At 54.6% G+C, this 115,343-nt stretch carries 86 protein-coding genes (1 of these 86 running past the window's edge); 29 read left to right on the top strand and 57 right to left on the bottom strand.

Annotated features, from left to right (window positions below):
• From BUE18_RS03935 to BUE18_RS03920, 4 genes are all read right to left on the bottom strand, one after another.
• Positions 1-688, bottom strand: partial view of an NAD-dependent epimerase/dehydratase family protein gene (locus tag BUE18_RS03935; RefSeq protein WP_073473049.1) — the 5' portion only. Its footprint begins 272 nt before the window's first position; only the first 688 of its 960 coding nucleotides appear in the window; it begins with the start codon at positions 686-688; the stop codon falls past the left edge of the window.
• Positions 689-788: 100 nt separating this feature from the next.
• Complete coding sequence (locus BUE18_RS03930; RefSeq protein WP_073473047.1) at positions 789-2,150, bottom strand: phenylacetate--CoA ligase family protein; 1,362 nt, start codon at positions 2,148-2,150, stop codon at positions 789-791.
• A 50-nt stretch (positions 2,151-2,200) separates the two neighbouring features.
• Positions 2,201-3,424 (bottom strand): thiolase family protein, encoded by a 1,224-nt coding sequence (locus tag BUE18_RS03925; RefSeq protein ID WP_073473045.1) that lies wholly within the window; start codon positions 3,422-3,424, stop codon positions 2,201-2,203.
• Between the two features lie 376 nt (positions 3,425-3,800).
• Positions 3,801-4,703 (bottom strand): MerR family transcriptional regulator, encoded by a 903-nt coding sequence (locus BUE18_RS03920; RefSeq protein WP_073473043.1) that lies wholly within the window; start codon positions 4,701-4,703, stop codon positions 3,801-3,803.
• Between the two features lie 311 nt (positions 4,704-5,014).
• Here BUE18_RS03920 and BUE18_RS03915 point away from each other — a divergent pair, with 311 nt between their 5' ends.
• A complete protein-coding gene (locus BUE18_RS03915; RefSeq protein WP_073473041.1) occupies positions 5,015-6,058 on the top strand; it encodes a nitroreductase family protein in 1,044 nt (347 codons plus the stop codon).
• 100 nt (positions 6,059-6,158) lie between these two features.
• On the opposite strand, the gene BUE18_RS03910 is transcribed toward BUE18_RS03915, so the two are convergent.
• Complete coding sequence (locus BUE18_RS03910) at positions 6,159-6,662, bottom strand: cyclic nucleotide-binding domain-containing protein (RefSeq protein WP_073473447.1); 504 nt, start codon at positions 6,660-6,662, stop codon at positions 6,159-6,161.
• 223 nt (positions 6,663-6,885) lie between these two features.
• On the opposite strand from BUE18_RS03910, the gene BUE18_RS03905 reads away from it, so the two are divergent.
• Positions 6,886-7,320, top strand: coding sequence for a MarR family winged helix-turn-helix transcriptional regulator (locus BUE18_RS03905; RefSeq protein WP_073473039.1), 435 nt, complete (start codon positions 6,886-6,888; stop codon positions 7,318-7,320).
• Positions 7,321-7,406: 86 nt separating this feature from the next.
• On the top strand, positions 7,407-7,970 hold the full coding sequence (locus BUE18_RS03900) for a flavin reductase family protein (RefSeq protein WP_073473037.1): 564 nt from the start codon (positions 7,407-7,409) through the stop codon (positions 7,968-7,970).
• 94 nt (positions 7,971-8,064) lie between these two features.
• Here the strand turns inward: BUE18_RS03900 and BUE18_RS03895 are convergent, their stop codons facing one another.
• The 3 genes from BUE18_RS03895 to BUE18_RS03885 all read right to left on the bottom strand — a co-directional run bounded on the left by BUE18_RS03895 (position 8,065) and on the right by BUE18_RS03885 (position 10,541).
• Positions 8,065-8,445 carry a nuclear transport factor 2 family protein gene (locus BUE18_RS03895; protein WP_244549276.1) on the bottom strand — a complete coding sequence of 127 codons (381 nt, stop codon included), beginning with the start codon at positions 8,443-8,445 and terminating at the stop codon, positions 8,065-8,067.
• A 286-nt stretch (positions 8,446-8,731) separates the two neighbouring features.
• Positions 8,732-9,106, bottom strand: a complete 375-nt coding sequence (locus BUE18_RS03890; RefSeq protein WP_073473033.1) for an SMI1/KNR4 family protein — start codon at positions 9,104-9,106, stop codon at positions 8,732-8,734.
• Positions 9,096-10,541 carry an HNH/ENDO VII family nuclease gene (locus BUE18_RS03885; RefSeq protein ID WP_139264599.1) on the bottom strand — a complete coding sequence of 482 codons (1,446 nt, stop codon included), beginning with the start codon at positions 10,539-10,541 and terminating at the stop codon, positions 9,096-9,098. The genes BUE18_RS03890 and BUE18_RS03885 overlap by 11 nt, the downstream gene beginning before the upstream one ends.
• A 210-nt stretch (positions 10,542-10,751) precedes the next feature.
• Here BUE18_RS03885 and BUE18_RS03880 point away from each other — a divergent pair, with 210 nt between their 5' ends.
• Complete coding sequence (locus BUE18_RS03880; RefSeq protein WP_073473029.1) at positions 10,752-11,747, top strand: zinc dependent phospholipase C family protein; 996 nt, start codon at positions 10,752-10,754, stop codon at positions 11,745-11,747.
• A 285-nt stretch (positions 11,748-12,032) separates the two neighbouring features.
• Positions 12,033-12,494, top strand: a complete 462-nt coding sequence (locus BUE18_RS03875; protein ID WP_015948618.1) for a MaoC family dehydratase — start codon at positions 12,033-12,035, stop codon at positions 12,492-12,494.
• Between the two features lie 51 nt (positions 12,495-12,545).
• Here BUE18_RS03875 and BUE18_RS03870 read toward each other — a convergent pair whose 3' ends face one another.
• Entirely contained in the window at positions 12,546-14,174 is a 1,629-nt protein-coding gene (locus BUE18_RS03870; RefSeq protein WP_073473027.1) for a sigma 54-interacting transcriptional regulator, read from the bottom strand.
• A 213-nt stretch (positions 14,175-14,387) separates the two neighbouring features.
• On the opposite strand from BUE18_RS03870, the gene BUE18_RS03865 reads away from it, so the two are divergent.
• Together BUE18_RS03865 and BUE18_RS03860 are read left to right on the top strand one after the other, a co-directional pair.
• The gene (locus tag BUE18_RS03865; RefSeq protein WP_073473025.1) at positions 14,388-15,995 is read left to right on the top strand and encodes an SDR family oxidoreductase; all 1,608 of its coding nucleotides are present in this window, start codon (positions 14,388-14,390) and stop codon (positions 15,993-15,995) included.
• Between the two features lie 140 nt (positions 15,996-16,135).
• The gene (locus BUE18_RS03860) at positions 16,136-17,935 is read left to right on the top strand and encodes an AMP-dependent synthetase/ligase (protein ID WP_073473023.1); all 1,800 of its coding nucleotides are present in this window, start codon (positions 16,136-16,138) and stop codon (positions 17,933-17,935) included.
• Positions 17,936-18,031: 96 nt separating this feature from the next.
• Here BUE18_RS03860 and hrpA read toward each other — a convergent pair whose 3' ends face one another.
• The 3 genes from hrpA to BUE18_RS03845 are packed head-to-tail and all read right to left on the bottom strand — an operon-like array spanning position 18,032 to position 23,525.
• A complete protein-coding gene (hrpA, locus tag BUE18_RS03855; RefSeq protein ID WP_211482780.1) occupies positions 18,032-22,105 on the bottom strand; it encodes an ATP-dependent RNA helicase HrpA in 4,074 nt (1,357 codons plus the stop codon).
• A 31-nt stretch (positions 22,106-22,136) separates the two neighbouring features.
• Positions 22,137-22,790, bottom strand: a complete 654-nt coding sequence (locus BUE18_RS03850) for a lytic transglycosylase domain-containing protein (RefSeq protein ID WP_244549275.1) — start codon at positions 22,788-22,790, stop codon at positions 22,137-22,139.
• A 51-nt stretch (positions 22,791-22,841) separates the two neighbouring features.
• Positions 22,842-23,525: a TIGR02266 family protein gene (locus tag BUE18_RS03845; RefSeq protein WP_073473021.1), complete on the bottom strand. Its 684-nt coding sequence runs from the start codon at positions 23,523-23,525 to the stop codon at positions 22,842-22,844.
• Positions 23,526-23,742: 217 nt separating this feature from the next.
• Here BUE18_RS03845 and BUE18_RS03840 point away from each other — a divergent pair, with 217 nt between their 5' ends.
• The 4 genes from BUE18_RS03840 (at position 23,743) to BUE18_RS03825 (ending at position 26,491) form a co-directional block, all read left to right on the top strand.
• Positions 23,743-24,087 carry a PilZ domain-containing protein gene (locus BUE18_RS03840; RefSeq protein ID WP_073473019.1) on the top strand — a complete coding sequence of 115 codons (345 nt, stop codon included), beginning with the start codon at positions 23,743-23,745 and terminating at the stop codon, positions 24,085-24,087.
• 371 nt (positions 24,088-24,458) lie between these two features.
• A complete protein-coding gene (locus BUE18_RS03835) occupies positions 24,459-24,989 on the top strand; it encodes a hypothetical protein (RefSeq protein WP_073473017.1) in 531 nt (176 codons plus the stop codon).
• Complete coding sequence (locus BUE18_RS03830; protein ID WP_073473015.1) at positions 24,989-25,627, top strand: tetratricopeptide repeat protein; 639 nt, start codon at positions 24,989-24,991, stop codon at positions 25,625-25,627. The genes BUE18_RS03835 and BUE18_RS03830 overlap by 1 nt, the downstream gene beginning before the upstream one ends.
• Positions 25,628-25,762: 135 nt before the next feature.
• Complete coding sequence (locus BUE18_RS03825; RefSeq protein WP_073473013.1) at positions 25,763-26,491, top strand: lysophospholipid acyltransferase family protein; 729 nt, start codon at positions 25,763-25,765, stop codon at positions 26,489-26,491.
• 8 nt (positions 26,492-26,499) lie between these two features.
• Here BUE18_RS03825 and nadA read toward each other — a convergent pair whose 3' ends face one another.
• A complete protein-coding gene (gene nadA, locus BUE18_RS03820; protein ID WP_073473011.1) occupies positions 26,500-27,435 on the bottom strand; it encodes a quinolinate synthase NadA in 936 nt (311 codons plus the stop codon).
• Between the two features lie 17 nt (positions 27,436-27,452).
• Positions 27,453-28,217 carry a LolA family protein gene (locus tag BUE18_RS03815; protein ID WP_170868258.1) on the bottom strand — a complete coding sequence of 255 codons (765 nt, stop codon included), beginning with the start codon at positions 28,215-28,217 and terminating at the stop codon, positions 27,453-27,455.
• Positions 28,218-28,448: 231 nt separating this feature from the next.
• Here BUE18_RS03815 and BUE18_RS03810 point away from each other — a divergent pair, with 231 nt between their 5' ends.
• Positions 28,449-28,661 carry a biotin/lipoyl-containing protein gene (locus BUE18_RS03810; RefSeq protein ID WP_073473007.1) on the top strand — a complete coding sequence of 71 codons (213 nt, stop codon included), beginning with the start codon at positions 28,449-28,451 and terminating at the stop codon, positions 28,659-28,661.
• Between the two features lie 173 nt (positions 28,662-28,834).
• Here the strand turns inward: BUE18_RS03810 and BUE18_RS03805 are convergent, their stop codons facing one another.
• The gene (locus tag BUE18_RS03805) at positions 28,835-29,722 is read right to left on the bottom strand and encodes a LysR family transcriptional regulator (RefSeq protein WP_073473005.1); all 888 of its coding nucleotides are present in this window, start codon (positions 29,720-29,722) and stop codon (positions 28,835-28,837) included.
• A 167-nt stretch (positions 29,723-29,889) separates the two neighbouring features.
• On the opposite strand from BUE18_RS03805, the gene BUE18_RS03800 reads away from it, so the two are divergent.
• From BUE18_RS03800 to BUE18_RS03790, 3 genes are read left to right on the top strand one after another with little or no spacing between them, the layout of a single operon-like run.
• Positions 29,890-30,360, top strand: a complete 471-nt coding sequence (locus tag BUE18_RS03800) for an OsmC family protein (RefSeq protein ID WP_073473003.1) — start codon at positions 29,890-29,892, stop codon at positions 30,358-30,360.
• Between the two features lie 40 nt (positions 30,361-30,400).
• Positions 30,401-30,670, top strand: coding sequence for a hypothetical protein (locus tag BUE18_RS03795; RefSeq protein ID WP_073473001.1), 270 nt, complete (start codon positions 30,401-30,403; stop codon positions 30,668-30,670).
• 26 nt (positions 30,671-30,696) lie between these two features.
• Positions 30,697-32,886 carry an ATP-binding protein gene (locus BUE18_RS03790; RefSeq protein WP_073472999.1) on the top strand — a complete coding sequence of 730 codons (2,190 nt, stop codon included), beginning with the start codon at positions 30,697-30,699 and terminating at the stop codon, positions 32,884-32,886.
• On the opposite strand, the gene BUE18_RS03785 is transcribed toward BUE18_RS03790, so the two are convergent.
• Entirely contained in the window at positions 32,883-33,344 is a 462-nt protein-coding gene (locus BUE18_RS03785; RefSeq protein ID WP_244549274.1) for a DUF3795 domain-containing protein, read from the bottom strand. The two genes, BUE18_RS03790 and BUE18_RS03785, sit on opposite strands and share 4 nt — an antisense overlap.
• Positions 33,328-35,856 carry a glycogen/starch/alpha-glucan phosphorylase gene (locus tag BUE18_RS03780; protein ID WP_073472997.1) on the bottom strand — a complete coding sequence of 843 codons (2,529 nt, stop codon included), beginning with the start codon at positions 35,854-35,856 and terminating at the stop codon, positions 33,328-33,330. The genes BUE18_RS03785 and BUE18_RS03780 overlap by 17 nt, the downstream gene beginning before the upstream one ends.
• A gap of 357 nt (positions 35,857-36,213) precedes the next feature.
• On the opposite strand from BUE18_RS03780, the gene BUE18_RS03775 reads away from it, so the two are divergent.
• The 5 genes from BUE18_RS03775 to BUE18_RS03755 all read left to right on the top strand — a co-directional run bounded on the left by BUE18_RS03775 (position 36,214) and on the right by BUE18_RS03755 (position 44,578).
• Complete coding sequence (locus BUE18_RS03775) at positions 36,214-37,230, top strand: TRAP transporter substrate-binding protein (protein ID WP_073472995.1); 1,017 nt, start codon at positions 36,214-36,216, stop codon at positions 37,228-37,230.
• 34 nt (positions 37,231-37,264) lie between these two features.
• The gene (locus BUE18_RS03770) at positions 37,265-38,299 is read left to right on the top strand and encodes a TRAP transporter substrate-binding protein (protein WP_073472993.1); all 1,035 of its coding nucleotides are present in this window, start codon (positions 37,265-37,267) and stop codon (positions 38,297-38,299) included.
• A gap of 837 nt (positions 38,300-39,136) precedes the next feature.
• Positions 39,137-42,112: a right-handed parallel beta-helix repeat-containing protein gene (locus BUE18_RS03765; protein ID WP_073472991.1), complete on the top strand. Its 2,976-nt coding sequence runs from the start codon at positions 39,137-39,139 to the stop codon at positions 42,110-42,112.
• A gap of 144 nt (positions 42,113-42,256) precedes the next feature.
• Positions 42,257-42,772, top strand: coding sequence for a MarR family winged helix-turn-helix transcriptional regulator (locus tag BUE18_RS03760; RefSeq protein WP_170868257.1), 516 nt, complete (start codon positions 42,257-42,259; stop codon positions 42,770-42,772).
• A 36-nt stretch (positions 42,773-42,808) separates the two neighbouring features.
• A complete protein-coding gene (locus BUE18_RS03755; RefSeq protein WP_073472988.1) occupies positions 42,809-44,578 on the top strand; it encodes an acyl-CoA dehydrogenase family protein in 1,770 nt (589 codons plus the stop codon).
• A 46-nt stretch (positions 44,579-44,624) separates the two neighbouring features.
• Here BUE18_RS03755 and BUE18_RS03750 read toward each other — a convergent pair whose 3' ends face one another.
• Complete coding sequence (locus BUE18_RS03750) at positions 44,625-45,845, bottom strand: S41 family peptidase (RefSeq protein WP_073472986.1); 1,221 nt, start codon at positions 45,843-45,845, stop codon at positions 44,625-44,627.
• Between the two features lie 229 nt (positions 45,846-46,074).
• On the opposite strand from BUE18_RS03750, the gene BUE18_RS03745 reads away from it, so the two are divergent.
• Positions 46,075-47,298, top strand: a complete 1,224-nt coding sequence (locus BUE18_RS03745; RefSeq protein WP_073472984.1) for an acetate/propionate family kinase — start codon at positions 46,075-46,077, stop codon at positions 47,296-47,298.
• Here BUE18_RS03745 and BUE18_RS03740 read toward each other — a convergent pair.
• The 8 genes from BUE18_RS03740 to BUE18_RS03705 all read right to left on the bottom strand — a co-directional run bounded on the left by BUE18_RS03740 (position 47,295) and on the right by BUE18_RS03705 (position 59,427).
• The gene (locus BUE18_RS03740) at positions 47,295-51,665 is read right to left on the bottom strand and encodes a protein kinase family protein (RefSeq protein ID WP_073472983.1); all 4,371 of its coding nucleotides are present in this window, start codon (positions 51,663-51,665) and stop codon (positions 47,295-47,297) included. The genes BUE18_RS03745 and BUE18_RS03740 overlap by 4 nt on opposite strands.
• 724 nt (positions 51,666-52,389) lie before the next feature.
• A complete protein-coding gene (locus BUE18_RS03735) occupies positions 52,390-52,806 on the bottom strand; it encodes a MaoC/PaaZ C-terminal domain-containing protein (protein ID WP_073472981.1) in 417 nt (138 codons plus the stop codon).
• A 13-nt stretch (positions 52,807-52,819) separates the two neighbouring features.
• A complete protein-coding gene (locus BUE18_RS03730; RefSeq protein ID WP_073472979.1) occupies positions 52,820-53,311 on the bottom strand; it encodes a MaoC family dehydratase N-terminal domain-containing protein in 492 nt (163 codons plus the stop codon).
• An 87-nt stretch (positions 53,312-53,398) separates the two neighbouring features.
• Positions 53,399-54,607 (bottom strand): acetyl-CoA acetyltransferase, encoded by a 1,209-nt coding sequence (locus tag BUE18_RS03725; protein ID WP_073472977.1) that lies wholly within the window; start codon positions 54,605-54,607, stop codon positions 53,399-53,401.
• 2 nt (positions 54,608-54,609) lie between these two features.
• Positions 54,610-56,067 (bottom strand): hydroxymethylglutaryl-CoA synthase family protein, encoded by a 1,458-nt coding sequence (locus BUE18_RS03720; RefSeq protein WP_073472975.1) that lies wholly within the window; start codon positions 56,065-56,067, stop codon positions 54,610-54,612.
• Positions 56,068-56,208: 141 nt separating this feature from the next.
• Positions 56,209-57,030, bottom strand: coding sequence for an SDR family NAD(P)-dependent oxidoreductase (locus BUE18_RS03715; RefSeq protein ID WP_015948647.1), 822 nt, complete (start codon positions 57,028-57,030; stop codon positions 56,209-56,211).
• A gap of 62 nt (positions 57,031-57,092) precedes the next feature.
• Entirely contained in the window at positions 57,093-58,235 is a 1,143-nt protein-coding gene (locus tag BUE18_RS03710; RefSeq protein ID WP_073472973.1) for an acyl-CoA dehydrogenase family protein, read from the bottom strand.
• A 61-nt stretch (positions 58,236-58,296) separates the two neighbouring features.
• Positions 58,297-59,427: an acyl-CoA dehydrogenase family protein gene (locus tag BUE18_RS03705; RefSeq protein ID WP_073472971.1), complete on the bottom strand. Its 1,131-nt coding sequence runs from the start codon at positions 59,425-59,427 to the stop codon at positions 58,297-58,299.
• A 467-nt stretch (positions 59,428-59,894) separates the two neighbouring features.
• Between BUE18_RS03705 and BUE18_RS03700 the strand changes: the two genes are divergently transcribed.
• From BUE18_RS03700 to BUE18_RS03685, 4 genes are all read left to right on the top strand, one after another.
• On the top strand, positions 59,895-63,011 hold the full coding sequence (locus BUE18_RS03700; protein WP_073472969.1) for a sigma 54-interacting transcriptional regulator: 3,117 nt from the start codon (positions 59,895-59,897) through the stop codon (positions 63,009-63,011).
• 153 nt (positions 63,012-63,164) lie between these two features.
• Positions 63,165-65,825 (top strand): response regulator, encoded by a 2,661-nt coding sequence (locus BUE18_RS03695; protein WP_073472967.1) that lies wholly within the window; start codon positions 63,165-63,167, stop codon positions 65,823-65,825.
• Positions 65,826-65,891: 66 nt separating this feature from the next.
• Positions 65,892-68,741, top strand: a complete 2,850-nt coding sequence (locus BUE18_RS03690) for a response regulator (RefSeq protein ID WP_073472965.1) — start codon at positions 65,892-65,894, stop codon at positions 68,739-68,741.
• A gap of 63 nt (positions 68,742-68,804) precedes the next feature.
• Positions 68,805-72,140, top strand: a complete 3,336-nt coding sequence (locus BUE18_RS03685; RefSeq protein WP_073472963.1) for a hybrid sensor histidine kinase/response regulator — start codon at positions 68,805-68,807, stop codon at positions 72,138-72,140.
• Between the two features lie 12 nt (positions 72,141-72,152).
• Here the strand turns inward: BUE18_RS03685 and BUE18_RS03680 are convergent, their stop codons facing one another.
• The 15 genes from BUE18_RS03680 to BUE18_RS03610 form a co-directional block, all read right to left on the bottom strand.
• Positions 72,153-72,746, bottom strand: a complete 594-nt coding sequence (locus BUE18_RS03680; protein ID WP_073472961.1) for a chemotaxis protein CheX — start codon at positions 72,744-72,746, stop codon at positions 72,153-72,155.
• Between the two features lie 15 nt (positions 72,747-72,761).
• Positions 72,762-73,130: a response regulator gene (locus BUE18_RS03675; protein ID WP_073472960.1), complete on the bottom strand. Its 369-nt coding sequence runs from the start codon at positions 73,128-73,130 to the stop codon at positions 72,762-72,764.
• On the bottom strand, positions 73,127-73,999 hold the full coding sequence (locus BUE18_RS03670; protein ID WP_073472958.1) for an HDOD domain-containing protein: 873 nt from the start codon (positions 73,997-73,999) through the stop codon (positions 73,127-73,129). Before BUE18_RS03670 ends, BUE18_RS03675 begins: the two co-directional genes overlap by 4 nt.
• Before the next feature lie 13 nt (positions 74,000-74,012).
• Complete coding sequence (locus BUE18_RS03665; RefSeq protein ID WP_073472956.1) at positions 74,013-74,381, bottom strand: response regulator; 369 nt, start codon at positions 74,379-74,381, stop codon at positions 74,013-74,015.
• Between the two features lie 17 nt (positions 74,382-74,398).
• Positions 74,399-74,887: a chemotaxis protein CheD gene (locus BUE18_RS03660; protein WP_073472954.1), complete on the bottom strand. Its 489-nt coding sequence runs from the start codon at positions 74,885-74,887 to the stop codon at positions 74,399-74,401.
• Complete coding sequence (locus BUE18_RS03655; protein ID WP_244549273.1) at positions 74,884-75,948, bottom strand: protein-glutamate methylesterase/protein-glutamine glutaminase; 1,065 nt, start codon at positions 75,946-75,948, stop codon at positions 74,884-74,886. The genes BUE18_RS03660 and BUE18_RS03655 overlap by 4 nt, the downstream gene beginning before the upstream one ends.
• Positions 75,945-76,829, bottom strand: a complete 885-nt coding sequence (locus tag BUE18_RS03650; protein ID WP_083610745.1) for a CheR family methyltransferase — start codon at positions 76,827-76,829, stop codon at positions 75,945-75,947. Before BUE18_RS03650 ends, BUE18_RS03655 begins: the two co-directional genes overlap by 4 nt.
• Positions 76,830-76,898: 69 nt before the next feature.
• Positions 76,899-79,307 carry a methyl-accepting chemotaxis protein gene (locus BUE18_RS03645; protein WP_073472950.1) on the bottom strand — a complete coding sequence of 803 codons (2,409 nt, stop codon included), beginning with the start codon at positions 79,305-79,307 and terminating at the stop codon, positions 76,899-76,901.
• An 85-nt stretch (positions 79,308-79,392) separates the two neighbouring features.
• On the bottom strand, positions 79,393-81,537 hold the full coding sequence (locus tag BUE18_RS03640; RefSeq protein WP_073472948.1) for a methyl-accepting chemotaxis protein: 2,145 nt from the start codon (positions 81,535-81,537) through the stop codon (positions 79,393-79,395).
• An 83-nt stretch (positions 81,538-81,620) separates the two neighbouring features.
• Entirely contained in the window at positions 81,621-82,559 is a 939-nt protein-coding gene (locus BUE18_RS03635) for an ABC transporter substrate-binding protein (RefSeq protein ID WP_170868256.1), read from the bottom strand.
• 80 nt (positions 82,560-82,639) lie between these two features.
• Positions 82,640-83,149, bottom strand: coding sequence for a chemotaxis protein CheW (locus BUE18_RS03630; protein ID WP_073472944.1), 510 nt, complete (start codon positions 83,147-83,149; stop codon positions 82,640-82,642).
• Between the two features lie 26 nt (positions 83,150-83,175).
• A complete protein-coding gene (locus tag BUE18_RS03625) occupies positions 83,176-85,518 on the bottom strand; it encodes a chemotaxis protein CheA (RefSeq protein ID WP_083610743.1) in 2,343 nt (780 codons plus the stop codon).
• 302 nt (positions 85,519-85,820) lie between these two features.
• Positions 85,821-88,685 (bottom strand): M16 family metallopeptidase, encoded by a 2,865-nt coding sequence (locus BUE18_RS03620; protein WP_170868255.1) that lies wholly within the window; start codon positions 88,683-88,685, stop codon positions 85,821-85,823.
• Positions 88,686-88,727: 42 nt separating this feature from the next.
• Positions 88,728-90,302: an ASKHA domain-containing protein gene (locus tag BUE18_RS03615; protein WP_073472938.1), complete on the bottom strand. Its 1,575-nt coding sequence runs from the start codon at positions 90,300-90,302 to the stop codon at positions 88,728-88,730.
• 25 nt (positions 90,303-90,327) lie between these two features.
• Positions 90,328-90,804 (bottom strand): tRNA (cytidine(34)-2'-O)-methyltransferase, encoded by a 477-nt coding sequence (locus BUE18_RS03610; protein WP_073472936.1) that lies wholly within the window; start codon positions 90,802-90,804, stop codon positions 90,328-90,330.
• Between the two features lie 723 nt (positions 90,805-91,527).
• Between BUE18_RS03610 and BUE18_RS03605 the strand changes: the two genes are divergently transcribed.
• Complete coding sequence (locus BUE18_RS03605) at positions 91,528-92,358, top strand: GNA1162 family protein (RefSeq protein ID WP_170868254.1); 831 nt, start codon at positions 91,528-91,530, stop codon at positions 92,356-92,358.
• A 4-nt stretch (positions 92,359-92,362) separates the two neighbouring features.
• Here BUE18_RS03605 and BUE18_RS03600 read toward each other — a convergent pair whose 3' ends face one another.
• From BUE18_RS03600 to BUE18_RS03580, 5 genes are all read right to left on the bottom strand, one after another.
• A complete protein-coding gene (locus tag BUE18_RS03600) occupies positions 92,363-94,411 on the bottom strand; it encodes an ATP-binding protein (protein ID WP_073472932.1) in 2,049 nt (682 codons plus the stop codon).
• Between the two features lie 141 nt (positions 94,412-94,552).
• Positions 94,553-95,986: an RtcB family protein gene (locus BUE18_RS03595; protein ID WP_073472930.1), complete on the bottom strand. Its 1,434-nt coding sequence runs from the start codon at positions 95,984-95,986 to the stop codon at positions 94,553-94,555.
• Positions 95,987-95,998: 12 nt separating this feature from the next.
• Positions 95,999-96,424: an archease gene (locus tag BUE18_RS03590; protein WP_073472929.1), complete on the bottom strand. Its 426-nt coding sequence runs from the start codon at positions 96,422-96,424 to the stop codon at positions 95,999-96,001.
• Entirely contained in the window at positions 96,421-97,809 is a 1,389-nt protein-coding gene (mltF, locus tag BUE18_RS03585) for a membrane-bound lytic murein transglycosylase MltF (RefSeq protein WP_083610742.1), read from the bottom strand. Before mltF ends, BUE18_RS03590 begins: the two co-directional genes overlap by 4 nt.
• A gap of 292 nt (positions 97,810-98,101) precedes the next feature.
• Entirely contained in the window at positions 98,102-98,641 is a 540-nt protein-coding gene (locus BUE18_RS03580; RefSeq protein WP_073472927.1) for a shikimate kinase, read from the bottom strand.
• A 187-nt stretch (positions 98,642-98,828) separates the two neighbouring features.
• Here BUE18_RS03580 and BUE18_RS03575 point away from each other — a divergent pair, with 187 nt between their 5' ends.
• Positions 98,829-99,383 carry a glycine cleavage system transcriptional repressor gene (locus BUE18_RS03575; RefSeq protein ID WP_073472925.1) on the top strand — a complete coding sequence of 185 codons (555 nt, stop codon included), beginning with the start codon at positions 98,829-98,831 and terminating at the stop codon, positions 99,381-99,383.
• 50 nt (positions 99,384-99,433) lie between these two features.
• The gene (locus BUE18_RS03570; RefSeq protein ID WP_073472923.1) at positions 99,434-100,807 is read left to right on the top strand and encodes a PFL family protein; all 1,374 of its coding nucleotides are present in this window, start codon (positions 99,434-99,436) and stop codon (positions 100,805-100,807) included.
• Positions 100,808-100,844: 37 nt separating this feature from the next.
• Here the strand turns inward: BUE18_RS03570 and BUE18_RS03565 are convergent, their stop codons facing one another.
• The 9 genes from BUE18_RS03565 to BUE18_RS03525 form a co-directional block, all read right to left on the bottom strand.
• The gene (locus BUE18_RS03565) at positions 100,845-101,414 is read right to left on the bottom strand and encodes a DUF4276 family protein (RefSeq protein WP_073472921.1); all 570 of its coding nucleotides are present in this window, start codon (positions 101,412-101,414) and stop codon (positions 100,845-100,847) included.
• Complete coding sequence (locus BUE18_RS03560) at positions 101,411-102,595, bottom strand: AAA family ATPase (RefSeq protein ID WP_073472919.1); 1,185 nt, start codon at positions 102,593-102,595, stop codon at positions 101,411-101,413. The genes BUE18_RS03565 and BUE18_RS03560 overlap by 4 nt, the downstream gene beginning before the upstream one ends.
• Positions 102,596-102,772: 177 nt before the next feature.
• Complete coding sequence (locus tag BUE18_RS03555) at positions 102,773-106,387, bottom strand: proline dehydrogenase family protein (protein ID WP_073472917.1); 3,615 nt, start codon at positions 106,385-106,387, stop codon at positions 102,773-102,775.
• A 16-nt stretch (positions 106,388-106,403) separates the two neighbouring features.
• Positions 106,404-107,117 carry an ABC transporter ATP-binding protein gene (locus BUE18_RS03550; RefSeq protein ID WP_073472915.1) on the bottom strand — a complete coding sequence of 238 codons (714 nt, stop codon included), beginning with the start codon at positions 107,115-107,117 and terminating at the stop codon, positions 106,404-106,406.
• Between the two features lie 9 nt (positions 107,118-107,126).
• Positions 107,127-107,897: an ABC transporter ATP-binding protein gene (locus BUE18_RS03545; protein WP_073472913.1), complete on the bottom strand. Its 771-nt coding sequence runs from the start codon at positions 107,895-107,897 to the stop codon at positions 107,127-107,129.
• Positions 107,894-108,958 (bottom strand): branched-chain amino acid ABC transporter permease, encoded by a 1,065-nt coding sequence (locus tag BUE18_RS03540; RefSeq protein WP_073472911.1) that lies wholly within the window; start codon positions 108,956-108,958, stop codon positions 107,894-107,896. Before BUE18_RS03540 ends, BUE18_RS03545 begins: the two co-directional genes overlap by 4 nt.
• Positions 108,955-109,860, bottom strand: a complete 906-nt coding sequence (locus tag BUE18_RS03535) for a branched-chain amino acid ABC transporter permease (RefSeq protein WP_073473437.1) — start codon at positions 109,858-109,860, stop codon at positions 108,955-108,957. The genes BUE18_RS03540 and BUE18_RS03535 overlap by 4 nt, the downstream gene beginning before the upstream one ends.
• Positions 109,861-109,980: 120 nt before the next feature.
• Positions 109,981-111,099, bottom strand: coding sequence for a branched-chain amino acid ABC transporter substrate-binding protein (locus tag BUE18_RS03530; protein ID WP_073472909.1), 1,119 nt, complete (start codon positions 111,097-111,099; stop codon positions 109,981-109,983).
• Positions 111,100-111,277: 178 nt separating this feature from the next.
• Positions 111,278-112,162 (bottom strand): DMT family transporter, encoded by an 885-nt coding sequence (locus tag BUE18_RS03525; protein WP_073472907.1) that lies wholly within the window; start codon positions 112,160-112,162, stop codon positions 111,278-111,280.
• Between the two features lie 1,167 nt (positions 112,163-113,329).
• Between BUE18_RS03525 and BUE18_RS03515 the strand changes: the two genes are divergently transcribed.
• On the top strand, positions 113,330-113,623 hold the full coding sequence (locus tag BUE18_RS03515) for a putative quinol monooxygenase (protein WP_073472905.1): 294 nt from the start codon (positions 113,330-113,332) through the stop codon (positions 113,621-113,623).
• A gap of 75 nt (positions 113,624-113,698) precedes the next feature.
• Here the strand turns inward: BUE18_RS03515 and BUE18_RS03510 are convergent, their stop codons facing one another.
• Both BUE18_RS03510 and BUE18_RS28735 read right to left on the bottom strand, forming a co-directional pair.
• Complete coding sequence (locus BUE18_RS03510; protein ID WP_073472903.1) at positions 113,699-114,892, bottom strand: MFS transporter; 1,194 nt, start codon at positions 114,890-114,892, stop codon at positions 113,699-113,701.
• Between the two features lie 153 nt (positions 114,893-115,045).
• Positions 115,046-115,343 (bottom strand): ISAs1 family transposase (locus tag BUE18_RS28735; protein WP_139264596.1); only part of this gene is annotated, 298 nt, incomplete at its 5' end.

Below are 115,343 nucleotides of genomic sequence, written 5' to 3'. Positions count from 1 at the left end.
CGTCGCTGGCCGCTACATTGTAAATGCCCTGGAGATTCTTTTTGTAGGCGAGGTATAAGGCGTCTCCCAGATCCTGTTCGTGGATCAACTGCAAATGGGGATGCCTTCCCATCATGAATCCGTAAACCTTTCGGGACCAGAAATCCGAAAACATGTTGTTGATGTTCGGCCCCACCCCCAGGCCCACCCTTAAGACCACCAGCTTGACCTCGGGATGGTCCTGGAAATAGTCGGTCACAAAATTCTCCACCTGGACCTTGCCGTAGGAGTAGTAGCTGTCCTTGTTGCCCCGGAGCGGCTTGTCTTCCGTAATGCTCAGGTGATTGTCCGGATGCGCGCCGTAGGCCGTGGCGCTGGACGTGTAAATGACCTTCTTGACGCGGTTTTTCACGCAGGCCGAAAACACGTTCTTGGAGCCGTTGATGTTGATGTCCCACGCTTCCTTTTTGTTCCGCAGCTCCCCCACAATGAATGCCATGTGGTAAACCGTGTGCACCCCTTGCAAGACCTTGTCCAGATTGGGGCTGCGAATGTCCGCCCGGACATGCTCCAGCTTGGGGTGGCTTTTCCGTTGCGGGGTTACGTCAATGCCTATGATCCTGTCCACGGTTTCATCGGCGGCCAGTTTCGGGATTACGGTTTGTGCGAAATAGCTGTTGACGCCCGTAATTGCGACTGTTTTGCCCATGTTCCCTCCTTTGCGCCCTTTTTATTTCTAACGCTTGTTATATTTAAGGGCGCAAGGCATGGCCCCTTTAGGAGCCATGCTATTTTAACTTACCGGTATTCTAATAGTTCTTTTCCAGCAGTTGCGTTTTCTTGGATGCGCGTTCCAGGGTGTTGGGTTCCAGCCATTCAATGGCGGGACGGATTTTAAGCAGACTGTGCATTTTTTCGTTCACGCGTTTTTCCAGGTCCGGCAGATCATCCTTGCGGACTTCCGCGGAATGCTCCACCCGCAGTTTGAGGGGCGGCACCACTCTGGGGGGCGGTTCGTCCAGCACGATGCGGAAGGAGCCGGTGAGTTCTTCGGGGAAGGAGTGAATCACCCCTTCGATGGCGGCCGGGTAGACGGGCACGCCTTTGACTTTCAGCATGTCGTCGGAGCGGCCCACGACTTTATAGCGGAAGCCGGACCTGCCGCAGGGGCAGGGCTCGGTGAACACCTGGTGGATGTCTCCCAAGGTGAAGCGCATGTCGAACCACACGGCGCCCTGAGGGTTGAGGGAGGTGCCGACCATAATTCCCTGGGCGCCGTGCTCCATGGGAATGGCGTCGCCGGTTTCCGGGTCCACCAGTTCGTAATAGGCCATGTCGTCGGCCAGCCAGTGCATGCCCTGGTAGATCGGGTGTTCGCAGGAGCAGCCGTAACCTGCGCCCGCGTCAAAGACCTGGGCGCCGTATTCCTTTTCCAGGCGCTGGCGCACTTCGGGAATGCCCGCTCCGGGCTCGGCGCCCAGAATCAGGGTTTTAATGCCCAGATTCTTGATGGGTATATTCAGCACTTCCGGGCATCTTTCAATCAGATGCAAGGCCAGAGACGGAGTGCCGGTGAACACGTTAACGCCGAAGAGCTGGATGAACTGCAGGATTTTTTCCGTTCCGGCCTCGGCTCCGATGGGAACCATGGTCACGCCGGGAAAATCGTAATACCACAGAACCTGGGGCGTTCCGGCCGCATGCATGGACAGGCCGAAGCACAGGCCGATGCGGTCTCCGGGCCTGACGCCCATGCGCCAGGCGGCGCGGCACATGATTTCCCTGCCGTCCACGATGCCCGGCTTGAAATTGGGATAGGGCGTGGGAATGCCGGTGGTGCCTGATGTGGTGGTCAGCAGATACAGGTCATCCATCCTTTTTTGGCCGAACAAGTGGGTCATGAGCTTGTTCATGTCCAGGCCCACTTCCTCGATGATCCCGCGGACTTCCGGCTGTCCTGCGGGCGGGATGGCTTTGGCGAAATCTTCAAAGCTGTTGATGTCTTGGGGCTTCACGCCGGCTTTGTCAAAGCGGGCGCGGTTAAAGGGCGTGTTTTCGTATTGCCATTTCAGGGCGTCCTTGAGTTTTGCAAGCTGCAACTCCTTGATTTCAGGCGTGTTGAGCTTGCTCTCAATGTCCATGTTCCAGTACTGCCGGTCCTGATTTTCCATGTTACCCCCCTGCTAAACCGAACAATTTTAATTAAAATCATCTACAATCTTCAATTTCTGAAAATGTGCAGAGCCATGGCGGCCGCGTCCACTCCAAGAATGCCGCCGCCATTGTGCGTCATGCCGATCTTGGGGTTCTTGACCTGCCTCTTGCCGGCCTCGCCCCTGAGTTGTTTGACGACTTCATGAATCTGCCCCAAACCGGTGGCGCCGATGGGATGTCCTTTGGAGGCCAGGCCGCCGGACGTATTGACGGGAATATCGCCGTCCACTTCCATGACGCCGTTGTCTATCCATGCGCCTGCTTCCTCGCCGGGGCAGATGCCCAATTCGATCATGGTGATGATCTCGGACGGAGAAGTGGCGTCGTGCACTTCGATCAAATCCAGGTCTTTGGGGGTGATTCCCGCCATGTCAAAAGCCCTGGGGCCCAGTCGTTTGGTGAGGGTGTCCTCCTGGGCGGCGGTCAGCTTACCGCTGCCGATGACGGATCCGGCCACCCATACCGGCTGATTCTTGAACCGGGAGGCGACCTCTTTGGAGCAGATAATGGCCGCAGCCGATCCGTCTCCGATGGGAGAGCACATCATCCGGGTGAGCGGATAGGAAACGTCCCCTGATTGAAGCACCTGCTCCAGGGTGACTTCCTCCTGGTATTGGGCGTGGGGATTGTTTGCGCCGTTTTTATGGCTCTTGACGGCGATTTTTGCAAAGTGCTCCTGGGTCAGGCCGAAGCGTTGCATGTAGCCCTTGGTGTAGTAGGCGTACATGTCCATGAAGATGGACTTTTTCTCCCCGGCGCCCTTGGAAAGAATTTTTTCCTTGGTCTTGTTCTGCTTCTCATATTCCTCCAAAAACTGCTTGACCATCTCCACGTCCACGGCCGCGCCCAGGGCCGTGAAGGATTTTTTCTTATCGTGATCGAACAGCTTTTCAAAGCCCACCACCAAAGCCACGTCGTAAAGCCCGGCGCCCACGGCCGTCCAGGCGGTATGGAAAGCGGTGGAGCTGCTGGCGCAGGCGTTTTCCACGTTATACATGGGGATGGCCTCAATTCCCATGGCCGATAAAGTGACCTGGGCGCGGATCATTTCCTGCCCGGTCATAAGCCCGGTGGCGGCGCTGCCCATGTAGGCGGCTTCTATTTGATCCTTTTCAAGCTCGGCGTCCGCCAGGGCCGCGTCCACGCACTCCGCCACCAGCTCTTTAATGCCCTTGTCAGGATACTTTCCGAATCGTGTCATGCCAACGCCGACAATAGCCACATCCCGCATGTTTCATACTCCTTGAATTTCAATTGTAATGAATTTTGACCTGTTTAAAAGGAATTCAATCAGGCGGCTGAAAATGGATCTTCCGGGACCTCCTCCCGAAATCCGATTTGCATGATAGTTGACTATATAGTCAACCAAACTGTCTAGTCAAGCGCTTTTTTGCCGCGGTGCGCCATAAAAACTGAATAAATTCTCAGATAGAGTGGAAAAATGAGGATTTATAAAATAAATTTCGGACGATGGAAGTCTTTAAATTCCTAAATAAGGCAAAAGACAAGTCATGGGAAGCTACGCATAGTTAATGAACAGTTGCAGACGAACGCCTGGGTTCGGCCGGCGTCAGGGCCGGTTTTTCCCCATGAAAATGCAAAGATAATCAGCGGGCGTCGCCGGCCACGCCGTAACGGAAAAAGTCCAGCAGACTCTGCTGGGCGCTGGCCATGCCAAAGCCTTCCTCGCAGGATTGGAGGTATTGCAGGCCTTCCGCAATGCCCACAATGATGGCGGAGGTGAGCTTGGCGTCCACGTCCCGGAACAGGCCCATTTTCATCCCTTTGATGAGATCGGTCTCTATGGGCTTGCGGATGGATGTAAAAACCCGGTTTCCCAGATCCTTGAGTTTGGGGTCCGGATCCTCCACCGCTTCCTTGCATAAAGCCAGGATGGCGCAAAATTCCTTGAGGACCGGCAAAACCGCCTTGGCGCGGAGTTGGAGTCTGACCATAGGATCCCGCTCCCGGCCGATTTCATCCCACCCGTCGGAAAACAACTCCGCGAAAATGCGGGGCACGCATTCCAGGAAGAGTTCCTTTTTGTCGGAAAAGTAAAAGTAAAAAGTTCCCTTGCCTACATTCAGACGTTTGGTGATGTCGCTCACCTTGGCGCCTTTATATCCTTCCGAGCGGAAAATGGAGCAGGCCAGATCCAGGATAGCCTCCCGGGTTTTGTTCCCCTGGGCGCTTTTGGGCATTTTCTTAGCGGTTTTCCTGGCCCCCGCGCCTCCGACGCCCTTGTTGCGGGCCGGCAGGTCGGGAGCGCCTTTCATGGCCGAGATTTTTTCCCGAATGGCGAAAAGAGGCATGCCCTGCTTTTTGGCGGCGCAAATGATTTTCAACCTTTCCAGGTGCGCTTCATCGTAGTAGGCCATGGTTTTTCCCGTTTTCATGGGCGCGTGAAGCAGGCCTTCCTGCAGGTAAAAATGAATGGTGCGCCGGGACACCCCGGACTGCCTCTCCAACTCGGCGATGCGAAACCATTTTTTGTCATGAGAATCCGCCAAAAGAGCCTCCTGGATCAATTTTGGAATGATTTGTCTTAAATAATCAAGGCCGAAGACAACAGATTAACGCGTAACTGTACATAGACTATTTAAAGGCGACTGGCAAGTCAAATTTCCTTCCCAAACGGAGCATTGACAAAATACACTTCAATAACAGGCTATTATTCAAAGAATTTATTTCAACAAAATATCCTTTAAGTCCAATTTTAAACCGTTCGGTCAAAAAATTGATTGACTGGATAGTCGTGCTCCTTTATGGATAAACCCTAAGACTCGCCTCGGCCTAAACAAAATCCGGAAAGGAACACCCCATGCTTTTGGAAAAATACCGGCACATGAGTTTGCCTCAAGCCAGATACGCCGAATTCGTTCTGGACAGGGATAAATGCAACGGATGCGGGCGCTGCGTCAAGGCTTGCCCCATCCAACTGCTCGAACTTTATGGCAAAAAATCAAGACCCAACCAGCGTTACGACCATTTCAGGTGCATCACGTGCCAGAACTGCGCCGCCTCGTGCCCGCAAAACGCCATCACCATTAAAGGCGACTACCGGGTGGACAAGGGATTTTGGAAAAACGCCCATTTGTTTAAGGGCCCCAAAACCATGCCCAACCCCCTGGGACGCAACGGGCAAACCACATACGCAGACCAGGAGCCGGAACTGACGGAGACCGAGAAGGTTATCTATCAGCGGAGAAGCGTCCGGCTGTACAAGAAAAAAAAGGTGCCCAGGGATATGATCGAGCGCGTCATCGAAGCGGGCCGTTTCGCCCCTTCGGCCGGGAACAATCAGCCCTGGAAATTCATTGCCATCGACAACCGGGACGTCATTTCCGCGCTCAACGAAAAATGCAAGGCGTCCCTGTACAAAGTCAGCGCTCTGACCCTGCCCAAACCCTGGATCAACAAAAAAACCCCGGGGGATAAGGAGGCCAAACTGGCCCTGTGGCAGGAAGCGTTGCTTCCGTTGTTGACCAAAATCAAAACCGGAGACACGGAGCCCAGGGCGCGGGGCGGTATCAACGCGGCGTCCTCGGACCCCAATTACGACATTTTCTTCGGCGCCCCGGCCGTCATCCTCTTGCTGGCGGACAAAAGAGGCATCGGCAGCGTGGAGCTGGACACGGGCATAGCAGGCCAGACCATGGTCCTGGCCGCCCACTCCCTGGGATTGGGAACCTGCTGGGTCAGCCTGGCCAAAGCCATCGGGTTTGACGTCAAGCTCAAGAAAAAACTGGGCATCGAAGAACCGTTCAAGATTATTTCGTCCCTGTCCATCGGCTACCCCCAAGGCCAGGTGGACAACCCCGTGGCCCGGGAGCAGCCCCGCATCCACTGGGTGGATTCCATATAAATCAAAAGACGCTTTTAACGCATAAAGGGGCGGCCTTTTACGCAGGCCCGCCCCTTTTTTTGATTTCAAACGAATTATCTCAATATTTCGAAATAATTAACTATTCATAGCTCAGCATCAGGTTGGCCAACTGGCCGGAGGTCTTTCGCAAATTCATGGACAAAAGCCGCGAGAGGCCCTTTAAAACCGGCACGCCGGCCTTGGGATGATTGGCCAGGATCAGGTTGAAATTGCTGCGGCTTAACGTGATGAGGGTCGCCCTGGTTTTGGCGATGACCGTGGCGGACCGGGGAAACTCATCAATGAGCGCCATTTCGCCGATGGATCGCCCCCGGGACAAGGTGGCCAGGGCCGCACGCTCCCCCTTGGAGGACTCCTTGATGACCTCCAGAGATCCGCTGGCAACAAAACACACATAGTCCCCGGGCTCGCCCTCTTCAAAAACCAGCTCGCCTTCGTCCACCTCGATAAAATGCATGTGCTTGGCCACGATCTTGAGATCCGCCGGGGAGAGCCCGTCAAACAGCGGGATAAACGACAGGCAGTCGATGATATGGTTGGTGATTTTACTTTCGCCCACAAGTCCGTTGTTTTGCGCGGTCATAAATCCTCCGTAAAATATGGGAAGCCCCATCGCCGCGGGCGCGTCGTCAAAGCCCGCGGCCAGGCAATTTCCTGTCCCTAAAAATATCCAACCTCGCCCCGGCATGTCAATCGCCAAGAGGGGGCAGGCCTCACCCCAGGCCAAAGAGAAAGGATATGAATCGGGGCTTGACACGCTTTTCACGGAGGACTATAATTGTATATACAAATAAGGAGGCCGCACTGTGGGCGACAGCAAAACCATTCTAAACGACTGCCTTTATTTCACCGCCAATGCTTTGGCGCGGGTGATCACCCGCATGGCCGAGGAGGAATTCCGCACGACCGGTCTGTCGCCCTCTCATGCCTTCCTCATGATGCTGGCCATTGACAACCCGGGTATTGGGCAAAAGGAGTTGTGCGAACACCTGCAGTTGGCGCCCTCCACGGTCACGCGATTTGTGGACGCCATGGTCAACAGAGGGTTTCTCTCCCGCCAGTCCGAGGGAAAAATGTCCAAGATTTTTCCCACGGCCAAGGGCGAAGACCTACACCAGCCCATCACGGATGCGTGGGAGAGCCTGCACGAGCGCTACTCCCGGGTATTGGGCCGGAAGGAAGGGGACGGCCTGACCGTCATGATCGACGCCGCCTATGACAAATTGAACCGGGCCGGCTAAATTTTTTTGCCGATATGATTGTATGTACAAACAAATAAACCATGGGGCTAACTTGCTATCCCGCAACCACAAAAAGGAGAACAACCATGCAATCCATAGGTCCCGTTAACGCCCTGTATCCCATGCCAACCACCCTGGTGGGCGCGAATGTCAACGGCAAAGCCAATTTCCTGGCCGTCGCCCACGTGGGCATTCTCAACCATGGAACCCCTCAGTATCTTTCCATCGGACTGGCGAAAATCCATTATACCAACAAGGGCATTCTAGAAAATCAAACCTTCAGCATCTGCCTGCCGTCGGAAGATCTCATGGTTGAGACGGATTACTGCGGAATCATGACCGGAAAAAAAACGGACAAGGCTGCGCTGTTCGACGTGTTTTACGGGGATTTAAGAACAGCGCCCATGATCCGGCAGTGCCCGGTGAACATGGAGTTGAAACTTCATGACGTTCTGGATTTCAAAAGCCATGACATCTTTATCGGCGAACTGACGGAAACCTATGCTGACGAGGGCGTTCTCACGGATGGGGGCGTTGACATGGCTAAATTGCGCCCCCTGCTGTTTGACATGGCCGGCAAGAAGTATTGGTCCCTGGGCCGGGCCTTGGGGAATTGCTGGAATGCGGGAAAAGCCTTAAAAAGCAAATAAGGAGGCCGGCCGGGCTTTTTTGAGGAGAAGCCCGGCCCTTCCCAATTGTGGACCAAGGATAGTGTTCAGAAACAATCCGTAGACCGAATAATCGTCAAGTGGTCAGCGTCTCCCCGATCAGGCCCTCGTTGGAAACGCCCACCGAAGAGCGCCATTGCACGATCTTCCAGCCGTCCTGCGCTTTTTCCAGGACCACAGTAAGCCGCATGGGAAATTCGGTTCCGTTGTTCATCTTGATAGCAGGATTGCCGGCGATCCATCCCGCGGAACCGTTGCAGCAGGCGCAAGGGTCGTCCACCAGGATCTTGAACCCGCCCGTCTCCTCCAGCTGGGCCTGAAAAACCTTGGTTATGGCGTCGTAGTCGAACCACCACTCATTGGGGTCCGCGCCAATGGCCAGAACGCCGTCCTCTTGTGAAAACATTTTCCGGAAAAAAGCGTAATCCCCATTGGTCTGGGCGTGGCAAATCTTCACATACAGGTCCTTGAGTTCTGCGGATTGTTCCTTGGCGCTCTCCTTCCAACCCAAATGAGATAAAAGGGTAAAGCAGATTTATTCCGTTATCGCCGCCTGCCGGTGTATTGTTCTTAAGATGACATAGAAATTTGAGAAGCAACTGAGTTAGATTAATACGCGGGAATTCATTAAGGCAAGTCAGTGAACGATTTTTTTCCGGCCAGCGCACCTGCAGAAGGTTTTAGCGTCAAGGCCGGGAGGGTAGAAATTTTCGGCCGGCGATAGTAGGATGTGGCGGAAGAACTCAAATATAGCCTTGCTTCCGGACCATGGCGAACCATGCGTCAAAGGAAGGGGCTACTACCGTGCGGTAACCGTTGATGTCCGTTTCGAAAACCTCTCCGGTATCGTTGTCCAGGACTGCCACGTAGTCGCTGTCTTCCGTATGCGCTATGAGCAGGTGGTTAGGGCCAAGGTGATAAGTGTCCTTCATCGACCTTGTGGTGTGAATAACGCAAGGATAGTTATCAATGCCAATAAAATTTTCGGAGTATCCAAACACTTCCACAGTCCCGACGCAGTAATGACCATATCGATCCAAAAACTTAATGTATTGGGGATGCAGTTCCATTCCCAATTCCTTTTCCACGACCTGCACCCTACGTGATTTAAGGGTCATAATGTCTACCTCCCTGTTCCCAGAAACCGGATCGATATTTTGCGAAAGCGTTTCTATCGATTTCGCTAATATCTATACTGTTAGGTATTATTCCATGCGATTTTTGGTATAGAGGAAAAACAACGCCGTTGTCCATCTGTCCTACGTGATGAAGTTGGAGTGTTTGGCCGCCTGAGGATTTAGGCGCGCCCCCTTCCATTATATTTTTGTAATTTTTCACTCCGTTAGAATTTTCCACCAACGGATCAATCTTGGTTCCTCTGAAAAAAGCCACGGGCCGGCCATTAACCATCATGATCTTAGAGTTTGAAATGATGTGCTTTTCCAGGGAATTCATGCGATTCCAATGTTCTGCGACTTCATCCGGGGACAAAATATCCAGGAGGGATGGGACAGGCTCCGATGATTTCTTGTACAGTTCCAATAGTTCGCGTTCCGGATACTTTCTGTCGGAGCTAAACGAGCGCTTTATTTTATCCTTCAAGCCCAGGGTTGGAACCTGGTTGTTGGCTTCCTGAAACTGTTTGACCAAGTCAAGATGTTCTTGCGGAACTTTGGAAGAATGCGTATTCTCGCCAACGCTTTTCTTAAAGATTTTCGCCAAAAGGGCTGTGCCGCCGAAGTCTCCAGCCAAACGGAGAGCTCCCCTTATATTAGGCGAGTCTTCAAAGGCTTCCAGGGTTGCCAGGCTTCTTCCCGCATCTGATAGCATGACAGCGGGAGCGCTAAGGGCCAGTCCAACCAAGTTTGCGCCTTTGGTTCTTGGCTCATAAACCAGGAAGTCCCATTCGCTGGCTTTCTCCTCAAATCCCTCGGTTATATACGCATGAAAATTTTCCAGGTCCACTTCATGAGACAGCGCCACACAATCAATGGCCCTCTTAATGGCTTCCATGCCGCCAAAAAAGCCCCCGGGAATCGAAGTGACCGCTTGTCCAAGCCCTTCCACAATCCCTTCCGGATGGTACAAAAGATTCTTTGCATCATCCGTCCACCACAGCCCTTCCTCATCCAGGCCAAGGGCGTGCAATGCAGCATCCTTTGTTTCCGCATCCCAAAAGGGCTCAGGAGGGTCCAGCACTTTGCGCTCTCCCCTGGCCACTTGGTTTTTGAAGGCCTGGAACTCATTATTATTCATAGCGGCTATGAGTTCGGCGGCGGAAAGGCCAGGAGGAAGGTCTGTGCGGAGTCCGGCGGAAGGTTCTACGCCATCCTGATACACTCCATCCAGGCCGGGGATCCCCATGAGATCAGCTTCGGCAGCGGGCCAGGGAGTCCTGCCCAGAACAATATCCAAAATGTTTTCTCTATTAAGGCGCATGGCGTCTCCTTGGGTTAGGGTAAGCAGACCATATTGCGCCAATAGCATAACATGAATTTGGGGGTGTTTCGGTCTGTGAACATCTGGGCTCGCCCAGGCGCATTGGATTGCCAACCAAACCTGTTGACAGCCCGCCCTCCCAAAGCAATCAATTATACATGGTGATTCCTAAATACTACATAGTAACAACCATCTTGTCAAATTCAACAAACCAACAGCGATTAGGGGATGATTTTCCCTCGCATATTCCATCGGGCGAGGTTTTGCCGTTGACGCCGGGGCGGGAATTTGCCACTAATTGGCAAACACGCAAGGAGCAGGTTCATGCCCAAGGAGCAAACCCATTGGATTCTGGCCAGGGAAGCCTTTCGCCGCCTTAAGGACGGGGAGGCCCGGCGGATGATCGCCCAAAATCCCAACCTTTATTTGTTGGGCGCCGTCATACCCGACACGCCCATGTACGCATTGGAAAATACTGAGGAATTCGACTTGCTGGCCCATTTTCTCCACGGCAAGGACGGCGAAAACACCTTCGCCCCGTTGACCGGGTTGGTGAAAGCCTACCAGGACAAATGGTCGGACGGCATGTGGGCCTTTGTTATGGGGACCTTCTCCCATATTCTGGCGGACGCCGTGTATCACCCCTGGGTGGAGTACTATTCGGGAAGCTCCACGGAAGTGCCGGATGAATGGAAAGATCTCAGCCTCACAAGGCACAGGGAGCTGGAAAGCTATCTGGACCTTTTTCACCTCAGGATGAACGGAATCAAGGAGCGGCCCATCTCCTTTTTCTCCTTGCTGAAGGGAAAGGAAATGGGCGCCGCCGCCTTTGACGATATGGTGAGCGCCCTTTATTTTCCAGGCGCCGCAAAAGCGAACAATGGGGTCCGTAAGGCCCTGTACGCCCATGGCGCCATTCAGTGGATTTTCATGCAAAAAAGCCTGGCCCGGCTTTCCTGGTTCATCAACCGGTCCACAGAAGGCAAGGGCGATAAATTCCTGACCCTTTTTTATCCCTACAAAGAGCCTCGCCGCCCGGATTATTTCCAGGCCGGTCTTAAGTACCGCCATACGGTTACCGGCAGGCCCAAGCAGGGAACCGTGGAGGAGCTGGCCGCCAAGGCCGCCAAAGTCATGGCCCGCATGTTCGAACTGGTGGAAAAGCATCTGGAGCAGGGAACCGTCCTGGATTTTTTTCAGAGAATCAAGGGGCCTTCCCTGGAAACCGGCTTGGTGGGCGTACCGGTTACGGCCATAGCGCATTACGACTTGTTTGTGGATATGGATCGGGTCTTGAATGTATTCAGGGCGATTAAATAACGAATGCTCGTTCCAATTTATTGCCTAAACCAACGCCCTGTGTTATAAAAACTGCGCCTTGGCCCACTGCGCCATGGGGAGAAAGGGCCGCGCCGTGCAGTTGGCGGCGTTATTTCAGGCCGCGTCGAATCTTGCCGGGGGGCGGCCTGGCTATTTTTTCCAACGCAAAATTCCCCGGCTTGTTTTTTTGCTCCACCCCAAAGAGACATTGATCATCAGAGTAAATTTGCCGGGCTTCGGGCCTGGTTGACTTATTACCTATCTTTTCCGAAAAGGAGATTTATCATGGTGGAAACATTGCCTGTTGAAAAAATGAAAGAACGCATCGGACAGGAACTGGGCGTCAGCGATTGGGTGCAGATTGACCAGGACCGCATCAACAAGTTTGCAGACTGCACGGAAGACCATCAGTGGATTCACGTGGATGAAAAAATGGCCGCCGAAGGCCCGTTCGGAACCACCATCGCCCACGGCTTTCTGAGCCTGTCCCTGATTCCGTTCCTGAGCGGCGACAACATGGTTCTTCCCGAAGGAACCGTCATGGCCATCAACTACGGCCTGAACAAAGTCCGCTTCATCAATCCCGTCAAGGTGGGCTCCAAGGTGCGCGACCGCGTGGTTTTGACCAACGTGGAGGAAAAATCCGGCAACCGGGTTTTGGTCACCACCACCAACACCATTGAAATCGACGGCGAAGACAAACCCGCCTGCATCGCTGAAAGCCTTGCCATGTTCTTCGTGCAATAGACGGCGACTCTTTTCGATCACAAGCAGCCCCTCGAGAAACCGGGGGGCTGTCTACGTTTCAGCCTCCTGGTTCAAATAGCGCCACAGAGTGACGGGGCTCACCCCCATCAAACGGGCCGCCTGGGTCTTGTTTCCCTCCGTGTGCTGCAGCACGTGCCGGGCGTACCTGCGCACAAGCTCCCTGGGCGTGGGGAAGTCTCCGGCCAGGTCGTCGAATATGTCCCGGGGCTTTTCCGCCATGGAAATCGGCAAATGCCTCATGTGGATGGGCTCCCGGCTGGATAAAATATAGGCGTATTCCACGCAGTTCTCCAATTCCCGGATATTGCCCGGCCAATGATAGGCTTGCATGCGCCGGACCACCTCGGGAGTGAATCCGGGATGAGACGGATCCAGGCGGGATAAAAAATGCCGGGCCAGGATGAGAATGTCCTCCCGGCGCTGGCGGAGCGGCGGAATAAGCAAGGGAAAGACCGAAAGCCGGTAGAAAAGATCCTGCCGGAAAGCACCCTGCTCCACCATTTCCCTCAGATCCTGGTTGGCGGCGGCGATAATCCGGGCCTGTATGGGAACCGTCTTCAGGCCGCCCAAAGGCCTGACCTCCCGCTGCTGCAAAGCCCGCAGCAGCTTGGCCTGGACCTCCATGCCCAGCTCGCCCACTTCGTCCATAAAAATCGTCCCTTGCCCGGCTTCCACCAACAGCCCTTTTTTGTCCGCCCTGGCGTCGGTGAAAGAACCCTTTAAGTGCCCGAACAACTCAGACTCGATCAATGTGTGGGGAATGGCCGCGCAGTTGATAGCCACAAAAGGCTCGTCCCCGCGCTGGGAGGCCTTGTGGATGAACCGGGCAACCAGTTCCTTGCCTGTGCCGCTCTCTCCCTGGACCAGCACCGTGGAATTGCTGGGCGCGGCGATTTCCGCCAGTTCCACGATCTTGCCCATCTCCGGGCTGCGAAACACAATGCCGTGCCGGTTTTTTTCGGGGCCGGTTTTCAGGCGCTGCAACTCCTGGTCCCGCTTTTCAAGCACCTCCCGGGACTGCTTCAATTCCTTTTGCAGGCGATGGATTTCATCGTTCAGCCAGTCTTCATCCAAGGGCTCGTGGATTTTTAACGGATCCTCGCCCCACTCCTCCATGGGCCGGGCTTCAAATGTGCAATAGTCATGTCCCTGAGCCTTACATGACAACTCGTGCACCAGGACATCCTTGCCCAAAATGGCGGTGAAAAAGCCGCTTACAATCCCGCTCAACACATGGCATACCGGCTTATCGCTGGCGCCCCCGGTGAACATGCTCCACACCTGGGCTTCAAAAGACTTTTCCCAGATTCCCGTATAACGGAGGGTCTTGTTTTCAGGATCGAAATGGATTTGGCTGTCCCGCTCCACGGCCATGCCCGTGGCCGGCAGAAGCACCTTGAACGACTTCAGCCATTCTTCGGGGGAGTCGAACTCGTACATGTCCGCCAGGGCCATGGCGGCGGCCAAACCGGTGTCGTAACCCAAACGGGTCATGACCGTGGCCGAGGTTCTCTGGCCCATGATGGTCCTTAAATCGTTTCCAAACCGCTGCAGGGTGGGCACGCCGGTAATAAGCAGGCGCTGGCTTCCGAATAAGGGGAAGCCCGTAGCCCTGTCCCGGCGGAAAATTTCTTCCGGTCTCAGGTCTTGAGCGAGCATGAAGGAGGCGTTCCTATGTTGGAGTATTTCATTTATGCAAGGCCGATTTCACATTTGAAATATATCCGATCGTTCAATTTTTGGCAAGTTTTTTATATCCCCCTGATAATTAATTAAAATCCATTGCACTTTCATCCTGGCACGATTTTTGGTATAAGATCTTATACTCCACATTCTAAGCGCCTATTCCCCACAGCCTGGAGAAGACAACCCATGATTAAAGAGTATTTTAACAACAAGACTATTCTCATTACCGGTTCCACCGGATTTTTAGGCAAGGTTCTTCTAGAGAGGATTTTATGGGAAGCCCCTGACATCGGTAAAATCCGCCTATTGGCGCGCCCCGGCAAGGCCAATGGGTCGCCTCATGAGGCCGCCAAAAAGCGTCTGGAGCAAAGCCTCTTGGATTCGGCCGCTTTCGCCCGGCTCAGGTCCAGGCATCCTGATTTTGTATCCTTTTTGGATGAAAAGCTGGAAGTGTATGCGTGCGATTTGTTTGAAAAGGACCTGGGACTGAAAAAAAAGGACCAGACCAAGCTGTTTGAAAACCTGGACGCCATCATCCACATCGCCGCCTGCGTTAACTGGGACGAACGCTTCGACTATTCCGTGCGGGTGAACACCCTGGCCGGCGCCAGGCTTATGGAAATGGCCAAAAGGGCGACGCCTCCGCCCCGGTTCGTCCATGTTTCCTCGGCTTTTGTCCACGGCAGCCGGAGCGGCGAGGTGTTTGAAGAGCCCTTTGACCCCAAGAAAAGCATCGCCAACGTATTGGGCAACGGCGCGCATCCCTTTGATTTGGATGAGGAAATCAGCAGGGCCCTGGAGTACGCCGATAAGGTGCACGAAGACGCAGACCATCCCTCCAAGAAGCCCATATTTGAGAAAAACGCCAAGGAGTTGGCCGGGATAAAAAAATACGCTTCCGAATCCATGGACCAGCTTATAGAGAGGGCCAGGAACTGGCATATCAGGCAGGAGCTTTCCGCTTACGGAAGGGAGCGGGCCAGGCTGCACGGATGGTTTGACTCCTATACATTAAGCAAGGCCATGGCCGAAATGCTGCTGACGAAAAATCACGGCCCCGTGCCTTTGAGCATTATCCGGCCTCCCGGAATTACCAGCGCGGTCAAGGACCCGATCCAGGGGTGGCTGGAGGGCTATCATCTGGTGGAGCCCCTGATCGAAGGCGTGGGCAGGGGCATGATCAAGGCTTTCCCCGGGGATCCCCAGACCATCATCGACACGGTTCCCGTGGATTACGTGGTCAACCTGATCATGGCGGCCTGCGCCCTCCAGGGCGAGGAAGGCGCCATGTCGGTCTTCCAGATCGGCACCAGCCACCGCAAGCCCATCACCTTGAAGGAAATCAGCAAAATCTGGCTGGAATATTTTAAACGGGATCCGCTCATGGACAAGAAGGGCAAGCCCTGCAAGCCCGCGCCCGCTCAATTCTATCCTGATCCAAAAAAATTCGTGGATTTTTACCAGAAAAAACGCAAGCTGCCTTTGACCATGGCTGGCAAGGTGATTTCCAGCATACCCATTGTCAGAAGCCTGGGGCCGGCCAAAAAAGCCTGCAAATGGATTGACGGCACGGCCAAGCAGATCGACCGGCTTTGCCAGTTTTCCGATCTCTACTCCGTATACACCATCAACACCTGGAAATTCATGACCCATAACACCCTGGCCCTTTTGGATAAAATGCCGAAAGAGGACCAAAAAGCCTTTAATGTGGACTCCTCCACCCTGGATTGGGAGCGGTACTGGACCGAGACCCATATTCCCGGCATGCGACGTTTTGTAATCAACGAAAGATAATCTGCATCCCGGCCGAAACGCGCCCGCGGGGAGGCCTTGCCCCCGGCGATTCGGCCGGCCATGATCCAGCTTTTTAGAATATCGCGCTTTTTTGCAGCGGAGCCCCGCCGCTGCCAAAGGCGCGAGGGGGGAAGAATATCGTGGAACGGACCATCAACGAAGTTTTCAAGAATCGCGCAAACAAATACTCCAACAGAATCGCCCTGGAAAAAAAGAAAAACGGCGCGTGGCAATCGGCCACCTGGACCCAGTATTATGAAAACGCCCGGGCCGCAGGATTGGGCTTCGCCTCTTTGGGCGTGGAGCGGGGCGACCGCATAGGCATTTTCTCCGATAATTATCTGGAGTGGTTGTATTCCGACATGGGCGGCCTGGGCATTGGCGCCGTAGTGGTCCCTCTATACCCCACCCTGACGGAAGAAGAAGCCGGATACATTGTGCAGGACTCCGGATGCAAGGCGCTTGTCGTGGGCGACAAGGAGCAGTTGGAAAAAGCCAGACGCATCCGTGCGGCCGCCCCGTCCCTGCAGGCCATCGTCACAATCGGAGACGCTCCCACGAATGGAGACGGGGGCCTGATCTCCTTCGCCCGGCTTATGGAAATGGGCCTTAAGAAAAACGAGCAGGATCCCGGCCTTTTCGAACGCAGCGCCGCCATGTCCAAGCCCGGCGACCTGGCCACCATCGTATACACCTCCGGCACCACGGGCATGCCCAAGGGGGTGATGATCACCCATCAAAACATCATGTTCGTGATCCAGGGGCTTGCCGGCATCACGCCCGGTTACGCGGATGAAAGGGACCAGACCGTGCCGTTTCTGCCCCTTTGCCATGTGTTCGGGCGCATCGCAGACCATTACATGGGCATGTACGCGGGCATCACCGCTTCCTTCGCTGAAAACTTCACCACCCTGCTGGAGGACCTGCAGGAAAGGCGGCCCACCATCATCATGGCCGTGCCCAGGGTATGTGAAAAGGTGTTCCAAAAGATCATGGAGCAGGTGGAAACCCAGCCCCCGCTCATGCAGAAAATTTTCTATTGGAGCCAAAAAGTCGGCGAACAGGTCAGCGAACTTCGGGAAGCCAAAAAGCCCGTCCCCCTGGCCCTGGCCCTTAAATACCGGCTGGCTTATCAATTGGTGTTCAAAAAACTCCAGGACCGCCTGGGCGGAAGAGTCAAGTACATCATGGCCGCGGGCGGCCCCACGGCCCGGGAAATCCAGCTTTTTTTCAACGCCGCAGGAATCTCGGTGGTGGAAGGGTACGGCCTGACCGAAACCACGGCGCCGGCCGCCCTGAGCAACCTGTCCGACTACCGGATCGGCACGGTGGGGCCTCCTTTGCCCGGCGTGGACGTAAAAATCGCCCCGGACGGAGAGGTGCTCATCAAGGGCGGCAACGTATTTGGGGGATATTGGAACCTGGAGCAGGAAACAGCCAGGGCGTTTACGGAAGACGGCTATTTTATGTCCGGCGATTTGGGGGAATTGGACGACCGGGGATTTTTGAGAATCACGGGCCGGAAAAAGGACCTGATCATCACGGCGGGCGGCAAAAACATCGCCCCCCAGAAAATCGAATCCCTGTTTATGTCCGATCCCCTGTTTCTGCATTTCATCGTGATTGGAGACCGAAGGAAATACCTCTCCGCCCTGGTGAATATCAACATGGAGCAGGCCCAAACCTTGGCGGAGAAAGAGGGAATCGCCTATTCCGAGCCTCGGGAGCTTTTGGACAACCCGGAGTTCCTGGCCATTGTGGAGCGTCACGTAAACGAACGGAACTCCCACCTGGCCCGGTTTGAAACCATCAAGCAATACCGGATCATAAAAGACGAATTCTCCCAGGAATCCGGCGAGATGACCGCGTCTCTCAAGCTAAAACGCAACGTGATCAACGAAAAGTACAACTCCCTGGTGGAGGGGATGTATCCGAATTAGCAAAGCGGATTGAACAGGCCGCTGCAAATTGCCAACGCCGCACCCTGGAATGAAAGGTTGCGGCGTTTTTCATGCAACAGATCAACGCGAATAGATTCAGACCATCATCTCAATTTCGGAAAGGCGTTTTTTCAGGCGTTTGGGGGAGATGGGCATGGGGGTTTTAAGCTCCTGGGCGAAGACCGACACCTTGAATTCCTCGATCATCCAGAAAAAATCCTCCACGGCCCGGCGCTTTTCCGGCGTGGTCTTGACGCCAAGCTCCTTGGCCAACCGGCGTAGATGATCCTCAAATTCCCTGACCTGGGCTGCCTTGGCTTTGTCCTTGTCCAGGTCTAAAAGCCCCCGTTCGGCCCGGATGGCGACGGCTTGCAAATACCGGGGCATATGGGCCAGCCTGGCGTCATCATAGAGATTGGGAAAGTTGGGCGGCATGAGCTGGGTCATGGCCGTGCGCAGATTCTTTAAAAAGGCCAGGCCGAATTTGTTGTTGCGGCATTGGGCCTCCAGTTCGGAAATGCGAGCGCTGGTTTTGTGAAAGGCCTCCATGATCCGGGAGGTGGACTCCACCAGCTTTTCCCCTTGGGCCACCAGGGCGGGAATCCGGGTTTTTACGTGCTCACGGAAATCCTTTTCCGTGTGGAGCTCCTTTTCCAGGGTGCGCTCCAAAAGCGTGTCAAAAAGCACCTGCTCCATCTGCTTGGTTCCGCCGAAATAGGCTGCGTGCCTGGCTGCGTTTCCTTTAAGAGCCAGGTACTTCTTAATGTGCTTGATGTCCTTGGCGCACTCCAGGGTGCAAAGGGCGGCCACGCCCTTTTTATGGGTTGCCTGGGCCTTGACCTTGTCCTCCACGATTTTCAGGTCCACGCAGTCATCGCCGGGGCACAGGCAGACATAAGCCGGGGGCGCGCCTTTTTTCACCGGAATGCTTGAGGGCAGGTCGCCGAAATCCCAGGACTTGATGCCGGTTTTTTCCCATTGCTTGCGGAGTTTTTCCAAATGGCCCAGGTCCTTGACCTCACCCATGCTTTGGGCCAGCTCCCGCACGTCCCTTCCGAAGCGGACTACCCGGCCTTTGGCGTCTGTCACGGCCAGCCGGGCGGTGAGATGGGGAGGCAGCTCGGACGGCCCGGGCCAGGATATGGCCGGGATTTCCAGTCCCATGGTTTCGTGAATGGCGTGGGATAAAGCCGCGCCCATGGATAAATGCTTGTATTTATCCAGCTTGTCCATGACCCGATCCACGGTTTTGTTCACGGGGACCAGCTTGACCCGCAAGGGCTTGGGCAGGCCTTTGATCATGGCCGTGACTTTTTCGGGCAAAAGGCCGGGCACCACCCATTCCAGGGGTTCGGGCGGCACGGAGGACACCAGGGGCTGGGGAATTTTAATGGTTACGCCGTCGCCGGGCCTGCCGGGATCGAAGCGATATTGGAGCTTGAACTTGGCGCCGTCCACCTTGAGCCGGTTGGGGTATTGGGAAAGGTCCTCGGCTTCGGGCGAACGAACCATGACGTCGGTAACGTCCATGCGCAAAAAGGAGTCCCCGCCTTTGTCCTTGATAATCTTCTTCAAGGATTGGATGGAATAGACCGTTTCCAGCCGCTGCTCGTAAAACCGGGAGATGCCCAGTTCATCCACTACCAGGTCCCGCCTGCGAAGGCGCTCCTCCATGTCCCTTGCTTCGTTCAGCACCTTTTGATTATGGGCCAGAAACCCGAATTTTTCGTTGGTCTGGCATTCCACCAAGGCGCCCTGGATGAATAGCTCCGTCGCCTCCTGAGGATTGATGGGCCCATAGGAAGTGGGCCTGCCTGCGATGATGATGAGCCCCATGAGGCTTACCTGCTCCTTGGCGATGACCTCGCCCCGGTTCTTTTCGAAATGAGGCTCCAGGTAGGTGCGGGTGCATAGGGGACCTGCAGGCTCCTCCAGCCATTCGGGCAGGATGTTGGCGGCCATGCGGGCGAAAAGCCGGGACGTATGCACCATTTGGGCGGAAACGATCCATTGCCCGCCGTGGTTGAACAAAAACGATCCGGGAAAAAGCATGACCTCCCTGCCCTTGGTTCCCTGGTAGATGTTCTTGTCCTTTTTGGACGCAACCTGGGATAAATAAGCCGAGGCGATGCTCTGATGCAGGGGCTCGTACCGGGAATCCTCCATGCCGGGCTCAAAGGCCTTGGGCATGGGCGGCCCCTTTTTGATGAATCCCTCGTCGATAAGAATGGCGGTCAATTGCTGATGCACGTCCCGCCACTCCCGCATGCGCTTGTACGAAAGAAAATTGGCGATGGACCATTTTTTCATCTGGTTGCCCGACTTCACCTTGTCCATGTGCTGGAAGTAGGCCTGCCACAGGTTCAGGTAAAACAAAAAGTCGGACGCCCCATGGGCGAAGGTTCTGTGCGCCTGATCCGCCTGCACGGCTTTTTCGGCCGGCCGTTCCCGGGGATCGATGATGCACAGGGCCGAGGCGATAATGAGCGCTTCAGCCAGGCATCCCCTGGGGTGGGCCTCGATGAGAATGGCGGAAATCCTGGGGTCCACGGGCAGCCGGGCCATGGTCCGGCCCTTTTGGGTCATGGTATAGGTTTTTTCGCCGGGCCTGGGGTCCAGCAACGCGCCCAGTTCCCGCAATACATTGAATCCGTCCCGGATGCTCCGCGGGTCCGGCGGATCCACAAAGGGGAAGTTGTGCACCTCGGGCAGGCGCGACGCCACCATGCGCAGGATGACCTCGGCCAGGTTGGCCCGGAGGATTTCCGGCAGGGTGAACTGGGGCCGGCCTTCGTAATCCTCCTCATCATAGAGGCGGATGCAAATGCCTTCCGCGACGCGGCCGCAGCGGCCCATGCGCTGATCCGCGCTGCTTTTGGATATTTTGTCCACGGGCAGGCTGGTGGTGCCGGTCCGGGGGCTGTAGCGGGATATCCTGGCAAGCCCGGTATCCACCACGTAACGGATGCCGGGAATGGTGATGGAGGTTTCCGCCACGTTGGTGGCCACAACCACCTTGATTCCCGAATGCCTGGCAAAAACGCGGGCTTGCTCGCCGCCGGCCAGCCGGCCGAACAAAGGCAGGATCAGGGCGTTGGGAAAGCGCCGGGCCTGGAGCAGGTCGCAGGTCTCCCGGATGTCGTTTTCCGTGGGCATGAACACCAGGATGTCGCCTTTGGGCCTGCGGGAGAATATGGTTTCCACGGCCCGGACTGCGCCGTCCACGTAGCCTGCATCGCTGTTTTCGTCCCCGCCGGCCAAAAGGGGCTCGTACCGGACTTCCACGGGATACATGCGGCCCGATACCTCCACAATGGGAGCGTCGTTAAAGGCTTTGGAAAATTTTTCCGTGTCAATGGTCGCGGAGGTGATGATCACCTTCAAATCCGGGCGCTTGGGCAGCAGGTTTTTTAAGATGCCCAGGATAAAGTCGATGTTCAGGCTGCGTTCGTGGGCCTCGTCCACGATGATGGCGTCGTATTTGGTGAAAAACGGATCGTGCTGAAATTCGGCCAGAAGCACGCCGTCGGTCATGATCTTGATGAACGGCGCTTCGGACTTGCCGCCGGTTTCCTTAAAACGGATTTTATAGCCCACGGACTTGCCCAGGTCCTCGCCCAACTCTTCGGCGATGCGCTGGGCGACGGTGACGGCAGCCACCCGCCGGGGCTGGGTGCAGCCGATGAGCCCGTCCACGCCCCGGCCGGCGGCCAGGCACATTTTGGGGATCTGGGTGGTTTTTCCGGAGCCCGTCTCGCCGGTGATGACCACCACCTGGTTTTCCTGGATCGCCTCGACGATTTCCTCGCTGCGGGCGGAGATAGGCAGTTCTTCGGGGTAGGAAAAGGAAGGCCGGGATTTTTCCCGCAGCTTTCTTTCCTTTACCGAAGAGGCGACCTGATTTTGCAGTGCGCTCAGGGCCTTGGATTTCTTATCCAGGGAAATCTTGGGAGAGCGAAGGCGATCCAACTGGCGCAGGACGGCGTGGCGATCCCGGCCCATGGCTTTGGGCAGCCTGGAGCGGATAGACTGCTCCTTGCGCTTGTTCTTTTGAACAAGGGATTGCTTGGACTCCGCGCTATTTGCGGGCTTTTCGGATTTTTTTTCGGGAACGGTTTTCCGGGTAGGCTTTCGGCCGCGTTTGGGCGCAGACCCCTTGGGCTTTTCCATTCCCTCTGTTTTATCTGGGCTCATGGTCTAATCAAGGGGTTGATGCGTGCACCTGCCACTGCATGCCGCTATCCCGTCTGATCTTGCGGAGGCGGCGATACTCCAACATTACTTTGCGGACGTAATTCCGCGTTTCTTCATAAGGGGGAATGCTGTTGTATTTTTCCACCGCGCCGGGGCCGGCGTTGTAGGCCGCCAGGGCCAGGGTGGTTTTTCCGCCAAAGCGATTCAGCATCTGGCGCAGGTAGCAAGTTCCTCCAATAATATTCTGCCGCGGATTTTCCGGATCTGAAATGCCAAGGCGGACGAAGTTGCCCGGCATGACCTGCATAAGCCCCCGGGCGCCCGCTTTGGAAATCGCCCTGGGATTGAAATCAGACTCCACCTTGATAACCGCCTTGATCAGGTCGAAATCCACATGGTGCAGGTCCGAAGCCTCTTTGATATGCGTGTCGTAGCTGGCCGGCGAACCTCTCAGCTTTTTGGAGAGAGTCGCTTCCCTGATATACAGGGTGTAGCCCCCGCGAGTAGGCACGTTGGTATAATGGGTGACTCCCTGTTCATCCACGTACCGGTAGATGTCCGCCCAAGCCGAAGGCGCAGCCAGGCACAAAAGCGCCCCGGCCATGGCCCAAAGGGCGGCTGTTTTCATCATTCCGGCAAAATGGCGGCTTATAGGTTTCATGGCAGTTGGAGTCATCCGGGATATTCAGCCGAAAGGCTGCAGCTTCAGTCATCAAATGGCGGCGAGTATTTTCCGCAGCCGGTCTTTTTCACCGTCGGACATTTGCACGAATTTAACGCCCATGCCAACGGGCAGGTTCACAGGATCGCTGGTTTCCTTGCGGCTCCAGGCCACCACGCACAGGAACTTCAAAGGCGACTCCAGCTTGGGAATCTTTATTTGAAGATCCAGGGTGTCTCCCTTGGGCAAAGGCTTGGACGTTTTGATGAACAGGCCCGACCCGGAAAGGTTATGGCTGTATGCCTGAATAAAAGCGTCTTTATCCTTGAAAGTCAGGGCGATGCACTTGTTGATCCGGGGCTCGAAGCGGGTGGAGTTTTTCCCCACCGCGGCTTCGGTGGTCTTTTTCAAACGCATGGCAAGGCTTTTCAACACAAGCTGAAAGCTGCCCGAGAGCTTGTTGTACTCGGTGTCCATGTACATTTTGTCCATGACCCCAAGCACCGTGTCTCCCAAAGCCCTGGCCGAGGCGGTCCGGGGAAAGCGGGCGATAAAGGCCAGTTCGCCGAAAACCTCTCCGGCCCTGAGCACTTCTATCACCACTTTTTTTCCGTCCACGATCTTATATAGTTCAACAGCTCCGGATTCCACGACATACACCCAGTCGCCGGTGCTGCCTTCTTCAAAAATAGTCTCTCCGTCTCTATACGTCTCTTCTGACGTTGTGTTAAGCATGGTCGGCTTTCCTTTTTGCCTGATTTTAATCGCTCTAAACTGATCCATCAAATAGATTATGGCAAGTATTCGCCCTTTGTCAACAAATGGTAACGGTTTTCACTCGGCCCACAATTTGTGGTATGTCCTGTATTCTGTTGACATTTCTTCTCATTCATTATAAAGCCCTTGAAATATTCCAAACCGGAATCATATTCACTCTTCACAGGATTGATTTATGAAAGAAAGAAGAAGACACAACAGAGTCGATTCACTGAATTTGCTGTCATATACATGCTTTGATTGCGATGGCAATTCCGAATGCCAGGGCATGGGAAGGACTCTTAATGTCTCGGAATCGGGCATTTTGCTGGAGACCGGCGAACAACTGGAGGAGGGCTTCCAAGTAGCTGTAACCATTGCCTTTGAAGAAAATCTCGTGGAAATCAAAGGCGAGGTGGTCAGGTCCTTGGGCAACCCGGAAGGAATGTTTGAGTCGGGCATCAGGTTCTCCGAGGTGAGCGACGAACAACTGGATGTGCTTAAGGCTTATGTCGTCGCCTTTGAAAAAGAGCAAGCCTAGCCGTCTTCCCGCATTTCACGCTTTTGTTCAATCAGGTTCAATTTTCTGAACAGTCTTCATAAAACAAAGGGCGTCCTCCGTTAACTTCGGATAACGCCCTTTTTTTGCGTAATTTCATCGCGGCGCCCGGTTAGGGCCCCGTTCATCATCACTCCTTGACGCCGCCTCTGTGCGCTGCCGCGCTTTATATGCCTTCACGGGAGATAAACAGGGCTTAAGGTTTTGCCGAAACAGGCCGATATTTTTCATCGTACGGTCAGTTATTGACATTGGGCGAGGAGCGGAGTATCCTGAATTAAGTGGAGAAACGCCTTGACCATTACGCCTGTCCCGGAGGCGCCTGCCAACATCCCGACAAAAGGGGGCCCGTCATGCATGCAAGAACCCTTGTTTTTTCGGCCGTCATTTTCCTGGCCGCTTTTACCGCCGGCTTTGCCGCCGATGCGCCCATCACCCCGGAAAATCTTCTGTTTTCGCCTGATGACGTCATCACCATGGAAAGGGCGGAGCATTTTTTGAACATGGCCGTGGACCTGGGCATGGAGGAAATGGGCGACAACAGCCTGGAATCCATGGTTTGCACGCCTCACGCCCTGCCGAAAAAGCTCTTTTTCCAGGCGTTGTGCGACTGCGCCACCGACCCGGAAACCAAGGTTTCGGACCTTGAAATTCTCGCCCTGAGCGAAGAAGCGGATCGGTCCGGCGAGGGAGAGGAGGACGTTAAGCTCAGCCTCAAGGACGTGAACCAGGACGCCACCTCTTACGGATTCTTTCTACGCAATCCCGCAGCGGACGCCGGCGCAGTGGTCATTCCGGCGCCCAGCCGGGAGGTCTTGTCGACGGGAGCCATTCCCGAAGGATGGACCAACCGGATTTTACGCACCGGCTCGGCGTCCTTTTAGTGAAGAAGACGTTTATCAACTATCCGGTTGCGGCAATCTGTCTGGCAGTCCTGCTGATCCTGCCGTCCCCCGGCATGGCGGAAAGGCGCTCCAGCCCCGGGGCAGCCGCCGCCGCTCCTTCGGCGCCCTTGCGTCACACGCCTGAAAAGGCGCCGAAAAAATCCGTCTCTGCCGAAAAATGGAGCCAGATGGCGGCGGAGCTGCTGCGCATCAAGGAGCTCCGAAACCCCAACCTGGCCCTCGAATGCGCCGACAAGGCGCTGTCCATCAACCCCTCTTATCCTCCGGCCTACCTGAACCGGGGCAGCGCCTACATGATGCTGGGCCAGCCGGAAAAGGCGCTCGCCGATTTCGACCAGACCGTCAAGCTGAATCCCGGATTGTCCCAGGCTTATTTCAACCGGGCTCTTGCCTGCGAAGCGTTGGGAAGATACCGGGACGCCACGGACAACTACACCGTAGTCATAGAGAGCAATCCCGACGACGCCGAGGCCTACGTACGCCGCGGAGCGGCTTTTTTCGACCTGCTCGAGGACGCCCAAGCGTGTAAGGATCTTGAAAAAGCCTGCCAACTTGGCCTTTGCGCCCCCCTGGAGCAAGCCCGGGAAAACCAGCTTTGCCCCAAAAATAATCATTGAAATTTTTTTGGGTTTTTCCTATTTCGTTTACTGCACTAGTGAGAGTAAGTAAAAAAATGGGCCGGAAAAGATATGCCCGCAAGGCGCCTTTTCCCGGCGCGTACCCCGAATTGTCAATTCTTTATGGTGTGAGAAATGAATAGGAAGCTCTACAAATTTTACAAATGGCTGGTCGTTGTTCCCGTTCTTGCTGTCAGCACCTGCGTTTTTGGGCTGCTTGCCATGCTGCTGTGCACGTTTATGGACCCCAAATTCGTGGGACAAATTACGGGCGTGCCCTGGGCCAAGCTGAACAGCATCGTCACCCCCATGCGGGTGAAAATATTGGGCCGGGAAAATGTCGATCCCAAGCAGTCTTATGTGATCTGCGCCAACCACCAAAGCCAGTATGACATCTTTGTCCTTTACGGCCAGTTGGGCATTGACTTCAAATGGGTCATGAAAGCGGAATTGAGAAGCGTGCCGTTTTTAGGCGCGGCCTGCGCCAGGCTGGGCCATATTTTCATTGACCGCTCCGACACGGAAAAGGCCCTGGCCTCCATCAATGCGGCCAAGGAGAAAATCGTGAACGGCACATCCGTGCTTTTCTTCCCTGAAGGAACGCGAAGCCGCGACGGAAAATTGCTGCGTTTCAAAAAGGGCGCTTTCACCTTCGCCCTGGACCTGGGCCTGCCCATCCTGCCCGTGACCATCGTGGGCACCAAGGATATTTTACCCACGGACACCCTGGATCTGTATTACGGCAACGCGACCATGATCATCCACCCGGCTATTGACACCAGCGGGTATGACAAAGAAAACCTCCCGGATCTGATGTCTGCAACCCGGGAGGTTATAGAAAAGGGCCTGACTCAGAATACTTAAAAGATTGGTCAGTTTACGTATTGCGTCATTTTTTCCACGGCGGACAGGGCCGGGATCCGGATTTCCTCCGGAACCTTCACCACCCCGGTCATGTTCTCCAGGCTGCTAATCACATCCAGCAGGGTGATGCGCTTCATGTCCTGGCAAAGCAATTTTTCCGAGGCTGGGACAAAAATCTTGTTGGGATGCCTTTTCTTTAAAGGATGCAGGATTCCCACTTCCGTCCCCACAATAAAAACCTCGGCGTCCGAAGAGTCGGGATAGGCCAGCATGCCCGACGTGCTGAGGGCTGCGTCGGCCATGTCGATGACTTCCGGCCTGCACTCGGGGTGGGCCATAACCACGGCGTTGGGATATTTTTCCTTGGCGGCCAGGATATCCTGGGGCGTCAGGGCGTCGTGGTAGGGGCAGCAGCCTTCCCAGATGTGGATTTTTTTGTCGGACTGTCTGGAGGCGAACATGGCCAGGTTTTTGTCGGGCGCCATGAGGACTTCGCTTCCTTCAATGCTGTTAATGACCTTCACCACATTGGCGGAGGTGCAGCAGACGTCGGTCAGGGCCTTAACGGCGGCCGGGGAGTTGACGTATGTGACCACGGGCACGCCGGGCAGCTCCTCTTTGCGTTTTGCAAGGGCTTGGGGGTCGATCATATCGGCCATGGGGCAGCCTGCGTTTTCCCGGGGAAGAATCACAGTTTTTTGCGGCGACAGGATGGACGCGGTTTCAGCCATGAAATGCACCCCGGCGAACACAATGACCTGAGCGCCGGTCTTGGAAGCCTTGATGGAAAGCTCCAGGGAGTCCCCGCACATGTCGGCCGCATCCTGGATTTCAGGGGGCTGGTAATTGTGAGCCAGCATGACGGCGTTTTTTTCCTTGAGCAGTTGACGCACGCGCTCGGTCAGACGGGCGATTTCTTCCTGATTGGTTGCCTTAGCGTCCATGGTTCCTGATCCTTATTCTATTCTCCCTCCGGGGCGCCGGACATCTCCATGACGTCAACCCCTTCCGGGATGGTTAGCACAAATTCCGAATCCTTTGGAGGAGTTGAAAAATCCGGCTCCGCGAAATTAATGCGGGTTTCGTCTCCGAAATTATTAAAGGAAGCGGTTTCGAAAATGCTGTACGTTTTCCTGTTAATGAGCAAATACAGGACCGTAAAGTCCGGATTTTCCTTTTTAGGAGTGAGCTTCAAGGCCCAGGCGTTCTGCAATCCGGCCGAGTGCTGCCAGGCTTGCTCGGCCCAGGAGACGTGGAACTGGCTTTTCAGGATGTTCACGTCCGTAAGAAAGCTGGCGCCTTCCCCCGCTCCGAAATAATCCTTGGAATCGCCCACAAGCACCTGATTGTCCAAGGGCCTGTACACCCACAAACGCTTTCCGTCGGAAATGATCACCTGCTCTTCCGGGACCTCATATTCCCAACGCATTTTATCCGGGTAATTAAAACAGGCATACCCGGAGGCGGTATCCTGGATGCCCATGCCCGTCAATGTGGCCACCTGGGTGAACTGAGAGCAAAACCCCTTTTGGCCGTAATGGGCCTGCACCTTGTTCAAAACCTCGTCAACAGGAGGAAGTGCAACGGCTGAAGGCTCGCGCAGGTCTTCGGTTTCAATGTCGTCGGCGCCTTGGGCGCCCTCGCTCCAGGCAGGCGCCGCCAGGACGGCTGCAAACAAAAAAACCCAAAAAAATATGAACAAATGCTTTAAAGGCTTTGGCGTCATGGTCTTATCCTTTCTCATGCCTGGGAATTAAATACATGACCCTTCCCGGCTTGTAAAGAGCCCTGACGTCCAATAGAGCGCCTTTGTTCTTGACATTAACTTGGTTTTCCGTCACCTTTGGGGACGCTCTACCAGCGAGAGAATGCAGGCCGGCGTCTTACCTTTCCGGCCCAGGCATAAAGAATTTATCAATTCGGACGATTCTTGTAACAACTAAACAGGAGGAACCCCATGAGTGAAGTTGCTGCCCCTATGCCGGGAACCATTGTACAGATTCTGGTTAAAGAAGGCGATCAGGTTAGTGAAGATCAGGATGTCATGATCCTGGAAGCCATGAAAATGGAAAACCCCATTGCGGCTCCTGCAACTGGCGCCGTTGCTTCCATCACGGTTAAGGAAGGCGACAAAGTGGACGCCGGCCAGGTCCTCATGACCATCGAATAGTTTTTGGGGGGAGGCCGCCCGGCCTTCCCCTAAGCATCCTCAGCCCCCTTCCCCGCAATATTTTTTTTAAAAAACGCCTGGCAACCTAACCACCTCAAATAATAAATCTTTTTAGCAATTAGCAGGGATTCGCCCCGTTCCAATGCCTAATGACGCTGAGGACCGGATTGGTTTTAAAATCCGGCCGCGCCGCGCCTGAATGCATCCATAAAGGCCTCCAGGGCGGGCGAAAAGCATTTATCCCTTTGCCAGATCATCAAAAGCCCCGTCTCCATTGGCTCCTCCCAATCCAATTCGATCAGGCGTCCGGTTTTCAGGTCGTGCTCAATGGATATGCGGGGAATAATGGTCACGCCCATGCCTTTGGCCACGGCAGTCTTGATGGCCTCAATGGAATTCATTTCGATCAGGCTGCCGAGCCTCACCCTTTCCAGGGTCAGGGCCTGCTCAAACTCCATGCGATAGCCGCAATCCGCCTTGGGCAAAAACAACACCCGGCCATCCAGGCTTTTATGGCCCAAACCGGCCTTTTGGGCCAGTTCATGACCCGGCGAGGCCGCCATGACCAGGGTTTCGGTCCTGAGCATTTCCATATCCAGACTTGCGGCGCTCACCGTATCGGTCAGAAGGAAGGCGAGGTCCACTGTTCCAATGGATAGTTCATGCTCCAGGGAAAACAGGGCGCAGGACGTAACGTCCAGGTTTACATTGGGAAACCGCTTTTGAAAGGCCGGCAAGGCCATGGGCAAATGACAGGCGGCCACGGTCTGGGGCATTCTTAGGGTCAGCAGAGAGGCGCCGTCCGGCTCTCCTTTTATTTCGTTGCGCGCCTCCTGCTCGATGGCAAGCATCTTATGGGCGTATTGGAGCATTTTTTCGCCCGCCGGGGTCAGCTTGACCCTTTTTCCCACGCGTTGGAACAGCAGAGCGCCCAGATCGTTCTCCAGGGCCTTGATTTGCGCGGATACGCTGGATTGGGCGTAGTTCAAAACTTCGGCTGCCTGGTTGAAATTCATCAGGGAGGCCACGGTGCTGAATGTTTTGAGTTTTTGGAGATCCAATGCTTTCTCCTCTATATCGAAAAAAACGATAAGAATATCAAACCTATTTGTTGGACCGGCGCTGCCTGCCCATCGTAGGCTCATTCATAGTTGAAAAATATGCAATACCATATTCAATCGCTATTATCGATCAACAAAATCAACCAGGGCAAAAAGGAGGAAAATCAATGCAAAACAACAGCCAGGAAATGACCGTGGAAGTCATTCAAGTGGAAACCCTGAGCCGCCCCGGAGAAAACCGGCGGATCATCGCCCAAAGCCGCGGCCACGAAGTGGTGATGGACATGAAGAGGGAAATGATGGGCGATGACTCCGGGCCGACGCCTCCGGAGCTTTTGGCCATGGCGCTGGGAGGCTGCATGGTCAACATAGCCCGGATCATGATGGAGCAAAAAGGGGTGAAGCTGAATGGGCTCCAGGCCGGCGTTTCCGGCCCCATCGATCCGTCCAAGGCCATGGGCTTGGAGTCTTCCAACCCAACGGGCTTTGCCGGGCTGACAATCCATGTAAAATTGGATGCGGACCTGCCTGAGGCTGAGAGGCGGGCCTTTGAACAGGAACTCTCCAATAGGTGCGCCCTGTGCGACACCATTGCAAATCCCGCTTCCTTGGACATCCGGTTTGGGTGGAGCAGCTAAACCCGGACCCAGGAGGCCCTTTTCAAAGGCATAAACAGGGGTGACCGTTTTTCCCGCCGGCGCCGGGCAAGCCATGCCGGCGCCGGCCCCCCGCCCCAAGGCGCCTAAAAAACAGTTCAATATCAAACTATTACATACCGGCTGCTTCACATTTAGCGCCTGTCTTTTCCCAATCCGCGTCCTGCCTGTTCCGCTTTTAAAAAAAACTTGGCTCGAATACTGCATCCAAAATCTTGGGTTCAGGGAGTTTTGGCAAAGGCTGACGATTCCGCCATTTGCTTTTGGCTGGATGCGTTATAAAATGCAATGACTTTAGCGATGATATAATTCCATACCATGTATCAAAAACTGGGCATGTATTGGAGCGCCCTGGAAAGCCGGTTCATGCCGGAATACCTCTCCAGGGATGACCCGCTTTCTTTCTGGCGGGAAAGAATTTTGTTCGTCCTATTTTTGGTAACCACGGCGTTGGGGCCGATTGCGTTGATCCCCAGCGTGATCCTCAGCTTTCAGGTGGATCGCCCCGATATAGCCATCGTAGACATTCTGGCGTATTTCACCGCCGTCTTCCTGCTTTTTTCCGGCAAACGCCTCTCCTTAAACGCACGGGCCTGGGCCGCTTTCGGCATGTTATATTCCCTTGGCGTGTTTTTGCTTTTTACGCTGGGCTTTCATGGCGCCGGATACATCTGGCTTTTCGGCGCATCAGTGCTGATGGGCGGCATAGGCGGCATGCGCATGGCCCTCTGGTCCCTGATTATCAATGTATTGTCCATGATCGGCGTCGGCGTTTTTATCGCGTACAAAGCCCCAGGCTGGGCGTCTTCTCTGGAGACTCCTGTCAATGTCTGGGGGGTCATGACCGTCAATTTTATGTTAATCAGCGCCATGATAACCATCACGGCCACCATCATGCTGGAGGGCCTGAAAAACGCCTTTGACAGGGAGAGAGAGGCGGGACGCACCCTGGCGGTCAGCCAGGAGAAATACAAATCCTTGCTGGAGACGCTGCCGTACGGCATTCAGGAACTGGACTTGAACGGCCAGGTGAAATTCGTCAACCTGGCTTATCAAAGGGTTAGCGGCTATCTGTATGAGGAACTCGTTGGAACATACGTCTGGGATTTCGCGCCGGATCCCGAAGAATTGGAAGTGCAAAAACGGCGTTTTGATGCAATCAGGGATAACATGCCGCCTCCGCACCCTTTCACCCGTTCCTTTCTTGCCAAAAACGGCGATATTTTGGACCTGCAGGTCATCTGGGACTACAGTTACGACCAAGCCGGAAATCTTGAAGGATTTTTGACGGTTATCACCGACATTACCAAGCAGCTTAAGGCGGAGGAAATCCGCAAGGATCTGGAGGAACGGCTCAAGCACTCCCAAAGGATGGAATCCATAGGCACGCTTGCCGGCGGAATCGCCCATGACTTTAACAATATTCTCAATTCAATCATCGGATTCACGGAACTGGCACTGGACGAGGCAAAACCCGGCGCGCAACAGGAGGAATGCCTGCAGGAAGTGCTGAAGGCCGGGACCCGGGCCTCGGGCCTGGTCAAGCAGATTCTGACCTTCGCCAGGAGGGGAAGCGAAGAGCCCAAGCCCGTTCGGGTCAGCAGCATAACCAAAGAGACGCTGCAACTGCTCCGGTCCACCGTGCCGCCCTCCATCAAAATCAAGCAGAAGATACAAAGTGAATCCCTGGTCATGGCCGACCCCACCCAGATCCATCAGGTATTGCTGAATCTTTGCACCAACGCAGTCCAGGCCATGGAGGAAAAAGGAGGGCTGCTGCAAGTTGAGCTGGCGGACGTTTTGGTGGACGCCGAACTGGCTTCCAGAACTCCCAACCTTCACCCCGGGGAATACCTGAAAATGGTTATAAGGGACACGGGATACGGAATTCCGGTCGATGCCATTCAATCCATTTTTGAGCCCTATTTCACGACCAAGGGTTTCGGCAAAGGCACCGGGCTGGGCCTGGCCGTGGTGCACGGCATTGTGCAGAACTGCGGAGGGGAAATCCTGGCGTCCAGTCAAGTTGGAGCGGGATCTGAGTTCACCATTTTTCTTCCGTTGGTCAAAGGCAAAGCCGAAGCCCTCCCGGAAAACCGGTTCGGCCACGCTCCCAAAGGCTGGGAAAAGGTCCTTTTTGTGGATGACGAGCCTTCCATTGTCAAACTAGGAGGAAAAATGCTCGAACGCCTGGGCTACACAGTCACCACGCACACAAGCAGCATCCAGGCATTGGAGCTTGTACGGAATAAGCCCCATGGCTTTGATATAGTTATTACGGACATGAGCATGCCGGACATGAACGGAGACGTTCTGGCCACGGAATTGATGAAGATCAGGCCCGACATCCCGGTTATTCTTTGCACGGGATACAGCAATAAAATCACGCCCGAAAAAGCCATGGCCATGGGCATAAAGGCCTTTGCCATGAAGCCTCTCGTAAAATCCGAACTGGCCAAGTCCATCCGCAAGGTCCTTGACGCCCAGGCAAGTCAACCGTCACACTAATCCGCGTCCACCTCCGCCTTGCAGTTTCTGCAGCGTTTAGCGCCCCGGAACAACTTGTATCCGCATTCAGGGCAATGGTAGCGCTTTTCCTCCGCCTCCACCCACTTTTCCGTTCCCCACTCCCGCCACTGGGGCACGGCTCTCAGCATGACTTTTTTACCGACGGGCATGGGGAAATTGTTGATGTGACCGCAAGGAAAGGCGTCGCACTGATAGCACCCTTCAATTTCCTTATCCACGCAGCATTGCTTAATGGGACAAGAGCGGCAGTACAAAAAAACGTCCTCTTCGTTCTCCGCCATGCACCCTTTACACTTGATATCCTCGGGCTTGGTCCCGTAGACGCTGCACAAGCGTTCCTTAAACTTTTCGTTTCCGTCCCGATCCGCATACATGATGCCGCAAACGCCGCAATACAAGCCGCACGGCGCCAGCCAATCCTTATTGACCCCCTCCACAATCGCCTCCTCCCTGAGCGTCCGGCGTCTCTCCCTCCCCGCGGGTCACAGTCACCGGCTCGGCTTCCCAAATGTCCTTATTATATTCCAAAATGGTCCTGTCGGACGAAAAAAAGCCCATGCGGGCCACGTTCAAGATGCACTTTTTCGTCCACTCCGTTTGATCCTTGTACAAGGCGTCCACATGCTCCTGGCATTGGACGTAGGCCTGAAAATCGGCCAGGTTGAGATACTTATCCCGCCCGAGCAGCATGTCCGACAAAGGATGGAACAAGGCCGGATCGTCCGGGTTGAAGAACCCCCTGGAAATGTGATTCAAAACGTGCTCCAAAACCTGGTCCCCCAAATAATCCCGGGCATTGTAACGGGGCGCAAGTTCCGCCGCTTCTTCGGCGTTCAATCCGAAAATAAAGATATTGTCATCCCCCACGGCTTCCCGGATCTCCACGTTGGCGCCGTCGGCCGTTCCCACCGTCAAAGCGCCGTTCATGGCGAATTTCATATTGGAGGTGCCCGACGCTTCATATCCGGCCGTGGAAATCTGCTCCGAAACGTCCGAGGCGGGAAAAATCCGCTCCGCCAGCGACACCCTGTAGTTGGGCAGAAAGATCACCTTAAGCAGGTCATTGGTCTGTGGATCTTTGTTGATCATATCCGCCACGTGGCAAATGAATTTGATGATGAGCTTTGCCATGTAATACCCCGGGGCGGCCTTTCCGCCAAAGAAAAAAGTCCGGGGCGCGTAATCCCGGGTCTCGCCCCTTTTGAGGGAAAGCCACCGGTAGACGACATGGAGGATGTTGAGAGTCTGGCGCTTATACTCATGAATCCGCTTCACCTGAAAGTCGAATATGGATTCGGGGTTGATTATCTCTCCGGTCATATCCCGCACCAGGGCGGCGAAATCCTCCTTATTCTCCTGCTTGACGTCGCGCCATTGTTCAATAAAACTCTGATTTGCGGCCTTTTTCGCCAATTTTTCCAATTGAAAAAGATCGGTTACCCAGCCTTCCCCAATGGCGCTGGAAATCAAGCGGGCAAGCCCGGGATTCGCTGCGGCAAGCCACCTTCTGGGCGTGACCCCGTTGGTCTTGTTGTTAAAACGCTCGGGAAACATCTGGTAGAAATGATTCAACTCCCTTTCCATCAAAAGGCGGCTGTGGAGCGCCGCAACGCCATTGACGGAGTGGGAGCCTACAATGGCCAGGTGGGCCATGCGCACGCGCTTCTCCTCCCCTTCCCCAATCAGGGAAAGCTGCTTCATTTTTTCCGGATTCTCGGGATATCGCAAAGAAACCTGCCGCAAAAAGCGCTTGTTGATTTCATAAATGATTTCAAGAGGCCGGGGCAGGAGGTTTTCAAACATGGAAACCTGCCATTTTTCCAAGGCCTCGGCCAGCAGGGTGTGGTTTGTGTAAGCGCATGTTTTGGTTGTGATTTCCCAGGCTTTCTCCCAAGCCAGGTTGTACTCGTCCACCAGAAGGCGCATGAGTTCGGCCACCGCCAGGGACGGATGGGTGTCGTTCATGTGGATGGCGTTTTTATTTGCAAACTGGTCAAAGTCGTCATGATTGACCAAATAACGGCGAATAATGTCCTGTATGGAGCAGGACACAAAGAAATACTGCTGCTTAAGCCGCAATTCCCGGCCCTGATACACCTGATCATTGGGATACAACACCTTGGATATGGTCTCGGAGCGATTTTTTTCCTCCACGGCTTTCATATAATCGCCGTGCTGGAAATACTCCAGGTCGAATTCCTTGGAAGCCCTGGCCGACCAGAGCCTCAAGGTGTTGGTCGTCTCGTTGCCGTACCCGTTGATGGGCGTATCATAGGCCACGCCGATCACGTCGTTGGTGTCCACCCATTCCGCCCGGATGCTTCCGTCCGGCTGGCGAACGTGTTCGACCCGACCCTGAAACCGCACCCGTTGCGTCTTTTCCGGCCTGGCGATCTCCCAGGGATTGCCGTACTGAAGCCAGTTTTCCGGGCGCTCCACTTGCTCCAGATTCCTGATGTCCTGGTCGAAAATGCCGAACTCGTAACGGATTCCATAACCGTAGGCGGGGATGCTCAGGGTGGCCATGGAATCCAGGAAGCAGGCCGCCAACCTGCCCAGTCCCCCGTTGCCAAGCCCCATGTCCGGCTCCTGCTCCAAAATGCTTTTAAAATCCACGTGCACGGCGTTCATGGCCTCTACGGTCTGCTCGTACATGCCCAAATTGATGAGGTTATTGGTCATGACCCGGCCCATGAGGTATTCAGCCGATAGATAGTAGACCCGCTTCACGTCCTTCTCATAATAGACTTCCTGGGTGCGAATCCAGCGCTCCACAAGCCTGTCACGAATGGATAGGGCCAAGGAGGTGTACATGTCTCGCAAGGTGGCCGTGTATTGATCCTTGGAAAGAGAATATTCCAGGTGGTTGGCGAAGGCGAGTTGAATGCTTTCCGGGTCCATCCCCTTTTTGAACCTGCCCCAATTTTGAAACAATGCGCTGTTCTTCATGCGGCATCTCCCAGTATACAGGCGTTAACGGACAAGGGCTTATGTGCATCAAGCACGGTTTTAGTGCATTTAATCATGGGGCGCCGCGCGGGGGCAAGTTTTTTATAGCCCCCGCCCAACCGGCGGTCCCTCCTGATAGGATTCCCATGGAATGCATGGGGTTGGGGTCGGCGGCGCCGCCGGACGAACAGGCGTCTTTACACTGACTATATATCAATTATTACCAGGTATATAATTCTGATTTAAGGGATATAAACTATTTTTATTGACTCTATAGTCAAGATATGAGAGCCTTAATTTTCAGAGATGCATTCCTGGCCTTGATCAACAAAATTGGAACCATTTAAGGAGACTGTCATGAGAGCTAGAAGTCTTTTTCCGGCCGTGCTTTCCATCATGTGCTTTATCTTAGCTGCGCCCGGGTATGCTTCGGCTGCAGAGGCGGTGTGGAAAGCAGGGACGCTTGTGCCCAAGGGGGTGGGCTACGCCAATCAAATTCAAAACATTTTAATTCCCGGCCTGGCCAAGGCTACGGACGACCAGGTGTTTTTAAAGGTTTACTATGGCGGGGTGATGGGGGACGACGAGGACTATTTAAAAAAAATGCGCATAGGCCAGCTGCAAGGCACCGGCACGTCGGTGCAGGGCGCCTTGATGGTCTGTCCGGAGATGGGCGCCGTCAACCTTCCCATGTTGTTCAAAAACTGGGATGAGGTGGATTACATCAAAAAAAAAATGTACCCGGTTTATGACGGGATCTTGAACGACAAGGGCTTTAAGCTGATTTTGTGGCTGGATCAGGGCTTTGACCAGTTTTATTCCGTAAAGTTCCCTTTGGACGCCATGGATCAGTTCAAAAAAGTCCGCTTCGTCACCTGGTGCGGCGACATTGAAGAGGAATTTTTCACCGCAATAGGCGCCACCGCCATTCCGGTCAACGCTCCGGAGCTTAACACATCCCTGCGGCAAGGCCTGGCGGACGCTTACATAGGCCCCCCTATATGGGCGTTGTCCACCCAGATGTATTCGGTGGTCAGGTATATCAGCGCACTCAACGTGCGGTACTCTCCCAGCGTGTTCATCATTACCATGGAGGCCTGGGAAGCCCTGCCGCCTGAGCAGCAGCAAAACATCATGGCCGCCCGGGAGCAGTGGCAAACGGATTTTTGCGAGGGTTCCAGGCAGGACAACGAGAAATGCCTGGAAGCCATGTTCAAATATGGAGTTAAGAAAGTTGAAATGAGCCCGAATATGGAAAACGCCTTGTACGCCGCGGTCAGGCCTCTATGGGACGAACTGGTGGGCGAATATTATTCCCAAGAGCTTTTGGACGAGATCGTGGACAATTTGGACGAATTCAGGCAAAGCCGATAGGCTCGCCCGGCCGCAACATATTGAGGGGGAAAAAATGCCGAAAAAAAAAGTCGCCTGCGCCCTGGTCCTGCTTACCTTAATCGCGCTGATCCTGCTGCCCGGCCCAGCGTGTTCCGGAACCTATGAATATATCTGGAAGTCCGGCTCCCTGGTTCCGAAAGGGGTTGGCTACGCAACCCAGATCAATCAAATTTTCGTCCCCGGCCTGCTGGAGGCTACGGACGGGAAGCTCATGCTGAAAACCTATTTCGGCGGAATCATGGGGGACGATGAAGACGTCTTGAAAAAGGTGCAAGCCGGCCAGCTTGAGGCTGCGGGTTCGGGAGCGCAGCTTGCCTTCATGGTCTGCCCGGATCTGGGCGTCACCAGCCTGCCGTTCTTGTTCAACAACTATGACGAGGTGGATTACATCCGCAAGGCCATGTATCCGGCCTTTGATGAAATCACCCAAAGCGGAGGCCTTAAGCTCCTTTTATGGCTGGATCAGGGCTTTGACCAGATTTATTCCGTGGACAAGCCCATCGCCTCGCTGGAGTCCTTTGAAAACATGAAGTTTCTCACCTGGTGCGGCGACATTGAAGTCTCGTTTATAGAAACCATGGGCGCTTCGGCCGTCCCGGTGGATGTTCCCGAATTTAACGCCAGCATACGGAAAGGCCTTGCAGAGGCTTATATCGGCCCTCCCATATGGGGGGTATCCACTCAGATGTACGCCGTGCTCAGATACATCAACACAACGAATGTCAGATATTCTCCGGCCGTTTTCGTGGTCTCCATGGAAGCATGGAACGCCCTGCCCGCAGAGTATCAAAAACGCATTTCAGCCCAGCGAGAGAGTTGGCAGACTCCTTTTATTGAAGGCTCCAGGGCCGACAATAAAAAATGCCTGGAAGCCATGCTCAAATACGGCGTGCAAAAAGTGGAAACGCCGCCGGAAGTTCTTGAGGCGCTAAAGAAAAAATCCCGGCCTCTTTATGACAAAATGGCGGACAGGGTTTACTCCAGAAAAATTTTAACCCAGACCGAGCGCCTGCTTGAGGAGTATAGAGCCTCCCATGCCGGAGGTTAAGCATCTTGCCGAGGGCCTGGACCGGACTTTCAAAAAAAACGGCTGACAAATATTATTGGACAACGGTAAGTATTCAAATCGCCTACGGCCCTGTTTGCAACACGCTCTGCAAGCAGGGCCTTATTTTTTCCAACCTTAACCGCAACGCCCTCCTTCCTAAGCAACTAAACAACGTAAATTCAGATTGATATAAAGTTTTCACGAATTTTAACAGTGCAAATTTCTTTCTCCAGGCATCCGCATTCAATGCTTTTTTTCCGATAGTTGCAATAGTACAGTTCCCGCCTTCCATACTGCACTGACTTATTGTGGGGAATACGAAAAACGAATGGGACCCATTTGCTGCAAGTTTAAGGCAAAGGAGTGGTTTTTATGCAGCAGACAGAGGGGAGCCGTTCAAGAATGGCTTCCCCCATTTTTTGCGATGCCGGGCCTCTATGAAGAAAAAACAAGGGCTTTTCTGAACAACGATAATTAATACATTGAAAATACTGAAAATAACCGTCCCTGCACGCCGAATTATCCGGATTTAACCAAATTTTCATTGCTTAAGATGTGAAAGGGATCACACTTAAAAATATTCCCGCCAAATCAGTCCTTCGGGAAAGCCGGTTTATATAAATAGAATAGAACGTAAAAACAGGTAGTTAATAATAATTGCGGAGAAAGGGCGATTTACCGTTCAGATGAGCTGCAACCCGGCCTTTGCCGCTCAAAAATTTCTCACTTGCATTATAACGTCACTTGATTTAGCTCTAGTGGAGTTCCAAATTCAAAATTTCCACCACATTACAAACTAACTAACGTTGCGAGCGTTTTCCTATGCAAGGAGGGACTATGAATTCCAAAGCCTTCTCCCGGGCCAGTCTACGTGCATTTGCGTCTTTGGCGGTTATTGCATTAGCTATGGTCTTTTTTCCCGCCCAGGGTCTTTGCGATTATTACACTCCCGGCGGAGGAACGACCTACACCCTGGACCAATTGGTGGGCCTTTCCGGCGGCGTGTTGACCGGCGAAAGCCCCAATTATCAATTGAACGACGATCTCATCATTAATGAAGGGGATGCGCTAAACATTTCCCCTGCCGTGGAAACCACCTTGGCTATCTCCTATAACGTTACGCTGGTGATCTCAGGAACCCTGCAGGTGCAGGGAACGGACGAAGCCCCTGTCGTCTTCACTGGGATGGAGCGAAAAGGAGGGGGAGCATGGGATTCAATCTACGTGACCGGAAACGGCTCGGTGAACATGAGCTACGCCCAGGTGTACGACGCCGCGGCCGGCCTTTACCTGGTAAATATCGCGCCAACGGCGCCGGGCAGCGTGATAGATCATTGCTTGTTTGAAAACTGCGAATGGCCCGGAATAGAACTTGAAAATTACGACGCCCCCAGTTTTACCCTGACCAACTCCATACTCGCCCTAAATGGTGAAGGCGGATTGCGCCTGGAGGGGGTATGGCAATCCGAGGTCACAGTTGCCGGCAACTGGTTTCATGACAACGGATGGGCCGGCATTTTTGTGTATGAAGGAAGCCAAAACCTTTTGGTCCAAGGCAATGCATTCACCAGCAATGTCAATTACGGCATTGAAGCCGCTGTCGGCGGCCCCAACATGCAAATCCTTAACAACCTGATTTATGACACCTATGGGACCGGCATCGCTCTCAACACCGGATCATATTACTGGAGCAAGGACGAGACAACCTATCTCACCGCGGGAGAGCAGGCCGTCATTCAGTCCAACGTCATCATCGGCAGCCAGGATGAAGGCATATACGCCTACTATTCTTCCGGCCACAACATCTCCAACAACGTCATAGCCGACAATGCCGCGGGCATCTATCTGGAAAACTCGTGGAACGACCTCTTGGCCGTAAACACCATTGGCGAATGCACCTTGGACGACTCCTTGTTCTCCCTGGACGATCTGGACCTGCCTTTCTCGTACGGCGACTATTTGGAGGGGGAAATCCTCGGCGGCCCCCTTGACGGCAGGGACGTTGACGCCAATGCAGGCCCCGGCATTGCTGTGGAAGACTCCATTCCCGGCCTGGGCGCCGAACCCGCGGAATATGGCTGGATTGAAGTGAACGCTGCGAATGCGGACAACTGGCTGGCCTCTGGGGAGTTGGAGCCAGTAAAAGATGAGGACCTGGACGACTATCCCATGGAAGAGGCCGCCATTGGCTTTGACTTCCCCGTGTCCTACACGGCTGCAACCGGCGTGGAATACTATACCCATTTTTCCATGACCTCCAACGGAATCGTGGAACTGGCCGCGCAGCAATACGGAACCGAGGGAATTTGGGATTACGAGGGCAGGGGGTATTTCACCAATTATTTTTCGGAGTACACCCTGTTATTCGCCAACTGCGACGATTGGGTGGACACAGGCGATGACGTATTCGAAACCCACAACGGCCAGCAGGTGCGCATGAACGGCTTTGGATACCGTTATTTCCAGGCCGGAGATGTGGACGGCGACGGCAAAACCGTGCCCGAGGAATGCCTGGTCCTCCGGTGGTACATGCAACATTGGGTGGACGCCTATTACGCCGCGGGCGCCGCCCCGATCTGGAACGACTTTCAAGTGGTCATTTATCCCGACGGCCGCATTCGCTGGAACAACAAGGCGGAAAACGCCCATGGCATCACCTACAGCAACTATTGCGGCCTGTACGCCGGCTATAACGAAACACCCTTTGAAATCATGGCGGTCAACAATCCCCAGTCCCAAACGTCTTATCTGTTCGATCCCGCCAAAGCCAGGAAGACCACCAATCAGATCTTGGGCAACACCATGATCAACAACGCTGCAAACGTGCAACAGCCCAAAGCTCCGGTTGATGACATCCCCTTTATCATGACTGGCGGGACGTGCCTAAACAACGCCCTTTTTGTGGATATGAGATCCAATACCATTGAATCGGATGTCATGGGCCTCCAACTGAACGGAGGAAGCCCTTTAAGCCCAACCGTCAACTTCAACAACATTACTTCCTACGGAGATTTTGAACGGAAGGGCGCCGCGCCCGGATGGATCAGCGTGGATAACAACACAAACTACACTGTGGACGCCCGCTACAACTACTGGGACGCCTACGGAGACCCGGACGCCTATTTGGACGGCGACGTTTGGATCGACCCCTGGCTGGCCTCCGCCGTTCCCGATCCGGAAGAGACAGGCATCCTGCTGTATTATCCTTTTAACGTGGATTCCAACGGCGCGGTCATCACCGTCACCTCCGGGATGTATCCGGGCATGTCTTTGGTCTTCCCCCAGGGCGCCGTGGATTACCAGGAGGAGCCCCTTCGGAAAGCAGGCAGCATCACCGTCACCCCGGGCATCACGTTCACCGTAGGCGAACTGTTGCCCGAGCCGGAATTGCCCTCGTATATCCAAGGGGTGGGCATTCCCTTTGTTTTCACCCCCAGCGGACAGACCTTCAGCACCCCCATTACCATCACCATGCCCTACAAAGGCTATACCGCGCCCACGCTCGTGTATTATTTCGACACGGTTAGCCTGACTTGGAAAACCGACGGCATCACAGTGGTCAGCGTGAATGAAAACAATCGAACCGTAACCTTCACCACGACGCACTTCACCGTATTCGCCGCAGGCCTGACAAAATCGGCGGGCGGCGATGACGATGATCCGCCCTACCACTACCACCGCGGTGAATGGAACGAAGATCACTTCGTAGATTGCTTTGTGGACAGCCTGGGAGGCGCGGGAAGCCTTCCCTTCATTCCGGCGGCCTTGGCCATGCTGCTCGCCGCTTTGGGCCTGCGGCGCAAGCAAGATTGAAATTGGTATAATCCTATGGGGGAAGGGCCTCAGGGGCCTTTCCCCCTTTTTTTTGAAAAAATGCTTGACATATCATTATTTGATATGTCAAATATTGTACCGTCAAGCAATATCGCCCAAAACCTCAAACCTCAGAGAACGTCCATGCCAAGCAATGACCTGCTCATTTATCAATTCGCCAGAGCCCAGCTCAGGGTCAGAACCCGCCTGCAAAACGCCTTTGCGGAAAACGAAATCGCCGTCTCGCCCATGCAGGCCAGAATATTGTTCGCCCTCAAAGGGCGGAGCCCCCGAACCATGACCCAACTGTCCAAGGCCTTGTCAACAGACAACGCGGCGATCACCCGCCTTGTGGAAAAGCTGGTGAAAATGGGCGTGGTGGAAAGAAAAAACTCCCCCCATGACCGGCGGGCCTATCTTATTGAAATCACTCCCAGGGGGAATGAAGAAATCGCCAAGGCGGAAGCGGTCATGCATCTGGTGAATGAAGAGTTTTCCGCCCTGTTCACGCCGGATCAAAAGGCGGTGCTTCAGGGTTTTTTGTCTGAAATTGAAGGGGTCTTTCAGAAAAACGGCCCGGCGCCCGCCCCCGAGCCTTTCAACCTGGATTTTGAGATCGAAGGCCTGGAGGAGTTGTGCGTGCCTCACGCCCTGTGGTGATGCCCCCGCCGCGCCTGAAAGCGAAAGGAGAAGCAGATGGAGAAGAGAACCATTCCCCAAGGCGGAGAATTTTTAATCCGTCAAACCAGGCTTGAAGACGTTTTCATTCCCGAAGAACTCACCAACGAACAAAAAATGGTGCATAAGGCCGCCTTGGACTTTGTTAACAAGGAACTGGCGGAAAATGCAGAGCTTATTGAGGAGAAAAACCAGGACCAGGTGCGCAAATGGTTCGCCATGGCAGGGGAGTTGGGCCTGAACGCCATCGACTTTCCGGAGGAATACGGCGGCGAATCCATGGATAAAATCTGCGCCTGCCTGGTGACCGAAGCCATGGGCGGCGGGCATTCGTTCGGCGCCTCCCACACCTGCCAGACCGGCATCGGGTCCCTGCCCATCCTGCTGTACGGAAACGAGGCCCAAAAACAAAAGTATCTCCCCAAACTGGCCTCCGGAGAATGGATCGGCGCCTACTGTCTGACGGAAGCCGGATCCGGCTCCGACGCCCTGGCTGCCAAGGCCTCGGCGACGCTTTCGGAGGACGGGAAGCACTTTCTGCTGAACGGCGAGAAGATCTATGTCACCAACGGGGGCTGGGCCGACGTGCTCACGGTTTTCGCCAAGGTGGACGGAGAGAAATTCACCGCCTTTATCCTGGAAAAAGGGATGGAAGGGCTTTCCCGCGGCCCGGAGGAGGACAAGCTGGGCATCCGGGGCTCGTCCACGGTGTCCATTATCCTGAAAGATTGCAAGGTTCCGGTGGAGAACGTCTTGTATGAAATCGGCCAGGGCCATAAAATCGCCTTTAACGTGCTTAACATCGGCCGCTATAAGCTGGCGCCCGCGTGCCTGGGAGGCATGAAAAGAGCCATAGCCGTTTCCACCCACTACGCCTTGGAGCGGGAGCAGTTCGGAAGAAAAATCGCTGAGTTCGGGTTGATCAGGGAAAAATTGGCCCAAATGGCCGTGGACGCTTACGTTGCCGAATCCATGGCATACAGGCTCGCCGCCGCCATCAACGACAAGCTGGAAGCCCTCACCGACGAGGAAAAGCAATCCGGCGAGGCGGTTTCCCGGGCTATTGAAGATTACAGCATTGAGTGCTCTTTGGTGAAGGTGGCGGGCAGCGAGCTCCTGGACCGCACCGTGGACGAAATGGTCCAGCTATTCGGCGGCGCCGGATATATTGCAGACTACCCGGCCGAAAGAGCCTATCGGGACTCCCGCATCAACCGCATTTTTGAAGGCACGAACGAAATCAATCGCATGCTGGCGGCGGGAAACTTCCTTAAAAGAGCGGTGGCGGACAAACTGCCGGTTTTCGCCGCCGTGGAAAAGGCCAAATCCCTGGAATTGAATGACGAGGCCGGAGACGGGTTCCTAAGCGTGCAAGTAAACACGCTGGAGGCTTGCAAGGCGATTTTCCTGGTTACTTTGGCTGAAGCCGCAACCCGCCTGACGACCCGCATCGCCCAGGAGCAGGAAGTGCTAGGCCTGTTGGCGGACATGATGATCCGTATATATCTCATGGACAGCGCGTTGGTAAGGGCCGGCAAAGCCGCGGCCTCCAAGGGAGTGGGCAAGGCCCAGCTTCACGCCGCGGCCGCCAAGGTGTACGTGGGCCAAAGCCTGCCGGAACTGGCTTCCATGGCAAAGCAGATTCTGGCCTACATCGCCGGTGGGGACAACCTTGCCCCGGTTTTCAGCATGGTCGGCAAGCTGGCGTCCCGGCCGCAGGAGAACATTGTGGGGTTAAAGCAATTGCTGGCCGGCAAGGTGATTAAGGCGAAACGCTATCCCTTTTAATTTCAACCAGGTGCAAAGAGGGGGGCCGCCAGGCCCCCTTCCATCATCACCTTAAAAGCAGCTTGTGGGCCGTAATCAAAGCCACGTCCTTTTTCATCCTCTGGACGGGCGGGAGCTTGCGCAGCGCCGCCAGGGTCTTTTCGTCCTGCTCCACCAAAAAGTCCGGCGCCAGGCCCCGGCCCTGCCAGGATTGCATGCCGGGCGAATACATGGCCCCGGTTATGAACTTCAACCGGCATCCGTTTTCCAGGGTGAAGGTTTTTTCAAACACGCCTTTTCCGTAGGTTCTGGTTCCCACAATGACCGCCCTGCCATTGTCCCGCAACGAGGCGGCCAGGATCTCCGCGGAGGAAGCCGTACGATGGTTGACCAGGATAATGCATTCAAAATTAAAGGGATTTTTATTGTTCGAGATGTAATTGGCTTTTTGCGTGTCCCGTTTTAACGTCCGCAAAACCACGGATTTCTCGGGCAGGAACAGTTCCGCGCACGCCAGGGCCTGCATAAATACGCCGCCCGGGTTGTCCCGCATGTCGATAATCAAGCGGGTGATGCCCTGCTCCTCAAGGGCGCCCAACTCCTGGGCCAGCTTGTCGGACAATCCTGCGGAAAAACGCTTGATCTCCAAAAGAGCCACGGAGTTATCCAAAGGCGTGGCCTTGACGTTCTCCGCCTCCACCTTTTCGTGGGTCAGGGTGACGTTGAAAATCTTGATGTCCCGATTCACCGTCAGCTCCACCTGGTCCCCCTCATCGCCCGCCAGCAGGGCCTTAACCTCGGCAACGCTCTTGCCCTTCAACGGCGTCTTGTTGATGCGAAGGATCCGGTCCAAAGGCTGGAGGATGTCCGCCGCCGGAGATCCGGGGCTCACCTCCTCCACATCCAGGCTGCCCTCCCTGGGATTGAAGGTGCTCTGAAAACCCAGGGACACCTGCACTCCGGTGAGGGATTCCAATATATGCTCGTATTGCTCGGCGGTCCAGATTTTGGCCAGATCCGGATTCTTGGGCGGAGAGATGTATCGCAGCATGCCCTGGACGGCGGCCCAGTACAAGGCGTCCTCGCTGATGCCGGCCGTGTAATAGTTATCCAGGATTAATTTTTTCGCCTCCTGAAAGGTTTTTTGGGCCTGGGGAAAATCGTGCTTCAGTTCAATGGGGAAAAGGGGTTCAAAGGCGGAATCCGTTCCGGCGGGGGAAGGGCAGGCGATCAACAACGCGATGGTCGCCGCGGCAAGAAAAACAAGGGGCCTTTTCCTGATCGTCATGTTTCGTCTCCCAATTTAGGTCAAAGGCTTTATGGTCCCGATCTTTGTAAATCTTTCTTTAAGGGCGGGTCAACCTGCAATCTTTTCCAGCGGCCTAACATCCGGTTGACTCGCCGGTCATTCTGAAGTAATTTTTGCAAGACCACGGGTCATTTACACCGCCCTTCGGGCGCCATGGCCCCGTAAAGAGGCGCTATTCCAATAATAAAGCCGGACAGGTAATTCAACCATGAAAGTCTTAGTCATCAATACGGGCAGCTCCTCCATCAAATACGAATTTTTCGCCATGGACGCCGAGCAAAGGCTGGCCGGCGGCATTGTGGAAAAAATCGGTGAGGGAGCCAGCGCTGTAACCCACGAAAAAATTCTGGAGAACGGCGACGTTCTCAAACTTGAAGAGCAGGGGCTGATTCCTGACCACGAGCACGGCCTGAAAAGAGTGGTGGAGCTGTTGCGCCACCCTGAATACGGAGTGGTTAAAGACAAAAGCGAAATCCAGGCTGTAGGCCATAGAATCGTCCATGGAGGCGATAAACTGACTGAGACCATGGTAATCGATGACAAGGTGATCGAAGCATTGAGGGAGACGGTTCCCCTGGCGCCCCTGCACAACCCCGGATGCATCCTGGGCATTGAGGTAGCCAGGGCCGTATTTACAAACGCCCTGCACGTAGCGGTTTTCGACACCGCCTTTCACCGCACAATCCCGCCGTACGCCTTTATGTACGCCCTGCCCTGGGACATGTATAAAAAGCACAAGGTGCGGAAATACGGCTTTCACGGAACCTCCCACGCCTACGTTGCGGAACAGGCGGCGCGCTGCCTTGGCAAAAAGCCCGAGGAGATCAACCTCATCACCATCCACCTGGGCAACGGTGGCAGCATGGCCGCCGTCCAGGCCGGAAAATGCGTGGACACCACCATGGGCATGACCCCGCTTGCAGGCCTGGTCATGGGCACAAGGTGCGGAGACATCGACCCCGCCGTCATGTTTTATCTCGGCAAACGCCTGGGCATGAACCTAAGGGAGTTGGACATCCTCCTGAACAAGGAAAGCGGCCTCAAAGGCTTGTGCGGGACCAACGACATGCGGGAGCTTTTAAAGAAAAAGAGAACCGGAGACTTCCACGCCAGCCTCGCCCTGGAAATGTACGCCTATCGCATAAAAAAATACATCGGGGCCTACATGGCCGTCATGGGCAGCCTGGACGCCATTGTATTCACGGCGGGCGTCGGCGAAAACTGCGCGGAAGTCCGCAGCCTGGCCTGCCAGGGCATGGAGGCCTTCGGCATTTCCATGGACAACGAAAGAAACTGTTCCTCCAGCAGGGATCTCAGACGAATCAGCACGGACGACTCAAAGGTTAAAATTCTTGTGGCGCCCACCAACGAAGAACTGAAAATCGCCCAGGAGACGCAAAGAAAAATTAAGATAAGACAAAAAAATCATTAAGATATAATTACCAACTTTGGATCCCATCCATTTAGACCATCATACGTAAAAGAAACCATGAGAGAAGCTCTGTGCCCCATGTGGTCTTTTTTTATTATCCCCATCGGTTTAAAATTGACAAAAAGCCTATGACCTAAATCTATTGATGCTAATTGGGGCCCGTGATACCTACTTATTGTCCCAGTAACTCTCGCAAAATTTGAAAGTTTCGACTCCGTTTTCTCATCTTTTGCTTGTAGCACTTGCACAGGATCAAGGGGCAATTCCCTATAGTTGGTGCAAGAAAAAAAACTATTGCTTTTCATTAGCCATTCAAAACCCCAATGACGCTGGCCAATTGGTCTATTTTCACTACAAATTGTCAACCACCTGATAGCTTCATCCGCATACCCCTTGTTTCTCGGTTCGGAGTTTAACCATCTCAACACATTATATATAAATAGGTAATATGCGGGATCGACAGATTTTGGAGACAAATCGTGCCAATCCAACAAACGGTGGATTATTTTTTCGATATCATACGATTTTGTATATCTATAGGCATTTAGCCAACACTTTATATCATAATCTCTCACTGAGGGCGTCTGGATTATCCTATCATAATGTATGATCATTGTTCTCAGGTCGCTCTGTGGAATGCCACTCCACTTTCTATTATGTTTCTTTACAATAGCAGAACACAGAGTTCTGCTTATGTTGTGATCCCCACTTTGATTTGCTAGCACTCGCAATTGTGCGAGTGCTGCATCAATGTTCCCATATACTAAATCCCATTCACTAATAGTTCGAGTGGATCTTTCTGAAGCCTTTCTTGGCTTATTTCTTAATGAATAAATGCTCTCTTCAGCTATACTAATAGCATTGGAAATCCAACGATATTTACCTATTTTCATAAAATCTGCTAAAGATTTTGAGCCCGCAAGTTCCATACAATACTCAAGCAGTTTTCTAATCATTTGGATTGCAGCGACATGCCCGTACTCGCTCTGTTCGTTTATTGAGATTGCAGTATGGAACTTGTCGATCGCAATATCAAAGTCTTCTTTAACACTCTTTTCTACATCATCAAGGTGGAGATTCCTTTCTTTTGCACCTTGTAAGGTTGCCAATGCTTTTGCCCTGTAACACATACCCACCATATGCACGATGGCATGGTCGTCACGGCTTATTTCCATACCTTCAGCAGATCTTGCTACATTTATAGCCTTTTCAATCTCCATTGGATTTTCATATAATAAATGTCTAGCGTAATGAATCGCATAATGAGGTTCTTTAGGCCACTGATTAGTAACCTTAGAAAGTAAAGTTCTTGCTAACTCTGCTCGACCGATCTCGAAAATCAATGGAGAAAACCTGGAACGAACAATCCCACCTTCCTGAAAACTTGCATCAGCTTCTAATGCAATATCTGTGTCTCTTGTGACAAATAGTGTTTCTATCATCTTGCGAATTCTATTTGATGATGGATTTCTCAAGAAAGAAACATTTTTCAGAAGTTGCAGCGCCCATTTCGTTAAATCAGCCTTCCATTCTTGAGTATTTCGAGCCAACGCTTGTAAGGTGCCTACTGCAATCAGCCTATGAGAAATTCTAATTCCACTCGAGTTTATAACAGCAAACGGAGATGTCTCTTCAAAAGGTAACACCCCTCTGTTTTTAATGGAACATAATTCCATAAACTCTTGAACCGGGTATCCTTCTCCAGAGTATGCACTGACCAGGGACAGATCACTTAGTAATGATTTTTCCTCATCCGAGGATTCTTTCAATACATCAGAAATTAATGTTTGCAATCCAACGTAGTCCTCTTCAAATGCAGTCAATCCAAAGAAGAATGGAGTACACTGATCAGCCATTTTTGTATCGTATACCAATGAATTAAGCCTCTTAATCCTTGTAACATCTTCCACTTGTTCTACATAAGCGCCCAAGAAATCCTTGGCCTCAATTTTTTCTAAACGGCACTTTAAAACATCCTTATTCTGCTTTTGATCCCCATAGACCCTTGAAATCCATAAAAAAACCGTCCTGGTATTATCTTCCCTTAATTGATTTAACAGAGACTCCCTGTCACCTTCTCTAACAATTGACGCCTCCATTACCACTAAAACGGGTAAAGAAGAAAATTGAAAAACTTCCCCTAAAAGAGATGCAGTATCTTCTGTAAATTGATTAACCAAGACCACTGGATGTTCTTCCATGAGGTTCCAGGCAATTCGACGACTTAATGTTGTACCACCTGCACTTGGCTCATGGAGTAAATTAATTGTTGCGTTGGTTGATTCTTTCAAAGCAGAGACTACCCTTTTTTGAAATTTTCCTGTTACCTCTCTTTCAATATCTTGATTTTGGGCCAACTCGGCCCATTCAATAGGCATACCACGCCTAAAATCCAATCCGAATGTCCTATTGGAAGGAAAATCTTTGCTCATCTGCCGAAAAACGGGAGTGAGATCCTTTCTTATTCTTGTAAGCATCTCCTGTGGCACGGATTTAAGCCGCCGTTCTTCTCCATGTCGGCATGGAAGCAAAGGATTGTCTTCTGAGATATCCTTCCTTTCGTCACCTAACGCTTTTACATGAAGAATGAGATCCTCAAAGTCAAATCTTTGGCAATTTACGGTATCTGCAAAATTGCTCTCGTCAACACCTGATATTAGGATAGGCTTCAGACTATAGTGGAAATTTGTATCTATACTTTCAGAGACATATCGAAAATGCGCAGAATAAGTTTCATCCCCAGCAATAAAACATCTTACATTAACAGGCGATATTTGTTCAGCAATAGTTGAAAATAGTGAATCAACTATTCTTAAATACTTTCTCCGCCATTTAGTTATATCGCTCGCAGGTTCTTCTTCTTCTAAATCGGATCGACCATTCGCAAAGAACCAAAGACAACCTCTAGATAATATCCTAAAATCCTTTGGAAAAAAACTTTTCCATGCCTGTCTAGCTGCACGCCGCAAGAGGGACTCAAATGCTGTTGGAACAATATCGGACGAAAAGTCTACTATTAAACTCCAATCAATTGAAAACAGCTCTTTCAGAGTATCAGGGTCTTCATTTCTATATGCCGGGGCCAATACAAGGATATTAAACCCTGAGTCATCGAATCCCTGCACATCATCCCAAATGGTATTTGATACCAGGGATTCAGTACTTCTTATTGCTCCAAGAGGTGGAACATGAGTTGACTTTGATAACTCGATGGATTTTGCTATAAATTCATCACCTAAAACACGCTCCAAAAAAACAGATGCCCAAATAAACGACTTATTATATTGTTCAGGCTTCAGACCAACTGAGGACTCATCATTACATCGTTTTTTATTAATAAAAGATAAGCCGGCTGCAACATGTGACATCAGAAACTGAACAATTAAGTCATCCTGCCTTTCACAAAATGATTTTTTTATTAGTTCAAAAATTGTATCTCTGCCCTTTCCAATGTCTTCGACCCAAGCTCTTTCATTCTGTTCCAATGTGCGAATGTTCTGCGGGACCATGTCAACAAGGCCCTTGACCAAGTCAAACCACCTTGCTTCACCCAGTCCAGTAAACATATTCAAAAGCGTGGACAATTCGAAATAGGCATGATCAAAAAAGAAAAGTCCTGAAGAACTGTATGATGCTAAATCAATTAAAACCAGATCTTGAACCTTTGCATCAAGATTACCCTTGAAAAAAATATTATTTGCATGACAATCACCATGTACTGGTCCTTTAAGCGGTCTAATGGCTATAGAAGATAAGGAATTGTCGAGTGCGTAAACATATGGATTCGGCAGGACCTTGTTCATGTGAAAAAATATCGGTGAATCTAAAATTGGGTCTCCAAAATAATCTTTTATATTATATGTTATCCTTCCTCCGTTTTTTTCAGAGAGTTGATATGGAAGTGCCAAATTAATAAGAGCGGCAAGGCTACTTTGCTCCCCAAGTTCAAAGAAAGACTCGTTCCATAGAGTTGTGCTTAATCGTTGATATGCAGAAGCAAATAACTTTTGGGATTGAACTAATGGTCGCCACTGTATTCTTGAACTGCCAGCAATTTTTAGCAAAAGCAGGTACTGATTTTCGTTTCTAATACTCCCCACAATTTCTGGAATTTTTTTATTAAAAGCCCCAACAGATACCGCTTTTTCGTGTAAGGCAATCTCGTCATCATATTGCTCTGAAATATCACCAACCTTTAGAACAAAAAGGCCATCAATATCTCCTTCACAATCTACTATGCCAACATAAGCGCCTGATTTTCCAGATGTAAGATGTTCTCGAACACACAATGATTGTATTCCATGGTCTTTTTCGAAAAGATCAACGATATCCTTTATCTCGTCAGGAAAGGCGCTAAGCGTATGCATAAGATAGTCCCCCTTATCAATTATGCTTATAATTTTCGGAATGGATTATATGCATGTAATGGGTGCCCCTGTATCCATGGAGATCAACCATCTTATCCATTATCCATCAGTTTTAAAGATTGTAGCATCTCAATAATAATACATGAAAATAGATAATAACAACACATAGCTATGTGTATAGGAAACATTGATTCAGCCATATATCAATACCTGATTAATGTAAATAGTTTTTCGAAATGCCGGAAGCCAACTGCTATGGGTAATTCATGGCAAGAATCCAAACCGCTCTTCATCTCTTTACGGGTGAAACTTTTTTATATCCTCTGTGCCCCACCTTTACTATGATAGGATTTTGGAGGATGTTTTTCAAAGTTTGATGAACTCCCCCAAATTGATAGAGCTTGCTGAGCGCTTTTTTATGTAGGTTATCCAAGTTCTTTTTTAAGACAAAGCAAAACGCGCCGCCGGGCATTCGGCGACGCGTTTTTATGGTGAGACGGCGCGTCAATGGCATTGAAAACGCGCACACTGGGAATTCGGAGCGAAGCGGCCCCTATTTGAACGAAATATCAAACAATCAAAGGCGGCTGACAAAAAAGAATGGCCCCCGCCGCTCCCGAAAGGAGAATCGCCCTTAACTGAGACTATTGGCCCGGCTCAGGCCCCGCGGCAAAACCTCATCAAATGAAATCGTTATAACAAAATAGCCTGCCATCGAAATCGTTTATTTAAAAGCCGCCACCACAAGGCCGGGGGTGGTGTTTTTGCCTTCGGGATTTTCCGTCCAAACGGAAAGCTCCACCAGTTTTTCCCCGTTTTCCTCAAACTTGCGGACCACGGTTCCTTTGCAGGTGATTTCCTGATCCGGAAAATCCATGCCCCGGTATTGGCAGGACATTTTCTTGATGCGGCCTGCATGGTCCAGCCAATTGGAGACGCATTCGCCGATGACGGCGTATTTAAAGCGGCCGTGCACAATAATGGAGCCAATGGCTTTGGACTGGGGAAAATTATAATCATGGTGCAAGGGATTGAAATCCCCGGAGCCGGCGGCGTATTTGACAAGCTGGGTGACCCCCGGGCATTTTTTCAGTTCCGGGATCAGGTCTCCTTCGTTGATTGCTTCCCATGTAATTGCCATGCTGTCCTCCCTCCTAATATAGAATGACCTGGCTGCGCTGAATGGCTGCGACCTTGCCGTTCTGGTTCGTGTACGCGGCTTCCGTGCCCATGATGAGCATGGTTCCCAGGCCTTTGCTTTCCTTGGTGGCCAGGCTTGCCAGTTTGTTCACGCAAGTGAGGGTGTCTCCGGCGCATATGTCTTCAAAATATTCGGTTTCCGTTCCGCCGTCCAAGAGCCCCAACAGGCCGTGATCCAAAGGCGGGGAGTAGCCGGGCGGAAAAGGAAGGTATTCGTCGCTCCGGCCCGGGATGAAAATCGCCGTGCCCAGGTAGGACGGAGGCGCGGGAAGATCGCGGTAGCCGGCTGCTTTGGCGGCTTCCACGTCGTAATACACCAGATCGGTGTAGCCCACGCCCCTGGCGAAGGCCCGCACGCTGGTGGCGGTCACTTCAAAGTCCCAGGGGGCGGATTCCCAACCCACAAGAGCTTGCATTTCTTCGGTAATTTGGAAATTCTCTGCCATTAAAATGACCTCCTTTCCGGAGGCCGCCCGGCCCTGAGTTTGAGGGCCGGGCGGCTGCTTTTTGTTTCATGTCGGAGGGAGGAAATACTAATCCCTTCCGATAATGGAGATGGCAGCCACGTTCTTGGCCGGGGTGCCGCCCAGGTTATGGGTGAGGCCGAACCTGGCGTTCTTGACTGCGCGCTCTTCCGGAACTCTTTCCAAAAGCTGCTCGTACATGGCGTAGATCATCCGGAGGCCGGAAGCGCCGATGGGGTGGCCGAAGCACTTGAGGCCGCCGTCCACCTGGCAGGGAACTCCGCCGCCCTTCAGGTCGTAGAAGCCGTTCATGACGTCTTCGTATGCGCCGCCCTTGGGAGAGATGTGCACGTCTTCCATGGTCACGAATTCGGTGATGGAGAAGCAGTCATGGACTTCCATCATGCTCACTTCTTCGCGCGGATTCTTGATGCCGGCTTCTTCGTAAGCCTTGGTCGCCGCCACGCGGGTGGTGGCGAAGTGGGCCCCGTCCCAGTTGGTGTAGGTTTCTTCTTCGCCGGAGCTGACGGAAATCTGCAGGGCCTTGACCTTGACGATGTCCTGGTTGGGCTTGAGGCTCTTGGCGATTTCCGGGGTGGTGACGATGGCCGCGGCCGAGCCGTCGGACACGCCGCAGCAGTCGAACAGTCCCAGGGGATAAGCGATCATGGGAGCGGCCTTGATGGCTTCTTCCGGCACCGCTTTCCTCAGGTGGGCCTTGGGGTTCAAGGAGCCGTTGTAATGGCTTTTGGCCGAAATATGAGCAATGGCGTCCTTGATCTTTTCCATGGGAATGTCGTACTTGGCGGCGTAAGCCGTGGCCAATTGGGCGAAAAGGCCCGGGGCCGTGGCGTTGGAGCCGCGCAGGAACATTTCCGTACCGAAAGCGGCGCCGCCGGGAAGTCCGCCGTAACCGGTGTCTTTCAGCTTTTCCACGCCAAGGGCCAGAACGATGTCATAGGCCCCGGAGGCCACAGCGTAGGTGGCGGCCCGGAAGGCTTCCGTGGCCGTGGCGCAGAAGTTTTCCGTTCTGGTAATGGGGATGAAGGGGAGCTTGAGGGCGGCGCCCAGGGGGGTTCCGGCCTTGCCCACGTTCACTTCATCGATATGAACGCCAAAATAGGCGGCTTGAATTTCCTTTTTCTCGATGCCGGCGTCCGCCAGGCACTCCAAAAAGGATTCCACCATCAGGTCTTCGCCGCTGCAGTCCCACCGTTCGCCGAACTTGGTGCATCCCATACCCAGGATGGCGACTTTATCTCTAATTCCGTCAGCCATGATTACGCCTCCTCTCTTTTGGGAACTGCTTTCCAGAAATAACCGGCAATGTCCCTATGCTTATCGGAGTACTTCCTCCGGAAGCTCACGACAACAGGCATACCCGTGGCCAGGGAGTCCAGATCGCAATCCGTAAAGTCAAACATGTACTTGCCGCCTTCTTCAAAAACCACCTGGCCGTAAATGGCGGGCGGATTGACGGAAGCGGCCAGGTTGTCGCCGGTGTAGCTGGCGATCGTCCCGACTTTGTCGGCAAAGCAGTATTCTTCCATCTGATCGGCCGCGCCGCACTCGGGATTCACGCAGATGCGCTGCTTGGGATATTGCACCGTGCCGCAAGCCTGGCATTTGGTGCCCCAAAGGCCCAGGACTTCCCTGCGTTTTCTCCAGAGCTGAGACCAACGGGTCCACAGGTCTTCTTCGCTCCTGAGGCCGGCGTCTCCGGGCAGGATATCCCGCCAGATCAAGTACTTGGTATAGTTATCCAGGTCAGCCCTGTTGGCCAGGCTTCCGGTGATGGCGGCGCGGGGGGCCAACTTGGTGATGTTTTCGGTGACTTCAAAGGCCAGTGCGTCGCAACCGCTTCCAAAGCTCACCAGCAAAATCTTGTCGCCGGGTTTGGCCTCCTCCAGAGCTTTGACGAACATGACCAGGGAATGGGGCGTTCCGGTTTCCCCGATTTCAACCTGAAGGTTGGATTGATCCTGCTCAGGGGTGATGCCCAATTTCTTGTTAAGGCCTTTGCGGGCGGCCCCGTAGTGGCAGGGATACACCACCTTGGCGAAGTCGGTCATGGCCAGGCCGGTTTTTTCCAGCAGGCCCTGCACGGCTTCAGGCACCAGTTGGGCGAAGCCCAGGTCGCGGATCCAGCGGTCTTCCCAGGCGCGGTCGAACTTGGCGGTTTCGCCGCGGTAGTGATCCACAAAGTCGTAAGTGGTGGAGTAAGCGCCCTTGAATTCGGCGATCACGTTTTCGGATCCCACAACCAGAGCGGCCGCGGCGTCGCCGAAAATCAACTCCTGGGGAGAAGCGGGCTTGCCGAGCCGGCAGTCGGATGCCGTGACAACCACATTGTCCACGCCCTTGGCGGCCACGCCTTCCAGGGCGGCTAAGAGAGCGGTGGTTCCGGCTTTGATTCCGCCGGAAAAGTCCGCGGCGCGAATCTGATCGTTAAGGCCCAGGGCGGCCGTGATAATGCCGGCGTTAAGCCTTTCTTTGTAAGGCATGGTGGTGGAAGCGTAGTACACGCCGCCCACGGTGGATTTGTCCACGCCCTTTAATGCATCGATGCCCGCGGCGACGGCCATGGTGATGCTGTCTTCGTCAAAGTTTGCCACCGCTTTTTCCCCCCTGGCATTGGCGATATTTGCGGGATTCATCCATCCCATGGCGCCGTAGACCAGGCCGCGGTTCAAGCGATAGCGCGGTACGTAACCGCCGTATGAACATATTCCAGCCATTGGACCTCCTTCAGATATCCTGTGCGGCATCCGCACTGAGTGGAATGGGCGGCCATGCTTAAGACCCCCAGGGCCGCCCGGGTTATATAGATATCGGGTCGTGCAAAGGCGCCCCCGTATTCGAGGGCGCCTAATAGTCTTTTACATGCCGCCGGTCATTTCAATGCACTGGCCGGAAACGTAGTTGGACAGGGGAGAAGCCAGGAACAGGATCACGCCTGCAGCTTCTTCGGGCGTTCCGCCGCGGCCCATGGGGATGACCATTTTCATCATCTGGCGCTGTGCGTCCGGAATGCCCAGGGCGACTTTCTCGCCGTCGCGATCCACGGCGCCCGCGTCTTCCTTGGCCGCGGTCAGGCGGGTTTCCACCCAGCCGTAAGCCACGGCGTTGGACTGGACGTTGTAGCGGCCCCACTCCTGAGCCATGGTTTTGGTCATGCCCAAAAGGCCGGACTTGGCGGAGGAATAGTTGATCTGGCCAGCGTTTCCGCGGGTGCCGGAGACGGAGGAAATGTTGATGATCTTACGGGCCACGGGGCCGCCTTCAGCCATTTCCTTTTTGGCGGCGTCCTTGAAATAAGGAGCGGCCGCACGGATGAGGCGGAAAGGGGTTCTCAAGTGGATGGCCATCATGGCGTCCCACTGCTTGTCGGTCATTTTATGGACCACGCCGTCCCAGGTGTAACCGGCGTTGTTCACGATAATATGCAAACCGCCCCAGGCGTCCACAGCGGCTTTCACAATGCCTTCCGCGAAATCGTCGGCCGTGGCGTCGCCTGCGTAGGCGATGGCCTCTCCGCCTGCGGCCTTGATTTCAGCCACGGTTTCCTCGGCGGGGGCGGGGTCGATGTCGCTGACAACCACTTTGGCGCCTTCAGCGGCGAACAGCATAGCTGCGGCTTTGCCGATTCCGCGACCGGAACCCGTAATAATGGCTACCTTGCCATCCAGCATTTTTTCCATGATAAACTCCTTTGTTTTCAGGGGTTAAAAAGCAATTAAGAGTCGCTAAAGCCAGCCTGGGGCTAAAGGCCCAAAGACTTGGCGATAATGGTTTTCATGATTTCCGTTGTTCCTGCAAAAATGGTGGTGATGCGCTGATCCCGGAAGCCGCGGGCCACAGGAGAGGACTCCAGGAGTCCGTATTCCCCGAACAAATCCATGATGTCGGAGATCTGGAGGTTCATCATTTCCGAGCTGGCGTATTTGGACATCATGGTTTGCGCGGTCACGTCCTTGCCCGCCATGTGGTCGTTGATCAGGTTGTCCAAAAAGGCCCGGTTCAGGTTGATATCCGTCGCCATTTCAGCCAGTTTGAACTTGACGGCCTGGGATTTGCTCAAGGGCTTGCCGTCCACAATGGCTTCCTTGGCGTAGGCCACCGCCCACTTGAGCGCGGTTTCCGCTCCGGCCACGTTGGCTATGGCGCTCATGAGACGCTCCTGCTGGAGCTTTTCCATGAGCATAAGGAACCCGTGGCCTTTTTGGCCCAGGATGTTTTCCTTGGGAATGCGGCAGTTGGAGAAGAAGAGTTCGGCCGTATCCTGGCTGTGCATGCCCATTTTGTCCAAATGCTTGCCCCGGGTGAAGCCGGGCGTTCCGTCCTCCACAAGGTACAGGGAGACGCCGGCGTGCTTGTCGGCTATCTCGGGATTGCGGGCCGCCAGAACGACCAGGTCGCAGTTGATGCCGTTGGAGATGAAGGTCTTGACGCCGTTGATGACGATCTCGTCGCCGTCTTCTTCGGCCGTAGCCTCCAGGCCGCCCACGTCGCTGCCTGCGCCGGGCTCGGTCATGGCCACGGCTGTGATGATTGCGCCGGACACGCATCCGGGCAGGTACTTTTTCTTTTGCTCTTCCGTGCCGTAGGTATTGATGTAGGGCACCACAATATCGCTGTGAAGCATGGCCGCCAGGCCGGCCTGGCCGACGGCCGCCATTTCCTCCGTGATGATGACCGAATACAGGAAGTCAAGCCCAGGGCCGCCGTATTCCTTGGAAACGCAAGGGCAAAGGTATCCGGCCTCGCCCATCTTTCTCCAGGCCTCTTTGGGAACGATATGGGCTTCCTCCCATTCCATGGTATGGGGAAGCACTTCCTTCTCCATATATTCACGCACCTGCAGGCGGAACCGCTCATGATCTTCGGTGTATTTTAAAACTCCCATGATTTCTCCTTATTATGCCTGTCCAGCCCCTGGGGGCTGCGGGTATTTTGGTTAGAAGCGGCTACCGAATCCTGCCGATGGCGCTTTGGGCGATGATGTCCTTTTGCACGGCGGCGGCGCCGGCCATGACTTCCAGGGTTTTGGCGTCCCGGTAGGAGCGCTCCACTTCGTACTCGGTCATGAATCCGTATCCGCCGAAAAGCTGGATGGACTGGGCGCTGACTTCCATGGCCGTACGGCAGGCCGTCATCTTCGCCATGGAGCACAAGGTCGGATCCATCTTGCCTTCGTCCCGCACCCAGGCGGCCTTGTAGGTAATCAAGGCGGATAATTCGATTTTCACGGCCATGTCCGCGATCTTGTGCTGGCTGACCTGGAACTGGGCCAGTTTCCGGCCGAACTGCTCCCGGCCCTTGACGTACTCCATCATGCGGTCGTAAGCGCCGAAGGCCGTCCCCAAAGCCTGGGCGGCCAAAAGAATCTTGTTTTCCGCGGTGAACTCCTTGGCGTAAGCAAGCCCCTTGCCTTCCTCGCCCACCAGGTTGCCGGCGGGGACCCGCACTTTATCAAAGGCGATGTTCGCCGTGGGAGTCATGTTTCCCCCCAGCTTGCGGCCCAGGCCTTCCACGGAGAGCCCGGTGCGGTCGGCTTCCACCAGAATCAGGCTGGCGGCGTCCCCGGTCTTGCACAGGACAATGTAAAATCCCGCCAGGCCGCCGTTGGGCACATAGGTTTTCTGGCCGTTGATCACCCACTCGCCGCCTTCCTTCTCCGCCGTAACGGCTTCCGCGGAAAGGTCGCCGCCCCGCCGGCTTTCTCCGAACGCGCCCGCGGAAAGCATTTCCCCTTCCAGAACCTTGGGCAAAAAAGCCTCCTTAAGGGCGTCGCTTCCCCACTTGGCAAGACATTCCGCTCCGTGAGCCGCATATCCCAAGGCCACGCCCACGGTGGAGTCCTTGCGGCAGATCTCTTCCAGGGTGACCACGCTGTCCAGCATGCCCAAGCCCCCCCCCGAGTATTTTTCAGGCAGATGCATGCCCAAAAAGCCCAGGTCCGCCGCCTTTTCCCAAACTTCCGTCGGAAAGGCTCCGTCCTTTTCCCATTGGATAATGGTTTCCTTGTCCAATTCCCCCTTGGCAAAGTCCTTTGCGGCTTTGCGTATCGCCTGTTGCGCCTTGGTAAATGCGAACATTTCTTACTCCCTGAAGTTGTCGATTATTTGCCTAAAACGGCGGAAAATCAGGCCTTACCCTCTTGGAAAGCGAAAACGCTCCTAAGACCGAAGTTAACGCGTTTGCGAGATAAGACGAAATCCAACGATATTCCCTCACAGTCATGGCACTTGCAAATCCGTTTTGTGAGATCCGTCTGAATGTTCACCCTCCGGGCCGCGGGAGGCTTTGGGATTATCCCCGGCGCTTCCCGGACCCGCGGGATGATAGTGCATAATGTATTCCAAAACGCAAAGTTTTTTGTTTATTCAATTATTTCATCTAGTTTAAAGGCACAGCACGAAATAAAACGCGCAAACCCCTGCGTTATATATCAAACGAGCTTTATATATCGTTCATAATGCTTGACTTCCACGCCCCCCTCAGGCTATGCTCTCCCCGGTCTTCCAAACCGGTTGAAAATTGCTTTCCTTCGGAGCAGACGCCCATGCCTGACCTGAATACCCCGTCCTCTCTTCCAAGGCTCGCCGACCATGGTCTGCTGAGCCTCATGGCCATGTTCGAGGATAATTTCTCCGTGGACTGGATCCTGGAAATGTCCGGCCTGAAAGCCAGCGAAATCCTCCAGGAGCTGGACAAACTCTTTGAAAGAAAAATCCTCCAAAAAGAAGGCCCCGGCGTCTATTCCTTCAGAAACGAGGCCCAAAGAAAAAAGATCGCCCAGTCCGTTCCCCAGGCGGAAAAGGAGCTTTGGCACCGCTCCATCGCGGGAATTTACTTCCGGGAGATGCAAAGCCAGGACGAAGCTGTCCTGGCGGCTTCCAGCCACCTGATTCATTTGAAAAACGGCGAGCAGGAGTGCAAGGTCCTCATGAAGGCCGGGGACATTTACCGGAAGACCCACCGCCACCAGAAGGCCCTTCAATGCTACCAGAAAATCATCGACGACCTGGAAATGGCCGCCTCCACCCAGGCGTACCAGCTGTTCACCAATGCGGTTATCGCCGTCTCCAAGATCGTGGAGCTGGCGCCGGACGTGGAAGCCACGGTGCCGCCCCTTAAAACCGCGGTGCAAAAGGCCCGGGACCGGAAGGACGACGCCCATACCGCGCTTCTGGAAATGCATTTGGCGAAAAACGAGTGGTTTTGCTCCCACTTCAACCAGGCCATGCGCCACTTTAATCGCGGCTGGGCCCTGGCGGAGAAGATCGACGACCCCGCTTTGAAAAGATCCGCGGTGTTTTTGAGCACCTTTTTCCTGTACGCCCAGGGCAGGCTTCGGGAGGTGATCCGCAACTACGAAGAGGTGGTCTCGGACATCGACAAGTATCCCAGGGGCCGCTTTCCCATGCTGTCCGCCCAGGTGGTGGGGGTCTGCTATGCCTTCAACGGCCAGATCAAGCGGGGCATGGGCCTCATGGACGCCATTTATGAAAAATGCCGGAGCGTAGGGGATTTGTACGTGGGCAGCTACGTGGGCTACCATATCGGCAGCCTGCTCATAGAGCTGGGGCAGTACGAAGAGGCCATCTACTACCTGGACCTGGCCCTGGACCACGCCCTTCAGACCAACAACACCTACAACTCCATCCTCATCAGCCTGAACCTGGCCCTGGCCCATTTCCGCAACCACAACCAAAAGGAAGCGGTTTCGTATTTGAGCGAGGCTGTGCGGGTCACAAGGGAGAGAGGCATTAAAATAGAAACCCATATTTATCAAAACGCCGAAATGTTCTGGGCCATGGAGCAGGGCCAGCTTCCGGCGGTCCAGGCGGCCTTGGCCATGGAAGATCTCAAGGAGTGGCAAAAAAGCCGGAACATCCTTATTAAAGGGGGAGCATACCGGTACCAGGCCCTTTTGGAGGAAAAGAGGGGCGTGGAGACCAGCAAGGTTCTCCGGTCCATGAAGCTCTCGGAAAAATGGCTGGAGGAGTCCGGCCACGAGATTCAGCTCGCCCGGACCCGCATGGAAATGGCCCGCCTGTACCTGTCCATGGGCCAGGAAAAAAAAGCCAAAGGCGCCATGCAGAAAAGCGCCGAGCTACTGGACTCCTTTCTCCACGACCAGGTTCCCGACAATCTGCGATTCCTCTTAAAAGACCTGCGCACGGATAAAAACCTGCTGGAGGAAATCATGAAGCTGGGGCAGGAGCTGGCCACCATCCGGAACGACCGGGACCTGGTGCGTCATATTCTTGCCACTGTCAATCGCATTACAGGCGCCGAGCGGGGCGCGGTCTTTCTGGTCAACAAGGAGACCGGCAAGCCCGCCGTGGTCCTTAGGGCCGCCCGGAACATCATGGAGCAGGACATTTCCCGGCCCGAATTTCAATCCAGCATGAAAATGGTGCGGGAAGCGGCCTTTACGGGCCGCGCCCGGTTTCGCCTCACCGAGGCGCCCCGCCAGTCCCACCCCCTTGAAAATAAGGTGGTCCACTCGTGCATTTGCGTTCCCATGAAATTCCGGGAGACGGTCCTGGGGGTGCTGTACGTGGATAACCGGATTTTCCCCAGCGCCCTGAAGGAGTCGGACATCCGCATTCTGGATTTTTTCTCCTCCCAGGCCGCCATCGCGCTGGATAACGCACGGATTCACGAACAAAACAGAGCTCTTATCCGCAAGCTGGAGGAGGAAAAGAGGTATCTGGAGGAACAGCAAAGCGAGTTTCAGCCCCCCGTGGAATTTGTGGGCGAGTGCTCGGCCGTGCGCAAGGTTTTGAATGACGTGAAAAAAATTGCGGCCACGGACTCCACGGTCCTGATTTTGGGGGAAACCGGCGTGGGCAAGGAGTTGATCTCAACAGCCATCCACGAAAGAAGCTCCAGAGCCGGCAAACCATTCATCCGCGTCAACTGCAGCATGTTTCCGGAAGGGCTCATAGCCAGCGAATTGTTCGGGCACGAAAAAGGCGCTTTCACCGGTGCGGACAAAAGGCGCCTGGGCAGATTCGAACTGGCGGACGGAGGCACCCTGTTTTTGGACGAAATCGGCGACATCTCCCACGAAGTCCAGGTCCGGCTGCTGCGGGTCCTTCAAAACAAGGAGTTCGAACGGGTGGGCGGAAGAACCACCCTGCGGTCGGACTTCAGGCTCTTGGCGGCCACCAACCGGGATTTGCGGGAGGACGTGAAAACCGGAAGATTCCGGGAAGACCTGTACTATCGCCTCAATGTTTTAAGCCTTAAAATTCCTCCCCTGAGGGAGCGCAAGGAAGACATACCTCTTCTTGTGGACTATTTTCTGGATCGGCACGCCAAGAACCTGGGAAAGCCCCGGGGCGCCGTCACGCCGGAGGATCTGGACAAACTGGTGGCCTATGACTGGCCCGGCAATGTGCGGGAGCTGGAAAACGTCATCGAAAGAAGCGCAATCCTGAGCTCCGGCGCCCGTTTGGAAATTCCGGATCTCTCCCAAAGCGGCGCCTCCTTCGCTCTGGACCGGGATGCCGTCTCCCTGGAGGAAAACGAACGCCGTCATATTTTATGGGCCTTAAAAAAGACAGGCGGCAAGGTGCGCGGCCCGGGAGGGGCGGCCGAGCTTTTGGAAATCAATCACAACACCTTGTTTTCACGCATCAAAAAACTGGGAATCAAGAGAAAGTAAATGGGCGCCGTTCGCAGGCCGGCCCGGGAGGCGCGTGGCCCGGAATTTGCATCCTGTTTTTTCGGACCCATGCTTTTGAAACCACAGGCCCAACCGGATTATTGACGACAACCAACGGCCGGCAATGGCGTTAAGCCGATTCGCGAGGAATGGATGGAAGGCGGACCTCCCAAAATTTTGACCATTGACGATGAAGACGCTATCCGCTGGAGCTTTGCCTCGTTTCTGGAGGATAACGGCTATGAAGTCCTGGAAGCTGCAAACGGCCGGTTGGGCGTGGAGCTCTTTCGCCGGGAAAAACCCGACCTGGTTCTGGTCGACCTGCGTATGCCGGAAATGGACGGTCTGGAAGTGCTTTCCATTCTAAGCAAGGAGTCGCCGGACGTGCCGCTTATTGTGGTTTCCGGCGCCGGGGTGGCCAGAGACGCCGTCAATGCCTTGAAAATGGGCGCCTGGGACTACATATTCAAGCCCATAGAAAGCCTTAGCATCCTCCTGCACACGGTGAGAAAAAACCTGGAGCGGGCGCAATTGCGCAAGGAGAATAAGGATTACCAGGAAAATCTCGAAGCCCTGGTGCAGGAGCGCTCCGAAAAGCTCATGGAGTACAGCAGAAGGCTGAAGCACATCACCGACTGCACCCTGTTTTTCACTGCCTGCAACACAGAAGACGAGCTGTGCACCATGCTTTTAAGCGCCTTGATGGAGAACGCCACGGCCGGGCAGGGGCGGTTTTTCCTGCGCAGGGATGACGTCCTGGTACTAAAATGCTCCACCGACGCCAAGCGCCCCGGGTGGTCCATCCCCTTGCCTGACGGCCAGGACGCCTTGCTGGATAAGCTCTGGAGCGCCGGAGAAGCGGTTATCATCAATGCCTATGAACAAGGAATTGGGTATCTGGACGCCGCCTTAGAGGGGTGTGAAGGCGCCTCTCTGCTGCTGACCCCCATCTTTACCCCGGACAAAAGCATTCTGGGTCTGAGCATCATCTCAAAGGCCGCGGACGACCCTTTTTCGGATGCGGACCTGGAACTGACCGCCCTCATAGCCACCCACGGCGTGGAAGCCCTCAAGGACATCAATGCAGCCCGGGCGCTTACGGCCAGTGAAGAACGCTTTCGGGCTTTGACGGAAAACTCCTCCGACATCACCTTGATCATAGGGCCGGACAACACCTACACCTACGCCAGCCCTTCCGTTTTTTCCGCTTACGGTTACAAGCCCGAAATGGTGATCGGCCAGTACACCAGCCGCAACATGCACCCCAAGGACGTTTCCATGGTGGAGAAAGCCCTGGAAAAAGCATTAACTCATCCCGGGCGGCCCATTAAGCTGGAAGGCGTTCGTTTCCGCCACAGGGACGGCGGATGGTACTGGCTGGAGGGGGTGCTAAACTCCCAAATGGACGTTCCGGGCGTGGGCGGCGTGGTTTTCAGCGGCCGGGACGTGACCGAAAGAAAGGCCTCGGAGCAAAAGCTTCAGGACGCCTATCAGCAGCTTGAAAAAAAGAACGTGGAGCTGCAGAACGCCCATGAGCTTCTGGAAGCCAGGGCCAGGGACTTGGAAGTGGGGAGCATGTACAAATCCCAGTTTCTCGCCAATGTATCCCACGAGCTTCGAACGCCGTTAAACAGCATTATTCTATTGTCCGGGATTTTATGCGAAAACCGGGAAAAAAACCTCACCGACAGCGATCTGGAATGCGCCCAGGCCATCCAATCCTCGGGCAAAGCCCTGCTCCTGCTTATCAACGAGGTTCTTGATCTTTCCAAAATAGAAGCCGGCAAGATGGCGGTGAACACCTCCTTTTTTGAGACCAAAACCTTTGTCCAGGCTATTGAGAGGGAATTTCTGCCCCTGGCCAAGAACAAAGGCCTGGATTTTTCCGTCAGGATGGACGCGGACATTCCTCAAAACATCCAGTCAGACAGCCAAAGACTGGAGCAGGTGCTGCGTAATTTTATCTCCAATGCCTTAAAATTCACCAAACAAGGCTCCGTGGTTTTGCGGGTAAGCCGCCCCAGGAAGGAGGACGCCCTTCCCGGTTATCCCCCGGGCAAATGCGCAGCTTTTTCCGTGACGGATTCAGGAATAGGAATTCCCCAGGAAAAAATGGAGGAAATCTTCGAAGCCTTCACCCAGGCCGACGGAACCACCAGCCGGGAGTTCGGCGGAACCGGCCTTGGGCTGACCATCTCGCGGGAAATCGCCCGCCTCATAGGCGGCGCCGTACGCGCCGAAAGCGAGCCGGGTGCGGGCAGCACCTTCACTCTGATCATCCCGGAAGTCTATGCAGCGCCAGCGGATCCGCCCATAGTCCGGCCGTGGGAGGGAGTGGGAGCTCCCGGGGAGCCGGAGTCGGCCCCGCCCGCCAAGCAGGAGCCTTTGCAACTGCAGCCCGAAAACGAGCGTTTTTTTAACGGCAGGCTCATTTTGCTTGCGGACAGAGACATGCGCCATGTTTTCACCTTGCGCAAAGTCCTGGGCGACGTGGGGGCCAAGGTCATTGTCGCCAGGAACGCCCGCGAAATCCTGGAGCGCTTGCAGGAAAACGAAAACGTCAGCCTGATCATAGCGGAGGAAGCCTTGCTATCCTCCGACAGCTACGCCCCGATCAAATCCATCCGGGAGGAAGAGGCGGGCAAAGGCATTCCCTTGGTTGTTTTAAGCAAAAAACAGGACGGTCCGGATTGCCAATCCGCCTTGGAGGCGGGCGCCAACGCCTGCCTGGCCAAGCCTGTGAACCTCAACTCCCTGGCGTCCAGGGCGGATCTCTGGCCCAAAGGAGACAATTTGCATATTGAGGCGCTATAATACTCTTGTATTTCTATTGGGAGTTCAGTAAATGTGGCGATGCTCTATAGAATACCAGGATAAAGAATGACAGACCAGCCCATTAAAATACTTGCTGTTGACGATGAAAAAGCCATTCAAAACAGCGTTTCAGCCTATCTGCAAGACTACGATTTTGAGGTGGTTCTTGCCGATGACGGCATTATGGGGCTTGAAAAATTCCGGGCGGAATCGCCGGACCTGGTGCTCCTGGACCTGCGTATGCCCAGGATGGACGGGTTGCAGGTTTTAGAAGAAATCAAAAAAGAGTCCCCGCTCACCCCGGTCATCGTCATTTCGGGCGCCGGGGGAGTGAGCGAAGCCGTCAACGCCCTCAGAAACGGCGCCTGGGACTATTTGATCAAGCCCATCAACGATCTGGATATTCTCTACCACGCCATCATCAACGCCCTGGAGAAAGCCCGGCTCACCCGCGACAACAAGGAGTTTGCGGAAAAAATCCGGGAAAGCGAGGAACGCTACAGGGCGCTGATAGAAAACGCCGGCTCGGCCATTCTGTTTTTCGACGCAAACGACAAAGTCATCCTGGCCAATGAAGTGGCGGCGTCCTTATTCGGAATGAAGAAGGACAAAGTCGAGGGCATGGGAGTCAGGGACTTCATGCCTTCCGAAGACGCGGCCCGGTTCACCAAGCGGTTTCATGCGATCCTGGAAAAAGGCGTTGGGGGCATTTATGAAGACTGGGTGACTTTGCCGGGCGGTCAAAAACGCTGCTTCTCCAGCAATATCCACCCCATTTCCCGCTCTGACGGCCACATTATGGGATTCCAGTGCATTCTGCTGGACATTACCCGCCAAAAGGAAGTGGAGCAAGCGCTCAGACGCTCTAAAGAGGAGACCGAAGACGCAAACAGGCAGTTGGAAATGATTATTGAAGACTCCAACCGCCTTGCCGTACAAGCGGATCTGGCCAATATGGCGAAAAGCGAGTTTCTAGCCAACATGAGCCACGAAATCCGCACCCCCATGAACGGCGTCGTGGGTATGATCAGCCTGCTTTTGGAGACGGAGCTCACCCGGGAGCAGAAGGAGTACGCCGAAACGGTTCGCAACAGCGCCCATTCCCTCCTGGAGATCATCAACGACATCCTGGACTTTTCAAAAATCGAAGCAGGCAAGCTGGACCTGGAAGCCATTGAGTTCGATCTGCGCAACACCCTGGAGGAAGCCAGCGACATTGTCGCTTTAAGGGCCCAGGAAAAAGGCCTGGAGTTCGTCTGCATCATTGACCCGGACGTCCCTTTCCGCCTTAAGGGGGATCCGGTCCGGCTTCGTCAGATCGTATTGAATCTGGCCAATAACGCCGTCAAGTTCACGGCCCAGGGAAGCATCACCATCCGGGTGGAGCTGCTCAAGCAGGCGCCGGACTTGCTGGAATTGAAATTTTCGGTGACGGACACGGGTATAGGAGTCGCCGCCAGCCGCCAGCAATCTTTGTTTGACGCCTTCACCCAGGCCGAGGCCTCCACCACGCGGAACTACGGCGGCACAGGGCTTGGCTTGGCCATTTCCAAAAAACTCGCTCAAATGATGAAAGGCAAAATAGGGCTGGAAAGCGAGGAGGGCAAGGGTTCCACCTTCTGGTTCACCGCCCAGTTTGGAAAACAGACTCAGGCCAAAGAAGAAATTTCCCCCTATCTCGCCGTGCAGAACAAACGGGTGCTGGTGGTTGCCGAAAACGCCGCCACCAGGCTTCAACTGGTCAACATGCTTAAATCGTGGTCCTGCAGACCGGAGGAAGCCCAGGGCGGAGGCGAGGCTCTTGAAAAGATGCGCCTGGCCGCGGCGTCTCAGGATCCCTTTGCCCTTGCTATTGCGGACAACAAGCTCAAAGACATGGATGGGGAAACATTGGGGCGGCTGGCGAAAAAAGATATCAAGCTCGCCGGCGCCCACTGGCTGATCATGACCTTCATGGGCAAACGCTGGGACGAGTACAGGATGAAGAGCGCGGGCTTTGAAGGATGCCTCACCAAGCCCGTCAAACAATCCGCTTTGTATAACAGCCTGGTAAGCGCCTTGAACGCCGAAGGCGGATCGCATAAAATCTCCAAGCGCCCCCGTTTTGAAATGCCGTCGCTGACTTCCCTGCAAAGGCCGGACGTCTCCATCCTGGTGGCCGAGGATAACCCGGTCAATCAAAAAGTGGCCCTGAGCATTCTAAAAAAACTGGGGTTGCACGCAGAGGCCGTGGCCAATGGAAGGGAAGCGGTGAAAGCCCTTTGCGAGAAAAAATACACCATGGTGTTCATGGATTGCCAAATGCCTGACATGGATGGGTATGAAGCCGCCAGGCGCATTCGGAGCCGCCGATCCTGCGTGCTCGACCCGAAAACCCCCGTCATAGCCATGACGGCGCACGCCATGGAGGGGGATCGTAAAAAATGCATCGAGGCCGGAATGGACGACTATTTGTCCAAACCCGTCGAGCCCGGCGCCCTCATTGAAATGATCCATAAATGGCTGCCGGAGAAAACCGAGGCGGAAAAAATCAGACCGGAAAAGACTCCCCAAGCGCAGATGCCAAAAAGGCATCCGGTGTTTGATAAAAAAGGCCTGCTGGATCGTTTGCTTAACGATGAAGACCTGGCGCGTGAAATAGTTCAGGCCTACATTGAGGACACTCCCGGCAAAATCCTGGAGCTCAAAGGCTTTGCAGAGAAAAAGGATTTTACCGGGATAAGCAAATGCGCCCACGCCATTAAAGGCGCCGCCTCCAATGTTGGCGCCATGGCCATGATGCACATAGCAAGGGAAACGGAGATGGCGGGCGTTAATGAAGACTTAATCGCCGTGATTGCTTTGGCTGAAAAACTCGACGCCGAGTTCACAAGCTTGATGGATGAGCTTGAAAGCATCCACTGGCAAACCCCCTGACAGGGAGCTTTCCCGTTAGCAGAGGTATATGGCTGGAACGGCTTTTAACGATGTTGAGGCGGGATGGATTACTTTTCGTACTTTAACAATCCAAAATCAGATTATGAAGAGAACAGAAGGCGTCTCTTCTTTATCATACCCGCCCATGTCGGCGTTTTCGTTTGCATTACTGTCGGCCTGGTTAACCTATGGAACGGCAACGCCGGGCTGGGTTCTCTGGACTTTGCCATGGCCGCCGTCATAGGCTTTGGGCTCTTATTATTGAAGCGCATGCCCTCCGGGCGGATCGTATACCGGGTCGTGATTTTTTGCACCAGCGTTTTATTTACATATTTCATCTATCTTGGCGGCCGGCATGGCTCCCTGCTCTTCTGGATTTTTCTGTTACCCCCGCTTACTCATTTTATATTAGGAAAAAAGGAGGGCCTGTGGTTCTCCTTGGGCGTTTATTGTCTCGCCGCAGCCATAATAATTCCGCCCGCGGAGTTTACCGGCGCATTCCCGTATCCTCTTGCGATAAAAACAAGGTTCCTGATAGTCTTTCTGTTTTCGCTTATTACGGCCAATCGATACGAGGCCATCAGGGAGGAAATCCAGGACGGACTGAACCAGGAACGGAAAAAACTCAAGGAAGCCAACGACACCCTCCAGTACTTGAAAACCGCCATAGACCATTCCGTAGACGGCATTGCGGTCGCCGGACCGGACAGGCGAATAAAATTCGCCAACCCCGCGTGGGCGTCCATGCACGGGCTCACCCCAAAAGAGGTGGAAGGCGCCCATGCGCGGATTTTTCATTCCGCCGCTCAATATGAAAATGAGGTGGCCCCGTTCCTGGAGCTCGTGTCCGCCAAGGGAAGCAACTATGGAGAGATGGGGCACGTTCGGAAAGACGGAACCGAATTTCCCTGTTGGATGAGCATCTCGCTGATACGCGGGGAGGGGGAAGACCCGACAGGCGTGGTGGCTGTAGCCAAAGACATTTCGGAAAGAAAAGCCGCGGAGGCCGCGCTGGTCGCCAGCGAAGAACGCAACCGGGCTTTGTTGGAGGCCACCCCGGACGCTGTCACGGTCTATGACCGGGAAGGCAATCTCCTTTACCTCAATCCGGCCTTTGAGCAGCTGTTCGGCTGGACTGCGGAAGAGGTGCTGGGCAAGCCTTTGGATTTCGTCCCCAGCGACGAAAGGCCCAAAACCGACGAGTTGATAGCCCGCATGCGAAAAGGCGAGTCCGTCCTGGAAGAAACCCAACGATACACTAAGGACGGCCGGCTCCTGGAAATTCAGGCAAGCGCCTCCATGTTTTGGGATAAAGACGGGCATTTTCTCGGGACTGTGGTCATCTCGCGGGATATCACGGACCGAAAAAAGGCGGAAGAGGCGCTAAAAAAAGCCAAAAAGGACGCCGAGACCGCCAATATCGCCAAAAGCCAGTTTGTGGCCAACATGAGCCACGAAATCCGCACTCCCATGAACGGAGTCATTGGCATGACAGGGCTTTTGCTGGATACGGACCTGGATGAAAGGCAGCGTGAATTCGCCGAAACCATCCAATCCAGCGCAGCCAACCTGCTGACTGTAATAAATGACATTCTGGATTTTTCAAAGATCGAAGCAGACAAACTGGAACTGGAGTCCATTGGCTTTGATCTTCGTTTTACTCTGGAAGACGTGAGCGATCTGCTGGCTATGAAAGCCCAGGCCAAAAACCTGGAATTCGTCTGCATGGTGGACCCGGATGTACCCTCCCTTCTGGTGGGCGATCCCGGCCGCCTGCGCCAGTTGATCATCAATATATGCAATAACGCCATCAAATTCACGCGGGAGGGCGAAGTCGTCGTCAGGGTTGTCGGAGAAGAAATCAAAGAGGATAAGGCGTACCTGCGTTTTACGATAACGGACACGGGAATCGGCATTCCCGAGGATAAGCAGAACGACCTTTTCGCCCCCTTCACCCAGATGGATGCGTCCACCACCCGGGAATACGGCGGAACGGGCTTGGGACTTTCCATCTGCAAAAGGCTCGTGCAGTTGATGAACGGGGAAATAGGGGTTAGCAGCCGTCCAGGAGAAGGCGCCACGTTCTGGTTTTCGCTTCCTTTTCCAAGGCAGACGCAAAGCCGGGAGCCTCTTGCAACCGCGAGCATCCAAGGCCGTAAAATCCTGATAGTTGACGACAACGCCACCAACCGCAGATTATTGAGCGTCCTTTTGGAAACCTGGGGTTGCCGGCACGAAGAAGCCCCGGACGCCCGGAGCGCCCTGATTAAAATTAAGAAAGCGGCTCTGGAAGAAAAGGAGCCGTACTCGCTCATCATCACCGACATGCAAATGCCGCTGATGGATGGAGAGGAGTTGGGCCGGCTGATCAAAAACGATCCGGACCTGGCTGACAGCTCCCTGCTCATGATGACCTCCATAGCCAACAGGGGAGACGCCGCCCGTTTGTCGGAAATCGGATTCTCCGCCTACCTGACAAAGCCCATTAAGCAGTCCGTCCTGTTCGACTGCCTGCAAACCGTTCTGGGCGCCCATACCCCTCCCCGCCCCAAAGAGCGCAAGCCCATTATAACGCGCCACGCCATTGCAGAGGCGAAGAAGCGCCGCTATCGCTTGCTGCTGGTGGAAGACAACCTGGTAAACCGAAAAGTCGCCCTGAGCATCCTTGATAACCTGGGTTTCAAAGCGGATGCAGTATCCAACGGCTTGGAAGCGATTTCGGCGCTGGAGATGCAACCCTACGACCTGGTGCTGATGGATTGCCAAATGCCCGAATTGGATGGATATGAGGCTACTAAACGAATTCGCAGCACTGATTCCCGGGTGTTAAACAAAGGCATTCCCATCATAGCCATGACCGCCCACGCCATGGCCGGAGACCGGGAAAAGTGCATTGCATGCGGCATGGACGATTATATTTCCAAACCGGTGGAGCCTGCGGCGTTGAATCAGGTTGTGGAAAAATGGCTGGACAACTCCAATCCGCCTTCGGAGCCTGCTCCCCCGCCTTCGGAGCCTGCGCCGATGCCGGAGGAAGAGGCGCCCGTTAAGGCGGGAACAGATGTTTTTGACATGGAAGGCCTTTTTTCTCGCCTGTTGGAAGACAGTGCGCTGGTTAAAGACGTGCTGGGTGCATTTTTGCAGGAACTTCCCAATCAGATTAGAACCTTGCACATAGCCCTGGAAGAACGGAACCTGGTCTTGGCGGGACTAAAAGCCCACACCCTGGCAGGCTCCTCGGCCAGCGTGGGCGCCTGCGCCATCCAGGCCGCCGCCAAGGATCTTGAAACGGCGGCTATGGATTCGGACTTGAATAAAAGCCTGGCAATATGTGAGCAGTTGGAAAAGGAAGGGAGGCTATTTGGCGAAGCGGTGAGGAAAACAGGAATTTTGGAATAGGGAAAGAGGCCCCTATCCCCATCCGTCATCAGAAGAGTCCTGGGAGCCGGAGGCCCCCCAGGCGTCATCCGAGTCGCCGGAGTCGCCCCACTCGTCGCCGTCCGAAGATTTGCCGCCGAACCCCTCCACTTCCAAGGGACCGTCCAGCAAATCCAAATCCCCCAGGTCGGTAAAGGCCAGAAGCTGCCCCCCGTCCATGGTGGAAAATCCGTGTATCTCCGCACCTTCAAAGTCAGGCCAGCCTTCGCCGGTTTTGGGAAGCCCCAGTTCAAAGGTTTGCCCCGCGGGAACCAGCAGGCTCATGCACCGGCCGATCACCGTGTTTACGATTTCATTGAGAGAATCCTGGAGCATTTCCTGACTACAGGGTTCATCCAGCATTCCGTATAAGGATTCCACGATGCGGACTCCCACTTCCCTGGTGTAGGCGATGGCCATAAAGCCCGGTGCAGGAGCTTTTACATCCACCCGCGACCAAATCATATCATCTGCAGTGGTGTCCGGCGACTCATCTTCAAGACGGGAGATCTGCATGAAGGCCATGCCTTCAAAGGTGTCGCTCATAGCTCTAAAAACGGCTTTGGTCACATTTTCTGACGAGGTCATTTTTCCTCCTGCCTTTTAAGAAAGAGCTTCTAAAATAGGAACCATAATGGAAGGGCTGATTGGCTTGGAAATGACGGCATAAGCTCCGCCTTGCATAAGCTCCTGTTCTTTTGCGGGGTTTTTGGCGCTCGTGATAACCAAAATCGGCATGGCCTTGAACTTGTCCTGGGCCCTGACCTGGAGCAAAAGCTCCTCCCCGCTGACCTCCGGCATGAACAAGTCCGTGACCAGCAGGTCCGCCGGCCCTTGCTCCAGAAGCGTGAGCGCTTCTGCGCCGTTTTTCGCTTCCATAAACTGTGCGCCGTCAAACCCTGCTATTTGCAGGCACCGTATAATGAACATACGGGCTGTGCCGGAATCATCGGCCACGATTACTTTTTTCATTGCATTTCCTCCTCACTTCCAAACATAGACTCCACCACCTGCTGGTATTCCTGGCCGGCGTCCAGAATCACCTTTTCCAACTCCGCCGCGGAAACATCTATGAAATTTCTATAGTCATGGTCCAAAAGATAAAGCATGGTGTCAGCGCCGGTGCCCGTGCCGCTCATCATGGCGATGAAATCGCCCAGGTGAACCGCATAAACCAGTGTGCGATATTCCTCTTTGGCTTTGGACGGGGCATGATGATGCCGGATAACCTCCCTTAAGGGACCGGGCAGGCTCCAGTGCATGGCGATGGCCTCTCCCACCTCCGGGTGGTCCGTGCCCACGGCTTTGGCTTCTCCCGCCACAAAATCCCGCATTTCTCCTTTATCGGCGATGGCGACGATCTTTCTCGCCGAATCGCCCAACGGGGCCGACATGACGGCTTTGCCGATGTCGTGAAGCAGTCCGGCCGTATAGGCGACTTCGGGGTCGGCCTTTCCGCCGGAAAACCTGGCGATCTCCCTGGATGCAATGGCCGTGAACAGGCAATGCCTCCACAAGGAGCCCCGCTGGCTTTCGTATCCGTCCAGCGGGTTGTTAAAAATGCCGCTGGCGCACAAGTGCAGGGCCAATCCGACCACCATGTTTCCTCCGGTGTAGGAAACCGCCCTGGCCACCGTGCTGATTTTGGCCCTGAGGCCGAAAGCAGGGCTGTTTACCACCCGCAGGACGTTGCCTGTGAGAATAGGGTCGCTCTCCACTACGGCCGCAATTTGCGCGACGGTATGGTCCGGGTCCGCCATAATGGACATCAGCCTCACCGCGCTTTGGGATAAAGGCTTGACCTTGGCGATGCTGTCTTTGATATCAGGCGGAATAGCCATGTTTTGTCTCCGTTTATACTTCCACCCATCTTTCGATGTACTTTCTCGTCTCATCCACCTTCAAAGGCTTCGACAAGAACAATGTGGCGCCCATCTTCAACAAATTGGCCACGGCCTTGGGGCCGACAACGGCTGAAATGATGATGATCGGCAAGTTCTGAAACTCCTCCCGGGCCCGGACCAATTCGATCAAATCCCGGCCGTCCATTTCGGGCATCATGACATCCGTGATCAACATGGAAATGTCCGGGTTGGTTTCCAGAGTTTCCCAGGCATGGCGACCATTGGGGCTCATAATGACGGAATGGCCCATGCCTTCCACAATTTTGTACAACACTTTCCTGGTGATCAAGTCATCTTCAGCTATCAGGATTTTCGCCATGACAAATTTCCTCCAGATTATAATTCCCAACCGTCCCTGCCAGGGGAGGTTATTTTCACTTTTCCGGTGTCGACATCCACGGAAACGCTGCGGCTGATTCGACCGCCAATGTCTTCCGCCCTGGGCCCCATGCCGAATTTCCACAACGCCTTTTTAATGGCCAAAGCGTTTCGTTTGCCTATATTGAAAGTGTTGTTCGGATCCATAACGTTGGCGCCTCCGACCAGTTTAATAATCATCCCTTTGCCCACGTTGTCCGAACCTAACTTCTTCATTTCCCCTAAAAGAGCCGGCACCGCCGTGTCTGCAAAATGGCCCGGCTTTTTTTGACTCCTAGCAGGATCTATGGAGCTTTCGGGCAGGACCACGTGAACCATAGCAATGCACCTTGCTTTCGGGTCCATCATGATCAGGGCGACGCATGACCCCAGGGCCAGGGTTCTTAATTCCTGCCCCGGGGTCCTGGTTGCGCCCATGTCGCCTAGTCCTAGGAATATTTTTTTCATGCCGCCAACCTGTTCACCATATTGATTACAGTCTGAGCCATATCCCCCAAAGGAACCAATTTCTTTGCGCCGCCGCGCGCATAGGCTTCTTTTGGCATGCCAAAAACTACGGAAGTCGCCTCGTCCTGGGCCACGCACAGAGCGCCGGCGTCCGCCATAGCCTTCATGCCTGTGCATCCATCCGAGCCCATGCCGGTCAGCATGACGCCCACGGCGTTTTTGCCCACTTCCTTGGCCACGGACTGCATCATCACCTCCACCGATGGGCAATGGCCCATGACCGGCTCGCCCGGTTTAACCTCCACCTGGTATATGCCGCCCCTGCGAACGACGCGCATCTGCTTGCCGCCCGGGGCGACCAGCACCCTCCCCGCCATAATCCGGTCTCCGTTCTCCGCTTCCTTGACCATCATGGGACTCAGGGAGTTTAGCCTGTCTGCAAACATTTTTGTAAAACCCGCGGGCATGTGCTGAACAATAATCACTCCGGGCATGGTGACGGGAAAACGGGTGATGACCTCCTTAATGGCTTCGGTCCCGCCCGTGGAGGCCCCAATGGCCACGACCTTGTCCGTGGATTCCTCCAGGGCCGAGCTTTGAATGGGTCCCCGGGCGCCTCTTTCCACCCTTTTTCCCTTCCAATGGGAAACATCCACGGTAGAGGCCAGCTTTACCTTGGTGGACAATTCCATAAGCATGGAGCTCAGACCCGCGGCGACGTTGGAGCGCGGCTTGGAAACAAAATCCAGGGCGCCCGCCTCCAGAGCATCGAAGGTGATCTTCTTGCCGCTTTCCGTCAAGGAACTGACCATCACAACCGGGATGGGAAACTGAGGCATGAGCTTGCGCAGGAATTCCACTCCGTCCATGCGCGGCATTTCCACATCCAGCGTCAACACATCAGGCCGAAGCTGAACGATTTTATCCCTGGCCTCATAGGGGTTGGAAGCGGTTCCTACCACCTGGATGCCCGGGTCTTTGGCAAGACCCGTGGATAGGATCTCGCGGACCAGAGCTGAGTCATCCACTATTAGCAGTCTAATCGGTCTAGTAGGCATCATCCCTCTTTTCTGCGGTAAACTGCCGGCATCACGTACTCCAGCCTCCGCAAATCCCTGCCCAGGGATTCCGAGTGTCCTATGAACAGATATCCCCCAGGCGTCAAGCAGTCGCAAAATCGGCTCACCAGGGCCTTGCGCGTTGGAGAATCAAAATAAATCATCACGTTTCGGCAAAAAATTACGTCAAACGGCTTCCTGAAAGGAAATTGGGAGTTCATCAGATTAAAGCGCCTGAAAACGATTTCCTTCTTTACTTTGTCGACCACCGACCATTGTCCGTCAGGCCTGCGGCTAAAGTACTTGTTTCTTATGGCGGTCGGCAATTGAGCGACTCTTTCGTCGGAGTAAAGCCCTGAGGCGGCCACGGACAGGGCGTCCGCCGAAATGTCCGTGGCTAAAAGACCTGCATTCCACCGGGAGTATTCACTCCCGAAGAAATCCAACATGCGAATGACCAGGGTGTAGGCTTCTTCGCCCGTGGAACAGCCGGCGCACCAAATCCTAAGGTCCAGCTCCTTTTTGGCTTTATGGCGTCTATCCGCTTCCGGGAGGGCGGTTTTGCTGAAGAATTCAAAATGATCTTTTTCCCTCTCAAAATACGTATAATTGGTGCTGATCCTGTTCACGAACTCAGACAGGAGTTGGCCGCTTCCGTCTTTTTGCAGCATGTCGTAATAAGCTGAAAACGTGGGAATGCTCCTGGAGCGGAGAATCTTTTGCAGTCTGCCGACTACCAGGGACCTTTTGGCTGGCGTGAGATTGATTCCAAACCGGTCGTAAACCATCTTCCGGATGGACTCGAACTCTTTGTCAGTCAAACGCATCATACTCGTCGGCGAACGGTCCTCCGGCATGCCGGCGTCATTTATGGTTTGCTCCATCACAACAAGCGCTCCCACCTATGGCTTCAGACTGCACGTGTGTTTTACATTTTCAACAGCAGCAAGGGCTTAATACTTGCCAAAGTCGCTGTCATCCAGGGCGATGACTTCTTCAGGCCTGACCACCGCGCCTTTAGAGCCTCCGCCGCCCCAGCCTCCGCCGGCCGGCGCAGACGCCTTGTTCGGCTTGGGCGCCTCATGAGCCTCGGGGAGCGCCTGCCGGAAGGACTGGCGGCTGGAGGAGCTTTGCACGCCCTTGAGCTTAAACCGCGCAAGCAGCGACCGCATTTCAGTCGCCTGAGCGGAAAGCGCTTCGGAGGCCGCCGAAGTCTCTTCGGCGTTGGCCGTATTCTGCTGGGTGGCGTCGTCTATCTGGGAGAGGCCCACATTGATCTGGGAAATCCCCTGGGCCTGCTCGTTGGAGGCGGCGGCGATCTCGCCCACAAGGTCCGCCACCTTGGTTACGGTTTCGTTGATGCCGGAAAGGGCTTCGGCCGTTTTTTGCGCAATATCGCTGCCCGCAGCCACCCTTTGGCCCGAGCCTTCAATCAGCTCCGCAGTCTCCTGGGCGGCTTTGGCGCTTCTGGCCGCCAGGGAGCGCACTTCCTGAGCCACCACGGCGAAGCCTTTGCCGTGCTTGCCCGCCCGGGCCGCTTCCACGGCTGCGTTCAAAGCCAGGAGGTTGGTCTGGAATGCGATATCATCAATGGTTTTGATGATCTTGGCGATCTGATCCGAGGACGCGGTAATGGCGCTCATGGCGTCAACCATTTCGTCCATCTGCTGCCCGCCCTGCGTACCGGCCTGCCTGGCGGCTTCGGCCAGTTGATTGGCCTGGGCTGCATTGTCGGCGTTGGTTTTGGTCTGAGCAGCGATTTCAGTTAAAGAGGCGCTGATTTCCTCGATGGAGGAAGCCTGCTCCGTGGCGCCCTGGGCCAGGGACTGGCTGGCGCCCGAAACCTGGGTGGCGCTTTCGTCCACCTGGTTGGCGGATCCAAACAAGTCGCCGATGACATCGTTCAGGTTTTCCGTCATGGCTACCAGGGCAAGGCCCAAAGCGTCCTCCTGGGACTCCAGCTTCAATTCCGCCCTCAAATCGCCGGCGGCGATGGACTGGGCAAGCCCCTCCTTCTTTTTCAGCCTGCGAACCATGGTCACCATGGCGCTTTCCAGGGCTCCGATCTCGTCCCCCCGGGTAACCTCCTTCTGCTTGTCAAGCCTGCCGTTGGATACATGTATGGCCAGCTCTTTCGCCGCGATAATCGGATTGATGATGGACTTGGTCATGAAAAAGCCGATGAGCAGCATGGAAATTGCCAAGCTGACGGCGATTACCACAACCAGGAACCAAATGAGGGTGGATATGTCCTTGTTGGTTTCTTCGATTTTCGCCGCAACCGCGGCTTCGATGGAGTCGATGAAAAAGCCCGTGCCCACGATCCAGCCCGTCTCCGGATGCAGTTTGACAAAGGAGAGCTTAGGCTCTTTTTTGGTGGTTCCGTCCTCCAAGGTTTTGGGCCAAATGTATTCCACAAAGCCCTCGCCGTCTTTCAAACAGACGTCCACGCCGGCTTGCATGAAGTTCTGGTTTGTCCCCTTGGTGCAGTTGTACGCCGGATCGTCCATGATCTTGCCTTCCAGTTGGGGAGACAAGGGATGCATGATCATGCGGGGCAAGGGGCGGGTGGTATCGTTGATCCAGAAGTAGCCGGCGCCGTTTTCATAACGAAGTTTCCTGACCTCCTCAATGATTGAATCCTTCGCCTCTTCCAAGGCGTCATCCACGTAAATGCCCGTGCCCAAGACCCAGTTCCACTGGGGAATCAGCTTGACGTACGACAGCTTGGGGCGCTCCTCGGTGAGGCCTGTTTTAAGGGGTTTGGGCCATTTGTAATCCACAAAACCCTCGCCGCTCTTCTTGGCGACTTCCACGGCGGCGGCGAACAGGTTTTTTCCCACCCCCATGGCGCAGTTGTATTGCGGATTGTCCAGAATCGTCCCGTTCAACTGGGGGGACGTGGGATGCATGATCATTTTTGGAATAGGCAAAGTGGTGTCATTGATCCAGATATAGCCCGTGCCATCATCGTACCGATAGGCTCTTACCAGGGCTTCCACACGGGACTTGGCCTCCATCTCGCTCATTTCGCCGGCCGCGATAAGGGCCAGGTGCTCGTCCACAATGCTCTGGACCATTTCGATGATGTTTCGCAGGCGATGGCCGTAGATTTTTTCCAAGTGGGCCGGGTCCTGAGCGTTTTTGTAGCTGGATTCCACGCTGGCATAGGCGATGTCCACATAGTCCTTTAAGCGGTTTTCCGCCTTGGTCATCTCTTCCATGCGGGTTGTTTGGGCGGCTGCTTTGGCGGTGGACTTCAGCTCGTAAATGATGACCGAGCACAGCACGACGCCGGTGGCAAGCATCACCAAAGTGAACATCAGCAATATTTTAGACCTAATACCCATTTTTTTTACCATGGCATCTCTCCTCTGCTCAGCAACATTCCAATTGCACTGGGGCTGCATACTGAAGGCGCCGCCCATATAACCAAGTATTTGCCGGTTAGTATTTGCCGAATTCTCCGTCATCCAAGGCTATTAACTGGTTAGGCTCAACGGTCCGGCTTCCGGAGTCATCCTGCCCCCAACCATCCTGAATCCGGGGCCTGTTCCCGGCCGCCGGCCTGACCGTCTTCGCTCTTTCGCCTGAATATGCGGCCTTGCAGGCTCCGTCGCCCTTGATTTTAAAACGGGCGAGCTGCGCCTGGACCTGCGTGGACTGCGCTGACAGGGCCTGGGCCGCCGCGGAGGTTTCCTCCGCGTTGGCGGTGTTTTGCTGGGTGGCGTCGTCGATTTGGGAGAGGCCGATGTTAATCTGCGAAATCCCCTGGGCCTGCTCATTGGACGCGGCGGCGATTTCGCCCACCAGATCCGCCACCTTGGTGATGGTGTCATTGATGCCCGTCAATGCTTCCGCCGTTTTTTCGGCGATATCATTTCCGTCGGACACCTTGTGGGAGGAGCCTTCGATGAGGTCGGCGGTTTCCTGAGCCGCCTTGGCGCTCCGGGCGGCCAGAGAACGCACTTCCTGGGCCACGACGGCGAAGCCTTTGCCGTGCACGCCGGCTCTGGCTGCTTCCACGGCGGCGTTCAGGGCCAACAGGTTGGTCTGAAAAGCTATGTCATCGATGGTTTTAATAATTTTGGCGATCTGCTGGGAGGACTCGTTGATGGCGCTCATGGCGTCCATCATTTCGCCCATGCGGGAAGCGCCTTTATCTCCGGCCTTGCGGGCCTCCTCCGCCAGTTGATTGGCCTGGACCGCGTTGTCGGCGTTGGTCTTGGTCTGGGTGCTGATCTCGGACATGGAAGCGGAAATCTCCTCCAGGGAGGACGCCTGCTCCGTCGCCCCCTGGGCCAGGGACTGGCTGCTGTCGGATATCTGGCGGGCGCCCTCATCCACCTGCTGGCCTGAGATTGTAAGTTCTCCCACCACGCTGTTAAGGCTTTCCACCATGTCGAACAAAGCCTTGCCCAGGACGTCTTTTTCGGAGGCCACCACAATATCCTGGCACAGGTCTCCGGCCGCAATGCCCTTGGCGGCCTGGGCGCGCTCCCGCATTCCCAGGACCACGGCGTTCAACGCCTCGCCCATCTGTCCCAGTTCATCGTTTCCGGTTTCCAGTTGCGCGGAGAGATCGCCCATTTGCAGTTTTTTGGCCAGCCCCACCACCTGATGGACAGGCTTGATAACCATTCCGCCTATCAGGAACCAAGCCCCGACGCTGACAAAAGCCACCACAAAAAAACCGATGATGCCCAGCAGATTGCGGATCTTGTATGCAGAGGCCATGAATTCCTCCACATTGGAAGTGAGGGCCAGGCGCCAGCCGGAGCGGGGAATGATGCTCATGGCCGCAAACTTATCCACCCCTTTGAAGTTGTAGTAAAAACTTTTTGATTGCGAAGCCATCAAATCTTCGCCGAAAGGAAGATCATGCACATTAAGCGAAAGAATAAGGTTTGGGTCCGGGTGGACCAGCGTGGCGCCATCGGAGCCGACCAGGAATCCGTAGCCGGTTTTTCCGTACTTGATGGTATTTACGAATTTTTGGGCGATGGTATCCAGCGTCAGCGTGCACAGCAACACGCCCTGAACGTTCTTCACTTCATGGGCCGCGTTTTCCGGATACACGGGAGAAAACACATTAAAGACGGTCTTGCCGCTTTTCCCGCTGCGGTACACGCGGGAAACGCCCTGTTCGCCGTTCAGGGCCTTTTTAAAGTCCGCACTGCCGCCGAAAGACTCGGTCTTTTCACCGGCGGCCGCTCCGGACGCGATCATCGTCCCCGTTTTGTCCAACAGGATGATGGCCTCGTAATCCTTGTAACCATCCAGCAATGCAGCCAGCAGTTCGCTCGCGGTTTTTCTCGCCGCCTTGCCCATGAAGGAATCCTGGGTGGAGGTGATGAGGGTCTTGTTGCCGCTCCAGCTTCCAATTTCCACGGCTCTGGCGTCCAGCCAGTCTGAAATCCTGTCCGCATTGGAGTTGATCTGGATTGCAAAACGGTTTTCCGAAACAGCAATGAGGGCCTCGGACACATACGAGTTGGTCACCAGAGTGGATAGCACCATTCCCAATATGATCAGCGCCGCTATGGGCAAAATGATTTTGTTGCGTAAATTCCACCTGATTTTGAATTTCATGCTCTTTCTCCTCTGTCCAAAATCCTGCGCCCCCTTTTTCCTCAGCGGGCTTTGTGCTCTGGCGACCCTGTCGTCCAAATCGCTTATTCCACCACGGTTGCCATTTCCAGAATGTTAAACGGAATTTCCACGCCCAGCTTTTCCGCTGTTTTGGCATTCACGTAAAACCTCGGGTCAGGATCGACCTGCACAGGCACATCCTTGATGGCTTTTCCCTGAACTATAACCTGATTCACCACTTCGGCCAGGATCATGCCCAGCTTGTTGTCATCGGCCACAAAGCCTCCCAGGGCGCCGGCTTTTACGGGCTTGTCGCTATAAGACAGAACCGGGGTGGATCCCGCCGCAGCCACAATGTTTGCCGCATTGTCAATGTGCAGGGCCTGACTTCCAATGATTATGGCTGACACCTTTCCTTCATATTCCTTGATGGCCGCCATGGCGTCGTCCGTGGTTGCGCACACTTTTTCGTTGTAGGCGACGCCGAAAAGCGAACAAGCCTCCTGGGTTCCCTTGCGATCCACGGCCGAGGAGGGATTCCCTTGCGCCAAAAGCAGCAACACGGATTCCATATTCGGAAGTATGGCCTTAAACACTTCAAACTGGGTTTTGGTGGGAAGGTAATAGGTGACTCCGGTGATGTTGCCTTCCGGAGCGTTCATGTCCTTCATGGTTCCCAATGTTTCCGGATTGTTGCAGCCGCCGATGAATGTGGGAATCGAAGGGGGGTTCGCCCCGAGCCACTTTGCTCCGTTGGAGCGCAGGATGATCATGCCCTGCTTTTCCGTCTGCCATTGTTTGACCACTTCCGCCAAATCGTCCAGGGAGGCGAGCTCCTTTCTGTACTCCACGTTGAAGCCTTTGCCTTCAGAGCCCGCCTCGAAGCCAGAGGCCACCCTGTTCGCCATGCCGGACTTTCCCACCCAGGCCAGCCCCAGTTCGGCGGCAATTCCCAGACCGGCGAGCATAGAAACCAACACGATGCATAAAACAGCGATCAACAGCCTTTTTGCTCCATTCATTGCTTCCTCCTTCATTGCGTGCATGAAAATTGCGACCAAAGAATTCCATTGAAAATGCATTTATCGGGATTGCCGCCTTGCTAAACCGCGGAGGCCACCTGGGCCATTTCCTCCTCGTAGAGCAGCTTTTGCACGTCCAGCAAAATTTTGACCTCCTCGTCGACCTTGCCTAGCCCCGAGATGTAACGGCTGCCCGGCCTGTTGCTGACTTTGGGCGGAGGCTGAACCTGGGATTCGGGGATATCCAGCACATCGCTGACCTTATCCACAATCAGGCCGATCTGCTGATCCATCATATTCACCACCAGCACGCAGGTGCGGTCGTCGTACTCCACGGTTTCCATGCCAAAACGGGTTCTTACATCCATAATGGGGATAACCTGCCCCCTCAGATTGATCACCCCCTTGACAAAGTCCGGCATGTCCGGCACTTCGGTGATTTTCTGGAGGCCGACCACCTCAAGGACATGCATGATTTCTATGCCGTACTCCTCTTCACCTACGCGAAAGGTGAAATAACGGTCTTTTTGAGTGTCTTCCCCGTCTTCGTCGTACAGGTCCTCATCCACCATTTGGTTTTCTTTGCTCATGATTGCTTCTCCCTAAAAAATTTTGATTAAGCGGCTTCCAGTCCCTGGGCTTTTCTGATCAGTCCCGCCACGTCCAGAATCAGGCTGACTTCGCCGTCGCCCAGGATGGTGCAGCCGGAAACGCCCCTCACACTGCCGATATAGTTTGACAGGCCCTTGATAACCGCCTGTTGATCTCCCAGGATTTCATCCACGAACAAACAAGCCATCTCGCCCCTGTTTTCCACAATCACCAAAAGGCCTTCTTCCAGCTTATAGTTATCGGGCCGGGTGTTATGGAGTTCGTGAACCCGGTATATGGGAAGCAGTTGGCCGCGCACCATGACCAGTTCCTGACCGTCCATGGTTTTAGTGATCATCTCTTTTGTCACCTGGATGTTTTCACGGACCGCCAAAAGGGGAATGGTGTATTTTGCTTTGCCCACGCGCACCAGCAGCCCCTCAATAATGGCCATGGTCAAAGGCAGGCGCAGCACTATGGTGCATCCGTGGCCCGGGTTATTGCGTACATCGATGTGCCCCTTGATGCGTTCGATGTTCTTTTTGACCACGTCCATGCCCACTCCGCGGCCGGAGATGTCGGTCACTTGCTTGGCCGTGGAGAAGCCGGGATGAAAAATCATGTTATAAACGTCCGAATCGCTCAGATCGGAGCCGTCGCCGTTTACAAGCCCGCGTTCTATGGCCTTGGCCAGGATGTTTTCGCGACTCAGACCCCGGCCGTCGTCCCGGATGAGTATCCAGACTTCGCCGCCCTCATGGCCGGCCTGAAGCAGAATTTCCCCGGTTTCTTCCTTGCCGGCGGTCTTTCTTTCGTCCGGCGGCTCCAGGCCGTGATCGATGGAATTGCGAACCAGGTGCACCAGGGGGTCGGCTATGATTTCCGCGACGGTCTTGTCAATTTCCGTATCTTCGCCGACCAGGGTGAGATTGATCTTCTTGCCGGCCTTGGCTGAAAGGTCGTGGACCAGGCGGATCATCTTTCGAAACACACCCGCGATGGGAATCATGCGCACGGACAGGGAAATATCCTGAAGGTCGCGAACTATCTTGCTCAGGTGCATGGCGGACTTTTCAAAATTCTCAAAATCGTGGCCCACCAGATCCGGGTTGCGAGTGACCATGGTTTCTGCAATCACCAGTTCGCCCACAAGATTGATCAAATGGTCCAGCTTCGCCAAATCCACGCGGATGTCCTGACGAACAATGGTTCTTGGGGCGGCCTTGGTTGCGGGAATTTCCTTGGGCTTGGCCGGAACGGCCTTGGGACCTGCTGCGTCCTGGGGAGCCTCGGGCGCCTTTTCCTCCTCCAGCTTGATTTCCATACTGGGCAGGGGAGATTCCTCCTCCGGACCAGGGGCGGAGGCCGGCTCAGCCGGCCCTGCAGCCATAGCCTGGGGCTCAGCAGCGGGCTCCGGCTCGGCGTCCGGTTCAGAGGCTTCGGGCAGAATTTCATCCAGGAGTTGCACATACAACTCCAGGTTATCGATATGGCCCTTGCCGCCGCTTGAAACGTCGGCCACGGCGTCCCGCAAAATATCCACTAATTTTAACAAGATTCCGGTGTTGTCCGAGGTGGGGGCGATAATGCCTTCCTTGACGCCGCTGAGGACGTTTTCCATCCTATGGCTCATGCGTTCGGGATCGGAAAGCCCCATGAATCCGCAATTGCCCTTAAAACTGTGCATGGCGCGAAAGGCTTCATGGACGGGTTCGCCCGTGGTGTCGTCCTCCATGGTCAGGAGCATCGCCTCGCATTGCTCCAGCAACTCGTCCGCCTCGGTGACAAACCGGTCCAGCATTTCCTGGGTTATGGGGATTTCAAATTCGTCAAAGGAAAAATCAGCAGCGGCGGCCGGCTCGGGCTCCGGTTTCGCCACAGGCTCAGGAGGCGGAGGAGGCGGCTCGGGGGGCTTGACAGGCTCGGGCTTTTTCGCTTTCGGAGCAGGAGAGGCGTCGCCGCCGCCCTGGCTGATGGCAATGCCCAACTCCTCCACCAAACCGCTCACGGAATCTTCAAACCCTTTATCCGTCAAATTCGCATCCACGCTCGCCAAAATCTCCCGGATAAGATCCATGGCCTTGAATAGAGTATCCATGTGGGCCCGGGTCATTTGGGTCTTGCCGGAACGAAACATATCCAGCAAGGTTTCCGCCTCATGGGTCAGCGAAGTGATGTTGTGCAACTCCAACATGCCCGCGCTGCCCTTCATGGAATGAAAAAGACGGAAGATGGAATTTATGGATTCGGTGTTTACTTGGTCAGGAACCTGTGAGGAAGCCTGAAGCTCTATGAGCTTGGGTTCCGCATCGTCCAACAGCTCCAGGCTGTCTAAAACAAATTCCCCAAGCAATGTAGCGTCTGCCATTTCGTCAACTCCTTCAATGCCCATATTCAGAAAACCGAAAAAGCGGCCTTAAATGCTTAATACGGCCTGTCCGCGCTATACGGAGGAGGAAAATTGCAATAATGGCGCCACCACTGATGAAAGCAAAAAAACCTTTGGATTCAAAGATCTTATATAAACCAGAAAGGCGGTTTTAGGTATTTTTTCGTTGAACGAAAACAAGGAGAGTCAAAATAATGGCGAGCGTTGCAAGGGAATTATTGACGGACAAAATGATATGCATGAAGACGCGGCCCGAATAAAGGCGGGCCGCGTCTCCCAATTTAATTGGTCTGCTGAGGAACAATCACTGCAACAGCCGCTTTTTCATTGAGCAGATACTTTTTGGCGTATCCTGCAACGTCCTGCGCAGTGATCGAGGAGTAGTCCTGCAGGATGGATCTGCACCACTCCAACTGCTGAGGGTGAATGGAAGAACCCGAGAGGACCGTGTTCAACCAATACGGATTTGTCCGCAGCATGTCCTTAATGCTTGTGACCGACGGCGCCAGGGCCCGCTCCACTTCGTCCTTGTCCGGGCCGTTTGCAGCCAATTCCTCTGCGATTTTCTTCACCACATCCACCACTTCGTCCGCCTTTGAAGGGTCAATGGTAATGGAGGCGGCCAGGTATCCGTATCCCGGATAGGCTCTCCTGGGATGGTTCCATGCCTGGGGGGAGTAGGTAAGGCCCAGTTTTTCGCGGACGTCCTTTCTTAAGCGGTCGGAGAACACTTCCGCCATGATGCTCAAACGGCGGGTGCGGGAGATATCCCAGACGTCCTCCGTGGGAAAGGCCACAAGCACCATGCCTTTGATGATTTTTGTATCCACCTTGAACAACCGGGACTCCCCGGACGGGAACTCAATGTTAACCCCCCTGGCTTCCTTTAAAGGCGTTCTTTCAGGCAACGAGCCCAAATAGAGGGCGGCCAGGCTTTTCACTTCATCCACATCCAGGTCTCCCACGATGGAAAGCTCTATGGGGGCGGACCTTAACGCCGGGGCCGTCCAGTTTTCTGCGTCCTCCAGAGTCAATGCCATGAATTGATCGCGGGGAGGCATTCCAAACCTGGAGTCCGTGCCGGCGAAAAACGGCATGACATGAAGCTGCATGGCCCCTTCCACAGTGTGGGACAGGTCATCGTACATCTGCTCAAACTGCTTCATGGAACGGTCATAAGCGTCCTGCCGGAACACGGGATCCCGAAGATAATGGCTGTATAACTGGAAAAGCAGGGGCAGTTCCTTGGGAATGGTCGCTCCGTCAATTAAAAAGGCCTCTTCCTTGGCTTTGAGGCCGACGGAAGTGCTGGCGCCGGCCAGGGCCCGTTTCAATTCATCGTGGGTCATGCCGCCCAGGCCGCTTTTATTAAAAACGGAAGGCGCCAGGTACGCCAAACCGGGCTTGCCGGCGGGCTCCTGGGAGCGTCCCGAGCCAAGGCGCATGGAAGCCAGAATCTGGCTGTCCTTGAAGTCGGTTTTCTTGATGTTGACCGAGACTCCGTTTTCAAAAACCAGACGGACCACGCCCAAGTCGTCGATCGTCTCCTCCTCAGCCACTTTGCCGGGCTCCTGCGGCTCCGGCAAATAGGGAAAGGCCTTGGCCTCCCGTTTTTCGGGCTTGTGGACCGGGGTCCTGGCGCTGGCTTCAAAAACGGTTTCAATGTATTCTTCCGGCGTCTCCCCTTTTGGGCCGATGGCCGCGTTTCCAGTCACCAGAACAAGCCGATGGCTGGAAGGCCACGCCTTCCTGAGCGCTTTGTGCAACGCCCGGCGGGAGGCCTCGCTTACAACAGGCCCAAACAGCTCCTTTTCCTGGGCGGGGCTCATCATCACTTCGTCGCTCATGACGTTCCTGACCACAAGCCTGGCCAGGGAATCGCTGTTTCTGGTCCCTGCCTTGGCGACTGCCGTATCCAGATTGGCCAGGAATTCCTTTTGCACCCGATCCACTTCCTCCTGGGTAAAACCGTAGCGCAGGGCCTGACGAAGCGCCTGCTCCATGGCAGCCAGGGAGCCCTCCCAGTTTTCGGGAGCGCAGTCAGCGGAAATGCTGGAGTAATTATAGCGATTCAAAAACAGGCCGGAGCCGATGGACGCATCGGTGAAGGGCGCGTCAGGCTGCTCTTTGAGATAATCCAGCCGGTACTTGACGATCCTGTTGGCCATGGCCTCCAAAACCCGTTTCTTTTGCACGGCGAAGGAATCGGGTTTGGGCTTCACGGTTGAAATGGTTTCTATGCTTACGGAGGTGTTTCCGGCCTCAGACTCATGATGGTAAAAGGTTTTCGTCCCTTTGTGGACCACCTTTTCCAGTTCCTCCTCCCGGGGCGCTTCGCTCCTGGCCTTGAAAGGCCCAAAGGCTTTTTCAATCAAGGGAACGGCCGTCTGGGGGTCGAAGTCCCCCACCATGACCAAGAACATGTTATCCGGCCTGTACCAGGCGTCGTAGAATTCCTTGAGAAGAGTTTGGTCCGCAGCTTTAATCACCTCTTCGGTTCCAATGGGCATGCGATAGGATATCTTGGCGTGGTCCATGAAAAACTTGAGGGATTCCTCAAAGGTCCGGCTCCCGACGGAATCGCGGGTTTGCTTCTCCGCCAGGATGACGCCCCGCTCCCGTTCGATTTCCTCAGGCAATAAAAACAGGCCGTAGGAGTAATCCGCCATGACGGTGAGCCCCTTTTCCAGGCTTTCCTTGGTTCCGTCGGGCAGAAGAAGCTGGTACACGGTTTCGTTGAAGCCGGTGTGGGCGTTTACGTCGTTGCCAAAGCGCATACCAATGGTTTGAAAATACTGGACCAACTCGCCAGGGGGAAAATGCTCCGAGCCGTTAAAGGCCATGTGCTCCAGATAATGGGCCAAGCCGCGCTGGTTTTCCTCTTCGTTCAAAGACCCGGCTTTGACGCCCAGCTTGATGGAAACCCTGTTTTTGGGCTCTTCATTATGCATGAGGACGTACCCAAAGCCGTTGGACAGGCGGCCGAAGGCCAGGGACGGGTCAGGGTTCAGATCGCTTTTCTCATGGGGCCAGACCGGTTGGGGGGCTTTGGCGGCCCAGAGGGCGGAGGGAAGCAGCAGGGCGAAAATCAATACAGCGGCCGCCGCCAGATAATAACGAGAGTTTTTCCTAAGCAATGCCATCATGCATCCTTTCATGGCTCCGGATCGTTGCGGATTTCCATGGCTTTATTGCGGTATCTTCACCGAGGGAAATAAAGCCGGATTGGTATGGGGGATGAACTTGGCCGCTGAAAAGCGGTTCATGAACTCCTGATTTACATTGAGCTCCATATAGGTGATTTTTTCGCGAATCTCCCTGACAAAGCCCACGGCTTCCCGTTGCAGCAAAACCTGGGTGGCGCCTTCCAGGGACGTATTGCCCAAGGCCTTGTATGTGGAAAGGGGCAGATCGGGGATCATGCCTATTGTAATGGCCGACACAGGGTCGATATAGGAGCCGAAGGTTCCTGCAATGTTGAATTCGGCCAGGTCGGTGAACGCCAGCCCCACCGTGTTGGTGATGGTGCGCAGAATGGTGTACATGGCGGCCTTGGAGCGCACCAGGCTGTCCAGGTCGGCCTGGGAGAACAATAAGGCCCGGCCGTTGGCGGAGTCTTCTTCGCTGACAATAATCAACGCCGGAATTTCATCCAGTTCTATCAGGCGGCCTTCGCAGGCTGTGGGAACCAGTTTGCCCCGCAGGTCGATCATGCCGGCCAGAAAAAGCTGGGCGGCCAGGTCGATGACGCCGGAGCCGCAAATGCCCACGGGCTTGATGCCTCCAATGGTTTGAAAAGCGAACTCGCGGGTTTGGGGGTCTATGCGGACCTTTTCAATGGCGCCGGGGCCTGCCAGCATGCCCATGGCGGTCACCCCGCCTTCCAGGGCGGGGCCGGCCGCGCCTGCGCAAGCCATAAGCCAGTCCTTGTTGCCCACCACCACTTCGGCGTTGGTGCCCACGTCCACCAACATGGAGACGTCTTCCTTGCAAACCATGTCCGAAGATAGAATTCCCGCCAAAAGGTCTCCGCCGAAATAACTGCCTACGTTGGGAAACACATAGACTCGCGCCGATTTGGCGAAGTCCAGGCCAATATCCCGGCACTTGAGAAAACCGGGGCTGTTGACCATGGGAGTGTAAGGCTCCCTAATGATCCAATAGGGATCCGCGCCCAGCAGCAAATGGGTCATGGCCGTGTTGCCGGCGGCGGCGACGCAATAAACGTCCTTGGGGGAAAGGCCGCAAGCGGCGGCCAGACGGGCGCCCTCCTGGCTGATGCCTTGGGCTATAAGGCTTTGAAGCTCCTCCAACCCGCCTTCCTGCTCGGCGTAATGAATTCTGGCCAGCACGTCCGGCCCTATCCGCCCCTGGGGATTGTCAAAAGAGGACTCCTTCAGAATCTGTCCGGTCCGCATGTCCACCAGGCGCAAAACCACGCGGGTGGTTCCCAGGTCCACGGCGAGCCCCGGCAACGGGCCGGCCTTTTTGGGCGCAACCCCCACAAGCGCCGCTTCCCCGCCCTGGCCGAAGAGCATGCAATCCATGGCGCCTTCTCCGGTGCGGAGAATTTTCGGGAGAGCCTTCAAAACCTCCAGGTCCACCGATATTTTCATGCCGTCCATGGTTTTTTCCAGCTGGCTGCATACACGTTCTACAAAAGCGGTATTATTCTCCAGGCTTGGCGCCGGTATTTCAACTGTCTGCACCCAGGCGCTTTTCGTGTGTGCGCCCGGCTCCGTGTTGGAATTTGCTGTACTCAAAACGCATTGGCTCCTGTTCGTCTTCTTATTTCCAAGCATGCCCCGGCGGAAGCCCCCGCATGCTTTCATAAAGGACTATGCCGGCCGTGGTCGACAGGTTCAGACTACGAATCTCATTGGTTATGGGCACATGATACACATTCCCCGGGTATTGGTCCAGAACGCCCTGGGGCAGCCCCCGGGTTTCCGCGCCCAAAACCAAAAATAAACGGTTCATGTGAGAGGGCATGTCCCAAAACGGACGGGCGCCAAATTTGGAGAACAAAAGGGTCTCATCAGGACCATTCCGCATCTTGGCGGAGAACTCGTCAAACGACTCCCAGGTGTGCAGCCGAACCCTTTCCCAATAATCCAGGCCGGCCCTTTTTACATGGCTGCTGTCTAAAGAAAAGCCCAAGGGCTTGATCAAATGCAGATCAGCGCCCGCGCCCAGGCATGTGCGGCCAATATTGCCCGTATTCCAATGAATTTCCGGTTCAACCAGTACTATGTGTCTTTCCATAACCCATACCCAAAGGGGCCTTCGACCCCAAGTTAGAATAGTATAATCATTGCCCAGGCCTTTGTCCCGTATTGGGATAGCCTTTTTTTCCCTAGGATTCAAGACAGGGCGGCCTTCTCGGAAAAAGGCATAAAGATTTCCGGTGATTCCAGGGGCCTGGACAGGGAGGGGAAAAGCTGTTCGGATGGGGCGAGGCAAAAGACGCTTGACAGTTATTATAGTTAGTAAATTTGCATCTTCGTACAATTTTTTAACCCAAATTAACTATTAATTACAATGCTTTATATTTGGTTTTATCATTATTTTTTGACTAGCTGCATTACTTTCTCTTGACAAGGGACTGCGAGGTTCTTATTATTTTCTCACCTTAGGGAAAAGACCCCCCCTTTTCTTAAAGGAGCCCCTGGCGGAGCGCCCTGCTCCAGCCAGGGGATTTTTTTTCGCCCTTCCTTGGCCCAACCATTGCCAAACGACGGATTATCACATAATAACCTCATATCGCCCCTTGGCTCTTGACGGACCTTTCCGGTTCTGGTTTCATAAAAAATTATGAGGGGGATTCACAGCCTGTCCAAGTGAGTTAGACAATTGGAATTATTTTTTTCAGGAGACGGCAAAGCTCCGCAATATATCCGCGCGCGCCGCAGCAGCAAAACGCTTTTATTCGGATTGGTTTCGGCGCTTTTAGCTATTATGTTTGCTTTCCAGGGGTGTTCGTCACATTTGGATGAGTCTCCGGGAAATTTCCAGACCCGCGCCTCCCGGACCTGTCCTCCCCATTCCGTAGCCCTGCTTCCATTTGAAAACCTGACCGAATGCCCTGAAATCGCCCAACTGGTGCGCGAGAGTTTGTACAGCCATCTGTCGCCCAAGCATTATGAGGACGTCGAACTTGGGGAGGTGGACGCCAGGCTGGAATCAGCAGGCCTTTCCAGCTTTGAGGACGTGCGGAACGTGGAGGTTCGCGAGTTGGGCGAACTTTTGCACGCCGACGCCGTGGTTTACGGGTCCGTCACCAAATGCAGCAGGGTGTATATCGGCGTGTTCTCTTCGGTCTGCGTAGCGACCTCGCTGGAAGTATATGACACCCGCACGGGAGAAAAGGTCTGGACGGACTTTGAGGAGGCCTGCTTTCATGACGGGGGGGTTCCCCTGGACGTTCTGTCCATCCCTCTTACGGCCATGCGCTCAGGCATGAACATGCGGGAAGTGGTTCGAGTGCGGGTGGTGGACGACCTTTGCCGCACTTTGGTCGCCCGGGTTCCCGCCGCCCAGGAGATGGAATTCCATGTGAAAGAGTCTGTGGGGGCGGATAGTTTTGAGCTGCAGGTGGGGGCTTTTCATGAAGAAGACGGCGCCGTGGAAACGGCGGCCTCCATGCATAAAAAGGGATTCTCCGCGTTCGTGCGCAAGGACGAGGAGCAGGGGAGCGTCTGGTACCGGGTTTTAGTAGGGCCTTTCAGTGATAGAAATGAGGCGGAATCCACCCTGGCCAGGGTCAGGGAGAGCGGGACGCAAGACGCCTTCATCCGCCGGTTTCACATCCCGGAGTAGGAGTTCATTCGGCGCCGTCCAGGGTTTTACGCACAATGCGGGCCAAATCCAGCCCTTTGGCCGGTTTGCTCAGCCAGGCGCTTGCGCCTGTTTCCTCAATCGCCTCGCCGGAGACTGCGTCATTGTACCCGCTGCACAAAATGCATTTGAGATCCGGCCGGATTTTGCGGATAAGCCGGATGAACCGATCCCCATTCATTCCGGGCATGGTTAGATCGGTAATCACCAGATCAAACCGCAAGGGATCCTCCTCCACCATGGCCAGAGCCTTTGCCGGGTCCAAAGCCTCCGTCACCGAGTAGCCCAACCGCTCCAGACGGATTTTATTGGTTCTTGCAATGGATTCTTCGTCGTCCACAAACAAAATGCTTTCCGTGCCGCCGGCAATGACATCCCCATTGGCAGCCTCCTGCTGCTCCTCGGCCTCCGCTGCGGGAAAGAAGCACAACGCCCGGGCGCCCCGGCCTTCTTCGCTCTCAATCCTGATTCCGCCTCCATGCCCCAAAAGGATTCCCTGCACCACGGAAAGCCCCATGCCCAGGTTGCGGCCGAACCCCCTGGTGGTGAAATAGGGCTCAAAGATCCGTTCCATGACCTGCGGTGCAATGCCATGGCCGTTATCCTGCACTTCCAGGCACACGTATTTTCCGGGAGGAAGGTCCTGCCCAAAAACCCGGAGAGGCGTAAAAAGTTCTTTGGTGTATATGCGAACCTCAATTAGTCCTCCGCTGCTCTCCAGCGCCTGGACTGAATTGGTGATTAATTGCACAACAACCTGCTGAATCTCTTGGGGATCCCCAAGAACCCATCCTTCATTCCGGGAGTAATTGGGACGAAACTCCACCCCTTTTCCGATTGTCCCTTGGATGAGCTTCAGGGCCTGCTTGGTAATAGGGCTTACGTTCAGCCGGGTTTTTCCCGATGGGGTTTTCCGGCTGAAACGCATAATTTGCTGCACCACTTTTTTGCCCCGGGCGCATGCAGCAATCACGTCCTGCAAAAACAACCGGCTTTCCATGTTTTCCGGGGCGTCTTCCAAAGCAAGCTCCGTGTTGCCGAGTATAATGCTTAATAAATTATTGAACTCATGGGCGATGCCTCCTGAAAGCGTTCCAATGGAGCGCATCCTGTGGGCGTGGAGCAATTGCTTTTCCATCCTTTGGATGTCTTCAATATCCTGGGCCAAAGCCAGGTTGGCCTCTTCCAGCTCCTTGGTTCTCATTTGGACCGTCTGCTCCAGACGGGCCGTTTGTCGCCACGAAAGCCTGATGGCTATTATAATGGCCGTGAGACCCGCCAGACCGAAAATCCAGGTGAGCGCGCGAGGCAGTTGGGGAGGCTTTTTCACCTCCATAGGCATGGAGGTCATGATCCAGGTTTGGTCAAGCACCCGGACGTTTTGCCTGTGGATCGTTCCCGGCAAGTGCTCGGGCCCGGAAAAAACATGGTCGTTCGGATCGGCCAGTTGTATGGAGATTCCCGCGTATTGTTCGTCCCCGATGGCTTCCTCCAGCAATGCCGGCAGGTCGTACACCCCTATGGCGAGGCCCAGAAACCTGCCGCCGCCGAAAATCGGCGCCCGGACAACCACGCCCATGCCGCCCTGACGCAAAGGAAAGGGGCCTTGCAGCGTGGCTTTCCTGGTTTCAATGGCTTTCCGTGTGAAAGGCCCTCTTTTCGGGTCCGTAATAAGGACCATTGGCCTGGTTATGGTGATCTCGTTGCCTTTGGGCGGATAAACGTAAGTTACCTGGGTTTGGGAGTCCGCGTACTGCAGGGCTCGGACCGGAGGATTTTTCTCCAACAAGGATTGGGCGAAGCGGGCGAATTCCTCCGGCTTTGTCCGGGGATGGATAATAAAAAGCGCTTCCAGAGCGCTTACGGCGTTAAACCGGGATTGGATGGTGTTTTCCAGACGGATGCGGGCGGTCTCCGACATGATAAGAAAGTCTTCCTGGTGCTTTCTTTCCACGTCCTTCAACAGCCACACGTCTATGAAGAAGAGCGCTGTCACGCCCACGCATGCTATGGCGAATAAAAGGAACGTCTTCACATGGACCCGCTTTGCCAGAGGTTGACATAATCAATTCAGGGATAACGCCTTCCACCTGCTAAACACACGGCCCAATCTTGCGCCATTCTTTGTTGCCTTGATAACCGCCCTGAATTTTAGCAAAATCCGCGCCAGACCCATCTACCCCTTAACCACGACCACCGGGCGCAGCCTGGCCACCTTTCGGGAAATCCCGGCGCCGTGCACCACTTCCACCACCTCGCTCACGTTTTTATAGGCCTCGGGAACCTCTTCCGCCAGGGTCGTGCGGCCGGTCCATTTCACCCGAATGCCTTTGTCCAGCAACTCCCGGTGGATGGAACGGCCCTTGACCGCCTTTTTCGCCTGGGTGCGGCTCATAACCCGGCCGGCGCCGTGGCAGGTGGAACCGAAGGTCTCTTCCATGGCCTTTTCCGTGCCGGCCAGCACATAGGAGCAGGTTCCCATGTCGCCGGGAACCAAAACCGGCTGCCCCACCTTTCTGTATGCGCTGCAAACGTCTGGATGTCCCGGCGCAAAAGCCCGGGTGGCCCCTTTTCTGTGCACGCACAAAGCCCGGGATACGCCGTCCACCACGTGGGTTTCCTTTTTGGCGATGTTGTGGCACACGTCATAAATCAGACGCATGCCCAAGTCCCGCGGCCCCATGCCCAGGGTCTTCATTAGAACCTCCTCCGCCTGATGCATAAGTATTTGGCGGTTGGCCCAGGCGTAATTGGCGGCGCAGGCCATGGCGCTGTAATATTCCTTGCCCATTTTGGAATTGACCCACGAACACACCAGTTGGCGGTCGGGAAGCTCAATGCCCAGATCCTTGGACTTCTTCGTCATGCGCGCCAGATAGTCGTCGCAAACCTGGTATCCCAGCCCCCGGGAGCCGGAGTGAAGAAAAACGGTGACCTGTCCTTCAGACAGGCCATAGACGTCAGCAATGGCAGGATCAAAGACTTCGTCCACCACTCCGACTTCCAAAAAGTGGTTGCCCGAGCCCAATGTGCCCAACTGCTTGAGGCCCCGCTGCAACGCCCTTTCGCTGACCGATTCCGAATCCGCGGCGTCCATGCACCCATATTCCTCGGTATGCTCCAGGTCCGAGTCCGCGCCCATGCCCTGGGAGGCCGCCCAACGGCTGCCCTGCTCAAGCACCTTTTTGGCTTCTTTTTGATTCAGCTTGACGAATCCCGTGGAGCCTACCCCGCAGGGTATGCCCTGGTACAGGGCGTCGGCGATTTTATCCAGGTAGGGCTGGAGGCTGTCCATGTCCAACGAAGTGGCCGCCAACCTGACCCCGCAGTTGATGTCGTAGCCCACGCCGCCAGGGGAAATCACGCCGTCCTGCCAGTCAAAGGCAGCCACGCCGCCGATGGAAAAGCCGTATCCCCAATGAATGTCGGGCATGGCCATGGAGGCTTTGACGATCCCCGGCAGGGTCGCCACGTTGGCCACCTGCTTGAGGCTTTGATCCGCTTCCATGCCGGGCATGAGGGTTTTGCTGGTATATACGCGGCCGGGAACCCGCATGTTCCCTTCCTGGGCTATTTCGTAGCAATAGGGGCTTTTTTCAATAAGACGCATGGCTATACTCCTTTACACGTCGCAAATAACCTGGCACTCCCATCCGCCATCCGTTTGTTCCACCCTGGCCTGGTGATAGGTCACAGCCTTGATTTCCTCCAGGATTTCGTGCTTTTCAGGGTCGAACGCCTCCGTATACACCGTTGCGCACAAAAATGACTCCTCTGCTGTTTCCACCTCGGCTTGGGAAAAAGCCTCCCCTTCTCCTGCTAATAAAAACAGGATTTCCCGGAGCCAATTGATCATAAGGTCCGTCCGGTCCTCCCCTTCAACCTCTATCCGATGCTTCAAGCGGGGTTCTATCAGGGAGTCGCCCAGCATCAGGTCGGTCAGGGCCAGGGCTGCGTTGGCATACAATTCTTCCGGGCTTTCCGCGCAAAGGGTGAATCCGTAGTCCGCGGTATGATCGATCAGCGTGTATTCGATTTTCTTTTTCATGATCTCAAAACAACGGCCTTGCGCCGGAGAATATCGTAATAGGCCATGACGTTGTTTACGTAGTGGATGGGTTCGTACCCCCGGCAGTATCCGTGCTTTGCCTTGGAATAATACTTCTTCTGCCTTAAAAGCGGCAGGGTTTTTTCCAAGGTAGGCCAGACCATGGGGTTCATGTCCAAATCCCGGGCGAGAGCCATGGCGTCCCTCACATGTCCGTACCCCACGTTGTAGGAGGCCAGGGCCAGGCGTGTGCGTTCCGGCTCCGGAACGTCCGGAAACATTCCAATGAGTTTGTTGAGATAGTCAGCCCCGGCCTCGATGCTCTGCCGGGGATCCAGACGGTTTTCAATGCCCATCTCCAAGGCGGTCGTCCGGGTGACCTGCATGAGCCCCTTGACTCCGGTGCTGCTCACCGCTTCCGGGTCGTAATGGGACTCCTGGTACATCATGGCTGCGATCAAGCGCCAGTCCAGGTCCTTTTCCCGGGCCACGTCCTTGATCATATCCTGGTATCGGGGCAGACGGGATTTGATGCGGTTATGAAAGCGCCTCAGGTCCAGGTACTCGCGATAAGTTCCGTTGCCGAAATACCGCGTATTGACGGCGTGCATAGCGCCGTTATTTTCCGCCTCCTCAAAAAAGCGGTTTATGGCTTCCCGCAGGGAAGCCTGGCCCGGCGCAACAGCCCAAGCCACAGGCATGGAATCGCCAATGGGAAACAAAGTCTGAATCGCCGGATGGTAGCGCCTGTAAAGGTCGGCGGTGCGATCTCCCGTGACGGTCAGTTCAATCTGCTTGTTCTCCACCATGCTCAGGAGGTTGTCCACGGTCTTCCTGCGGGTTTCTATCGTGAAATCAATCCCGCTGTCCCGCAAGCGGCGAAGGCAGTACTCCTCCGCACTCCCTTTGCGCACGTAAACCGTCTTTTCCTTTAAATCATCCACGGAAAGAATCAGCCGATTGTCCTTGTGAGCCACAAGATATATCTGCGTCTGGGCGTAGGGCTCGGAAAAATCCACCAACTTTTTGCGGACCGGGGTGACGCGGATGCCTGCGGCCGCAAAATCCCCCTGGCCGCTCCTAAGAAGGGAAAACAGCTTCTCCTCTTTAACGGATCGAACCTCCAGTTCGACCCCCAGATGATCGGCGAAAGCCGACGCCAGGTCGTATTCAAATCCTGCGTGCTGGGTTCTGTAGATATAATGCGTGTGAAGCGAATCCCTGGTTAAAAGGGTGATCTTGCCCCTTTCCATGACTCGATCCAGGGAGTCGCCTTCAAACTGAGGCCCGATGCATCCTTGAAAGCTGATTATCTGGGCCGCGACAACGACAGCGGCCATTCCCCTTACGGCCCTGGCGATACGATTTTTCAGTCCCAAATCCACGTAGTAAGTTCCTCAACAGAATGGGGGGAACGCAGTTTACTCCAATTAATTGCAGCAGCGCGTCCGCCCTGTTTCACTTCCGGACCGGCTAAAGCCTCTTCTTTGTAAAAGGCTGATTTCACAGGAGGGAAGCAGCGTACATAAGGCGCATTATTTCCGGCGCGCAACTAACTACAGTACTAAATCAAGGCATATTCCACAATGGGCATTTTCACCGGAGTAGCGGACAGGCATTAAAAAACCGTTAAATTTGAATAGAAGGTGAGTTCTTGAAACCGCGTAACGCCGTTGGTCAGCACTCGGTATCGGGCTTGAGAATGCCGGGGTTTTCATCCAGAGCCTGGATGATTCGCCCCACGATCTGGTCCGGGGTCAGGCTTTGGCATTCCACGGCGACTTGGCCGTATTTCAAATAAAGGGGCCTGCGGGCCGCATATAGGTCGGCAATACTCTGACCGGGGTCCATGACCACGCCCCGGTTTCCAATGTCCGCCAGGCGCTGTTCCAGGCTCTCCAGGTCGATTCGCAAATGCACAATCACCCCGTTTTCAGCCAGATGAGCCATGGCCTTGGGGCTGTACACCGCGCTTCCCCCTGTGGCGATGACGTGGCAATGATGCTCCAGACCGCAAATATAGCGTTCCTCCACCTCCCGGAAAAAGGTCAGGCCCTTTGTATCGATGATCTCCTGCAGGGTGACGCCCTCGCCGGCCTGGATGATGATATCGGTGTCCACAAAGGAAAAGCCTAAAGATTTTGCCAACAGCACGCCGATGGTGCTCTTGCCCACGGCGGGCATTCCGATGAGGACGACGTTGCGTTTGGGTTCCATTATTTTTCCCCTTCCTTGTCCGAGAGTTGGAAGAAGTTGAAATTGCAGGTTGAAATCTGCCGGAAACCATTATACTGGTTTTTGCCTGTCCGGGAAAGTGCGGGTCGGCCGCATATAAAAAAATAACCCCGGAACCAATACCGGACTCCGGCTCTGCAAAGGCGGGGCGGGAATAGGAGGCCCTTTTATGGAAAAAATTATTATTACGGTCCTGGGACAGGACCGGCCGGGCATTATCGCCGCTGTCTCCCAATCGCTTTTTGAACAGGACTGCAATATAGAAAATATCTCCCAGATGGTTCTCCAGTCCGAGTTCGCCGGACTCTTTGTGATTACCGCTCCGGAAGGCGCCACGATAGAAGGCGTCAGAGAGTCCCTGAATAAGGCCCTGGCCGCCATGAACCTGGAGGTGCAGGCCAAGGTGCTGACAAAGCCTCAGGCTCCTGCAGCTGCGCCCGTGGTTGAGCCCTTTCTCATCACCACCATGGGGCCGGACGCCAAGGGCCTGGTGGCGCGCATCACGGCGGTCCTGGCCAAACACGGCGCCAACGTCACCAATTTCAAGGCCGTCTTCCACGGCGGACAAAACCCGGATCGGAACATCATGGTATACGAAGTGGACGTCCCCGCCGACGGAAACCGCGAGGCCCTGTACGCCGGGCTGCGGTCCAAAGCCAAGGAATTGGGGCTGGAAATCATCATCCAGCATCGGGACATCTTTGACGCCGTCAACAAAATCTAAGTCTGCCAATCAAGAATACTGCCTGCCATTTCAGGCGGAAGGAAATAGTCATGTATAACGACCAGGAGCTTTTCTCCACATTGCACATGCTCAGGAACGAAAACCTGGATGTGCGCACCGTGACCCTGGGGGTCAACCTCATCGACTGCGTGAGTCACGACCTGGAGGTTTTTAAATCCAACATCCGCAAAAAGATTACCGGTCTGGCCAAGAATCTGGTGGAAACCTGCAATCAGGTGGGGGAGAAATACGGCGTCCAGGTGGTTAACAAACGCATCTCCGTCAGCCCCATTGCCGTGGCGGCCGCGCCGTTTTCGCCGGGCCAGATGGTGGAGGTGGCCAAAACCCTGGACTCCATCGCCCAGGACGTGAACGTGGATTTTATCGGCGGCTTTTCCGCCCTGGTGGAAAAAGGCATCGCCAACGGGGATGACTCCCTGATCCGCGCCATCCCCCAGGCCCTGGCCGAAACCCAGCGCATGTGCAGCTCGGTGAACGTGGCCTCCACCCGGGCCGGCATCAACATGGACGCCGTCCTGAGAATGGCCAAGGCCATCAAGGAAGCCGCCGCCCTCACCGCCGACTCCGACGGCCTGGCATGCGCCAAGCTCTGCGTGTTCTGCAACATCCCCCAGGATGTGCCTTTTATGGCGGGCGCTTATTTGGGCATAGGCGAAGCCGACGCCGTGGTAAGCGTGGGCGTCAGCGGGCCGGGCGTGGTCAAGGCGGCCATCGACCGGGCCGTTCAGGCCGAGCCGGACATGGGCCTGGGGCGCATCGCGGAAGTCATCAAGCTGACCGCCTGCAAGGTCACCAGGGTGGGGGAATTGATCGGCCGGGAAGTGGCCAAAACCCTGGGCCTGCCTTTCGGCGTAGTGGACTTGTCCCTGGCCCCGACCCCGACCGTAGGCGATTCAGTGGGTGAAATCTTCGAAAGCCTGGGGCTTCTTAAAATGGGGCTTCCCGGCAGCACAGCCGCCCTGGCCATGCTGAACGACGCCGTCAAAAAGGGCGGGGCATTCGCCAGCTCCCACGTGGGCGGGCTGAGCGGGGCTTTCATCCCGGTCAGCGAAGATTTGAACATCGCCCAGGCCGCGGCCGAAGGCCATTTGAATATCGAAAAGCTGGAAGCCATGACCTCGGTCTGCTCCGTGGGCCTGGACATGGTGGCCATTCCAGGCGACGTTTCCGTGGAAACCCTGGCCGGCATCATCGCGGACGAAATGGCCATCGGCATGATCAACTCCAAGACCACGGCCACGCGGCTTATCCCCGTGCCCGGCAAAAAAGCCGGCGACCTGGCCGAGTTCGGAGGCCTTTTGGGTCATGCGGAAATCATCGAAGTCAAGCAGGCCGCCGCCGACAACCTGTTCGTCCGCCGCGCCGGCCGCATCCCCGCGCCGATCCACAGCTTGAAAAACTAGGGGCGTGAGTAGAAACACATTTTACATATTTTGGAGATTATTGGTCAAATCTGTCAACAAGAGCCTTTAACCCAGAGACGAAAACCGTAAAGCTATTGGAACGCTGGTTTTCAGGGTTGAGATGTGGACCGATGCGGCGGGAGCCTCCGATCTTTTGATACTCTCCGTTCGTAAGCGCTGAAAGTTCTTTGGAGGGAGATCCCAAATGGTCAGGGTTTCGGAATTTGGCTTTATTTTGATTTCTTGCAAGTCCATCGATGCCAAGGCCTTTTTCCACGGCCTGCAGGTCCGCCAAATACCAGCTTTCCAGCTCCTTGCAGGCAATGCGCACCAAAGCGTCCGGCCTGTTTCCCTGGAAGCATAATCCCTGCAGGTTCTTTTTAATGACTTGACAGTCGCCGGAATCCTGATCCCGCATGACCACAAACAATGTGTTGGGGGCCTTCCAGCCGCGCATTTTGCGGACGATATTTCTTTCCAAATCCTGCTTTCCCTGGAAAGCGATGCATTGCGTGGCGATATGACTTGGGATCAGTCTTGGCAATAGCCCATTAAGCATTTCCTTGGCGGAGGGTTCCTCAAGCAGAAAGACAATGATCGGGTTCACGGGTCCACCCCCTCAAAAAAACCCTGCTCCCACAAGTAGCCCATTTTATCGCCTTCGGCCATGTACGCTGCAATCTGTTCGTCTTCCGATGCTCTTTTAATCGCTGTGAACCCCCTTTCCTTTACAAGCCAATATACCTCGTCCACCTCCAAGGCGTTCAGAAAATCAGGCGAGTGAGTGGAAATAAAAACCTGGCCGCCTCTGTTTGCATAGAGCCGGAATTCCTCGGCCAGTTCCAGAAGCAGTTTGGGATACAGCTGGTTTTCAGGCTCTTCCACGCATAACAAAGGATGGGGAGAAGGATCATACAAAAGTACAAGGTACGCAAACATCTTTATGGTTCCATCAGAGACGTATCTTGCCAGAAAGGGGTCTTCAAATGCGCCATCCTGAAACCTCAGAAGCACTCTTCCCTCCTCAGTGGTTTTGGCAGCCACACGGGTGATGCCAGGAATGCGTTCCGCTAATTTTTCCAAAATGCAATCGAAAACATCTCTATGTCTGTTATACAGGTATTCCGTAACCAGGGAGAGGTTTTCCCCTTCCTTGGAAAGATGTTCCGCATACCCGGCATCCTGTTCCGGGCGAGCTCTGTTAATGTGGAAGTCTGAAATGTGCCAGTTCTCTATTAACTGGCCCAACGCCATGACAACCGGAAACCGCTGGAACTGAGCCAGCCCTTTGATGGCCAGGATATCCGGGGATCTCAGTTGCTGTTCTTCCCTGTCCAAATCGCGGACGTCCGTTACATTTTCCAGCTCATTAGTTACAGCAGAACCTTTACCACAGGAGAAGTCCAAAAAATGCCAGGGCGCTCCATAGCTTCCCCGCCTGTATTTCAAAATTTCTCTTTCAATAACAGGCTGCCCGTCATCATCATTGATGGACAGGAAATAGGTGGCTAATGGGTCCTGAGGCTTAGCCCGAAACTTGATTTCAATTTCAATGGGGCCATCCTCTCCTCGGGAACGAACTTCCTTGATGCCCCTGCTTCCTCCCAATTTTCCCAAAGCGGCATTAATATTGGTTTCCAAGGCGTCCTTTAAAAATGCGAAAACACTGAATAAGGACGACTTTCCCGTGCCGTTTGCCCCGACCACGACGCACAAACGGGGAATGTTCGTCATTTCCGCATCCTTGAATGCTTTAAAATTTTTCAGGCGGATGGATTCTATCTTCAATGCACGCCTCCCCGGTCGCATTTTATAATCTGAAAAAAAGGACTACATATTATTTGCTTACATTGCATTAGGTTATAAATATCCTGCCAATACATTGTTTTCAAGTGATTTCTCAGAAAAAAAAGGGAGCCTGGATTAGTCCAGGCTCCCTTTTTGTTTTTTCTATGTATGGGTTGGTTAGTCCACGGCCCTGGCGCCAAGGTTGCCGTAGCGGTGATAGTTGACGCTGATGGATTGTTCCTGGATGTATTGGAGCAGTTCGATCCGGCCTTCCATGCTCACGGGCGTGCGGGAGATGTAAAAGCCCGTCTTGGCGGCTTCTGCAAACACCTCCATGGGAACCCGGTCCGGCCCGGCGTAACGGATGCGCTGGACCTTGGGCATGAACGCGCACAGGTCCTTGTCCGTCTGCTTGGCCATGGCCACGTCCTTGCAGAATTTTTGTCCGCGCCGCGTGGAAAGAAACGCCGTCAATTCGTTATCCAAACCAGGCGGCAGGCTGAGCATGGGCACGCACCGGGTTGCAATGGCGGCGGAAACGCGGGCCAAAGTTTCAAACAGGCTGTCCTGGGGCGTCACGCGGATGACCACACGGCCTTTGGGCAGGTAACGGAACAGGTTGTCCTGACCGCGAAGGGTGAAATAATCATGCTCCCGGCCGAACTCCTTGTCGTATTGGTATACATAGCTTTTGATGGCCCGGACCGTCTTCCACAGATCCTGGGAGATTTCCTCGGGAAAACGGTTCCATTTCAGGTCGATTTCCCAGTCCTGGGCGATCCGCAATAACGCAGTTTCCTTATTCACCGGTCCGGCCTCGGGCCAGGAAACGTCTTCAAAATCCATGAATTGGTATACGTAATTGGGGCTGCCCGCCTTGATGCCCGCGCCCAATGCGGATTTGCGCATGCCGCCGAAAGGCTGACGCAGGACGATGGCGCCGGTGGTGCCCTTGTTGATGTAAAGGTTTCCGGCCTTGATTCCGTCCTTCCACTTGAGCTGTTCGCGGTGGTCCAGGCTTTCCAGGCCGGAGGTCAGGCCGTAGCCTGTCTGATTGACCAGCTCCATGGCGTGGCTCAGGTCTTTGGCTTCCATGACGCCGATGAGCGGGCCGAAAAACTCGGTCATGTGGGTGTACGAGCCGGGCTTAACGCCCCATTTGATGCCGGGAGTCCACAGATACGGGTTGTCCCCCACCTGCTCCGGCTGCAACAGCCAGGACTCTCCGGGCTCCAGGGTGGTCAGGGCTTTTTTCAGGTCTCCCTTGGGAGGATGGATGAGCGGCCCCATCTTGTTGCGGAACTGCCAGCACGACCCGACCTTAAGACTCCTGGCCGCGTCCGCCAGTTGCTTGCGGAATAGCTCGTCTTCGTAGACCTCTTTTTCCAGGATCACCAGGGAGGTGGCGCTGCACTTCTGTCCGCAGTTGGAAAAGGCGGAGTGCAGGATGTTCTTGATGGCCTGATCCCGATCGGACATGGCCGTGACGATGGTGGCGTTCTTGCCGCCGGTCTCCGCCGCCAGGAACATGTCCGGGCGCTGCTTGAGCATTTCCATGCCCGTATCCGTGCCGCCGGTGAGAATGACAAAATCCACGTCCGGGTTGTTGACCAAACGGGGGCCGACCTCTCCGCCGGAGCATGGCAGGAACTGCAAGGTGTTTTTGGAAACCCCGGCCCGGTAAAAGCACTGGACAAGCTCCCAGGCCGTGATAACCGCTGCGGAAGCCGGCTTGAAAATCACTGTGTTTCCGGCGGCCAGGGCGGCTGCCATTCCCCCGCAGGGGATGGCGATGGGAAAGTTCCAGGGAGTCACCACAAGGCCCACGCCCTTGGGCGTTGCTTTGATATTGGGCAGGGCTTCAAATTGCTTGGCGGAATAGGGATAAAACTCGGCAAAGTCCACAGCCTCGGAGACTTCCGGGTCCGCTTCGGTGAACACCTTGCCCGTGTTGGCGGCGGCCGCGCCGATGAGGTCGCCGCGGGCCTTCCTGAGTTCATGGGCGACCTTATCCAGGATGGCGTGGCGTTCGTCCAGGCTTTTGGAGCGCCATCCGTCCGGGTCGGCCTTGGCCGCTTCCACGGCTTTGTCCGCGTCCTCGGCCGTGGCCATGGCGTAATTGGCGGCCACGATGCGCTGACCGGTTTTTTCATCGTACCGGGCCGAGTCGATGGCTTCTCTTGCATCCCGGTCGAAGATTTCCTCGCCCGCGACCACAATGGGGATTTGCGCAGGCTTCGCGCCTTCTTCCATCATCCATTTATCCCGAATGGACTTGGCCCACTCCACGTTGGCGAGCAGAGACCAGTCCGTGTCCGCCTCGTTGGTGAACATAAGGGAATGGTAGGCTCCCACGTCCTCGGGGAATTTCTCCGCCGCCCTGTCCATGGACCGTCTGGGTCCAACGGGCGCGGTGTCAATCCGGTCGCAGGATTCCAAAAAGCTGTCTTTCAGAAAATCCCAGGCTTCGGAATCGGTTTTAAGGGCTGGGGAATACCGTAGAAAATTTTCAGGAGACGTATTTTCGTCCAGCCTGCGGATGAGATAGGCGATGGCGTTGATGAACTGATCATTGGTCGCCACGGGCGCGTATAACAGCACCTCTCCGGACATTTCGCAGATGGCCCGGCGCACGTGATCGGCCATGCCTTCCAGCATTTCGAACCAATACTGGCCGGCGACGCCAAGGGCCTTGCCCGTTTCGTGCGCGTAGGCCAGCTCGAACAGGTTATGGGACGCCACGCCCAGGCGCACGGCCTTGATGTTTTCCGGCTGCATGGCGTACCTGACCATGCGTTTGTAGTTGGCGTCCACGTCCAGCTTATTGTCGTAAGGCGCCAGGGGCCAGTTGAAATGGTGGGATTCGATCATCTCCATTTCCATGTTGGCGCCTTTGACGATGCGCAGGTTGACGGGCGCGCCGCCGTCTGCCACGCGTTTTTTGGCCCATTCGGTCAGCTGCTGCTGAATGGGCTGGGAGTCGGGAATATAGGCCTGCAGCACGATGCCGGCGGTATAGTCCTTGAACTCCGGCTTATCCAGGGTGCGGATAAACGCCTGATAGGTAATGTGGAGGTCGCGGTATTCCTCCATGTCCAGGTGCACGACCTTGGGAACTTTGGTTCCGTCGCGGCGGGTGAAGGTGTTTTGCTTGGCCACGGCGTAGAGCTTGGACAGGCGGTCCACCATCACGTCCACGGTGTGCTCAAAGGCCAAAGAGGAAATCTGGGAATATAGGGTGGAAATCTTGACGGAGATGTATTCCACGTCCGGGTCGGCCATATCCTGGATGTAGGTGACCAGCCTGTGATGGGCCTCCTCCTCGCCAAGGACCGCCTCGCCCAGGTGGTTGATGTTCATGCGCACACCCTGGTTCCTGCGCTTTTCCAGGTGCTTGTGCAAAGGATCGGCCTCGCCCGGGATAATAGCCCGGGACGAGGACTGGCGCATTTGCTTGACCATTCTGGGCACGGCCACGTCCGGGAAGTGGCGTCCCAGGCCCATGAACATCTGAATGAGCAGTTTTTCCACCCGGGAGAAAAACCCGGGCACGCCGAAATCCGTAAGAAGATGGTTGACTTGATCGGCCACCCGGTCGTTGTCATGCGATCGAAAACACTGATCGATCATTTTGGTGAGAACCACCTTGTCAGACGGGTGGGTCAGAAGCTTGAGCATTTGCTCCTGAATGGCTTTTTCTTCTCGAGTCAGGAGTTTATTCGCACGGTCCTGCCATTTTGCGGCCAATTCCGCGGCAGCCTGCCTAATCTTCCTGTCATCCATGTCAGCCATTTTTACTCCTTTCAGATCATTCAGCTCCTCCCAGATAGGCTTGGAGCACGTCGGGGTTTTTCAACAACGCTTGGGCCGAATCGGCCATGACTATTTTCCCCACCTCCATCACGTACCCCCGATGGGCCAGCTTAAGCGCCATGCGGGCGTTCTGCTCCACCAGCATGACCGTAACGCCGGCCTGATTGATTTGTCGAACCGTCTTAAAAATCTGGTTCACCAGCACTGGCGCAAGGCCCAGGCTGGGCTCGTCCAAAAGCAAGAGCTTGGGGTTGGACATGAGAGCCCTGCCGATCGCCAGCATTTGCTGTTCGCCTCCGGACAGGGTCCCGGCCAACTGGGCCCTGCGCTCCGCCAGACGAGGAAAAAGCTCATAGATCCATTCCAGGCTTTTTGCAACCCTCTCCTTATTCTTGGACGTAAAGGCTCCTAAATTCAGGTTTTCCTGGACTGTCAATACGCCGAAAACCCGGCGGCCTTCGGGCGATTGGGTGATTTTGCGGGTCACCACCTTATGGGCCGGAAGTTTGTGCAGGGCCTCGCCTCTGAACACAATCTCCCCTTGGGTCACGTTGACCAGGCCGGAGATGGCGTTCAGGGTAGTGGTTTTTCCCGCGCCGTTGGCGCCCAACAGGGTGACGATCTCCCCTTCATCAACCTCGATGTCGATGCCGTGCAGGGCCTCCACATTGCCGTATTTAACGTGCAGATTTTTTATATCTAAAAGCATGGGCGCTCCCTAAAAATCATCTTCATCGCTGCCCAGATAGGCTTCGATAACCTGGGGATCGTTTTTCACCACGTCCGGGGTTCCTTCGGCGATTTTCTTGCCGTATTCGATCACCACGAGATACTCGCAGGCTTTCATGACCAAGCTCATGTCGTGCTCGATCAATAGCACGGTGACGCCCCGCTTTTGAATCTGAAAAATCAATTCCACCAAAGCCGCGGTTTCCTGCTCGTTCATGCCGCCCGCGGGCTCGTCCAAAATGATCAATTGCGGATTGGTGGCCAGCGCCCTTGCAATCTCCAAAAGCCGCTGATTGCCGTAGGAAAGGTTCTTGGCCAGATTCTCCGCCTGGGCTTCCAGGCCGGTGAATCGAAGCTCGGCCAGGGCCTTGCCCAGGGTCTTTCTTTCCTCCCGGCGGGCTTTGGGCAGCCGGAACATGGCGGAGATGGGGCCGGAAGTCATGCGGCAATGGCATCCCGCCAGCACATTTTCCAGGACGGACATCTCCTGGAACAGCCGGATGGTCTGAAAGGTCCTGGCGATGCCCTTTTCCACGATTTTGTGGGTGATCTTGCCCGTGATGTTTTCGCCGTTAAAAATAACGGCGCCCCGGTCCGGCTTGTAATTGCCGGTGATGAGGTTGAACACCGTGGTCTTGCCCGCGCCGTTGGGGCCGATAAGCCCAAAAATGGAGCCATGGGGCACGTCAAAGGAAACCTCGTCCACGGCGGTCAGGCCGCCGAACGTCTTTACGACTCCGTCCAGTTTCAGGAGGCTCATAGCGTCACCTCCTTTTCTTCCACTTTGTGTATGGGATACTTGGGCGGTTTGGGCGGCATAATGCCCTGGGGCCTGAAAACCATCATAATCACAAGCACAATTCCAAAAATCAGCATGCGGTATTGCTGAAGCTCCTGAAACATTTCCGGCAAGCCCACAATAAGCAAGGCGCCCAACAACACGCCGGGTATGTAGCCGGAGCCGCCCAGGATGACGATCATGAACATGACCACCGACTCCCAAAAGGTGAAGGTGCTGGGAGAGATGAAAGTGATCTTGCCCGCGAACAAGGTTCCGGCCATGCCGGCCCAGAAAGCGCCGATGACAAAGGCGCTCAGCTTATAGCCCGAGGTGTTCACGCCGCTGCCTTCGGCGGCGATCTCGTCCGAGCACAGGTAGCGCAGGGCCCGGCCGTAGCGGGACCGCTCCAGCAGGAAAAACAGCACGATGGTCGCCGCCAGGAACGCGGTGATCAAGAAAAAGTAGTGGGTGGTGTTTACAATGCCGTTAATCTCAAAACCGAAAACCGAGGGCGCCGGCACTCCAAAGATGCCGTTTGGGCCGCCGGTTGATGCCATGGCGATTTTCTTACACCAGGCCCAATCCTGGATGCCTATGAGCATAAAGCCCTTGTTGAGGAGTTTGGCGGCGCTGGAAACCGCGTCATTAATAATGGCAATGCGCACGATTTCCACCATGCCAATAGTCACGATCAACAAATAGTCGCCCCGCAAATGGATGATGGGGCGGGCCACGATGAGGGCGAACCCTCCCGCCAGGATGCCCGCCAAAGGCATGGTCCACATTGTGGGGACGCCGAACTGGGTGGACAAGATGGCCGTGGTGTACGCCCCGATGGCGTAAAAGGCCGCATGCCCCATGTGGAACATGCCGCCGTAGCCCAGGATGACGTTCAGGGACAAGGCCAGAATGGCGTACAGGCCCACATTGTTCAGGACGTCCGTCTGATAATTGTCCAGAAACAAGGGCGAAATAATCCATAGCGCCGCCGCCGCCGCATATATGATCTGCCTTTTGGAAAAACGGGGAGCGTCGTTCATATCTTCTCTGCCACCCTTTCCCCCAACAGGCCCGTGGGACGGACAATCAGGATTAAAATGAGCACCACGAAGGTGATGGCGTCTTTCCAGGCCATGGAGATGTAGGCCGAACCCAGGGATTCGATGACTCCCAGCAAAAGTCCGCCCACCATGGCGCCCGGGATGTTGCCGATGCCTCCCAGAATGGCCGCCGTAAAAGCCTTGAGCCCGTAGAGCCAGCCCATGGTCCACTTGATCTGCCCGTAATAGAGCCCCACCATGACTCCGGCGGCCCCGCCCAAAGCCGGGCCGATAAAAAAAATCAGCATGATCACGCGATTCACGTTGATGCCCATGAGCCGGGCCGCGTCCTGGTCAATGGCCGCCGCGCGGATGGCCGCGCCGATGGTGGTCTTTTGGATGAAAAAATACAGGGCCGCCATGAGCACCAGCGAAGTCAGGAGAAGCATAAGGCGCTTGACCGGAAAGGGCAGGCCGAAAATGTTCAGCGCGCTGGAGGGCAGGATTCCGTGGGGATAGACCTCGGGGTTGGGGCCGAAAACCAGCATGATGGCGTTGGAAAAGACAATGGACATGCCCAGGGCCGAAACCACGGCGGACAGCCGCGGGGACGTGCGCAAGGGCTTGTACGCCGCCTGATCCAACAATATGCCGATGATGCCCACCAGGCACACGACCATGAGCACCAGGGCGCCCACGCCCATGGCAAAGCCCAGTTTGTCGGTCAGGGAAAAAGCCGTAAGAAGAGAGAGGCCCAGAAAAGCCCCGATGGTGAATAAATCGCCGTGGGCGAAATTGATGAGTTTTAATACCCCGTAAACCAGGGTGTAGCCCAAAGCGATAAGGGCGTATATGCCTCCGATGGCCAGCCCGTTTGTCAATTGCTGGAAAAATTGTTCCATGAGTCCGTTCCCCTTGCAGGAATTTTTACGAAGGCCCCAAAAAGGGGAACGGGCGGCAAAGGCCTTGAGCCCCTGCCGCCCCCTCCGCATACGGTGCGATCAATGCGCAATCCGTGTTAATTACTGAAGGATGAACCCACCCTCTGCATCTACTTTGTAAACCCGGTATACGTCGCCGACGCGGTCGCCTTTGCCGTCAAAGGAGATGGAGCCGGTCAGTCCGGGGAAGTCCTTCATACCAGTGTGCAGGTAATCGGCGATCTTGTCGGGATCGGTGGACTTGGTCTGCTTGATGGCTTCCACCATAACCCGGAACCCGTCGCCGGAGAGAACCGCCCAGATGGATCCGGGAGCGGCGCCGTATTTCTTGGTGTAAGCGGCCAGGAAGTCTTTGGCCTCCTTGGAGGGCAAATCCTGGGGAACCGGAGGAGAAATAAAGTAGAAGCCTTCGGCTGCGTCTTTGCCGGCGATCTTCACCAGGTCGGGGTTGTTGGTGGCGTCGCCGCCCACAAAGGGAACGTCAAAGCCCATCTCTTTTTTCTGGCGCAGCATGAGGCCCGCTTCCGGATAGTAGCCGGTGAAGAAAACCACTTCCGCATCCTTGGTCTTCAGGGTGGTGAGGATGGTGGTGTAATCCTGCTCGCCGGGGGTCAGAGCGTCAAAGAAAACCAGTTCCACGGGCTCTTTGTCCAGCAGAGCCTTGGTTTCTTCGGCCAGGCCTTTGGCGTAAGTGGTGTTGTCATGGAGGATGGCGATCTTTTTGTAGCCCATGCCCATGAGGGTCTTGGCGGCCACCCGGCCCTGCTCGTCATCGCGGGGGCTGGTGCGGAAAAAGTACTTCAGGCCTTTTTCGGTCAGGCGGACAGCCGTGGATCCATTGGCGATTTGGGGGATCTTGGCGGCGTTGTAGATGCCCTGGGAAGCCTCGGTCACGGAGGAGCCGTAGGTGCCCACAACGGCGACAATGCCTTTGGTCGCCAGACGCTGGGCCGCCAGGGCTGCGGTCTGCTCGTTGCCGCCGTCATCAGCCACAACCACTTCGACCTCTTTGCCCAACAGGCCGCCATCGGCGTTCACCTGATCGGCCAACAGTTCACAAATCTGCTTCATGTCCTGGCCTTCTGCGGCCCAGGAACCGGTAATGGGAGCCGTCAGGCCGATTTTGACGGTGTCGGCCGCCAAGGCCGTCCCGGCTGCGATCATGCTCAGCGCCGCGATCAGAAACAGAATTTTTTTCATTGCTATCTCCTTTCCAAAATAGAGGGGTGTTTTTTGGGGTTTGGGCGTGCGCCCTTAAAAGCCTAACGATACCCTCACAGAACGCAATGCGTCAACCTGATTTTGAACGCCCTGAGAAATACGTAAAAACCAATATAAATCGGTCAATTGCACAATAGAGAAATAGTAGAATCGGAAATTAATCGGCGCCTTTGCCGGTCTGTTGGAGAGCATTGCCTGCTATTATGAATCCCAGGCCGACGATGGTGGAGAGCAAAATCTCCTCCCCCACGAGAAAATGGATGAAAACCAGGGACAAAAAAGGCGAAAAAAATATCAAAGTGGACACCTTGGCCGCGCTGGAAGTCAGGCGCAAGGCTTTCAACCAGAAAACAAAGGTGATTCCCATTTCAAACACGCCCACATAGGCCGCTCCGGCAAGCCCCTGCCAGGCGCCCGGCCAGGGGGATGAAAACAGGACGCAGGCGATCAATATAAAAGGAAATCCGGCGGAAAAATTCAGAAACAGGCTGATGACCGGATCGGTCTCGTCCTTGGCGTTGAAAATCCAGAACAAAGCCCAGATAATGGTGCTGCCCAAGGCCAGAGCCACGCCCGGTCCGCTGGAAAAGGAAAGGGCCAAAGGGTTTCCATGGGTGGATATCAGTACGACTCCCAGGTAGCTGACCGCGATGGCGACGGCTTCCCGGACCCCGAGCCTCTGGCCCAGCAAGGGCCAGGAAAGCACGGTGAGGGTGATGGCCCAGGTATAGTTGAGAGGCTGGGCCTCCTGGGCGGGCAACAGGTCATAGGCCGCAAACAAAATCACGTAATATAGGAAGGGGTTCAACACGCCCAGGGCCAGGCCGCGCTTAAGCGCGGGGCGGGGCAGGGTTTTCAGCATCGGCAGCTTCTTCTGAACCAGCAGAACGGAAAACAGGCAGATGATCGAAAAAATGTCCGCCCACAGCAGAAGCTGGATCGGGCTTAAATGCCTGAGGGATATTTTAAACGCCGACGCCACCGTGGACCAGATCAAAACCGCTCCAATGGCGTATGCATATGCCTGCTGCTGCCGTGTCATAAACCTCCTTTGCCGGAAAACTCCAATCTCCAGGCGTTATCCTCGAGAGTCATACCCGGGAGGTCGAATTCAGGCAATAGTTATTTCCGGCGTTCAGAAAAGAGGACGCGAGGCAACTCTGTTTTGGGCTCCAAATTAAACTTGCTAAGGCTCTGAAGGCGCGGCGTTTTGGCCTGGGGCGCTCCGCCATGTTCTCATGGGATTCTCTTTGTCAAACTCCCATTGACGGGGATTTTTCGCAATATATTCCCGAATGGCGTTCAATGACTTTTCGTCTCGAACCACGTTCTCATAAAAATTACGCTGCCACACCTTTTGTCCAGGAGCGTTCCCAAATGAGTTGATTTGCTTGGTGGATTGATATTTGAAATAGGCGATTATCCTTCCCAATTTTGAGACCTTTTGAAAGTCTAATCTCTGCTGCGACCCAGGTTCTCTTTGCTCGCCGGAGTGGCCAGCATGGAAAATTCCGTGCAAATGGTTGGGCATCACCGCGAATGCATCCAGTTGGACCCCGGGATAATGTTCGGGAATCCGGCGCCACCAATATTCCGTTATCTTTCCCGCGTCGTTTAAAATCATTTTTCCGTCCGTAATGTTTCCCAAAAGGCATTTTCGCCCTTGAAGGCAAATGGTGACAAAAACAGTTCCCGTCCCCGAGTAATCATAAGATTTTAACCGGATGGATCAACGATGGTGGATGTCGGGATTATAATCCATGTCGCGTCTCCGTCATGGATTAATGGGTTGGCTGATTGGAAAAGATGCACTTGCCATGAATAAGGCTGGATTGGCTGCCTAAAAACGTCAACACCTCAGTTGCCGCCTCGTAGGGGCAGGGTTTCCCTGCCCTCATAGCGCGGCCACGCGCTATGAAAACATGCTTCCGGCCCGGAATTAAGGCGGTCATGCCCGCCTTGGGCAGGGAGACCCTGCCCCCTTCGTTAAAGAGCATTGCCTGATCACGAAGACCATTTTATCAAATGGCATATATGGTAATATTTTTAAATTATTATATTAAAATAGCAGAAAGATTCAAACATCGGCCACCGAATTAATATGACGAGCGCTCTATTTTATTATTGTCCTTTTTAGCCCGATTGTGTGAATATGGAAGGCGAGGATTCCGCCCCGCGTCATTTTAACTTTCACATCAAGGAGAAAGCCATGATCGCAGTAATCGCAAAAATTCCGGTCCAGGAAGCCAAAAGAGACGAAGCCCTGGCAGGCGTCAAGGAACTTATAAAAGGCGTCGCAACCGAAGAAGGCGCCCTGGCCTACAGCCTTAACATCAACAAAAAAGATCCCAATACCTTTGTTATCATTGAAAAATATAAAGACAAGGAAGCCCTGGGCGTTCACAGCTCCACGCCGCACTTCAAGGCCTTCATGGAAAAAGCCATGACCTTCGCCGCCGGCCAGCCTGAAATCACGGTGTACGAAGAGGTGGATTCCATCTAACTGAAAAGACGCCCCCCTGGCGCGGGGGATAGGGACGGTTGCGGCCGGGCGGTTAAACGGCTCGGCGCAGCCTCCCTATATCTTTCTCGCCAGCCGTAAAGCCCCAATCCCGAACAACACGGCAACTCCCGCCTCAAAATACAACATAGCCGGATATCCCAAAGACGACGCTATGGCTGCGCCCAGGGTCGGGGCCAGAAAATAGCCTCCGTCGATCATCTCGATCATCATGTTGGTATTGAAGGACCGCAGCCTGGGCGGCGATGCGTCGAATATAAGCGCGCCGATGAGCGGCATGGTTATTCCCCACCCCAGCCCCAGTAAAGCGCCGGTTCCGAAAAACAGCCAGGGGCTGCGAACCGTTCCCAGCAAGTAAAAGCACAATCCGACATAAATAAGCCCTGCGCCGCACACCCTGGCCTTGTTCCAGCGGTCGAAAAGGGAAAACGCCGCCACCCGCACTCCGATCATGAAAATGATGGTGAGGGTGAAAAAGCGCCCGACCTGATGGATTCCGATGGCGCCGCCGTAACTCTTCAGGAAATAAAAAACCATGGCGAAGCACAAATACGCCGCGCCGGACATGGCCAGTAAAAAAAGCATAACCGGCGACTTGAAATTATCCAAAAACTCCCGCCTTGAAAGGACGTCTTCCTCCTTGGGCCGCTCCTTGACGGAAAAGGCTTCCATGCGGCTGACGAGCCATAAAAAAGGCGGCGCCGCCGCCATGACGATTCCGGCGCCCATAAACACCATGCCCTGGGTCCCGCCGTTTCCCAGGACGTACTCCACTGCGGGCGGCATTATGGCGTAGGGAAAAAGGTTCGCCACCGTTATGGCCCCGAATGCCTGGCCGCTTTTCAAGGGAGGAACCACGCTGACCGTCAGGGAAATCAAAGCAGTCAGCCCGATTACAAAAGCCAGGCCATGGAATCCCCTGAGCACGGCCAAAAGCCAAACATCCTGCACAAAAGCGTACGCGGCCAGACTCGCCGCCATGCCTACGGCGCCCGATATGCACCAGGGCAGGGCGTTTCCCGGATGCACCCGCGAACTCAGCATGGGTCTCGCCGCCAAGGCAACCAAAGGAAAAACGCCCAAAAGCAAGCCGGCCGTCTTCGCGGAAACCCCAACCTGTTCCAGATAGCTGAAAAAATTAAAAAACACCGCCAAATTGCTCATGACCATGAAATACACAACCAGCAGCACGGCGAAAGGTTTGGTAAACAATTGGTCTCCGGAAAAACCGGAGTCGGAAGGCTGACTCATGAATGCTCTCAGATTGGATGTAATGTCTAGCACACGGCGGGCCGTTCTCCACCACAAAAGGCATAGCACATTCGTTTGCCTAAAATATAGTCCTGCCTTCCAGGGCCAACGCAAGTAAAGAATCCGCGTGTGGCGTTTCGTGTTCAGTGAATTTTATGAAAACACAACCTCTTGTAAATACTCAACGTCCATTGCCGCGTTCAGCCTCTTGGTTTTTATACTTCCTTTAAAGGATTTGTCTTTTTTCAGCAAATTCAAGGCGATATGTCTTAGCGCCGCCAAGTTTTCAGGGGCGTGCCCAGCCCTGATCCGGCTTTCATCCTCCCGGAATGCAATGTCCAGGACCCAATGGACCGAATTTTCTATGCCCCAATGATTGCGAACGGCCTCCCCAAATTTCTTGGCGTCACACCCCAAGCTCGTAATATATAAACGCCTTTCCCTGCTGGCC

Source organism: Desulfatibacillum alkenivorans DSM 16219 (assembly GCF_900142135.1).
GTDB lineage: Bacteria > Desulfobacterota > Desulfobacteria > Desulfobacterales > Desulfatibacillaceae > Desulfatibacillum > Desulfatibacillum alkenivorans.
The sequence above is the reverse complement of the archived record's forward strand: the minus strand, read 5'-3'. Positions and strand labels throughout refer to the sequence as shown.

Excerpts from the sequence above, each read along its gene's own strand:
- BUE18_RS03825 (WP_073473013.1), top strand. The coding sequence starts at position 25,763 with ATGAATAGGAAGCTCTACAAATTTTACAAATGGCTGGTCGTTGTTCCC.
- BUE18_RS03845 (WP_073473021.1), bottom strand. The coding sequence starts at position 23,525 with ATGCTTAACACAACGTCAGAAGAGACGTATAGAGACGGAGAGACTATT.
- BUE18_RS03635 (WP_170868256.1), bottom strand. The coding sequence starts at position 82,559 with ATGAATGGAGCAAAAAGGCTGTTGATCGCTGTTTTATGCATCGTGTTG.
- BUE18_RS03515 (WP_073472905.1), top strand. The coding sequence starts at position 113,330 with ATGATCGCAGTAATCGCAAAAATTCCGGTCCAGGAAGCCAAAAGAGAC.
- BUE18_RS03640 (WP_073472948.1), bottom strand. The coding sequence starts at position 81,537 with ATGAAATTCAAAATCAGGTGGAATTTACGCAACAAAATCATTTTGCCC.
- BUE18_RS03610 (WP_073472936.1), bottom strand. The coding sequence starts at position 90,804 with ATGGAAAGACACATAGTACTGGTTGAACCGGAAATTCATTGGAATACG.
- BUE18_RS03525 (WP_073472907.1), bottom strand. The coding sequence starts at position 112,162 with ATGACACGGCAGCAGCAGGCATATGCATACGCCATTGGAGCGGTTTTG.
- BUE18_RS03880 (WP_073473029.1), top strand. The coding sequence starts at position 10,752 with ATGCCCAAGGAGCAAACCCATTGGATTCTGGCCAGGGAAGCCTTTCGC.
- hrpA (WP_211482780.1), bottom strand. The coding sequence starts at position 22,105 with ATGGAAAAGCCCAAGGGGTCTGCGCCCAAACGCGGCCGAAAGCCTACC.
- BUE18_RS03685 (WP_073472963.1), top strand. The coding sequence starts at position 68,805 with ATGGATTACTTTTCGTACTTTAACAATCCAAAATCAGATTATGAAGAG.
- BUE18_RS03620 (WP_170868255.1), bottom strand. The coding sequence starts at position 88,685 with ATGATGGCATTGCTTAGGAAAAACTCTCGTTATTATCTGGCGGCGGCC.
- BUE18_RS03700 (WP_073472969.1), top strand. The coding sequence starts at position 59,895 with ATGCCTGACCTGAATACCCCGTCCTCTCTTCCAAGGCTCGCCGACCAT.
- BUE18_RS03890 (WP_073473033.1), bottom strand. The coding sequence starts at position 9,106 with ATGACCCTTAAATCACGTAGGGTGCAGGTCGTGGAAAAGGAATTGGGA.
- BUE18_RS03910 (WP_073473447.1), bottom strand. The coding sequence starts at position 6,662 with ATGACCGCGCAAAACAACGGACTTGTGGGCGAAAGTAAAATCACCAAC.
- BUE18_RS03900 (WP_073473037.1), top strand. The coding sequence starts at position 7,407 with ATGCAATCCATAGGTCCCGTTAACGCCCTGTATCCCATGCCAACCACC.
- BUE18_RS03840 (WP_073473019.1), top strand. The coding sequence starts at position 23,743 with ATGAAAGAAAGAAGAAGACACAACAGAGTCGATTCACTGAATTTGCTG.
- BUE18_RS03815 (WP_170868258.1), bottom strand. The coding sequence starts at position 28,217 with ATGACGCCAAAGCCTTTAAAGCATTTGTTCATATTTTTTTGGGTTTTT.
- BUE18_RS03745 (WP_073472984.1), top strand. The coding sequence starts at position 46,075 with ATGAAAGTCTTAGTCATCAATACGGGCAGCTCCTCCATCAAATACGAA.
- BUE18_RS03660 (WP_073472954.1), bottom strand. The coding sequence starts at position 74,887 with ATGAAAAAAATATTCCTAGGACTAGGCGACATGGGCGCAACCAGGACC.
- BUE18_RS03790 (WP_073472999.1), top strand. The coding sequence starts at position 30,697 with ATGTATCAAAAACTGGGCATGTATTGGAGCGCCCTGGAAAGCCGGTTC.
- BUE18_RS03780 (WP_073472997.1), bottom strand. The coding sequence starts at position 35,856 with ATGAAGAACAGCGCATTGTTTCAAAATTGGGGCAGGTTCAAAAAGGGG.
- BUE18_RS03915 (WP_073473041.1), top strand. The coding sequence starts at position 5,015 with ATGCTTTTGGAAAAATACCGGCACATGAGTTTGCCTCAAGCCAGATAC.
- BUE18_RS03630 (WP_073472944.1), bottom strand. The coding sequence starts at position 83,149 with ATGAGCAAAGAAAACCAAATGGTGGATGAGGACCTGTACGACGAAGAC.
- BUE18_RS03550 (WP_073472915.1), bottom strand. The coding sequence starts at position 107,117 with ATGCTTTTAGATATAAAAAATCTGCACGTTAAATACGGCAATGTGGAG.
- BUE18_RS03835 (WP_073473017.1), top strand. The coding sequence starts at position 24,459 with ATGCATGCAAGAACCCTTGTTTTTTCGGCCGTCATTTTCCTGGCCGCT.
- BUE18_RS03755 (WP_073472988.1), top strand. The coding sequence starts at position 42,809 with ATGGAGAAGAGAACCATTCCCCAAGGCGGAGAATTTTTAATCCGTCAA.
- BUE18_RS03680 (WP_073472961.1), bottom strand. The coding sequence starts at position 72,746 with ATGACCTCGTCAGAAAATGTGACCAAAGCCGTTTTTAGAGCTATGAGC.
- BUE18_RS03775 (WP_073472995.1), top strand. The coding sequence starts at position 36,214 with ATGAGAGCTAGAAGTCTTTTTCCGGCCGTGCTTTCCATCATGTGCTTT.
- BUE18_RS03730 (WP_073472979.1), bottom strand. The coding sequence starts at position 53,311 with ATGGCAGAGAATTTCCAAATTACCGAAGAAATGCAAGCTCTTGTGGGT.
- BUE18_RS03540 (WP_073472911.1), bottom strand. The coding sequence starts at position 108,958 with ATGAACGACGCTCCCCGTTTTTCCAAAAGGCAGATCATATATGCGGCG.
- BUE18_RS03580 (WP_073472927.1), bottom strand. The coding sequence starts at position 98,641 with ATGGAACCCAAACGCAACGTCGTCCTCATCGGAATGCCCGCCGTGGGC.
- BUE18_RS03650 (WP_083610745.1), bottom strand. The coding sequence starts at position 76,829 with ATGGAGCAAACCATAAATGACGCCGGCATGCCGGAGGACCGTTCGCCG.
- BUE18_RS03925 (WP_073473045.1), bottom strand. The coding sequence starts at position 3,424 with ATGCGGGATGTGGCTATTGTCGGCGTTGGCATGACACGATTCGGAAAG.
- nadA (WP_073473011.1), bottom strand. The coding sequence starts at position 27,435 with ATGGACGCTAAGGCAACCAATCAGGAAGAAATCGCCCGTCTGACCGAG.
- BUE18_RS03655 (WP_244549273.1), bottom strand. The coding sequence starts at position 75,948 with ATGATGCCTACTAGACCGATTAGACTGCTAATAGTGGATGACTCAGCT.
- BUE18_RS03510 (WP_073472903.1), bottom strand. The coding sequence starts at position 114,892 with ATGAGTCAGCCTTCCGACTCCGGTTTTTCCGGAGACCAATTGTTTACC.
- BUE18_RS03710 (WP_073472973.1), bottom strand. The coding sequence starts at position 58,235 with ATGGGAGTTTTAAAATACACCGAAGATCATGAGCGGTTCCGCCTGCAG.
- BUE18_RS03645 (WP_073472950.1), bottom strand. The coding sequence starts at position 79,307 with ATGGTAAAAAAAATGGGTATTAGGTCTAAAATATTGCTGATGTTCACT.
- BUE18_RS03570 (WP_073472923.1), top strand. The coding sequence starts at position 99,434 with ATGTATAACGACCAGGAGCTTTTCTCCACATTGCACATGCTCAGGAAC.
- BUE18_RS03715 (WP_015948647.1), bottom strand. The coding sequence starts at position 57,030 with ATGGAAAAAATGCTGGATGGCAAGGTAGCCATTATTACGGGTTCCGGT.
- BUE18_RS03575 (WP_073472925.1), top strand. The coding sequence starts at position 98,829 with ATGGAAAAAATTATTATTACGGTCCTGGGACAGGACCGGCCGGGCATT.
- BUE18_RS03530 (WP_073472909.1), bottom strand. The coding sequence starts at position 111,099 with ATGAAAAAAATTCTGTTTCTGATCGCGGCGCTGAGCATGATCGCAGCC.
- BUE18_RS03875 (WP_015948618.1), top strand. The coding sequence starts at position 12,033 with ATGGTGGAAACATTGCCTGTTGAAAAAATGAAAGAACGCATCGGACAG.
- BUE18_RS03720 (WP_073472975.1), bottom strand. The coding sequence starts at position 56,067 with ATGGCTGGAATATGTTCATACGGCGGTTACGTACCGCGCTATCGCTTG.
- BUE18_RS03705 (WP_073472971.1), bottom strand. The coding sequence starts at position 59,427 with ATGTTCGCATTTACCAAGGCGCAACAGGCGATACGCAAAGCCGCAAAG.
- BUE18_RS03930 (WP_073473047.1), bottom strand. The coding sequence starts at position 2,150 with ATGGAAAATCAGGACCGGCAGTACTGGAACATGGACATTGAGAGCAAG.
- BUE18_RS03770 (WP_073472993.1), top strand. The coding sequence starts at position 37,265 with ATGCCGAAAAAAAAAGTCGCCTGCGCCCTGGTCCTGCTTACCTTAATC.
- BUE18_RS03760 (WP_170868257.1), top strand. The coding sequence starts at position 42,257 with ATGCCAAGCAATGACCTGCTCATTTATCAATTCGCCAGAGCCCAGCTC.
- BUE18_RS03810 (WP_073473007.1), top strand. The coding sequence starts at position 28,449 with ATGAGTGAAGTTGCTGCCCCTATGCCGGGAACCATTGTACAGATTCTG.
- BUE18_RS03695 (WP_073472967.1), top strand. The coding sequence starts at position 63,165 with ATGGAAGGCGGACCTCCCAAAATTTTGACCATTGACGATGAAGACGCT.
- BUE18_RS03750 (WP_073472986.1), bottom strand. The coding sequence starts at position 45,845 with ATGACGATCAGGAAAAGGCCCCTTGTTTTTCTTGCCGCGGCGACCATC.
- BUE18_RS03545 (WP_073472913.1), bottom strand. The coding sequence starts at position 107,897 with ATGAGCCTCCTGAAACTGGACGGAGTCGTAAAGACGTTCGGCGGCCTG.
- BUE18_RS03735 (WP_073472981.1), bottom strand. The coding sequence starts at position 52,806 with ATGGCAATTACATGGGAAGCAATCAACGAAGGAGACCTGATCCCGGAA.
- BUE18_RS03765 (WP_073472991.1), top strand. The coding sequence starts at position 39,137 with ATGAATTCCAAAGCCTTCTCCCGGGCCAGTCTACGTGCATTTGCGTCT.
- BUE18_RS03665 (WP_073472956.1), bottom strand. The coding sequence starts at position 74,381 with ATGGCGAAAATCCTGATAGCTGAAGATGACTTGATCACCAGGAAAGTG.
- BUE18_RS03590 (WP_073472929.1), bottom strand. The coding sequence starts at position 96,424 with ATGAAAAAGAAAATCGAATACACGCTGATCGATCATACCGCGGACTAC.
- BUE18_RS03870 (WP_073473027.1), bottom strand. The coding sequence starts at position 14,174 with ATGCTCGCTCAAGACCTGAGACCGGAAGAAATTTTCCGCCGGGACAGG.
- BUE18_RS03865 (WP_073473025.1), top strand. The coding sequence starts at position 14,388 with ATGATTAAAGAGTATTTTAACAACAAGACTATTCTCATTACCGGTTCC.
- BUE18_RS03725 (WP_073472977.1), bottom strand. The coding sequence starts at position 54,607 with ATGGCTGACGGAATTAGAGATAAAGTCGCCATCCTGGGTATGGGATGC.
- BUE18_RS03740 (WP_073472983.1), bottom strand. The coding sequence starts at position 51,665 with ATGCATACGCTTAGCGCCTTTCCTGACGAGATAAAGGATATCGTTGAT.
- BUE18_RS03690 (WP_073472965.1), top strand. The coding sequence starts at position 65,892 with ATGACAGACCAGCCCATTAAAATACTTGCTGTTGACGATGAAAAAGCC.
- BUE18_RS03535 (WP_073473437.1), bottom strand. The coding sequence starts at position 109,860 with ATGGAACAATTTTTCCAGCAATTGACAAACGGGCTGGCCATCGGAGGC.
- BUE18_RS03670 (WP_073472958.1), bottom strand. The coding sequence starts at position 73,999 with ATGGCTATTCCGCCTGATATCAAAGACAGCATCGCCAAGGTCAAGCCT.
- BUE18_RS03625 (WP_083610743.1), bottom strand. The coding sequence starts at position 85,518 with ATGGCAGACGCTACATTGCTTGGGGAATTTGTTTTAGACAGCCTGGAG.
- BUE18_RS03675 (WP_073472960.1), bottom strand. The coding sequence starts at position 73,130 with ATGAAAAAAGTAATCGTGGCCGATGATTCCGGCACAGCCCGTATGTTC.
- BUE18_RS03800 (WP_073473003.1), top strand. The coding sequence starts at position 29,890 with ATGCAAAACAACAGCCAGGAAATGACCGTGGAAGTCATTCAAGTGGAA.
- BUE18_RS03555 (WP_073472917.1), bottom strand. The coding sequence starts at position 106,387 with ATGGCTGACATGGATGACAGGAAGATTAGGCAGGCTGCCGCGGAATTG.
- BUE18_RS03850 (WP_244549275.1), bottom strand. The coding sequence starts at position 22,790 with ATGAAACCTATAAGCCGCCATTTTGCCGGAATGATGAAAACAGCCGCC.
- BUE18_RS03595 (WP_073472930.1), bottom strand. The coding sequence starts at position 95,986 with ATGCGTCTTATTGAAAAAAGCCCCTATTGCTACGAAATAGCCCAGGAA.